We start from the raw sequence: 115343 nt of genomic DNA, 5'->3' as shown, positions 1-115343 counted from the left end.
TCAGCACGACGGACATGATTCCCGCCTTGCGGACGATCCGCCCGTCCTCGTCGCGGCCGAGGACCTGCTTGAGCAGTCCGTGCCGGTAGTTGTCGATCTGGGCGCACGGGTTGCGCAGTCCGGTGACCTCGACGACGGCCTCGTCGCCGAGGTGCAGCCGGGTGCCGGTGGGCAGGCCGAGCAGGTCGATGCCGCGGGTGGTGACGTTCTCGCCGAGGGCGCCGGGGGCGACCTCGAAACCGGCGCCCGCCACCTCGTCGAAGAGCTCGCCGTGGATGAGGTGGACCTGGCGCAGGTTGGGCACGGTCGGGTCCTTGGCGACGCGGGAGCGGTGCTTGACGGTCACTCCGGCGTGCACGTCGCCCTCGACGCCGAGGCCGGCGAGGAGCGTGATGCTCGTGCGGTTGGGCTTGGTGAACGAGTAGACGCCGTTGCTGCTGACCGTCGTGACGGTGCCGGCGCCGAAGGCCTCGGTCATCCCCGCGGCCGTACCTTCGGGCGTTGCTGCGCTCATGATGCGGTGCTCCCCTTCCCCTGTCGCGCCGGATTGGCGCGTTCTCGACCCTATGCGACGCCCTGGACGCGCAGCGGGGCGCCCACGTCGTGCAGATGGCCGAGGGCCTGGCGGTAGGACTCGACGAAGCCGGTCTCGGTGTACGGGAGGCCGAGCGCCTCGCAGTGCGCGCGGACGGCGGGCTGGGCCAGGCGCAGATGGGGGCGGGGCATGCTGGGGAAGAGGTGGTGCTCGACCTGGTAGTTGAGGCCGCCGAGGAACCAGTCGGTGACGGCGCCGCCGCGGATGTTGCGGGAGGTGAGCACCTGGCGGCGCAGATGGCCCCAGGAGTCGCCGTCCGGGTGGGCGTCGGGCATCTCCATGCCCTTGTGGTTGGGGGCGAAGGCCATGCCGAGGTGCACGCCGAGCAGCATCTGGTGGAGCAGTGCGAAGACCAGGGCCTGGAGCGGGGTCAGCAGGGTGAGCAGGAGGGCCGTGTAGCCGGCGAGGTGGGCGAGCAGCAGGGCGCCCTCGACGAGGCGTTCGCGCCGGGTGCGGCAGGGGCCGGTGCGCGAGAGCAGGGCCTGGACGCCGTACACCTTGAGGGCGATGCCCTCCAGGGTGGTGAGCGGGAAGAAGAGCCAGGCCTGGTGGCGGGTGAGCCAGCGGCGTAGGCCGGTGCGGTCTGTGGTCTGGTGGGCGGCGAAGACGAGGACGTCGGCGGCGACGTCCGGGTCCTTGTCGAGGTGGTTGGGGTTGGCGTGGTGGCGGTTGTGCTTGTCGTTCCACCATTCGCGGCTCATGCCGAGGAGCAGGTTGGCGTGGACGAGCTGGATCAGGCGGCTGATCCCGCGGTCACGGGTGATCTGCGCGTGGCCTGCGTCGTGGCCGACGAAGGCGATCCGGGCGGAGAGGAGGGCGAGCGGCAGGGCGAGGACCAGGGCCCACCAGGACGGGCCGATGAGCACGAGTCCGGCGACGACGGCGGCGACGCCGAGGAGGTTGGCGGCGATGCCGCGGGCGTACCAGGCGGGTCGGTGGTCGAGGAGTCCTTGCGCCTTGACGGCCCGGAGGAGCGGGGTGAACTCGCTGGCGGCGGGGCGGCGTTCGGGGGCGGTGAGGGTCGCGGTGGCGGCCTGGGGCATGGCGGTCTCCGGGGTCCGTGGGACGGGGCGAAGGGAATACCGCAAACCTATGGATCGTTGATCGTCGCGGGCCATGGCGTCACCACCCGGACGGGGTCGGGGGGCGTCCCGGGGGCGGGGGTGGGGCCTTCCCCACCCCACGAGCGGGGTGTGGCGTGGATCACGCCGCCCGTGCGTGCGCGGGAGTGGGGAGTTGAGTATCCTCGGCCGCTCGACCCAGTAGTCAAATTTGAGGAATGCGTTGTCGCAGTCGCTCCCGTCCTCGGTCCCGACCTCCCACCTGACCTCGCTCCCGGCCTCGCTCCCCACCTCCGAACTCGCCCGCTGCTCCGTCCTCTTCCTGCCCGCCGATCCGTACCGCGCGGGCCGGATCGCCTTCTGGTCCCCCGACCCGCTCCAGTCCGGCACCGAGCTGACCGTCGTCGACGACGACATCCGGCCGCGGACCGTCCGGGCGCACCTCCTGTCCGTACGCGAGGCCCTTCCCGTCCTCGCCCGCGCGCGCTGCGACGAGAACGCCTCCCCGTCGGCGGCGTTCTGGGGCGCGGCCGCGCTCTTCTCGCTGGACCTCGTCGCGCGCGGCCTGCTGCTCCCCGGCCTCACCGCGCGCGACCACGACGCCTGGCGCGTCGGCCCGCTCGCGCCCGAGGACCTGGCGGCACTGCGCGACCTGGCCGCCTCGATGCCGCCGTCGGCACATGCCGTACCCCTGCCGGAACGGGACGAGGACGGCGGGCCGCTGCTCCCCGAACCCGAGGGACTGCTGCGGGCGTTCGCGGACGCCGTCGCCGACACCCTCCCCCGAACCCCCGCCGCTCCGCTCGCCGCCGGCGGACCCGCCTTCGCGGCCGACGAGCACCACGAGCCCGAGACGCTGCCGCACCAGCGGGCCTGGGCGGCGGACGTGTCGGCCGTCCATGACGCGGGCGTACGGCTGTCGCTGCGGGTGGAACTGGTGGACGCGGACCTCTCCGGCACCACCGGCACGCCGTCGTTCCGCGCCGTGCTGCAGATGCACGCCGTGGCCGATCCCGGGCTCGTCGCCGACGCGGCGGACGTGTGGGCCGGCACGGCTCCGGCGGCCGCGGCCTTCGGACCGCGGGCGCGGCTGGACGCGCTGCTCGCGCTGCGGCGGGCGGCGCGGGCCTGGGCCCCGTTGTCGCCGCTGCTCTCGGCGGCGGTGCCCGACGCGATGGAACTGGCCGACGAGGAGGTCGCGGAGCTGCTCGGGCCGGCCGCTCGCGCGCTCGCCGCCACCGGCGTACGGGTGCACTGGCCGCGCGACCTGGCGCTCCGGCTCACGGCGCGGGCCGTGATCGGCCCGCCGGACGAGCAGGACGGGCCGAGCACGTCGGTCACGCCGGGCGGCTCCGGTATCGGTGCCGACGGCCGGGGCGACGCGCTGCCCTCGTTCCTCTCCGCCGACGCCCTGCTCGCCTTCCACTGGCGTTTCGCGATCGGCGACGAGGAGCTGACCCGCGAGGAACTCGACCGGCTCGCCGAGGCCGGCCGGCCGCTGGTGCGGCTGCGCGACCAGTGGGTGGTGGTCGATCCAGACGAGGTGCGGCGCGCCCGGGCGCAGCAGGACCGCAAGCTGACCCCGGTCGACGCGCTCGGCGCCGTGCTCACCGGCACCACCGAGGTCGACGGCCGGCAGGTCGAGGTCCAGGCCACCGGCTGGGTGGAGCGGCTGCGGGCGCGGCTCGCCGACCCGGAGGGCGGCGAACGGGACATCGCCCAGCCCGCCGCGCTCGCCGCGACGCTGCGCGACTACCAGCTGCGCGGCCTCGGCTGGCTGCACCGGATGACCTCGCTCGGCCTCGGCGGCTGCCTCGCCGACGACATGGGCCTCGGCAAGACCATCACCCTGATCGCACTGCACCTGCACCGGCAGACCGACCCGGCGGCGGCCGGTCCGACGCTCGTGGTCTGCCCGACCTCGCTCATGGGCAACTGGCAGCGCGAGATCGAGAAGTTCGCGCCCGGCACGCCCGTGCGCCGCTTCCACGGCGCGTCGCGCTCCCTGGAGGGGCTCGCCGACGGCGAGTTCGTGCTCACCACGTACGGCACGATGCGGCTCGACGCGCCCCGGCTCGGCGCCAAGGCGTGGGGTCTGGTCGTCGCCGACGAGGCGCAGCACGTCAAGAACCCGTACTCGGCGACGGCCCGCGCGCTGCGCACCATCGGCGCGAAGGCGCGGGTGGCGCTGTCGGGCACACCGGTCGAGAACAACCTCTCCGAGCTGTGGGCGATCCTCGACTGGACGACCCCGGGGCTGCTCGGCGGCCTCGGCGCGTTCCGTACGCGGTACGCCACCGCCGTCGAGGGCGGCACCGACCCGGGCGCGGCGGCGCGACTCGCCGCGCTCGTGCGGCCGTTCCTGCTGCGGCGCCGCAAGTCGGACCCGGGCATCGCGCCCGAGCTGCCGCCGAAGACGGAGACCGACCGGACCGTGCCGCTCACGAAGGAACAGGCGGGCCTGTACGAGGCGGTGGTGCGCGAGACCCTGGCGGCGATCGCCGAGGCGGACGGGATGGAGCGGCGCGGTCTGGTGGTCAAGCTGCTCACGGGCCTCAAGCAGATCTGCAACCACCCGGCGCAGTATCTGAAGGAGGACCCGCGAGAGGGCCCGAAGGAGGGTCGGCCGGGCGGCTCCGGGGACCGGATCGCGGGGCGCTCGGGGAAGCTGGAGCTGCTCGACGAACTCCTCGACACGATCCTCGCCGAGGACGCGAGCGTGCTGGTCTTCACGCAGTACGTGCGGATGGCGCGGCTGTTGGAGGCGCATCTGGCGGCGCGCGGCGTGCCGACGCAGTTCCTGCACGGCGGCACGCCGGTCGCCGAGCGGGAGGCGATGGTCGCCCGCTTCCAGAACGGCGAGGTGCCGGTCTTCCTGCTGTCCCTGAAGGCGGCGGGCACCGGCCTCAACCTCACCCGGGCCGGCCACGTCGTGCACTACGACCGCTGGTGGAACCCGGCCGTGGAGGCGCAGGCCACCGACCGGGCGTACCGGATCGGGCAGACCCAGCCGGTGCAGGTCCACCGGCTGATCGCCGAGGGCACGATCGAGGACCGGATCGCGCGGATGCTGGAGCGCAAGCGTGCGCTGGCCGACTCGGTGCTCGCCTCGGGTGAGGCGGCCCTGACGGAGCTGACGGACGCGGAGCTGTCGGAACTGGTGCGGCTGCGCGGGGAGGACGGACGATGAGCGGGTACGGAGACGGGGCCGGGGACGGGTCCGGGGACGGCGGGGAGTACGGCGCGGACGGGGACGAGACGCGGACCTTCGCGGCGCTGCCGCGCGTTCAGGGCGGCGCCTTCGCCCGCACCTGGTGGGGACGGGCGTGGCTCAAGGCGCTGGAGGACACGGCGCTCGACGGCCGGCAGCTGAAGGCGGGGCGGCGACACGCCCGGGCCGGGGCGGTGGGCGCGGTCTCGGTGCGGCCGGGCCGGATCACGGCCGTGGTGCGGGACCCGGACGGCGCGGCGTACCGCGGTGACGTGCTGCTCCAGGAGCTCTCCGAGGCGCAGTGGGACCGGCTCGTCGACCTGGCGGTGGCCAGCGCGGGGCACATCGCGGCCCTGCTGGACCACGAGATGCCGCCGCACCTGGTGGAGGACGCGGCGGCGGCCGGGCTCGAACTGCTGCCGGGCATCGGCGACCTGGAGCCCGAGTGCGGCTGCGACGCCTGGGACCACTGCCCGCACACGGCGGCGCTCTGCTACGAGGTGGCGCGGCTGCTCGACGAGGACCCGTTCGTGTTGCTGCTGATGCGGGGGCGCGGCGAGCGGGCGCTGATCGAGGCGTTGCAGGAGCGCAGCGCGGCGCTGGCCACGGCGGAATCCGACGAGGCCCGGGGCGGACGCTCCGGCGTGGCGAGTGGGTCGGGCGTGGCGGGCGGTCCGGGCGTGTCGGCGGCGGAGGCGTTCGCGGCGGGCGGCATCCTGCCGCCGCTGCCGGCGCCGCCGGTCCCGGCCGGCGCGCCGGGCGAACCGCCCTCGCTCGACACGGAGACCGGTCCGGAGCCGGGCCTGGACCCGGCGGCGCTGGAGTTCCTGGCTGCGGACGCGGCGGCCCGGGCGCACCGGCTGCTCTCCGGTGCCGTCTCGCTCGCCGACCCGCCGCTGACGCCGGACCAGGACGCGGTGCGGCTGGCGGCGGGCTCCCCCGCGCCGTGGATCGCGGCCCGGCTGGCCACCGGATCGGGCCGCACCCGGACGGGTCTCGACCTCGCGGTGCGCGCCTGGCGCCTCGGCGGCCCGGCCGGTCTCGCGGTCCTGGAGGAGGAGTGGGCCCCGGACCCCGAGGCCCTGCGCCGGGCCGGGAGCCGGCTCCTGGAAGCCTGGGATCCCGCCGACCGCCCCGAGCTCCACCCGTCCGGGCCGGCCCGCTGGACCCTTCTCGGCGCGGGACTCCAGCTGCGACTCGGTGAGGACGGCCGCTGGTGGCCGTACCGCGAGGAGTCCGGCCACTGGGCCCCGGCGGGTCCTGCGGAGCACGACCCGGCGGCGGCGCTGGCGGGCGTGACCGAGGGGGCGGAAAGCTAGCGGCGGGCGGCGCGCCGGCGCAGCCCGTACGGCCACAGGCGCCCCCGCGTGGGCCGTACGGCCACAGTTGCGCCCCCGCGCAGCCCGTACGCCCCGAGACGTGCCCATGCGCCCGCGCGCACCCGCCCTCACTGCAGGTGTGTCGTCAGCTTCCTGCCCGTGCCCGACGGCGTGGCCAGGCTGCAGGCGATCCTGTCCTCGCCGAGCAGGTAGCTGGTGCGGTACGGGTACTGGACGAAGGTGGTCCAGCGGGTGCCGAGCGGCTGATCGGCGGCCTTGGCGCGCAGGAGCGGCCGGCAGAGGGCGGCGGCCGTGTCCCGTACCGCGCGGTCGTCGGCGTAGTCGCCGGTGAGGAGGGGACGGGCGACGACCTCGGCGTCGTGGGGCGTGTCGCAGCCGCGGGGGACGACGGTGCCGGGCGCGTCGCGGGCGATGTCGAAGCAGTCGCCGACGCGCAGCGTGTCGTACGGCGTGCGCGCGTGCGGGCGCGGCGTGGCGCGCTGGCGGGGCGAGGGCTCGGCCGTGGTCCCGGACGGGCTCGGCACGGCGGTGCTGCCGGTGGTGGCACCGGCGGTGGCCGCCTGGGTGCCCTTGGCCTCGGTCCGGCCCCCGGCCGTGCGGCCGGTGGTTCGGATGGGCAGCGGCGTGGGGCTCTCGGCCTGCGCCGAGGGATGTCCGCCGGTCGATCCGGCGGACGGGGCGACCGGGTCGGCCGGGGAGCCCGTCCCGGCGGTGTCGTGGGCCGGGAGCGACGCGCCGTGCGGGCCGTTCCCGGCGGCGCCGCCGTGAGCGGTCAGGGCCACCGAGAGCGCCACTATGGTGGCGAGCGCGGCGACCGGCAGGACGACGGCGCCCGGCCGTCTGGGCGGCCGGGCGTCGCGGGACGGGGTTTCCGTCGGCGGGCGGAGCATGGGGATCAGCCTCACCCGAGCGCGCCCATGTGGCGAGCGATACCGGCGAGTTGGGCCCCGCCCGTACAGAACCGTGACAATCCCGCCGCTCGGACGAGACCCGGGGCCCATGGCATCGAGACCTACAGCCCGAGCTGGCGCTCGGCCGCGTCGACGGTCTGGGCGAGCAGCACGGCGATGGTCATCGGGCCGACGCCGCCGGGGACCGGGGTGATGAGGGAGGCGCGCTCGGCGGCGCTGTCGAAGTCGACGTCGCCGACGTTGCCCTCGTTGTAGCCGGCGTCGATGACGACGGCGCCGGGCTTGATGTCCTCGCCCCTGATGAACTGCGGCTTGCCGACGGCGGCGACCAGGATGTCGGCCTCGCGGACGGCGGCCGAGAGGTCGGCGGTGCGGGAGTGGCAGTAGGTGACGGTGGCGTCGCGGCCGAGGAGCAGCAGACCGGCCGGCTTGCCGAGGATGGCGCTGCGGCCGACGACGACGGCCCGCTTGCCGCTGAGCTCGACCTCGTACTCGTCGAGCAGCCGCATGATGCCGCCGGGGGTGCAGGAGACGAAGCCGGGGAGGCCGAAGCCCATGGCGGCGAAGGAGGCCATGGTGACGCCGTCGACGTCCTTCTCCGGGGCGATGGCCTCGAAGGCGGCGCGCTCGTCGATGTGCGGGCCGACCGGGTGCTGGAGCAGGATGCCGTGGACCTCGGGGTCCTCGGAGAGCGCGGTGATCGCCGCGACGAGTTCCTCGGTGGTGGTCTCGGCGGGCAGCTCGACGTGCTTGGAGCGGATTCCGGCCTTCGCGCAGCGGTTCTGCTTCATCTTGACGTACGTGACGGAGGCCGGGTCGGCGCCGACGAGGACGGTCGCGAGGCAGGGCGTGACGCCGGTGCGGCGGGTGATCTCGGCGGCGCGGGCCGCGGTCTCCTCGACCGTGCGGCGGGCGAGCGCGGTGCCGTCCATGAGGCGTGCGGTGCTGGTGGACATGGGCCACTCCTGGGCGTCGTCGAGGAACGTGGTTCGCCCAGGCGCACGGCTGCGACACGGACACGTGCACCGGCCAGCCGAGTACGCGCGTCCGCCGGGCCGCTCCCCGGTGGTGATCCACCTCAAGCGCCAGTCACGGCCCGGTCCCACTGTACGTGACGTCCGGGTGATGGGTACCGGTCAGGCCGCATATGCGGGCCGGTCCGGGCGCTTGTCGGCGGGCCGCGCGGGCACGACGATGACGTCCACGGTGCGGACGACCTCGACGGGGAGGCCGAGTTGAGCGTGGGCGACACACGGGGCGACACCTGGGCGGACACGGACGAAGCGGCGGTGCGGCGGGCGCACGAGGCGTTCACGGCGGGCGGCACGCCGGCCGCCCCGCCGCACTCTCCGCCGGTCCGGCGGCTGGTCGCCGAGTCCTGGCGGCGTTCGGCACGGGCGCGGGTGAGCCCGGACGGCACGGCGCGGGTGGAGCTGGACGAGGAGGAGCTGGCCGGGCACCGGGAGGAGCATCCGCTGGCGGCGGCGATGCCGGTGATCCGGGAGCTGATGGGCGCGTACGCGCGGGACGGCGAGCATCTGCTGGCGGTGTGCGACGCGGCGGGCCGGATGCTGTGGGTGGAGGGGCATCCGGGGAAGTTGCGCCTGGCACGCGGGATGAACTTCGTCGCCGGAGCGCGCTGGTCGGAGTCGGCGGCGGGGACGAACGCGCCGGGGACGGCCATGGCGCTGGACCGGCCGGTGCAGGTGTGCGCGGCGGAGCACTTCCGGCGGCCCGTGCAGGCATGGACCTGCGCGGCGGCGCCGGTGCACGATCCGCGCAGCGGGCGGCTGCTGGGGGCGGTGGACATCACCGGCGGGGCCGGGCTCGCGCATCCGCACAGCCTGGCGTTCGTGCAGGCTGTGGCGCGGGCCGCCGAGTCCCAGCTGGCGCTCGTCTCCCCCGCCCCGGCGGCCGGCCGGCCGCTGCTCACGGCGCTCGGCAGGGACGAGGCGCTGCTGTCCGTGGCGGGGCGGCGGCTGCGGCTGAGCCGCCGGCACAGCGAGATCCTGGTGCTCCTGGCGCAGCGCCCGGAGGGCGTGACGGGGGACGAGCTGCTCACGCTGCTGTACGAGGACGAGTCGGTCACCCCGGTGACGCTGCGGGCGGAGCTGTCCCGGCTGCGCGGTCTGCTCGGCCCGGAGCTGCTCGCCTCCCGTCCGTACCGGCTGACGCGGGAGGTGGACGCGGACTTCGCGGTGGTGGACCGGCGGCTGGCATCGGGGGCGGTGTCGACGGCGCTCGGCGGTTACGCGGGTCCGCTGCTGCCGTCGTCGTGCGCGCCGGGGGTGGTGCGGCTGCGGGAGCGGCTGGCCGGGCGGCTGCGGGCGGCGCTGGTGGACCGGGGCGATCCGGGGCTGCTCGCGGACTGGGCGTACAGCGCGTGGGGCGAGGACGACGTGACGGTGTGGCGGGCGCTCGCCTCGGCCGTACCGGCGGCGCAGGCCCCCGCGGTACGGGCACGGCTCGCCGCCCTGGACGCCGAACTGGCCTCGGACGCAACGGGGTTGCAACGTACGGCGGCGCACACTCGCCGCTGACGGCCGGTCGGGGCCGGCACGGCCGCGGCGTCGCGGATCGCGTCGCACGTGACAGCGCACGCGGTACCGCATCGCGCCACGGTTCGCGTCGCACGTCACACCGCGGACCGCCCCGCCCGTCCCACGGAACATCGCATCGCACGTCGCATCGCACGGCGCACTGCACGTCGCACTGCGCGTCGCCCCGAGGAGGCCATGCCCATGACCCGTTTCGCCGCACCCGGTACCGAGGGTTCGCTCATGTCGTACGCGGCGCGCTACGACCACTGGATCGGCGGTGAGTACGTCGCCCCGGCGGGCGGCCGGTACTTCGAGAATCCGAGCCCCGTCGACGGCCGCCCGTTCACGGAGGTGGCCCGCGGCACCGCCGAGGACGTGGAGCGCGCGCTGGACGCGGCGCACGCGGCCGCGCCGGCCTGGGGCCGTACGGCGCCGGCCGAGCGGGCGCAGGTGCTGCTGCGGATCGCGGACCGGATGGAGCGGAACCTGGAGGCGCTGGCGGTCGCGGAGAGCTGGGAGAACGGCAAGCCGGTCCGCGAGACGCTGGCCGCGGACATCCCGCTCGCCATCGACCACTTCCGCTACTTCGCGGGCGCGCTGCGCGCCCAGGAGGGCGCGCTCAGCCAGATCGACGACGACACCGTCGCGTACCACTTCCACGAGCCGCTGGGCGTGGTCGCCCAGATCATCCCGTGGAACTTCCCGATCCTGATGGCGGTCTGGAAGCTGGCGCCCGCGCTCGCCGCCGGCAACGCGATCGTCCTGAAGCCGGCCGAGCAGACCCCGGTCTCCGTCCACTACTGGATGAGCCTGGTCGCCGACCTGCTGCCGCCCGGTGTGATCAACATCGTCAACGGCTTCGGCGAGGAGGCCGGCAAGCCGCTCGCGTCCTCCCCGCGGGTCGCGAAGATCGCCTTCACCGGCGAGACGACGACGGGCCGGCTGATCATGAAATACGCGGCGGAGAACATCAAGCCGGTCACCCTCGAGCTGGGCGGCAAGTCGCCCAACCTCTTCTTCGACGACGTCTCGGCGGCCGACGACGACTTCCTCGACAAGGCCCTCGAAGGCTTCACCATGTTCGCCCTCAACCAGGGCGAGGTGTGCACCTGTCCCTCCCGGGCCCTGATCCAGCGCGGCCACTACCACGACTTCCTCCAGGCGGCGATCACCCGCACGGAGGCCATCGTCCCCGGCCACCCACTGGACACCGACACCATGATCGGCGCCCAGGCCTCCTCCGACCAGCTCGCCAAGATCCTCTCCTACCTGGAGATCGGCCAGCAGGAGGGTGCCAAGATCCTGACGGGCGGTCAGCGCGTCGAGCACGGCGGCGAGTTGGCGGGCGGCTTCTACGTCCAGCCCACCATCTTCGAGGGCGACAACCGCATGCGGATCTTCCAGGAGGAGATCTTCGGCCCCGTCGTCGCCGTCACCTCCTTCACCGACTTCGACGACGCCATCCGCACCGCCAACGACACCCTCTACGGCCTCGGCGCCGGCGTGTGGACCCGCGACGCCACCACCGCCTACCGCGCGGGCCGCGAGATCCAGGCGGGCCGCGTCTGGACGAACTGCTACCACGCGTATCCGGCGCACGCGGCGTTCGGCGGGTACAAGCAGTCGGGGGTCGGCCGGGAGACCCACAAGATGATGCTGGAGCACTACCAGCAGACGAAGAACATCCTCCAGAGCTACTCCCCGAAGAAGCTCGGCTTCTTCTAGCGGTCGGTGGGAGACCCGTGAGTCCTCAGGCATCGACGGGCCCCACGCGAAACGGCGCACGTGGCAGGAAGACCAGGGTGAGAGCGACGGCGAGGGTGATCTGCGCGGCTGTCATGCCGACCGGCCCCGGCGTTCGGCGCCCAGGTGGGCGAAGTGGTCGATGAGGTCGGGGGCGTCCACGGCTGCCGGGTTGACGACCTGCTCGACCGGGGCGCCCTGGAGGATGCGTTTGACGGGGACTTCGAGTTTCTTGCCGGTGCGGGTGTGCGGGATGCCGGGGACTTCCAGGATCTCGTCGGGGACGTGGCGGGGTGAGGCGCCGGTCCGGATCGCCTCCTTGATCTTCTCGCGGAGCGGGTCGTCCAGGGTCGCGTCGGCGGCGAGGACCACGAACAGCGGCATCCAGTAGCCGCCGTCGGGTTCCTCCGCGCCGATGACGAGGGCCTCGGTGATCTCGGGGAGGCGTTCGACGACGTCGTGGATGTCGGCGCTGCCCAGGCGTACGCCGTTGCGGTTGAGCGTGCTGTCGGAGCGGCCGTGGACAATTACGGAGCCGTGGGAGGTGAGGGTGATCCAGTCGCCGTGGCGCCACACGCCGGGGTGGGAGGAGAAATAGGCGTCGCGGTAGCGGGCGCCGTCGGGGTCGTTCCAGAAGTACAGCGGCATGGACGGCATCGGGCGGGTGACGACCAGCTCCCCGACCTGGTCCACGATCGGGAGGCCCTCGGCGTCGTACGCGGCCAGGGCCACGCCCAGGTGGGGCGCTGACAACTCGCCAGCCCAGACCGGCGTGTTGGGGGCGCTGCCGGCGAAGCCGGAGACGACGTCCGTGCCGCCGCTGGTGGAAGCGAGCAGGACGTGGTCGCCGACGTGGTGGCGGACCCAGGGGTAGGCGGAGGCCGGCAGGGCGGAGCCGGTGCAGCCGACGACGCGGATCGACGACAGGTCGTGCGCCGAGGGGTCGACGCCGTACTTGGCCATGCCCAGCAGGTACTGGGGGCTGGTGCCGAAGACGGTCACCCGGTGGCTCGCGGCCAGCTCCCACAGGACGTCGAGCTTGGCGAAGGGCGCCGGGCTGCCGTCGTAGGTGCACGTCGTGGCGCCGGTGAGCAGTGTGGAGGCGACCAGGTTCCACATCATCCAGTGGGTGGTGGTGTACCACAGGAGGCGGTCGCCGGGGCAGAGGTCGGAGTGGAGGCCGAGGGTCTTGAGGTGTTCGAGCAGGACGCCGCCGTGGCCGTGGACGATGCCCTTGGGCAGGCCGGTGGTGCCCGAGGAGAACACGACCCACAGGGGGTGGTCGAAGGGCACCGGTGTGCAGGTGAGTTCCTCGGTGCGGGTGGAGGCGTCCTCCCACGGCATCACCGGTGACGGGTACGCCTGTGGCGCCCACGGCAGGCCCACGTGGTCCACGAGCACGGTGGCCTTCAAGGTCGGCAGCGCACAGGTGAGTTCGAGGGTGGCGTCTCGGCGGTCGTGGGTGGTGCCGTTGAAGAGGTAGCCGTCGGCGGAGATCAGGACGGTGGGTTCGAGCTGGGCGAATCGGTCGGCGGCGGCCTTGGGGGCGTAGTCCTGCCCGCAGACCGACCACACGGCGCCCAGGCTCGCGGCGGCGAGGAAGGCGACGATCGCGTGCGGGGTGTTGGGCAGGTAGCCGACGACCCGGTCCCCCTTGCCGACGCCCAGGTCGCGCAGGGTGGCGGCGACGGACGCGACCTGGGCGCGCAGCCGTTTGCCGGTCACCTCGTATCCGGAGCCGGTCTCGTCGAGGGCGATGATCGCCACGGTGTCGTCGGTGAGGTTGCGCAGGGCGTGGTGGGTGTAGTTGAGGGTGGCGCCGGGGAACCAGCGGGCGCCCGGCATCCGCTCCTCCGCGAGCACCTGCTCGTACGGGGTGTCCGCGTCGATGTCGAAGTAGTCCCACACCGCGCCCCAGAAGCCTTCCAGGTCGGTGACCGACCAGTGGTGCAGAGCGGCGTAGTCGGTGCCGTCCACGCCGGCGTGGCGGGCGAAGTGCATGATGCGGCTGTCGGCGACGGCCCGCGGATCTGGCGTCGTGAAGGGTGCCGGGTACGGCCTGGTCATCGTGTGGCGCTCCTCGGCAGGCTGTTCTCTACGGTCCGTGGGGAAGGGTCGGGGGTGCGCGTGGTGTGCAGGAGGGACGCCCAGGCGGCGGTGTCCGTGAAGTCGTGACCCCCGGCCGGGACGACGTCCATGACGACGCGGTCGGGACGCAGCAGGACGGCGTCCGCCCGGCCGGCGCGCAGCCAGGGCGTAAGGGTTCCGTCGTCACGGAGGTCCGCCACGGGGATCGCCGGGACGCCGAGCCCGTGGGCCAGGGCGCGCAGCGAGGGCCAGGGCTCGGCGGCGGTCAGGACGGTGAAGGTGTCGCCGAGTACTCCGTCGAGGCGGCTGCGCCGGCCGTCGCGTCCCACCACCCATGGTTGCGGGCAATGGGTGCCCACGAGGCTCCTGCGCATACGGCGCCGGACGAGGGGCCCGGCGGTCAGGGGTGGGCTGAGGTCGCGGCCCGCCGCCGCGGTCAGGCCGGGTATGCGGCAGGCGGCGGCCAGGATCCTGCGGCGCAGTGCGGCGGCGCCGTCCTGGCCGCCGGTCATGGCCCAGCCCATGGCGACCGCGAGCCGGATCACATGCCGTGCGTGCGGCTTGCGCTCGCTCTCGTACGTGTCGAGGAGACGCTCGTCCCCGCCCTGGCCCAGGACGCGGGCCAGCTTCCAGGTGAGGTTGTGGGCATCACGCAGGCCCGCGCACAGCCCCTGCCCGACGAACGGCGGGGTGAGGTGGGCGGCGTCGCCGAGGAGAAAGAACCGTCCGCTGCGCCACCGGTCGGCCACCCGCGCCCGGAAGGTGTACTGCGTCTCCCGTACGACGTCGAAGTCCCCGTCGTACGAGGGCGACAGCCACGGGGTCGCCGCCGGCCCGGTGGCCGCCGGCTGGCTGCTGGAGGAGCACGCCTGGGGTTCCACCTTCCTCATGAACGTCCCGCTCGCGGTGCTCGGCGTCATCGGCGCACTGCTCCTGGTGCCGCCGTCCAAGGCGGAGGGCATGGGCCGGATCGACTACGTCGGCGGTCTGCTCTCGATCGTCTTCATCGGCAGCCTGGTCTACGCGACCATCGAGGGCCCGCACTTCGGTTGGGGCGCCGGCCCGATCACCGCGGCCGTCGTCGCCGCTGTCGGCCTGGCGGCCTTCGTGGCCTGGGAGTTGAAGCATCCGAACCCGATGCTGAACGTGCGCAAGTTCAAGGAGCGCCCCTTCAGCGGCTCGATGCTCGCGGTGCTGTTCTTCTTCGGCACCTTCGGTTCGATCTACTACTCCACCCAGTTCCTGCAGTTCGTTCTCGGCTACAACGCCCTGGAGACCGGCATACGCCTTCTGCCGCTGGCCGGAGCCGTGTTCGTCGGCGCCGCGGTCACCGGCAAGCTGGCCCCGAAGCTGGGCGTGAAGCCGGTCGTGGGCGCCGGCATGGTGATCGGCACGGCGGGCGTCTTCCTGCTCACGCAGATCGAGTCGGGCTCAACGTACTCGGACTTCCTGACGCCCCTGCTGATGCTCGGCTTCGCGATCGGCCTGAGCCTGTCCCCGGCCACCGACACCATCATGGGCTCCTTCCCCGAGTCCGAGCTGGGCGTCGGCGGTGGCGCCAACGACACGGCGCTGGAACTCGGCTGCGCCCTGGGCATCGCCGTGCTCGGCTCGCTCCTCGCGACGTCCTACAAGGACAAGCTGACCGGCATGGTCGGCGGTCGCCTCCCGGCCGAGGCGATGGACACGGCCAAGGACTCGGTGGGCGGCGGCCTCGCGGTCGCCGAGCACATCGCCAAGTCTCCGGGCGGTGGCCCCCAGCAGGCTCAGACCCTGATCGAGGCGGTGCACGAGTCCTTCGCCCACGCCATCGCGCACACCAGCCTCATCGGCGCGATCATCATGGGCGCCGGCACCCTGATCGTCATCGCCGTGCTGCCCGGCCGCAAGGCCACCGGGAAGCACCGCCAGGAGGAGTCGGCGGCGGCGGAAGCAGCGGCCGAGTGCGAACCCGTGGGCGCGGTCTGAGCCCCACAGGTTCGGCCCGTCCCCTTTTTGTTGAAGACCCCGATGCCTTCGCACCGGGGTCTGATCCATCTCCGCACCAACAGCCGTGCTGCGACTCAGCTATCGGCGACGGCTTCCGCCGCGATCGCGGCGGCCACGTCATCGACCACGAGGCGCGCCTGCTTCTCCGGCACACCGGCCGCGATGAGCGTGGCGACGGCCGTACGCGTCCCGTCGTCCTCCAGCGCGCCGGTGTTGACCTGTTCCAGCAGGGCGACCGTCATCGCCTCCAGGCCGGCACCCATGACCGCGGGCGGCAGGTGGGAGTGGAAGACGCCGTCCCGCTGCCCCCGTTCCAGAATGGCGGTGACCGTGACGCGGGCGGGTTCGAGGATCTCGGCGACCCGTTCCATGCCCAGGTCCCGTTGGGCCAGCGCCAGGAGCATCCGGTAGCGGTCGCCCACCGGCCACATCGACAACGAGAAGCGCGCGAGTGCCGGCTCGGCCGGTTCCGTCGCCTTCACCCCGGCCGCCGCGGCGGCCTGGAGAGCCTCGGCGGCTTCCTCGGCCAGCGCCTCCAGGAGCGCCGCCCGTCCGGGGAAGTGCCCGAAAAGAGTGCGCCTGACGACACCGGATGCGCGCGCCAGCTCCTCCAGAGTGGTGTCGGGGTTCCGTCCGAGCTCCTGGCGCGCTGTGGCCAGGATGCGCGCCCGGTTGGACCGTGCGTTGCGTCGCTGCGGCACACGGCCAACGGGCTGGGACACGGAAGACCTCGATGATGAAAACCGGACGAAGAACGGGCACATCCATTCTGACATGTGAGTCCCGCCCCGATCCGTGGCCACATCCCCGGATCGGCCTTCCTGCTCAGGCGGGAAGCTCCTTGATGCTCGCCGGCTCCTGCGGGTCGACCCCGTTGAGCCGGTGGCGGAAGTCGCTGGAGCTGGGACAGGCGGCGCGGCGCGAGCGCATGATGGAGCCCAGCAGACGGTGGGCCTCACGGGCGTGCCAGGGGCTGAAGGAGAGGACGTCGTCCGCGTAGCGGCGGCGGGCGTCGCTGTAGGCGTCCTGGGCGGGCAGGTGGAGTACGGCCACGACTTCGTGGGGTGACAGCTCCTCGGGCCACAGGACCGACGCGTCCTCCACGGGCATGCGGTCGATGTCCGTGCACAGCTGGGCGCGGATGTCGTACTCGGCGCTGTGGTGCGCGAAGAAGTCGACGACGAGGTCGCGCAGCGCCGACTCGCCGGCCTTCTTCTCGACAGGCCGGCCGGTCAGGGCCCGCACGTTCGCGGAGCGCGGCGCGGCCGAGATCTTGGCGACGCTCGGCGTTCCCGCCGACAGACGCCCAGCGTGTGACGTCGATACCGGGGTGAGTGACGAGACGTGAACTCTTCCTGCCCCGCCGCGGTCGAGGCCATCGCCACGGAAGCGGAGCGGTGGCGCCGTGGCGCAGGTAGAGGTCGCCCGCCCGGGCGCAGCCCTTCCGTTCTCCCTTCAGGGCCTCACGGGGCGCGGGCAGTCGGCAGGAGTGTCTTCGTCAGGTGGCCGCAGGGGCACGCCCCGGGTGGATGAGGTCTTCCCGGACCGGGATCCGGCCGGTCCAGCTTCCGGGGGCGCGGTGGGCCGGACCGGTGCGGCCCGGGGCCGCGGGTCCGGCGGTCAGGCGCGGGCCCGCGTTCCGCGCCGGTTGAGCGGCAGTCGCCCGAGCAGCACGGCCATTGCGCAGGTGTCGGTGACCGCCGAGAAGACCAGGCCCGCCGCGATCGCCCCGGACAGCAGCTCGAAGGCCGGGTGGACGAGCAGCCCGAGGAGCAGGCCGAGCAGCACGATGCCGCCGGCGGTGAAGCGGACCTGCCGCTCCATCGCCCAGACGGCCCGTACGGGACCGGCGGGCCGCTGGAGCGGATGCCCGGCGGCCGCCCAGGCCCGGGTGCCGCCGCTCAGGCCGGAGGCGGCGATGCCGTGGACGGCGAGCTCCGTGACGGCCTGGTCCGAGCGGGCTCCGGAGGCGCACACCACGAGCAGGGGTGTCAGCTCGGCGGCCGCCCGCAGTTCCGGGACGCTCCCCGCGAGCCTGTCGAGGGGCACGTTGAGGGCGTCCGGGAGATGGCCGGTGGCGAACTCGCCCGGCGTGCGGACGTCTACGACGGTCAGCTCACCCAGGCGCGGCTGCGCCTCGGCGACTCCGATGGCACGGGGAACGGTCATGGCGGCACGCGTCCTTGCGGAGGGAGGAGGAAGGGGAAGGGGGACGGGGCGCGCGATGCGCCGGGTGGGGGCCCTGCCGCGGATACTAGGCACTGCGAACGCCCCCCGTCCGGGACCTCGCGCGACCGCCACGCGTTCGCCATGCTGCGGCAACAGCCCCGCGGTCCCAGCCGCCGTGGCGGGCGTGGCCGCCGTAGCGCTGGATCTCGGGATGCCGAACGGGATGGTCCAGCACTCGGACTCCGCTTGCACGCTCCGGAGCCGCCCCGACAGGATGCGGCCATGGCCCCCGTACTCGTATCGCGTCGTCACGTAGATCTGCTGCGTGTTTCGACCATGCTGTGTCGGGCCGATTCCCCTCGTGCGCACGGCTGTTGATCCGCGGGTCCGCTGAGGACCAGGCGATCCGCCGCTCCTGATCCCGCACGGAACAACCGCGCGCCCCTCCGCGCGTCCTTCCGTCTTCCCCTCTGCTCGCGTACACGTGCCACCTCCCCTCGGTGGTGGCGCGTGCCGTGCTGCTGCTTCGACGAGGTCCCCTCATGCCGGAAAACCCCCTCCTGCTCCACTGGTTCCTGCCCACCGGCGGGGACGGCCGCGATCCCGGCGGCGTCACCGCCGTCCAGGGCCGTACCGGATCCGCCACCCGGCGGCCCGCGGACATCCCGTACCTGGCCCAGGTGGCCCGCGCCGCCGAGCAGGCCGGGTTCCACTCGCTGCTCACGCCCGTGGGGCTCGGCTGCGTGGATCCCTGGATCCTCACCGCCGCGCTCGCGCAGCACACCACCCGGATCGGGTTCCTGGTGGCGTTCCGCGCCGGATTCGCCAGTCCGACACTGCTCGCCCAGCAGGCCGACGCCTTCCGCCGGTTCGCGGGAGGCAGACTCGCGCTCAACGTGGTGACCGGCGGCGATCCCGTCGAACAGCGGGCGTACGGTGACTGGTTGGAGCACGACGCGCGGTACGCCCGGACCGAGGAGGTGATGACGGTCCTGCGTACCCTGCTGGACGGCAAGACGGCCGACCACCACGGCGCCCACCTGCGGATCGCGGGCGCCCGGCTCACCGATCCGGAACTGCGCCACCCCGTGCCCCTGTACTTCGGCGGGGCCTCCCCCGCCGCCGAGGAGGTCGCCGCGCGGCAGGCCGACGTACAACTGCTGTGGGGCGAGCCGCCCGCCGCCGTCGCCGCGCGCATCACCCGGCTGCGGGAGCGGGCCCGGGCGGCGGGCCGCACCGTACGGTTCGGTCTGCGGCTGCACGTCATCAGCCGGGACACCGCCGCCGAGGCCTGGTCCGAGGCGGACCGGATCCTCGCCGGGTTCGACCCGGAGGCCGTACGGGCGAGCCAGGAGCGGTTCGCCGGCATGGACTCCACCGGGCAGGCCCGGATGACCGCGCTGCACGGCGGGGTCGCGGACGCCGCCCGCCTCACGGTGGCGCCGAACCTGTGGGCGGGCATCGGCCTGGTCCGCGAGGGCGCCGGGACCGCGCTGGTCGGCTCGCACGACGAGGTGGCCGCACGGCTCGCCGAGTACCGCGCCCTGGGCATCGACGAGTTCGTCCTCTCCGGCTACCCGCACCTCGAAGAGGCGTACCGGGTCGGCGAGGAAGTGGCCGCGCGGCTGCGCGCCCTGACCGGGGCGGAAGCCCCGTGACCGCTCCCACGACGACGGTTGCGGCATCCGGTCCGGACCGGATGCCGCAACCCGCCCCCGAACCGGCCGGTACCGGGGCCGGGTCGGAATCCCCCCGACGGGACCGCCTGCGCGAGGCCTTCCGGTGGGGCGGGCTGCGGCTCGTCGCCCTCGCCGTGCTCCTCGCCGCCTGGCAGGCGGTGGTCTCCGCCGAGGTGTGGCCTCGGGTCCTGGTTCCCTCGCCCGGCGATGTGTGGCGGCAGTTCGTCCTCGCCTCCACGGTGCACGACGGGGTGCGCGGCTACGGCGGCCATCTGCTGATCGAGCATCTGGGCGTCAGCCTGGGCAGGATCGGCACCGGCTCCGCGTACGCCGTGCTGGCCGGGGTGCCGCTGGGGCTGCTGATCGGTACGGTCCGGCCGCTGGCCGTCGTACTGGAGCCCGCGGTGACGTTCCTGCGGACGCTGCCGCCGCTGGCGTACCTCTCGCTGCTCGTCATCTGGTTCGGCATCGACGAGGCGCCGAAGATCTGGCTGTTGGTCATCGCGGCCCTGCCGCCGATCGCCGCGGCGACCGCGGCGGCCGTACGCACGGTGCCCGGCCAGCTCGTCGAGGCCGCACGGGCGCTGGGGTCGGGGCCGACGGCGCTGCTGCTGTCCGTACGGCTGCCCTCCGCGCTGCCCGAGATCCTCACCGGTGTCCGCATCGCCGTCGGCGTGGCCTACACCTCGGTCGTCGCGGCGGAGACCATCAACGGTGTGCCCGGCATCGGCGGCATGATCCGCGATGCGCAGCGCTACAACCAGACCGCGCTGGTGATCGCGGGCATCCTCGCCATCGGCCTGTCCGGGATCGTGCTGGACGCGCTCCTGCGGCTCGTCGAGCGGATCGCCGTGCCGTGGCGCGGCCGCGCCTGATTCCCGCCCCCCTTTCCTTCCCGTTCCCCTTCTTGCCTCGTTCCTTGGCCGTCCGACCCCAGACCGGAGATCGTCCATGCCCGCACGTCTGTCCCGCCGCACCCTGCTGCTCACCGCGGCCGTCGCCCTGACGGCCTCCGTCACCACCGCCTGCGGAGGTGACGGCGACGGGGCCGGCGGATCCTCGGGGCGCATCACCGTACGGATCGCCTATCAGGCGATACCCAACGCCGACCTGGTGGTGAAGAACCAGCGGCTGCTGGAGCGGGCCCTTCCCGAAGTCGACGTGAAGTGGGTGAAGTTCGAGTCCGGTGGCGACGTCAACACGGCCGTCATCGCCGGGTCGGTCGACCTGGGTCTGGCCGGGTCGAGCCCCGTCACCAAGGGGCTCTCCGCGCCGCTGAACATTCCGTACAAGGTGGTGTGGATCCACGACCTGATCGGGGACAACGAGGCGCTCGTCGCCAAGCCCGGGATCGGTTCGGTGAAGGATCTGGTGGGCAAGAAGGTGGCCACTCCCTTCGGGTCGACGGCCCACTACTCGCTGCTCGCCGCGCTGACGGCGGCGGGTGTGGAGCCGTCGTCCGTGCAGACCATCGACCTCCAGCCGCAGGACGCGCTCGCCGCGTGGAAGCGCGGGGACATCGACGCCGCCTACGTGTGGACGCCGACGCTGGGCGAACTGGCCAAGGACGGCAAGGTGCTCGTCACCAGTCGTGAACTGGCCAAGGAGGGCAAGCCGACGGCCGACCTCGGCGTGGTGACGGACGCGTTCGCGGCCAGGCACCCGGAAGTGGTCACCGCCTGGATCAAGGCCCAGGACACGGCCGTCGCACAGGCGCGCACGGCACCGGACCAGGCCGCGAAGTCCATCGGGGCGGAGCTCGGACTGCCTGTGGCGGAGGCGAAGCGGCAGCTGTCGGAACTGGTGCTGCTCAGCGCGAAGGAGCAGACCGGACCCGACTACCTGGGCAGGCCGGGCGCCCCCGGCAAGCTCGCGGCGAACCTGCACGACGCCGCCGTGTTCCTGAAGGGGCAGAAGGCGGTCGACTCCGTGCCGGACGAGGCGGTCTTCGGGCGGGCGCTCGCGGTGGAGGAGCTCGGCCGTGCCGCGAACTGACGAGCCGGACACGCGGGCCGCGGTCGTCGAGCTGGCGGGCGTGTCGGTCCGGTACGGGTCGGCGAAGGCGCCGGTGACGGCGCTCGACGGCGTGGACGTACGGATCCATGCCGGCGAGTTCGTCGTCCTGGTCGGGCCGTCCGGCTGCGGCAAGACGAGCCTGCTGCGCGTGGTGGCGGGCTTCGAGCGGCCCGCCACGGGCCAGGCCCGGGTCCGGGGCGCGCTCCCCCGGCCGGGCGCGGGGGCGGGAGTGGTGTTCCAGCAGCCCCGGCTGTTCCCTTGGCGCACGGTGGGAGGGAACCTGGCCTTCGCGCTGGCCCGGCTGGGCGTGCCGAGATCCGACCGGCCCGGCCGGATCGCCGGGCTTCTGGAACGGGTGGGACTGCCCGGGATGGCGGGCCGGCGGACGTGGGAGCTGTCGGGCGGTCAGCAGCAGCGGGTGGCGCTGGCCAGGGCACTGGCCGCGGAGCCCGAACTCCTGCTCATGGACGAGCCGTTCGCCGCGCTCGACGCCCTGACCCGGGAGCGGCTCCAGGAGGAGGTGCGGACCTTGGCCGGGCGGCTCGGCACGACGGTGCTGTTCGTGACGCACTCCGCGGAGGAGGCGGTGCTGCTGGGCTCTCGGGTGCTGGTCATGGCCGCGGGGCCCGGCCGGGTGGTGGCGGAGCTGCCGGTGGACCTGGCCAGGGGACCCGGCACGGACGTATCCGCGCTGCGGGCCTCACCCGAGTTCGCCCGGCTGCGCGGCCGTCTCACCGAGATCATGCGCGGCGGATCCGTTCCCGGCCCGTGACCGCCGACAGCGACACCGGCCGCGACACCGGCGGAGGTCCGTACGCCCCCGCCGCGTGTTGCCCGCATGCTGCGGGAACGTGAACTGCGTGAACAAGCTGTGGCCGGCCGCCACGGAAAGATCCGAATCACGGGGGCGGCGGATAGCGTGGCGGTCAGAGCCGTTCCGGGGAGCAACCGCCACACGGAAGCAAGGGCCGGGCCGCACCATCGGCAGCCGCCCGTCGGCCGTTCCCACCACGCCGGCCGACCCCTGGGTGCCGCGGCACCCGATGCGGCCGCCGGCCCCTCGCTGCGCAGCCGTCGCCTCCCCTTCCAGTCACGAGGACCCCCCTGATGCCGTTCTCCCTGCCCGCTGGCGGGCGCCTTGCCGTGCTCGCCCTTTCCCTCGCCGTGGCGCTCGGCAGCGCCCCCGCCGCCCCCGCCGCCGCCGACACGGCTTCCCCGTTCGGCCCGCAGGCGCCGCAGAACCCGGCCACCGCGGCCAACGGCGCCGCGACCATGCACGGCGACAGTGCCTCGAGCGGTACCACGCCCTACCCGGGGCCCGGGACGTCCGCCATCGACTACTCCCGCACGGCGCTGGCTTCGGCCTGCCCCACCGTGGTCGTGGGCAGCGACGGCTACGTGATCGCGCTCTGCACCAGCATCTTCGGCCAGACGCCGACCGTGCACCTTCTCGACCCCGTCACCGGGGCCGACCTCGCCTCCCTGGCGCTGCCCAAGGGCAGTCTCTTCGGCGGCGTGTACGCCTACCTCGACAACGGCGACCGGCTGGTCGTCGTCGACGGGAACAACGACCTCGTGCGCGTCGGCCACCGCCGCGCCGGCTCCGGTTGGACCCTCCAAGTCGAGCAGTCCACCCCGCTCGGCAACGCCGTCCCCGCCGGGGACAACATCGTCGGCCTGACTCCCGACTGGGAGGGCAGGGTCTGGTTCGCCACCAGCGGCGGTGTGATCGGGACCGTGGACACCGGCACCGGGGCGGTGCGCAGCGTCAGCACCGGTGAGGGCGTCCAGAACAGCATCTCCACCGTCCCCGGACACACCGCCGTCGCCACCGACCACGCGCTCTACCTCCTGTCGGCCGGCCCGGACGGTACCCCCGTGGTGGACTGGCGGGCGCCGTACGACCGGGGTCCGGCCCGCAAGCCCGGCCAGCTCAGCTGGGGAACCGGCACGACCCCGAGCTTCTTCGGGCCGGGCAACGGCACCGAGTACGTCACGATCGTCGACAACGCCGCCCCGCACGGGAACCTGCTCGTCTACCGGGCGGCCGGCGGACCGGACCCGATCTGCCGGATCCCCGTGCTCACCCAGTACGCCCGCAGCGGCACCGAGGACGCCGTCATCGCCTCCGGGCGCAGCGTTTTCGTCACCAACACCTACGGCTACCCCTACCCGGCCCTGCCCGAGGGTGCTCCGGCGAGCCAGCCGTCCTCCGCGAACTTCGAGGGCGGTCTCAGCCGGATCGACGTCAACGCCGAGGGGACGGGCTGCTCGGTGGTGTGGAACAGCCCGGTGAAGTCCGCCGCACTGCCCCGGCTCTCCCTGGCCGACGGGAAGATCTACACGGTCTCGGTGACCGGGCCGACGGGCAGCGCCGGCCTGAACACCTTCGCCCAGTACCACCACTCCGTCATCGACCCGGCGACCGGCGCCCAGCTCACCAGCGCCTTCCTGGGCATCGGGCTGGTCTACAACCCGCTGCAGATGCGGGGGACGGCCGCCCCGGACGGCACCCTCTACCAGGGCACCGAGACCGGAGTGGTCCGCATCTCCAAGCGCTGACCCACCACCCCGGCCCCTGCTGATCGCCGTACTCGTCCGCAGGGGCAGGGGCCGTGGCGACCGGCTCGTCGCGGGCGCAGCGGCGGCGGGGGCGCTCCTCTCCCTGCTCCTGATGTGCGTGCTCGTCGACCCCGTCGACCCGACCCGGGTGTACGAGGGAACCGACTCCCGTGCCCGGACGGTCAGGCGAATGCCTGCGCGTGGTCCGCCGCCCAGGTTTCGAAGGTCCGTGAGGGTCGTCCCAGTATCGCGGGCACCACTGAGTCCACCCCTGCCTTCGCGCCGGCCTGCTGGCGCCCGGCGCTGCGCAGCAGCGCTTCGGCGATCGCCTCGGGATAGCGGTCCAGCAGTGCGGAGCGGGCCCGCTCCGGCCCGAGTTCCTCGAAGCGCAGTGGTCGCCCCAGCACCTTCGAGAGCACGGCGACCTGTTCGCGCGCGGTGACCGCCTCCGGACCGGAAAGCGCGTGCACGCGGCCTTCCTGCCCGTCCTGTGTCAGAGCGTGCACCGCCACCTCGGCGACGTCGCGCGGGTCCACGCAGGCGTTGGCCGACTCCCCGTAGAGCGCGCGCACGACGCCCTCGGAACGGACGGCCGGTGCCCACGACAGCGTGTTGGACATGAAGGACCGGGGACGCAGCAAGGTCCATGCCAGTCCCGATTCCCGCACCGCCCGCTCGTTCTCGCGCTGCCAGCGGGTGATGAGAGCGTCCGCCTCCGGATCCTCCACGGCGGCCGCGGAGAGCTTGACCAGGTGCCGTACGCCGCAGGCCCGGGCCGCGTCGATGAACCGCGCGTCGTCCTCCTCCGCCACCCGGTTGGTGACCAGGAAGGCGGCGCGGATTCCCGTCAGAGCCCGGTGGAGGCCTTCGGGGTCGGTGAAGCCGCCGCGGACCACGGTGACGGCGGGCCCTCGGGCGGTGACGAGTTCGGGCCGCCTCGTGAGGATGCGCAGCGGGCGGCCGGGGGCCAGCAGGCGGGCGACCTCCCGCCCCACCGTGCCGGTTCCTCCGGTGACAAGGATCATGTCTGCGTTGCCGTCCCGTCAGCAGGCGGGAAGGGCCGAGGAGAGCTCGGCGAGGAACACCGCGCCGTCGTCCTGGCTGCCCGTGATGGTGATGCCGGTCGTTCCGGCGCGCGAGGTGGTCAGGGCGTGGGCCCGTATCCAGCAGGGGGTACCGAACTCCGCGTAGCGCTGGAAGCCTATGCGTCCCGAGGAGGGGACGAACGGCTGGGACTGCGTCGCCAGTTCGGCCGCCTGCCTGGCTGCTTCCAGGAGCAGCATCCCCGGCACGTGGTCCTTCTCGCCCTGGAACAGGACCGGGTGCTCGGTGTCGACCCGCAGCTGCCACAGCCGGTCCTGCGGGGTGGGCGAGAGCAGGACGTCCTCCGGGCGTGAGCGGCCGACGAGCGAGGCGGTCACCGGAGGCGTCCGAGGGACCTCGAATCCCGGGATGCCATGGTCGCCCCGCATCCGGCGGTAGGCCTCCGGACCGACGGTCCGCCCCAGGATGACGCCCGTGGACACGGCCGACCCCGCGCGGCGGACGACCATGTCGACCCTGAACTGGGAGACGAGCCCACGGGCCCGCTGCACATCGGAGCAGACCACCTGTACCTCCACCTCCCCGGGCCCGTCGCCGATGGCGAGCCGGTCCATGCGGCAGGTGAACTGCAGCTCCGTCAGGAGGAAGTGGTGCCCCAGGGGAACGCCGTACCCTGCATGCAGCACGAGCAGGGTGGCCTGGCGCATGGTCTCGGTGACGAGCAGCGGATCGTAGCGGTGCCCGTGTACCGGTATGAAGTAAGGGTGTTCACCAGGCCAGTGGGCGATGACCGAGTAGTGGTCGTCCCGCGTCCGCGTCCAGCTGACCGGGAAGGCGTCGGCCTCCCTGGCGCGATGCAGCTGAGCCAGTGCCGCGGGAAACGGCTCGCTGGGCGGCCGGAGGCCTCCCTCATCGTTCGTCGTCGTGTTCATGAATCCCCCGTGGTTTTCGGCGGCGGCGACAGGCGAGCCGCACCCGAGGCAAGATCCAATCAGACGGGTGATCCCACGTCGATCACGTTATTGATCACCGAAGAGATCCGGGTCACGGGCGCAAAGGCGGTGGCGTGGCGAGGCAGGACCGGGCGACCCGGACACGGCGGAAGACCGTGGATGCCGCCCCGGTCGAGCACCGATTCCGCCGCGCCCCGACCGGGGCTCGATCAGCGGGCGGGCCGCTGCCCGCCGCCGCCTACCGGGGCTCGCCGAACCACAGGCGCAGGGCGTCGGTGAGGTCACCCGCGTCCGGTGCCCAGGCGATGTGGCCGTCAGGACGCATCAGCATCGCCTCGCACGGAAGGGCGGCATCCGGTGAGGCGGTGACGGTGTTCAGCACATGGGCCCAGCCCCGGGCCGACTCGCCGTACGCCGCAGCCCGCTCGCCGGACAGGAGAAGCAGAGGCCGGCCGTCGGCCAGCAGCCCCGTGACGTCCTGCGGCTCCGCGCCGTCCTTCACCACGACGTTCTCCAGGAACCGCCCCTCCCACCGGGAGGCGAAGCCCGAGCGAGCCGGGTACACCGTCTCCTGCGCGCTGATCAAGTCGCCCACGTGCCGACGGGTCTGCTCCAGCGTCAGCAGCTCGGCGACCATCGCGCGCAGCGGGTCGAGGTCGGGGGCGGGACGCATCAGCGTCAGCTGGGCGCGCGTGGTGTCGATGACCCGCTGCGCGGCCGGCCTGCGCTCGTCGTCGTACGTGTCGAGCAGCCCCTTGCCCGCCGTTCCGCGCGCGGCGTGGGCCAGCTTCCAGCCCAGGTTGAGCCCGTCGACCAGTCCGGTGCTCAACCCCTGCCCCCCGATCGGGAAGTGCACGTGCGCGGCGTCCCCCGCCAGGAACACGCGGTCCTTGCGGTAGTGGCGCACCAGCCGGGTGAAGTCGCTGAACCGCGTCACGGAGAGCGCATCCTCCATCGGGATGTCGTAACCGGCGATCCGGGATGCCTCGTCCTGCAGTTCCTGCGCGGTCGCCCGTGTGTGCCGGTGGGGATGGGGCCCGTCGCAGTCGAGTGTGCGTACGAGAGCGTGCCCGTCGGGAAGGGGCTTCACGATGACCCAGCCCCGCTCGGTACGGCACCAGCCCCGCGGCGCTCCACCGGGCTCGATCAGCTTGACCAGGCCCATCATCGCCGAGACCGTCGCGGGGTGGGTGTCCTCGGTGAAGCCGGCCTCCCGGCGCACGGTGCTGCGCGCGCCGTCGGCCCCGACCAGGAAGCCGGCGCTGTACGTGTGCTCGCCCCCGGGCCCTTCGGCCACCACTTCGACCCCGTCGGGCTCCTGGCGCAGCGCGGTCACCCGGTGGTCGCGCAGCACGGTCACTCCGCGCTCCCGGGCCCGATCCTCGAACTCCCGCTCCAGATCGGCCTGTGCGCGCTTGAGGACGGGCTCCGGCTCGGCCGCGGGAACCGTGATCGTCAGTCCGGGCATTCCGGCGAAGTGGAACTGCTCGGTCACCGGAGCATCCGAGACCCGTGGCAGCCCGAGGTAGCCCCGCCGGGCCAGCGCCTGCACGGCCCTGGCATGGACGGTCCCGGCCTTTGGCTGACCAGATGTCGCACTCTTCTCCTCCAGCACCACGACATCGATCCCGTACGCCCCCAGCTCGGCGGCGATCAGCATGCCGACCGGCCCGCCTCCGACGACGACTATCTCGGTGTGCGTAGTGGTGCGCATGGCAGGTTCGCTCCTCCGCCGGTCGATGTGTGCAGCGGTCGCGGGCCGTTTCCTCGTGGTTCAGGCCGATCCACCGGACCTTCTCCGGGAGTCCCGTTCAGCCGTCATGATCGAATCTAGTACAGCAGTACGGCTGCGTGTGGTGGTCGCGGCCGTCGGCGCACCACGGAACCTGGACCGCGACCGCATCCTTCAGCACGTCGCCAAGCTGCGCGCCACCGCGGGTACAAGCAGTCGGGGGTCGGCCGGGAAACCCACAAGATGATGCCGGAGCACTACCAGCAGACGAAGAACATCCTCCAGAGCTACTCCCCGAAGAACCTCGGCTTCTTCTGAGCATCCCTGGCAGGGCGCACCAGGCGCCCACTGTCCGTCGACCGGTGCGTCCGACTATGGAGAGCCCACTTTCTCTCTGGCCGGATCCGTCCCGGCCGCTCCTTCCGATAGTGCCTGGCGTTCCCGAACGCCGCAGTCACAACCGTGTCCCGGTGGGTACCACCACCCTCTTCGCCCGAGTAATCGTCAAGAGCTGAGGTTCGGTGGGCGGAGCGAGGGCGAGGTGCCCTCGTGCTGTCGTGATTCCATCGATGGTTCGGTGAGTGCCGAACCGTCCGGCCGCTAGCGTGCCGAGTCCTGTGCGGGAGATGCCCGCGCTGGCAGACCCGGAGGCGACCCGATGCCGGAGACAGACCTGAAGCAGCGGCTCGCCGAGCGATTCCGCGAAGTCAACGGCGACCATCCGATGACCGATGCCGATGACGCATACGTCAGCGCGCAGTTCGTTGCCCTGGAGGAACTGTGCGCACTCCATGGCCGCGATGCCGATGCGGTCCGCCGGTTGATGCTGGGGCAGCATCTGCCGCTTCCGGGATATCTGCGCTCCGACGGTGCCGAGATGGTGCCGGCCGACCTGTTCGCCCTCGCCGACGAAGCCGGCGGCGTGGAACTGCTCGAAGCGTGGTTCACCGCTCACTGGGCCGACGCGATCACCGGGAAGGCGGAGTGGAATGCCTATCTCAGCGGACAGTACGTGTGCCTGCGCTCGGTGACCCCGGCCGCCATTCAGCGCAAGGATTACCTGACGACCGCGATCAGCGCCGCAGCCAACGAGCCCGATGCCGGTTCAGCACCCTGGTCTGAGCGGCTGCACGCACTGGTCGGCGAACTCGACACGCTGGAACCGGCGTTCACGGCCTACGACCGTCTTCGGTTCGGCGGACCCACGTCCCGGGACACCTGCATCGACGCCACGCGCGTCCGCTTCCCGCGCCCGTGACCCCCAGATCCATGGGTGGCGTTCTGCGGATCGGTTGCGATCGCTCATGCCGCGCGGGCTTCGGGACGTTCGACGAGGTGGGCGCGTTCGACGCGGCCTCCGGCGCGGACGAGGGCGACGAGGTGGGGCGCGTTCACGGTCCGACCCGGGCCCGCGTGTAACAGGTCTGTCAGGGACACGTCCCAGCAGCGTGGGATCGGAACGGGGCAGGCGCAGGCTGTGTCTTAATGATCAGCAGCGCACCACCGCCCCGCACCGCCTCCCACACCACAGCAAGGAAGTCCCGATGCACGTCCAGCCGAGGCTGACGAAGAAGCTGACCCTCGCCACCGTGGCCGTCCTCGCTGGCCTGACTCTGACGGCCTGCCAGGACGGCAACACCGACGCCGCCCCGTCGCACGACACCGCGTCCTCCCCCGCCGCCGGGAACTCCGCGGCCCCCTCGGACAGCACCGGCAGCAACGGCGGCACCGCCACGGGCGACGGCAGCACGGGTGGCGACTCCGGCAACGGCAGCGCCAAGGGCAGTGACAAGGGCAGCGGCGGCGGCCAGATCAACACCGGCCCGTGCAAGACGGCCAATCTCGCCATCACCGCCGACCACGGCATGGGCGAGGGCGACGTCCTGGTCAGCCTGAAGAACAACAGCGACGCCTGCTCGCTCAAGGGCTTTCCCGGCGTCGACCTGAAGACGTCGGACGGCGACACCTTCAGCGCGCGCCGCAGCGCGAACACCCCGCGGGAGGTCGTCCTCGGCGGCGGCGAGACCACCCGCTTCACGCTCCACACCCCGCCCAACGACACCGGCGGCACCGGCCTCCGGATCGTCTCCATCGTGGTGACCCCGCCGAACGAGACGCACTCCAAGTCGCTCCGGATCGGCCTCAGCCTCCCGGTGACGGACGGCTCGGAGTCCGGTCAGGGCGTCACCGTCGACCCCGTCGGCTACGGCAAGCAGTGACGTGCGTCCTCTCCCTGGAAAGGGAGAGGATTCTGGCCTTCCGGTCCGGAGTCCGCGCCGAGACGCGGCGCGGGCTCCGGCCTGGATTCCCTGGCTTCCTGCTTCTTCACGCCCCGCCACGGCACTGGGCCGTGGTCTCGCGGGTACTCCACACGCACCGAATCAGACCGCCCCCGCCGCCGTGGTGCCGGCCCTGGCCGATGCCGCCGATGAGCAAGCGCGAGCAGCGCGCCCAACGACGTGGTCGATCCGTGCGTCGAGGCGTGAAGGGGCCGCGGCGGGTTCGTGGGACCACCGCGGCCGCGTTCAACCGGATCAGATCGCCGTCATCACGTGCTTGATGCGGGTGTAGTCCTCGAAGCCGTACGCGGAGAGGTCCTTGCCGTAACCGGACTTCTTGTAGCCGCCGTGAGGCATCTCCGGGACCAGCGTCATGTGGGTGTTGATCCACACGCAGCCGAAGTCCAGCTCCTTGGACATGCGCATGGCCCGGGCGTGGTCCCTGGTCCACACGGATGAGGCGAGCGCGTACTCGACGCCGTTGGCGTACGCGACGGCCTGCTCCTCATCGCGGAAGGGCTGGACGGTGATGACCGGCCCGAAGACCTCGTTCTGGATGATCTCGTCGTCCTGCTCGAGGCCGGAGACGACGGTCGGGGCGTAGAAGTAGCCCATGTCGCCGACCCGCCGGCCGCCCGCCTCCACCGTGGCGTGCGCCGGGAGCCTCTCGATGAAGCCGGAGACCTGCGCGAGCTGGCCGGCAGCGTGGCGTGTGGTGCTATGCGGAGTGCGTGGCACTGTGGCGTCGGATCCACGGTCTGGCCGGCTCACCGGCCCGACGCCCACATCGCCGAACCCGTCCGGGACTGCCGATGCGACCCCGGCTTCGGGAGGCCGGCGGCGGCTCTGCACCGATGCCGGCGCCTCCCGGGACGAGGCGCCGGGAACAATCAACGGAACGCCCCGGTAGGGTAATTCCGGCGGATTCCCGTCTCTTGTGCCGCTGTCGGGCGGACTGAAAAGCTCTGCGCCATGATCGGCGACAGCGCGCTCGTAGCAGGGGAAGAGACCACCTCGTCCCGATGGTCGCCGACCCTCGCGGCGGCGCAGTCCCCGGGCCCGCAGCACCTCGACCCGGCCGAGTTCGTCAAGGCTGCTCTCGCCGCCGCACCCGGCGACCCGGTCCTGCCGTCCGGGCCGCTGCCCGGGACGGCCGGCTTCGCCGTCGTGTTCTCGCCGTTCGCCGACCTGGCCGGGCGGCGGCTGCTCGCCGCGCTCGACCCCTTGGTCGGCCGGTCGGCCGAACTTCCTCGGGTCGTAGCGGAGTTCACCGCCCGCACGGCCGCCGCACTCGGCGTTCTGGCGGCCCGCGCACTGGTGCTGGAGCTCCGGGTGGCCAGGGTGGAGGGGCTGCTGACGGGCGCGACCCCGCAGACCAGGTTCCGCGACTTCGTCGCCACCACCGGCACCCGAGCCGGACTGGCCCGGTTGTTCGCCAAGTACCCGGTGCTGTCCCTGCTGGTCGGCCGATCCTGCGTGAACGCCGTCGCGGCCATGGCCGAACTGCTCACCCGGTACGCCGCCGACCGCACCGAACTGGTCGCCCGGCTGTTGGCCGGACGCGACCCGGGGCCCTTGGCCGCCGTGGACCGGACCAGCGGTGACGCGCACCGGGGCGGCCGACGGGTCGCCGTACTGAGCTTCGCCGACGGCAGCCGCCTGGTCTACAAGCCCCGCCCGCTCGCGGCCGACCGCCACTTCGGCGAACTGATCGACTGGTACAACGCCCGCCCCGGGACGCCCGGGTTGCGCACGCCCACCCTGCTGACCCGTCCGGAATACGGGTGGTCGGAGTTCATCGAGGCCGGACCCTGCGCCTCCCCGGCCGAACTGGGCCGATTCTACCGGCGCCAGGGCGCGCTACTCGCGATCGCCCACGTCCTCGACCTCACCGACCTGCACCACGAGAACCTGATCGCCTGCGGCGACCACCCGGTGCCGGTGGACGTCGAGACGCTCTTCCACCCGCCCTCGCCCGAGGACCCCGCCGCTGACCCGGCGGGTCGTGCGCTGGACGAGTCCGTCCAGCGGACCGGTCTGCTTCCTCAACTGATACTCGGGGAAGAGGCCGCGCTCGACCTCTCCGGCCTCGGAGGCGGCACCGACCGCCGCTCGCCGCTGGAGGCGATCGGCTGGGAGGCTGCCGGCACCGACGAGATGCGGCTGGTGCGCCGGCCCGGCTCGGTCCCCGGCGGCGACAACCGCCCCCGGCTGGACGGCGCCGAAGCCGAGCCCGCCGCCCACGCCGAGACGCTGGTGGCCGGCTTCCGCGCAGGCTACCGCGCGATCCTGACGGGCCGACAGGAGCTGACCGGCCTGCTGCGCCGCTTCGCCGACGACGAGGTCCGCGTGGTCACCCGGGCCACGCAGGTCTACGCGACGGTCCTCGTCGAAGCCACCCACCCCGACGTGATGCGGGAGCCGGCCGACCGGGAGGCGCTGATGCGACTGCTCGGTACGGACGCGGTGGACGACCAGGGCTGGCCGGGACTGCTCGACCACGAGGTCGCCGAACTGGGGGACGGCGACGTGCCGGTGTTCACTGCCCGGCCGGGCCGCGTCGACCTGTGGAGCGGCACCGGCGCCCGCATCCCCGGCGCCCTCGACCGGCCCGGACTGGCCCGGGTGACGGACCGCCTAGCGGTGATGGACGAGGCCGACCTGGCCGGGCAGGAGCGGATCATCCGGGCGTCGTTGGCCTGCCGTGCCGCGGAAGCGGCCCATCCCGTCGCCGTGCCCGGCCCTCGCGCCGCCGAGCCAGGCGAACCGCCCGCTCCGAGGCGGCTGCTCGGCGCCGCCCGGGAGCTCGGCGACCTGCTGGTCGAGCGGGCCCACCGGGGACGGGGGCGGGCGAACTGGCTGGGTGTGGAACCGCTCGGCGAGCGGTACCGCAGGCTGGGGCCCTGCGGCGCGGACCTGGGGCACGGGTACACGGGCGTCGCGCTGTTCCTCGCCCAACTGGCCGCGGTCACCGGCGCGGACTGCTACGCCAAAACGGCGCTGGCCGCGCTGCAGCCGGTGCCGGAGCTGCTCGAAAGGCTCGCCACGCTCCCGGACGAGGACCTCGGCGCGGTCGGCTCGGGCGGCTTCACGGGGCTCGGCGGCATCCTGCACGCGCTCACCGGCGTGGCAGCCGCCCTGGACGACGCCCGGGTGCGCGCCCTGATCGATCCGGCGGCGGCCCTGACCGTCCGGGCCGCCGGGGTCGAGCAGCCGACCGGTGTGCTCGACGGCACGGCGGGCGGCCTGGTCGCACTGCTGGCCGCGCACCGCGTGAATCCGTCGGCCGAGCTCCGGCGCGGCGCGGGTGCCTGCGCCGACCGGCTCGTCGCCGCGCCCGTCCCGGCGGCGCCGGGCTTCGCCACCGGTGCCGCCGGGGTGGGCTGGGCGCTGCTCGGCTTCGCCGCAGCCGGGGGCGGCGAGCGGTACCGCCGGGCGGGACTGGCCGCGCTGCGTTCGGCCGTGGGCGCGCTGCCGTCCGCCGGGGCGGACCTCTCCTGGTGCACGGGCTCGGCCGGGGTGGCGCTGGCGGTCGCCGACCGGGCCGAGGCGATGGCGGACCCCGGGCTCGCCGAGACCGTCGCCGAGGTGGTCGGGCGCCTCGGCCGCACCGGACCGTTGCCTGATCACAGCCTGTGTCACGGCGAGTGGGGCGCACTGGAGTTGCTGCACCGGACGCCTGACCGTTCGGCACTGCGGGAGCGGGCCGCCGGCGCGGCCCGGCGCGGCCCCCACCGAGCCGCCCGGGCCGGGACCGCGTCGCCCGGACTGCTCACCGGCCTGGCCGGCCGCGGCCACGGCCTGCTGCGGCTCGGCTTCGCCGACCGCGTACCGTCGGCGCTGCTGTTGCGGGGGCCGACCCCTGAACCGCCGTCGGCCCGACGCGCGTCCCAGGCCGAGGTCCTCTCCGAGAACGTCTGACGCCGACCTCCGAGATCGTCTGCAGTGGAAAGGAACGTTCATGAACACCACCGACCTCCTGCCGGGCCGGAAGCAGCCCACCAGCGGATTCGGCGCCACCGGCGACCACCCGGCGGGTGAGATCCTGCTGCGGAGCGGCGGCGGACTCGGCCGTCGGTCCCGGCTGCTGCGCGATGCCTCGGCGTTCCGCAGCACGTGGACCACCGTCACCGCACCGGTCACCGACGAGCCCCGCTGACCGTTTCGAGGTGGTTCCGTCCGGTCGTCCGGTGGGCAGGTGCGAGGAAGCGTGATTCCCTTCCTCCAGAGATCACTATTGTTCACAACTTCTGCACAGTAGCCTGCGAACGTGCGCACCACTTCCCCGACGACCATCGGCCGCGAGAGCGAACTCAGTCTGCTCCGTCGCGCCCTGATGGACCTTCAGCACAACGCGGGCCACGCGGTCTTCCTCTCGGGGGAGGCGGGGATCGGCAAGTCCCGGCTGGCGGGGGACTGTGCCGGGCGGGCCGATTCGCTGGGCCTGCCCGTGCTGCGCGGACGCGGCAGCCCGACCAGTGCCGGGATCCCCTACCGCCCGCTCATCGAGGCATTGAACTCTCGCTTCCGGGTCGTCGGTGTGCCCGACGACCCGGAGCTGGAGCCCTACCGTCCGGCCCTGGGCCGGGTGATCCCGGAGTGGCGGCACACCGCCGTGCCCGGCTACCCCGAGAGCGTGGTCGAGCTGGCCGAGGCAATGCTGCGCCTCCTGGTCGTCATCGGCCGGAACGGCGGCTGCCTACTCGTCCTGGAGGACCTGCACGAGGCCGACTCGGACACCATCGCCGTGGTGGACTACCTGGTCGACAACCTGGCGGGACTGCCGGTCCTCCTGGTGGCCACGCTGCGGCCCGAACCGGGGGCCGCCCTGGAGCTGGCCCGGGGCGGCGAACGGCGCCGGGTCGCCTCGCTGGCCTTCCTGGAGCCGCTCGGCACGTCCCAGATAGGCGCGCTCGCCGCCGGCTGCCTGGAGCTGCGGGCCGAGCAGGTGCCCGCTGCCGTGGTCGACCGGCTGAGCACCTTCAGCAACGGGATCCCCTACCTCGTCGAGGAGTTGCTCGCCGAGATGGTCGCCTCCGGGGCGCTGCGCCGGGACGGCGACGGCTGGCGGGTCGCCGGCGACCTGGCGGCCGCCGTTCCGGCCAGCGTGGTCAGCGGCCTGCGGCACCGGCTGGAGCAGCTCGATCCCCAGGTGCGCGACCTGCTGCTGCTGGCCGCCACCCTCGGCACCGGATTCTCGCTCGGCATGCTCAAGCTGATCACCGGCCACGGCACGCGGCTGCTGCTCGATCACCTGGCCGCGGCGGCCGCGGCGGGCTTCGTCGTCCCCGATCCCACCGCAGCCGACCAGTACGTCTTCCGGCACGCGCTCACGGCGGAGGCCCTGCTCACGGGGCTGCCTCCGGCCGAACGGGCCGTGATCGCCCGCCGCGCGGCCGAGGCGGTCCTGGCGGCCGATCCGGCCCTCTCGGACGGACGCTGCCAGCTGGTGGCGCACCTGCGGGAGTTGGGCGGCGACGGAGCGGGGGCGGCGCTGCTCTACGCCGAGGCGGGCCGCCGGACACTCGCCGCGGGCGCCTCGACCACCGCCGTGCAACTGCTGGAGCGCGCCCACGAGCTGGCAGCGGCGACCGACCGCACCGACGTCATCGAGTCTCTGGTCTACGCGCTGGCCGAGGCCGGGCAACTGGACCGGGTGTTCGCGCTGGCCGAGTCGTTGCCGGACGCGGGGGCCGGCGCGCTGGACATCGAGCGCCGCGTCGCCCTGCACACCAGGCTCGCCTGGGTGGCGGTGATCGCCGAGCGCGCCGCCGACACCCTGGCGCAGATCGCCGCCGCCCGTGCGCAGCTCGGCGGCTCGGGCGATCCCCGCCAGACCGCCGCCCTCGCCGTTGTCGAGGGCCACCTGGCGCTGTTGCCCGGCCACGGCGGTGCGACGGCGGAGACCGAGCGGCTGGCCCGCGAGGCGGCCGAGATCGCCGAGCGTGAGAAACTCCCGGTGGTGGCCTGCCAGGCGTGGCAGCTGCTCGCCCTGCTGGCCCGCGAGCGCGGCTTCGACGACGCGGACGCCTGCCTGGAGCGGATGCTCTCCGTCGCGGAGGCGCACAGCCTGCCGGTCTGGCGGGTGGAGGCGCTGCTGCGGCTCGGCGGGAACGCCTTCATGCGCACCGGTGACGCGCGACGGATGCGCGAGGCCAGGGACGCCGCCCGCGACCTGGGCGCCCTCGTGCTCGCCCAGCACGCGGAAGGCATGCTGGCCATGGACGCCCTGCTGCGCGCCGACTTCACGGCCGCCCGGGAGATCATCGACCGCTGTCTGGAGCCGAGCGCCCGGATGCGCAACCTCGGCAGCCACCGCTACCTGCTGCTGGTGGCAGCCACCCTCGCCGCCCACCAGGGCCGGCGCAGGCAGATGGAGCGGGAACTGCTCCGCTTCGAGCGCGCCGACGACTCCGCCTCCTTCCTCACGCCGGTCGTGTACGGCCTGTGCCGGGCCTTCTGCGCCCTCCTCGAGGAGAACCGTGCTCAGGCGCTGGCCGAACTGGCGACCGCGGCCGCCTGGGAGGACCGGCACCCCAACGTGTTCTACCTCAGCGGACGGCACGGCCTCGGTCCGCTGCTCGCCGTCCTCGCGGGCAGCGCCGATCGGTCGGCGTACGCGACGGTCCTGGCGGCGCCGGCCTCCGCGCTGGCCTGGAACCGGCAGTTCCTGGTGCTCGCCGACGCCGTCCTGCTCGGGCGCGAGGGCCGCGGCGCGGAGGCCGTGGCCCGGGTGGAGCTGGCGGCGCAGGTGTCCCAGGGGTTCCCGACCGCCCACCACCTCGGGCTGCGCCTGGTCGCCGAGGCGGCCCTCGCCGACGGCTGGGGCGACCCGGTCGGCTGGCTGCGGACCGCCGAGGAGTACTTCCACGAGGCGGGCGTCCGCTCCGTCGCCGGTGCCTGCCGGTCGCTGATCCGGCAGGCGGGCGTGTCGGTGGCACAGCGGCGCACCGGGCGGGAGCTGATCCCCGAGGCGTTGCGGGCGCGTGGGGTGACACTGCGTCAGTACGACGTCTTCGCCCTGCTCGTGGAGCGCCTCGGGAACCAGGACATCGCCCAGCGGCTGTCCATCTCGCCCCGCACAGTGGAGAAGCACATCGCCGGCCTGCTCCACAAGACCGGCAGCGCGGACCGCGCGGAGCTGTGCCGCCTCGCCCGGGAACTGTGCGGGGACTGACCGGCCCGCGCTGCCCGGTGTCCGGACGTTCCGCGGAAGCGGGGTCTCCCGCGGCCCCGTGGAACCGCCGCCGCTACACCCCGGGGGCGAGGAAGTCCGGGACACGGGTGCCGAGGCCCTGCTCCTGCGCCCTGTGGTGGACCAGGTCGGCGACGGCGAGGTCGAGGACGCCCAGGCCGAACGGCGAGAAGACCGTGAGCGCCTCGGGGTCGCGGTGGCGGCGGCCCGCGGTGAGGATGGCACCGATCGAGTCGGCGATGAAGTCGCGGTGACCGACCCGCTGTTCGGCCAGGTGCAGCGAGGTGGCCTCGCGGCACACGTGGTCGCCGTCGTCGACGATGTTGACGCTGGACAGGATGGTCTCCGCGGTGAGGTCGCGCAGGGACAGGTGCAGCAGCAGCGTCCCGGGCCGGCAGGGGGAGGGGTCCAGGTGCGGGGTGGACGCGGTGGTGGCGAGGGAGACCAGCCGGTGGGCCGCCAGGGCGTCCTCGATCCGTTCGGCGACCGCGGTCTTGAGCTCGGGCAGCCGGGCCGCACACCGTTCGGCGAACGCCCGCACGCGGGCCCGGTCGAGATCGAACAGGGTGACCTCGGCCAGGTCGGGCAGCAGGGCGCGCAGGAAGGTGAGCACCTCGAAGTTGATCACGCCGCAGCCGATCAGCGTGACGCCGGTCTGCGGCTCCCGCGGGGCGAGCGTCGCGGCAGCGAGCGCGGCGCCGGCCGCGGTGCGCCGGGCGGAGATCACCGAACCCTCCAGCAGCACCTCGGGGTGGCCGGTGCGCATCGAGTTGAGGATGACCGCCGCCGAGGCGCGCTCGAGTCCGGAGGCCAGATTGCCCGGGAAGGACGAGATCCACTTGATACCGGCGACCGGCTCCCGCTCCCCGGGGTCCCCGGTGTTCCCGAGGTAGGCGGGCAGGGCGATGATCCGGTTGCGGGCCTCCTCGGGGAACCGCAGGAAGAGCGAGTGCGGAACCGCGGTCCGGCCGGCCGCGTGCAGCCGGTAGGCCCGGCTCACCGCCTCGACCACCTGGTGCTCCGCACCGTCCAGGACCTGCCGTACGTCACGGGCTGTCAGAATCAGCATGCGGGCACCTCGGCCACCGGCCTGTTCTCCTTCCACAGGTGGGTGACGTCGCCGAAGTGCGACGTCACCCAGTCGTCGTTGTAGATCGTGTCGAGGTAGCGTTCGCCCCGGTCGGGAAGGATCACGGCACAGGTCGCGCCGGGCCGGATCCGCCCGCTCATCCGCCCGACCGCGGCGAGCACCGCACCCGACGAGCCACCGGCGAGGATCGCCTCGCGGTTCGCCAGCCGCCGGCAGTTGACCACGCAGTCCAGATCGCTGACGTGCACCACTTCGTCCGCGAGGCCGTCCTGGTGGAGCGCCGGCCGGACGGCGGCGCCGTGGCCGGGGATGAGCCGCGGTGCGGGCCTTCGCCCGAAGATGACGCTGCCCTCGGCGTCGACGGCCACGAGCGTCACCGGGAGCTGCTGCTCCAGCGCGTACTCGGCGCAGCCGCGCAGTGTTCCGCACGAACTGGTCGCGCAGAACAGGTAGTCCAGGCCGCCGGGAACGGCCTCGCAGATCTCCCGCATCGTCGCGTGGTGCGAGCGCGGGTTGAGCGGGTTCGAGTACTGGTCCGGCCAGTAGGCGTGCTCGGTCCCGGCGAGGATCTCGCGCACCCGCCGGATCCGCACCGGCAGGTACTCGCCTGTGACCGGGTCGGTCCGCCCGACCACCTCGACCTCTGCGCCCAGCGCCCGCATGACGGCGATGTTCTGGCGGTTGGCGCGGGGGTCCACCACGCAGATGAAGCGGATCCCGAAGTATCCGCAGACCTGGGCGAGCCCGATGCCCAGGTTGCCCGAGCTGGACTCGACGACGACCGACCGTCCGGGAACCAGCCGGCCGGACCGGATGCCCTCGCGCAACAGCTCCAGCGCGGAGCGGTCCTTGATGGAGCCGCCGGGATTGTGCGCCTCCAGCTTGGCGAAGAGGCGGAAGCGGCCGGTCGGGTCGATCCTGGTCAGCTCGACCAGCGGCGTCCGGCCCACGGTCTGGAGCACGCCGGCCGGAACGGTGTCAGACATGCGCATGGGCCCCGCCGGTGAGACCGGCACCACGGGTGCCATCGGTCCGCCGGTCGAGCGGCGGTTCGCGGTCGGGGAGCCGGATCGCATGCTGCTCCTCGTCGTCGACGACGACCTGGTACGTGCAGGTGTCGGTGGCTTCCTCGGCCACAACGGCCCTCCTAGCTCCGGGGTTGACATGGCGACGGGGCGAGCCTGCCGGGCGCCGGGGAACGGCGACAAGAGACAAACGGGCACCAGGAACAGCACGCGCACGCTGCCGCTGTGTCCCTGGCGACGAACTCGTGGGCGGGCACGATGGGCCCCCGGCAGCCCTTCCGAGGCCACTTGGCACACTGGACCGAGCCGTCCGCGGACACGCCGAACGGACCGCGTTCCCAGGGGCTCCGAAAGGCGGCCCGTTCGGCCGGGCTCACTCCTGGCCGGCTCCGGCCGGGTCGGCGCCGACGCACCACTCCAGCACCGCGCGGGCGCTGTGGTACTTGTTCTCGGCCTGCGCGAAGGCGATCGAGGCGGGCCCGTCGAGCACCTCGGCGGTCACCTCGTCGCCGCGATGCGCGGGCAGGTCGTGCATGAACAGCGCACCGGGAGTGGCGTCCATGACGGCCTTGTCCACCCGGAACGGCTCGAAGGCGAGCCGCCAGTCGGGGTCGGGCTTCGTCGTGCCGGTGGTCTGCCATCGCGTGGTGTAGACCACGTCGACCTCGGGCAGGTCGGCCATGTCGTGCCGCTGCTCCACCAGCGCGCCGCTGCCCGCCGCGTACTCGGCGGCCCGGTCGAGGTAGCGCTGTTCGACCCCGTAGCCGCCGGGAGTTCGCAGGTGCAGCTCCGTTCCGGGGTAACGGGACAGGGCCAGCGTCAGCGCCGAGGCGGTGTTGTTGCCCTCGCCGACATAGAGCACCCGAAGGCCTTCGATCCGCCCGAACCGGCCGAGCAGCGTGGTGAGGTCGGTGAGCGCCTGGGTGGGGTGCTCGCCGGCGCTCATCGCGTTGACGACGGCCATCCGCCGCTGGGCGGCGAAGGCCCGCAACTCGGCCTCGCCGGCGGCGGTCCTGGCCACCAGGACGTCGAGCATCCGGGACAGCACCGCGGCGGTGTCCTCGACGGTCTCCCCCGTGTTCTCCTGCAGGTCGTCGGGGCCGTAAGTGATCAACCGGCCGCCCAGACGCAGCGTTCCGGCCGAGAAGGCGGTGCGGGTGCGGGTGGAGGTCTTGCGGAACAGGACGCCCACGACCGCGTCGTGCAGCGGGCGGGCGTCCTCGCAGCGGCCGGCCGCGAAGTCGGCGCCCCGCTGCACGATGCGGTGCATCTCCTCGAAGCCGAGGTCGTCGATCGAGATCAGGTGGCGGCGTTGCGGACGGGACATCCCGTCCTCCTTTCTTGGCGGTACGTCAGGTGCGTCAGATCGTTCGCAGGCCCTGCAGCAGCACGTCGAGGCCGCGGTCGAGGAGCGCGAGGTCGACGGTCAGCGGTGGCAGCAGCTTGACCACCTCGTCGTCGCGGCCGCAGAGTTCGACGATCAGCCCCTGCTCGAAGGCGTGGCGCTGCAGCCGGTCGGCGCGCAGCGGGCCGCCGGAGGCGCCGAGGTCGATGCCGAGCGCCATCCCGCGTCCACGCGTCACCACGTCCTGTCCCAGCTCGTCCAGTTCGCCGCGGAACCGGTCCAGGCGTTCGATCGCGGCGGCGAGGTGGGTGTGGAAGGAGTCCTGCCGCCACAGCTCACAGGCCGCGGTGGCGGCGACGAAGGCCGGCTGGTTGCCACGGAAGGTCCCGGTGTGCTCACCGGGCTCCCAGGCGTCCAACTCGCGCTTGAAGAGCACCATCGACAGCGGTAGCCCATAGCCGCTGAGCGACTTGGACAGCGTCACCACGTCCGGGACGATCCCTGCGTGCTCGAAGCAGAAGAACCGGCCGGAGCGGCCGCAGCCCGCCTGGATCTCGTCGAGGATCAGCAGGATCCCGTGCCGCTCGGTGAGTTCGCGCAGAGCCCGCAGCCACGCGCTGCTCGCCGGGTAGACACCGCCCTCCATCTGCATCGGCTCAAGGATCACCGCGGCCGGCAGGTCGACGCCCGAGGACGGGTCGGCGAGCAGCCGCTCCAGGTATCCGATCGAGTCGAACGGGCCCTGCGGACCGTCCTCGTAGGGGATGAACGTGACGTCCTGCCCGCTGACCCCGCCCGCCCGGCGGGCCCGGCGACTGCCGGTCACCGCGAGCGAGCCGCGCGACATGCCGTGGTACGCGCCGGTGAACGCGACCACGCCGGTGCGGCCGGTGTGCTTGCGGGCGAGCTTGAGCGCGGCCTCCACGGCGTCGGTCCCGGTCGGGCCGGTGAACTGCGCCTTGTAGTCCAGCCCGCGGGGCCGCAGCACGGTGTCGGCGAAGGAGGTCAGGAACTCCCGCTTGGCCACGGTGTACATGTCCAGGCCGTGCGCGATGCCGTCGGCGGCGAGGTACCCGGAGACCCGGGCTTTGATGAAGTCGTTGTTGTGCCCGTAGTTGAGTGTCCCCGCGCCGCAGAAGAAGTCGATGAACGTCCGGCCGTCCTCGGCGTGCAGCTCGACGCCCTTGGCCCGCTCGAAGACGGCCGGGAACTTGCGGCAGTACAGCCTGACCTCCGACTCCAGCTCCTCGAAGATCTTGAACTCGTGTTCCGGCAACGGCTTCTGGCCGGTGTTCGGGGTGTCCTCGGCGATGTCCATCGGGTCCTCTCGGCAGGAATCGAACGCGCGGAGGACTGCTCGGGGCGGCGTCCGCGGGCGGAAGGAGGGTGGCCATGCCCGCCGGACGGACATGGGCAGGAGCAGCGTGCCGCGGGACCGCGGCACGGTGCCAGGGAACGAGTGGCAGGCTCGCCGCCGCGGCGCTGCGCGTTTGTCCCGGTCCGGTTTCCGGCGGCGGCGGCCGGCCCGGTCAGATCAGCCCGGTCCGCACGGCGTGCGCCACCGCGTGGGACCTGTTGTGCACCTGGAGCTGGCCCATCAGCTCGTAGATCACGTTCTTGACGGTGTGCTTGGAGCAGGACAGCATCCGGGCGATGGCCTCGTTGCCGTGCCCGTCCGCCATCAGCCGCAGCACCTCGATCTGGCGGTCAGTCAGCGGCGTGGCGCCCGCCCGCCGGCCGGGACCGGCCGGCTCGGGCGACCCGTTGAGCAGGCAGGCCAGCACCGGGTGGGAGAGCCGGCCCTCGCCGCGATGGGCCGAGTGGACGGCCGCGGCCAGTCGCGCCGGCGTCGCCTCGGCGGAGAGCAGCATGGCCCGCGCACCCGCCTTCAGCGCCCGCAGCACACCATGCCGGGACAGCGCGTCGGCCACCACCACCAACAGCCGCTCGCCGCTGCCCGGAAAGGCAGGCCGGCAGGCTTCGATCGCGCCCTCCACGGTGTCGCCGACGGCCACCAGCACGTCCCGCGACGACGGCTCCGGCGCACGGACCGGACGGAGCCCCGCGACCGTCAGCTTGGCCTCCACCATCGCTCGCGCCCCCGCGTCGCTCGATCGCACCCGCACTCTGGGTCCCTCGGTGGGGAGGACCGCCGCCGTCGCGTTCACAGCAGGCCCGCCCGCAGGGCGAAAGCCACCGCGTGTGCGCGGTTGCGCAGTCGGAACCGCCGGGTCACGTCGTACACCACGGTGGTCACGGTGCGGGACGAGTAGCACAGTTCACGCGCGATCTCCTCGGTCTCCCGGCCGTCGGCGACCAGCCGCAGGACCGCCTGCTCCCGCTCCGACAGCTCCCACCCGGCCGGCGCCGCCACCCCGCCCGAAGGGCGGGTGCCGCCCCAGTGCTCGAGGAGCCCGTCCAGCAGGTCTGGCGGGAGCGTGCAGTCGCCCGCGGCGGCCGCCACGACGGTCCACGCCAGCCGCTCCACCGTGGCCTCGGATCGGCGCAGCAGTCCTCGGGTACCGGCCGCGAACGCCTGGACCGCGTCGTCGGCCGCGAGCTCCGTCGCGACCAGCACGACCTCCCGGCGCTGGTCCGCCTCCAGGGACGCCCGCACCGTGTCCATCACCTGCGGCGTCACCCGGTCCACCATGATGACCGCGACCTGCGCCGGCTCCCCTGGCGGCGCCACCGCGATGTCGCCGTGGCGCTGCAGACTGGTTCGCGCACCGGCCTCCAGCACCGGGTCCTGCGCGACGATGCTGACTCTCACCGGTTCGCCCATCGGCTCCTCCTGGGATCTGGCCCGTACCCGACAGGAAGAGATCATCGACCGGTGAGCGCCCGGTGACATCGGGTGAGGGCCCCCAGATTTTCCGACCCGGCCGCGGGCCGGACCGGCACGGACCTGCGCGGCCGCTCGCACCCGGCCCTCGCCGCCCGCCCGGCGCCGCCCACCGTGCGTACCGTCGTGCGCCGCACAGCCGCGCGGCGAACTGTCGTGCGCCTGTCAGAGCGCGCCGGGAGACATGCGGGAAACATGGGGGCGATGCCCCCATGACGGGCCGGGGTCGTTCGTCGTTCCGGACTCCAGGTCGGCGTCGACGTGGATACAGGTCGCGGTGGACCGCCCGTTGGGGCGCCCCGAGGGCGGGGCCGAAAGGCGAGGTCCGCCCGGCGAGCCGGGCGGACCTCCGTGTGCGCCGGGGTCCGCGACGCTCCGCAGTACCCGCGCGGCGGCGACGGGCACGCCCGTCGCCGCCGGTTGCCCTGAGCGAGGTCTGCGCCCCCGCACACGATCGCCTTCAGGTCGTCGACCCCTACCCGAGCAGCACGTGGCCGTCGCCCGGCCGGTGGGAGAGCGAGCGGCGCAGGTCGCGTGCCGCGAACGAGCGCTGCAGCCAGCGGTCCCGCCCGTCGTAGCGCGGGGTGAACTCGGTCCGGCCGTGCGCGGTCACCGAGTTGTCGACGATGGCCAGGTCGCCGGGGACGAGGTGGTGGGTGAGCGCGTGGCGGCCGAACAGGGACTGCAACGCGCGCAAGGCGGCTGCGGCCCGTTCGGTCAGTGGTTCGGTCGCCGCGAAGTCGACCACCATGTCCGGGTCGTCCGGCGCGCCGCTGAGCACGGCGTGCGGCTGCGGCTGTGTCGTCCGCGCCCCGAAGGACGGCGGCGGGCTGGTGACGAACTCGGGTCTGAACAGCACCTCGCGGTGGTCCTCACCGAGCAGCCGGTGGACCTGGCGGATGCACACGGTCCGCAGCCCGGCCACCCGTTCGTGGTCGGCCCGCAGGCACAGCAGCAGCACGTAGTCCGGCCGGTACGGGTGGAAGGCGTTCTCGGTGTGGAAGTCCAGCAGCACCGAGCCCTCGTTGCCCTGGAAGTCCTCGCTCCCCGGCACCGGCACGACATCCTGCACCATCGCGCCGGACTTCTCCGGGCGGAACGCGATGGGGTCGCCCAGCGCGCTGGTGACGAGCATCAGCGCGCCGGCCGGGATGGTCGCCTCCCGCTGGACGGAGCCGCTGATCATCGGCGTGTCGGGCAGCAGCTCCTGGTCCACCGGCAGGCCGCGGAGGAGCAGCGCCCCGGTGGGTCCCGAGTCGCGCCGGAAGGCCGAGAGGGACGTGCGCAGCGCCAGCGGCAGTTCGTGCCACCGTCGACCGGCCTCGCGCAGCCACCGGACGTCGTCGACGTGCCCGTCGGCCACCGGCAGCAGAGCCGCGGCGACCGCCGCCAGGGCCGGTGCGACGCCCGGGTCCAGCGCCACGCCCTGCGGCGAGTCGGCCGCGAGTACGGTCGGCATCACTTCACATCCCTCTTGCTCGTCGTGGTGTCGTTCTCGATCAGGCTGGTCAGTAGCTCGGCCACTTCGGCGACGTGGGGCGCGCGCAGGACACCGAGGTGGTTGCCGCTCACCCGGTGGACCTCCAGCCCCTCGGTGGCCAGTTCGGCCCACCGGGCGGTGAAGTCCGTGAAGCTCACCCCGACCGCGACCTCGTGTTCGCCGGCGGCCAGTTCGTCGCCGGCCAGCAGGTGCAGCCGGGCGGGGACGGGCGTGTGGCGGTAGTCGAGCCGGGTCTGCAGCAGTTCCCGCCAGACCCGGACCCGGGAGGGCCAGAACTGGTCCCCGGGCACCGGCGGGTCCACCTCACCCTCATCGATGATCTTGGTGAGGACGGCCACCGCCTCCTGCTGGAGTTCGCCGATCCGCTCCCCGCTCGCCTCGGCGAGCTCGGCCAGCACCGCCTCGGCGTACTGGAACCTGCGCACGAAGTCGTGCATGTTCTCCCGCTCGTAGGTGTCCAGAGCGGGATCCAGCAGCATGAAGGTGACGTCCTCGCCGGCTGCCTGCAGCCGCCTGACCATCTCACTGGTGATCTGGCTTCCCCCGCACCAGCCGAGCAGCCGGTACGGCCCGGTCGGGGCGATTCGCCGCAGTTCGGCCAGGTTGAGCTCGGCGATCTGCTCGACGCTCTCAGGGGCGGGGCACGGCCGGGTCAGCCCGGGCCACTCGAACGCGGCCACCGGCTGGTCGGCCGGAAGGTGCTCGGCGAGTTCGGCGAACCAGTGCGCACTGCCCGGGTGGATGCAGAACAGCGGAGGCTTGGTGCCCGCCCGGCGCAGCCACACGATCGAGTCCGCGGCCTGCGAGCCGGACGGGGTGTCGGCCCTCGCGTCCGTCACCGCGACGGCCAGTTCGGCCACCGTCCGGTGCCGGTAGAAGTCCTGGAAGGACAGCTGGTAGCCGTGCTCGGAACGGAGTTTGACGATCACCCGCATCACGGTCATGGAGTGCCCGCCGAGTTCGGCGAAGCTGTCGTCGATCCCGACCTCGGCCACTCCCAGGGCCTCTGCCCAGGCCCTGGCCAGGATGTTCTCCACGGCCGTGCGCGGCGCCCGGTAGGGCCGAGTGGTCATGGCCTCGTCGATCCGCGGCAGCGCGGCCAGGTCCACCTTGCCGCTCGGGGTCATCGGCAGGTTGTCGAGCACCAGGTACCTGGACGGCACCAGGTGGGCCGGCAGGTTCCGGGCCAGCCGGTCGCGCAGCGCAACCGGGTCGAGCTCGGTCCCGTCGGCCGGCACCAGGTAGGCGGCCAGCTCCCGCTCGTGGCTCGGTGTCGTGTGCACGCGCACGGCCACCTCGCGCAGTTCGGCCTCCCGGCGCAGCGCGGCCTCGACCTCGCCCGGCTCGATGCGGAAGCCGCGGATCTTCACCTGGTGGTCGACGCGGCCGGCAAACTCCAGCACCCCGTCCGCGCGATAGCGGGCCAGGTCCCCGGTGCGGTAGAGCCGCCCGCCGGGCACCGCGGCGTAGGGATCGGGCACGAAACGCTCAGCGGTCAGGCCCGGCCGCGCCACGTAGCCGCGGGCCAGTTGCGCGCCACCGATGTACAACTCGCCCACCACGCCTACCGGTACCAGCTCCATCGTCCGGTCGAGCACCCGCATGGTGGTGTTGGAGAACGGCCGGCCGATCGGCAGCACGCCCGCTTCGAGGTCGGCCGCGGTGCCTTCGAGGTGGGAGCAGCCGACCGTGGTCTCGGTCGGACCGTACTCGTTGTCCACCACGGTGTCCGGCGCGAACTCGGCCCAGCGGGAGACCTTCTCCCGGGTCAGCTCCTCGCCGCCGGCGATCAGCCGGCCCGCTGCGGTGCGCAGACCCTGGGGAGACAGCGACTGGTTGAGCAGGGCGAGGTGGGAGGGGGTCAGCTTGAGGATGCCGAACCCGCCCTGCTCCAGCGCCGCGACCAGGGCGTCGATCCCGGGCGTCCCGTCGTCCTCGACGAGCGTGACCGGCTGGCCGGACAGCAGGGTGGGGAACATCGAGGTGACCGGCAGGTCGAAGGCCATCGAGGAGTACAGCGGTGCGCCCGTGCCGCCCAGCGGGGTGTAGCCGCCCAGGCACCAGCAGACGTAGTTGACCACGTTGCGGTGCTCGATCATCACGCCCTTCGGCGTGCCGGTCGAGCCCGAGGTGTAGATGACGTAGGCGAGCGTGTCCGGTGTGGCGATCCGCCCGAGGTTCTCGGGCGACTGGTCGGCGACCGCCGTGTCGGCGTCGACCAGGTACCGCTCGGCCGGGCAGTCGGCGAGCAGACCGGTCAGCTCGCTCTGGGTGACGACCACCCGGGCGTCGGTGTCGGCGACCAGGGCGGCCTGCCGCTTCGCCGGGTGGGCCGGATCGAGCGGGAGGTAGGCGGCGCCGGCCTTGAGCACGGCGAGCAGAGCGATCACCAGCTCCGGTCCCCGGCGCAGCAGCACGCCGACCCGGGACTCCTGGCCGATGCCGAGCGAACGCAGGTGCCTGGCCAGGCGGTTGGCCCTGGCGTTGAGTTCGGCATAGGAGACGGTCGTGCCGTCGGCGCACCGCAGCGCGGTCGCCTGCGGAGTGCGGGAGACCTGGTGCTCGAACAGCTCGTGCAGGCACAGCTCGGGGTAGGCGGTGTCGGGGCCGGCGGCGAAGGAGAGCAGCAGGGACCTCTCGCGCTCGTCCACGGCGCTGTGACGGGAGTCGCCGGCCGGGTCGGCGGCCATGCTCTCCAGGACCGTGCGGTACAGCCCGGCCAGCCGTTGCCCGTTGGCACGGCTGATCCGCTCGGGCCGGCCGGAGACGTACAGCACGCCGGGAAAGGTCCACACGTCCAGCCCGAACTCGTTCGGGCTGACGTCCACGACCTTCGCGGACTCGATCGGCCGGGTGTCCAGGACGTGGAAGTCCAGGTAGGTGAAGGCGATGTCGACCAGCGGCGTGCCGCCGCCCCACTCGCGCTGCATCTCCGGCAGCGGGAACCGGCGGTGCGGCCAGGCCGCCACCTCGGCGGCGAAGACCTGGCCGACCAGCTCGGTCCAGGTCGCCCCGGTCAGCTCGACCCCCAGCGGCAGGGTGTTCAGGTGCATGCCGCGGACCAGGTCGCCGCCGTCGGTCTCCAGCCGCCCGTTGCAGACCAGGCCGGTGTGGAAGCGGTCGCTGCCGCTGAGCACGCTGAGCACCTTCAGGTGCGCGGCGAACAGCACGCTCTTGAGCGGGGCCCCGGCGGCGGCCGCCAGCCGGCGCAGCCCGGGCTCCAGATCCTCGAACAGCACCGTTGTCCGATATGGCGACTCCCCGGCTTCCGGCGCGGCGGCCCAGGCCACCGGCAGCTCGACCCGGTCGAATCGGGAGACCTGCTCGCGCCAGAACGCGCGGTCGTCGGCGGACGCCAGGGAGCGCTTCTCCAGGGCGATGTGGTCGGCGAAGCGCACGGTGTGCGCGCCGGGAGCGGCCGCCTCGCGACCGTCCCGCAGCGACCGGTAGTCCGTCATCAGCTCGTCGAGCAGCGAGTGGTGGCTCCAGCCGTCGAGGATGGCGTGGCACTCGATGAAGGAGAAGGTCCAGCGGTCCTCGGCCGTCTGGTGCACGTGGAAGCTGAGCATCGGCGCCCGGCCGAGGTCGAAGGGGCTGCGCCGGGTGTCCGCGGTGAACCTCCGCAGCGCCTGCTCGGTCTCCTCGGCGCCGAGCGTGCGGAGGTCGTCGTAGCCGACCTCGATGGTGCCCTCGGCGTGCACCAGCTGGAGCGGCTCGGAAAAGCCGGTGAGATCGAAGCTGGTGCGCAGGATCTCGTGCCGGCCGGCCAGCAGCCTCGCCGCCTCGCGCATCGCGGGCAGCGAGAACGGCGCGTCGTCGAGGAACGGGAACAGCGTGATGTTGTGGTACGGGCTGTCGTCCTGGTCCGAGACCATCTGGTAGGCCATGGCCGCCTGCACCATGGACATCGGGTAGGCGTCCACCAGGCCGGCCGGCAGCTTCGTCCGGTCCTGCGGCGTCAGCAGGGCGAACGGCTCGACCCGCTGCTCCTCCACGCCGGCGGCGTCCGCTGCCGCCGCCTGTGCACTCGCCGACTGCGCGAACCGGGCGAGGGCGGCCACGCTCTGGTGCACCAACAGGTTCTGCACGGTCAGTTCGACCCCGCGCCGGCGCAGCGCTCCGACCACGCGGATGGCGCGGATCGAGTCGCCGCCCAGGGCGAAGAAGTTGTCCTGCGCGCCGACCCGTTCGAGCCCGAGCACGTCGGCCCAGATCTCGGCGACGGTCCGCTCGACCGGGGTCCTGGGCTCGATGTACTCCTCGTCGGCCCGGGCCCGGTGCGCGTCCGGATCGGGCAGCGCCCGGCGGTCGATCTTCCCGTTGGCCGTCACCGGCAGCGTGTCCAGCGGGACGAAGAGCGCCGGGACCATGTAGGCCGGCAGGACCCGGCCGAGGTCCTCGCGCAGCCGGGCCACGTCGATCCGGCGGCCGGCCGCGGCCGTGAGGTAGGCGACCAGCCGCGCCTCGGGTTCGCCGCTGCGCCGGTGGGCGAGCACCACGCTCTTGTCGACGTCCGGGAGCCGGCCGAGGGCCGCCTCGATCTCGCCCGGCTCGATCCGGTGCCCGCGGATCTTGACCTGGTCGTCGGCCCGGCCGAGGAACTCGAGGTCGCCGCCCGGCCCGAAGCGCGCCACGTCGCCGGTGCGGTACATGCGTGCCCCCGGATGCGTCGCGTACGGGTCCGGGCCGAATCGCTCCGCGGTCAGCGCCGGGCGGCCGAGGTAGCCGCGGGCCAGCCCGGGGCCGGAGACGAAGACCTGGCCGGGCACGCCGGCCGGCACCAGGTTGAGGTCGTCGTCCAGCAGGTAGACGCGCAGATCGCGCAGCGGCCGGCCGATCGGGCTCGGGCGCGTCCCGGCCGCCTCGGCCGCGTGCAGCGGGCGGTAGGTCACGTGCACGGTCGTCTCGGTGATCCCGTACATGTTCACCAGGAGCGGGCCGCTGTCGCCGAACCGGGCGAACCATGGCTCCAGCTCGGCCACGTCGAGGGCCTCGCCGCCGAAGACCACGGTCCGCAGCGCAAGGGCGTCCGGCCGCAGCCCGGCCTCGCCCACCGCCTCGGCCAGCACCCGGAAGGCCGAGGGCGTCTGGTTGAGGACGGTGACCCTTTCGGCGACCAGCAGTTCGAGGAAGTCCTGCGGGGAGCGGGAGACGGCGAACGGCACCACGACGGCGCGGCCGCCGTGCAGCAACGCCCCCCACAGCTCCCAGACCGAGAAGTCGAACGCGTAGGAGTGGAAGAGCGTCCACACGTCGGTGGCGCCGAAGCCGAAGTCGGCCTCGCAGGAGCGCAGCAGCCGCAGCACGTTGGCGTGGGTCACCGGCACGCCCTTCGGCCTGCCGGTGGAACCCGAGGTGTAGATGACGTAGGCGACGTTGTCCGCGCCCGCGCCCGCGGCGGGGGCTGTGTCCGGCCAGTCGTCCGCCGGGGCGTCGGGCGACACCGTGGCGACCGCGTCACCGGCCGGCTCCCGGCCGACCACGACGGACACCCCGGAGTCGGCCAGGATGTAGGCCAGTCGCTCGGCCGGCTGCCCCGGGTCGAGCGGCAGGTAGCCGGCCCCGGACTTGAGTACGCCGAGCAGGGCCACCACCAGGTCGAGGCCGCGCTCCAGTCGGACGCCGACCAGCTGGTCCGTCCGCACGCCCAGCGAGCGCAGCCGGTGGGCCAGCCGGTTGCTCCTCGCGTCGAGCTCGGCGTAGGTCAGGTGGGCGCCGGCGCAGCTCACCGCGACCGCGTCGGGGGTGCGCTCGGCCCAGCTCCGGAACACCTCGGGGATGCTCTGCCGGACCGGCTCGGTGGACCCGGTCCCGGCCCAGTGGGTGAGCAGCTGCTCGCGCTCGGGAGCGGTCAGCAGCTCCAAGCGGCTCACCGAGTGCTCCGGCGCGGCGACGACGCCCTCCAGCAGCCGCAGGTAGTGGCCGGCCATCCGCTGGATCGTCGCCGGGTCGAACAGCGCGGTGGCGTACTCCAGATGGCCCACCATCGAGCCGTCCGGCCGCTGGACCAGACCGAGACTGAGGTCGAACTTCGCTGTTTCCCAGTCGACCGGCCGCTGCTCGCCGCCCAGACGGGCGGGCGACCCGGCCGGCTCGGCGTCCACCAGTTGGAAGGTCACCTGCACCAGCGGGGTGCGGGAGGCGTCCCGTTCCGGCGCGAACTCCTGGACCAGCAGCTCGAACGGGGTGTCCTGGTGCTCGAAGCCGCTCAGCACGTCCTCGCGCACCCGGGCGAGCAGCTCCACGAAGGACGGGTCGCCGGACAGATCGATGCGCTGAACAACCGTATTGACGAACAGGCCGATCAACTCGTGCGTGTCGGGGTGGTTGCGCCCGGCCACCGGGGTGCCGACCGCCACGTCGCTCTGCCGGCAGTACCTGCCGAGCAGCAGCTGGAAGGCGGCCAGTGTGACCATGAACGGCGTCGCGCCGTGCTCCCGGCCGAGCCGGACCAGGGCCTCGGCGAGCGTCACCGGCAGCTCGAAGGAGATCTCGGCGCCGGCGGCGTCGCGCACCGGCCCGCGCGGCCGGTCGGTCGGCAGGCGGAGGGGCTCCAGTCCGGACAACTTCGATCGCCAGTAGGCGAGTTGTTCGGCGAGCCGGGGGCCGGAGAGCCGTTCGCGCTGCCAGGCGGCGAAGTCGGCGTACTGCACCCGCAGCGGGGGCAGCGGGGAGGGCAGACCGGCCGCGAAAGCCGAGTACAGCCGGTCCAGTTCAAAGAGCAGGACCGACTCCGACCAGCCGTCGGAGGCGATGTGGTGCAGGGTCAGCAGCAGGGCGCACTCGTCGTCGGCCAGGCGGACCAGCAGCGCCCGGACCGGGCGCTCGCCCGCCAGGTCGAACGGCCGCTCGCCGGCCTCGGCCACCAGCTCGGCGAACCGCTGCTCGGCGGCCTCCCGGTCGCTGCCGGACAGGTCGACCCGGGTGAAGGCGACGGCGCCGGGCGCGTCGATCACCTGCAGCGGCTCGTCGTCCACCGTCACGTACCGGGTGCGCAGCACCTCGTGCCTTGCGACGATCTCGTCCAGCGCACGCCGCAGCGCCTCCACGTCCAGCGGGCCGGGCAGCCTGAGCTGCAGCGCCATCAAATATTCGGTGCCGCCCGGCTTGATCTGGTCGAGCACCCACAGGCGGCGCTGCGCGAACGACGGCGGCAGCTCGCCGTCTCGGCTCACCGTGGCGATCTCGTCGCTGTGCTTCGCCTTCGTCAGGCCGCGCAGGCGCCGCTGCAGCAACTCAGCGCGGGCAGTGGAGCTCGTGCTCATCTGGGCCTTCCTGTGTTTGCGGTGGTCAACCTGGAATTCGGGGGTGGGCTGGGCCTCAGCCTGCCGGGTCGGCGGTCGGCGTGGGCAGAGTCACTACGGCACACTTCGCGCGGCTGTGACTGCGCGCGTGACTGCCGGTCCTTCTCTGCTCCCGGTCGTTCGCGCCCGCGCAGCATCGGCGCATGACAAATAAGGTGCAACCGCTGCGGCGCAACCGGGACTTCCTGCTGCTCTGGCAGGGCGCGGTGGTGTCCGAACTCGGTTCGAACGCCACGACGGTGGCCTATCCGCTGCTGGTCCTCTACCTCACCGGCTCGCCCGCCAGCGCCGGGTTCACCGGGTTCGTCGCGCTCCTGCCGCAGTTGCTGTTCCAGCTCCCGGCAGGCGCGCTGGTCGACCGGTGGAACCGTCGACGGGTGATGATCTGGTGCGACGTCCTGCGCGGCCTGGCCATCGGCAGCCTGGCCCTCGCCATGGCTGCCGACCGGCTGGTGCTGGCGCACGTGCTGGTCGTCGGGTTCATCGAGGGCACGCTCACGGTGTGCTTCAGGATCGCCGAGGCGGCGGCCGTGACCACCCTGGTGGACCCCTCGCAGTACGCGCTCGCGCTCTCCCGCAACGAGGCGCGCACCCGGGGCGCCGTTGTGTTCGGCCAGCCGCTCGGCGGTCTGCTGTTCGGGCTCGGCAGGGCGATCCCGTTCCTCTTCGACGCGGTCAGCTACGCGGTGTCGCTGACCACGCTGCTGATGATCAGGAAGGACTTCCGGGCCGAGCCGGCGGACCGGCCGGGTCGGCTGAGCACCGAGCTCGCCGCCGGGATCTCCTGGCTGTGGAACCAGCCCTTCCTGCGCGTGACCACCCTGCTGGTCGCGGGCAGCAACCTGCTGTTCCAGGCGCTGTTCCTGGCCGTCATCGTGATCGCCCGCGCCGACGGCGGCTCGTCGGGCGCGGTCGGGGTGATGTTCGGCGTGGCCGCGGTGGGCGGGGTGCTCGGTTCACTGGCCGCGCCCGCGCTGGAGCGACGGCTGTCGATGAAGACCGTGGTGATCGGGGCGAACTGGGCGTGGGCGCTGGTGGTCCCGGTGCTGCTGGTGGTGCACGACCCCTATCTGATCGGTGCGGTGTACGCACTGATGTGCTTCGTCGGCCCGGTGTGGAACGTGGTGGTAGTGGCCTACCAGCTCGGAGTGACACCGGATCGCATTCTGGGCCGGGTGCAGGGCGCGGCAGGCATGATCGCCTTCGGAGCCATCCCGCTCGGCTCGCTGATCGGCGGTCTGCTGCTGCGCTGGATCGGTGCCGGTGCCACGGTGGCGGTGCTGTCCTGCTGGATGCTCTTTCTCGCGGTGGCCGCGAGCGTCAGCCCCGCGATCCGCAAGGCGCCGAGCCTGGCCGACCTGCACGCGGCGGAACCCGTGGTGGCGGCCGGCTGAACCACCGTGCGATGCCCCGCTCGTCGTCGGTGACGAGCGGGGCTCATCGCCGTCCGGCGCGGGGTCAGGCGGTCCCGGTCATCGCGCACCCCCCTCGGAGAGCAGCCCGGCGACCTCGTCGTCCGTCAGCTCGGCGATGTCGTCCTCGACGGCCTTGGACACCACCTGCGCGAGGGCGGCCACCGTGGTCGCTTCGAACAGGCGGCGCAGCGGGAGCTCGACCGCGAACGCCGTCCGGATCCCCGCCAGGACCCGGGTGGCCAGCAGCGAGTTGCCGCCGAGGGCGAAGAAGTCGTCCAGCACCCCGATCCGCTCCACACCGAGCAGCTCGCTCCAGATGCCCGCCAGCGCCTCCTCGACGGGGTCGCCGGGCGCCTGGTACTCCCGCCCGCCGTCCACGCCGGCCGACACCGGATCCGGCAGCGCCTTGCGGTCGACCTTGCCGCTCGGCGTCAGCGGCAGGTCCGCCAGCGCCACCCACAGTGACGGGATCATGTACTCCGGCAGCAACTCCAGTAGGTGCGACCGGAGTTCGCTGATGTCCGGCACGGTGTCGCCGGGGCGGGCCACCAGGTAGGCGGCCAGCCGGCGGTCCCCGGGCAGTGGCTCGGCGGCGATGACGACCGCCTCCTGCACCGCGGGGTGTGCGGCCAGTGCTGCCTCGATCTCACCGAGCTCGATCCGCAGCCCGCGCACCTTGACCTGACGGTCGATCCGCCCGAGGAACTCGATGGCGCCGTCCGGCCGTCGGCGGACCAGGTCACCGGTGCGGTAGAGCCGCTGCCCCGGTTCGGCGGCCAGCGGGTCCGGCACGAAGCGATCGGCGGTCAGGGCGGCCCGGCGGTGATAGCCACGGGCCAGCCGCACCCCGCCCAGGCAGAGTTCACCGGAGACCCCGACCGGTACCGGCCGCAGGTCGGCGTCCAGGACGTGGGCCCGGGTGCCGGCGACCGGCCGTCCGATCGGCAGGGCGGCGGACTGCTGCCCGGGCGGCGGGGTGCCGCCCACCGGGTGCAGCAGGCAGGTGACGGTCGCCTCGGTCGGCCCGTAGTTGCACAGGAACCTTCCGGGCAGGCCGCTGTCCGCCCAGCGCTCGGCATCGGCCACGGTGACCACGTCGCTGCCGACGTTCATCAGCTTCAGCGAGGTCAGCCGGCCGAGCTCGGGTGACTCCAGCATCGCCCGGTAGTAGGCGGGGGTGATCTCGACGATCGTCACCTCGTGCTCGGCGAGTCGGGCCGGCAGTTCGGCGGGGGTCCAGAAGACCGGGTCGCCGACCACGACGGTCGCGCCGGCCACCAGGGTGGCCGCGATCTGGTCCATGGCGACGTCGAAGGTGAGGGCGGACAGCAGGACAACCCGCTCGCCCGGCGCGATGCCGTAGGCGTCCGCGATCACCCGGCAGTGCTGGGCGTAGGACCGGTGCTCGATCATCACCCCCTTGGGACGGCCGGTGGAGCCCGAGGTGTAGATGACATAGGCGAGGTTGCCGGGACCGGCCTGCGCGGGCAGGTCGGCGGAGGAGCCCTGCCCCGCGGCCTCCTCCTTGGCCAGCACCAGCAGCCGCCCACCGCCGCCGCCGAGCCGGTCGGCGAACTCGGTGGAGGTGACCACGACCTCGGCGCCGGCGTCGGCGAGCATGAACTCCAGGCGCTGCGCCGGATGCCTCGGGTCGAAGGGGACGTAGACCCCGCCCGCCTTGAGCACCGCCAGCAGCACCACGACGGCCTCCGGGCTGCGCTCCAGGCACGAGCCGACGACCGTCTCCGGTCCGACCCCCAGCGCGCGCAGCCGGCGGGCGAACCGGTTGGCCCGCGCGTTCAGCTCCGCGTAGCTGATCCGCTGGTCTCCGAAGACCACCGCGATCGCGTCCGGCGTCTGCCGGACCTGGTGCTCGATCAGCTGGGGCACGCACAGCCCGTGCTGCTCGGCGGGGTCGAGCGCGGCCAGCCGGTCCCCGTCCGGGTCGGGCCAGACGGTGAGCAGGTCGTGCTGCTCGGGGGCGGTGAGCATCGCGAGGGCGCTCAGCCGTGCGTCCGGGGCATCCACGATGCTGCGCAGCAGGGTCAGGTAGTGTCCGGCCAGCCGCTCGACGGTGGCCCGGTCGAACAGCGCGGTGGCGTACTCGAACCAGCAGCGCAGCCGCCCGTCGCCGTGCTGGGTGACGCTCACCGTCAGGTCGAACTTGGCCACGGCCGGGCCGATCTCGACGCTCTCCACGGCCGCCCCGCCGAGCGCGGTCAGGTCCCCCTCCTGGTGCTGGAGCTCGAACATGATCTGGAACAGCGGGTTGCGCGAGAGGTCGCGGTCCGGCTTCAGCGCGTCGACCAGGTGCTCGAACGGCACGTCCTGGTGGCTGAACGCCTCCGCGGACACCCGGTGCACCTGTTCGAGGAACTCTCCGAACACCGGGTCGCCCGCCAGATCGGAGCGGATCACCAGGCTGTTGGTGAAGAAGCCGACCAGCTCCTCGGTCTCCGGCCTGGTCCGCCCGGCCACCGGGGTGCCGACCGCGACGTCGTCGAGACCGGTGTAGCGGCCGAGCAGCACCTGGAACGCGGCCAGCATCAGCACGAACGGTGTCACACCACGCCGTCGCGCCAGCTCCGCGACCTCCTGGGCCAGCGCCTGCGGCAGTTCGATGTCGAAGAGGTCGCCGCGTGCGTCGCGGACGGCGGAGCGCAGCCGGTCGGTCGGCAGCTCCAGCGGCTCCAGTCCGGCCAGCCGCTCACGCCAGTAGTCGAGCTGCCCCGCCGTCTCGCCGGCGGACTGCTGACCCCGTTGCCAGGCGGCGAAGTCCGCGTACTGGACGGCTTGCGGGCGCAGCGGTGACGGCTCGCCGGCGGCGAGCGCGCGGTAGGCCTGGTCCAGGTCGCGCAGACACAGGCCCATCGACCAGGCGTCGAAGGCGATGTGGTGCAGGGTCAGCACCGCCAGGTGCTCCTCGGGCGCGGTCCGGACCACCGTGACCCGCAGCGGCCACTCGGCCGCCAGGTCGAAGGCCAGGCCGGCGGCCTGGGCCAGCAGTCGCAGCGCCCGCTCCTCGGCCTGCGGCGTACCGCTGAGGTCGACCAGCTCGAAGGGGACCGGTCCCGCAGGGTCGATCACCTGCCGCGGGTTGCCGTCGTCGGCGAGGTAGCGGGTCCGCAGCACCTCGTGCCGGGCGACGACGGCGTCCACCCCCAGCCGCAGCGCCTCTGCGTCCAGCGGGCCGCGCAGGCGCAGCGCCACCGGGACGAGGTACTCGTCGCTCCCCGGCTCCAGCTGGTCGAGGAACCACATGCGCTGCTGGCCGAAGGAGAGCGGCAGCTCCCCGCTGCGCGGCACCGGCCGCACGCCCGGCCCGTCACCCTCGGAGCGGGCGGCGTCGATCCGGGCGGCCAGCGCGGCGACGGTGCGGGCGCTGAACAGCTCGCCGACCGTCAGCTTGACGCCGAAGTCCCGGCGCAGCCGCAGGACCAGCCGGATGGCCACCAGGGAGTGGCCGCCGAGCGCGAAGAAGTCGTCCTCGGCACCGACTTGCCGCACGTCGAGGACCTCGGCCATCAGTGTGGCGACTGCGGCCTCCGCCGGGGTGCGCGGGGCGATCCACTGCCCGCCCGCCGGTCGGTCCCGCTCCTCGGGTGAGGGCAGCCGCTGCCGGTCCACCTTGCCGCTGGGTGTCAGCGGCATCGTGTCCAGGAACAGCACGACCGAGGGCACCATCGCCTCCGGCAGACGGGCCGCGAGGTGGGCACGGATCTCGTCCGTTCCGGCCGGCTCGCCGTCCCCGTCGCCGTCCGCGAGTACGACGTGGGCGAGCAGTTCGAGGTCGCCCGCCGTCGAGCGGCGGGTGGTCACCGCGGCGGCGGTGACCGAGGGGTGCGCGGTCAGCACGGCCTCGATCTCACCCGGTTCGATCCGCACCCCGCGCACCTTGACCTGCTCGTCGACGCGGGCGACGAACTCCAGAGCGCCGTCCTCGCGGCGGCGCACCAGGTCGCCGGTGCGGTACCAACGTTCGCCGGGTCCGGCCGCGAACGGGTTGGGGGCGAACCGCTCCGCGGTCAGCGCGCCCTGGCCCAGGTATCCGCGCGCCAGGCCGATCCCGCCCACGCACAGCTCGCCCGGGACGCCGACCGGCACCAGGGCGTCGTCGCGGTCCACCACATAGGTCCGCACACCGGTCAGCGGGTGGCCGATCGGCACGATGCCCTCGCCCCCGCCGCCCTCGTAGCGCCAGGCGGTGGAGTCGATGGCGCACTCGGTGGGGCCGTAGGTGTTGAACACCTCGGCGTCGAGCACCGCGCGCAGCCGCTCGCAGAGTTCGGCCGGCAGCGGCTCGCCGGCCGAGCACACCAGCCGCAGCGAGGCGCAGTCGGCCAGTTCGGGCTCGGCCAGCAGCAGCCGCAGCACCGAGGGCACCAACTGCAGGACGGTGACGTCGTGTTCAGCGACCGCCCGGATCATCACGGCCGGGTCCCGGTGTGCCTCCTGGGGGGCCATCACCACGGTGGCGCCGCAGACCAGCGGCGAGAGGAACTCCCACATCGCCGCGTCGAAGCCGATCGTGGTCTTCTGCAGGAGCCGGTCGCCGGCGCCGAGCCCGTACCGTTCGACCGACCAGAGCACCCGGTTGCGGATCGCGGCATGCGGGATCAGCACCCCCTTGGGCCGGCCTGTCGAGCCGGAGGTGTACATCACGTAGGCCCCGTCGGTGTCCTGGACGGAGGGCGGTTCGGCGTCGGGGGCCGGGGCGTCGCCCGTCGGTCGGGCCTCGTCCGGTGTCACCACCCGCAGGTCGGCCGGCAGCCGCTCCCGCAGCGACTCCTCGGTCAGCACGACCTCGACGCCGGCGTCGGCGACCATGTACGCCAGCCGGTCGACGGGGTACTCGGGCGCCAGTGGGACGTACACGCCGCCCGCCGTCAGCACCGCGAGCAGGGCCGTGACCAGGTCCGTGCCGCGGTGCAGCGCCACCCCGACCGGCGACTCACGGGTGACCCCCCGGGTGCGCAGGTGGAGCGCCAGGCGCTGTACCCGGTCGGCGAGTTCGGCGTAGCCGATCTCCTGGTCCCCGGCCACCACCGCCACCGCGTCCGGGGTCGCACGGGCCTGGGCGCGGAACAGCTCGGGGAGCGAGAGTTCCGACGAGGCGGCGTCGGTGCGGTTCCACTCCTCGAACTGCCCCAGCTCGGCCTCGGTGAGGATTTCCAGCCGGTGTACGGGGGCGTCCGGCCGGTCTGCGATGTCGCCGAGCAGCCGTAGCAGGTGCTCGGCCATCCGCGCGATCCGGGGGAGCTCGAACAGGGAAGTCGGGTAGATCAGCCGGCCGTCCACCGAGCCGTCGGGGCGCTCGGTGAGGTGCAGGGAGAGGTCGAAGGCGGAACTGGGCGTCGCCGTTTCGTCCGCGGTGACCTCCAGCCCCGTCAGCTGGAACGGTTGCGGCGCGACGGTGTGCAGGGCGAAGCCCACCTGGAACACCGGGTTGCGGGAAAGGTCCCGCTCCGGCGCGAGGTCGGCGACCACCCGCTCGAACGGCACGTCCAGGTGTTCGTGGGCGTCCAGGACCGTCTCGCGGACCTGCGCCAGCAGAGCGGTGAAGGACGGGCCGCCGGACAGGTCGGCGCGCAGCACCACGGTGTTGAGGAACATGCCGATCAGCTGTTCGAGAGCGGCCGGCTCGCGACGGGACACCGACACCCCGACCGCCACGTCCTGCTGCCCCGAGTGGCGGGCCAGCAGCACCTGGAAGGCGGCGAGGTAGACCATGAAGGGCGTCGCGCCGCGGCGCCGGCCGAGTTCGGCCAAGCGCAGGGCCAGCTCGCCCGGCACGGTGAAGGTCAGGTCGGCCCCGGTCGACACCCACTGGTCCGGTCGCCGGTGGTCGGTGGCGAGCTCCAGTGGTTCCAGTCCGGCCAGCCGCGCGCGCCAGTAGGAGCGCTGGCTCTCGATCTCCTCGCCGGCCGCCTCCCAGCGGTCGCGCTCCCACTGGGCGAAGTCCGCGTACTGCAGCGTCGGCGGCTCCAGCCGGGACGGCCGGTCCGAGCGGAACGCCTCGTACAGGTCCTGCAGTTCGCGGGCGAGCACGGACCAGGACACGCCGTCGAAGGCGATGTGGTGGACGGTGATCAGCAGGGCCGCGTCGTCCGGCCCGAGCTGCACCAGCGTCAGCCGCCAGGGTGCCTGTGTGCGCAGGTCGATCGGGGTCGTCAGTTCGGCGTGGCCCAGCTCGCGCAGACGCGCGTCCCGGTCGGCGGCCGGCAGCTCGCGCAGGTCGACCGGGCGCGGCTCCACCGGCGCGGGTTCGTCGACGATCTGGACCCCGGTGCCGTCCACGGTGCCGTAGCGGGTGCGAAGAATCTCGTGCCGCGCGGAGATCCGCGAGAGTGCGGCCGACAGTGCGCGGGGGTCCAGCGGGCCGCGTAGCCGCAGCATCTGGTTCGACAGGTACTCGGTCGAGGCGCCGGACCGGAGCTGGTCGACGAACCAGAGCTGCTCCTGGGCGAAGGACAGGGAGTATCCCGCCTCATCGGTTGCCATCGGAGGCCTCCCCGAGCGCGTCGAAGGATTGGCCGCCCGCGGCCGCGGCCGACCAGGGCTCGGCCATGGCCACCGCGATCTTGCGTGGACCGGTGAACGGCTCACGGCCATGGGCCGTCAACATGTTGTCCACCACCAGCACGTCGCCGAGCTGCCAGTCGAAGCGGCGCTGCTCGGCGCGGTAGCACGCGCGCAGGTGCGCCACGACCTCGTCGGGGATGGGCGCCCCGTCGCCGTAGTACGTGTTGGTCGGCAGATCCTCCTCGTCGTACATCTCCCGCAGCCCGGCGCACACGTCGGCGGCCAGCGTGCTCACGTGGAAGAAGGCGAGGTGGTTGAACCAGACGGTCTCGCCGGTGACCGGGTGCCGGTGCACCGCCCGGCGCCGGGCGAGGGTGCGCAGGCCGTTCTCGCCGGTCCACTGCGGCTCGATGCCGTTGCGGGCGCAGTACCGCTCCACCTCGGCACGGTCGTCGGTGTTGAACGCCTGCTGCCAGGGCACCCCGAAGCCGTCGGTGAAGTTACGCACGACCATCCAGCCGCGGGCGGCGAACTCCTCGCGCACCGCGGGGTCGATCGACCGGTGGACGCGGCGGGTGTCAGCGAGCGGCGTCGCGCCGAGGGTGTCCGGTGGGCGCACGCAGGAGAAGAACAGTGTGAGCGGCCAGTCGGCCTGGTAGGAGTTCTCGTTGTGCAGGAAGATCTCCTCGGCGGGCGGGTAGTCCGTGGAGGTGTACACCTGCCCCTTGATCGTGCTGCGGGGCGAGGAGCGTTCGGCATAGGCCAGCGGTTCCCCGGACACCGCCCGGACCACGTCGGCGAACGCTTCCACCCCGCCCACCTCGAATCCGCGCAGCAGGACTGCGCCGTGCTCCAGGAGCCGTTGGCGGATCAGCGGACGGGCGGCGGGCAGGACGTCGGCCACCGGTGTGCCCGGCGCGTCCGCCGCCAGGACGAACGGGAGCGCCGACTGCGCGGTGGGCTCCCGTTTGTGATCCGCAGGGGCGGACGGGGCGGATGGATGCGCGGTCATCGGATACCTCCATGGAGAACCCTGGCCTCGGCCGAGGGAGGAGACGGATTCCCTGCGGAACGGGGCAGGGAGAGGTGGTCCACGGGCAGCTCGGGCCGCGTGGTGGCGACATCGACGAAGGCGTGAACGCCGCGGTCGGCTCGCGTGGACGACGACCGCGCAGACCGGACCGGCCGGCGGTCGCGCGGGGATGTCCAGCGCGCTGACCACCGCCCATCGGGTGTCCTACCGGCGCAGCCGGCGGGTACCCGGCAGGGGGAGCGCGACCGCGGCGGACAGCTCGGGGTAGCCGGGAAGCGCGGCCGCCAGTTCGGCCACCGTCGAGTGGTCGAAGAGCGCCCGTACCGGCACCTCCCGGCCGGTCGTCCCGCGCAGTCGCAGGGTGATCCGGCCGGCCAGCAGGGAGTGGCCGCCGAGGTCGAAGAAGTTGTCGTGCGCGCCGACCCGCTCCACTCCGAGGACCTCACGCCAAGCGCTCGCCACCGCCCGTTCGCCTTCGCTGCGCGGCTCGACGAACTCGTGTGCGCCGCCGTCCGGTTCGATCAGCGGCAGCAGCCGCCGGTCGAGCTTGCCGTTCGGGGTCAGCGGGAGCCGGACAAGGGTGGCCCAGGCGCTGGGGACCATGTGCTCGGGCAGCAGACGGCGCGTCCAGGCGCGCAGGTCGGCGGGATCCGGGACGGCGTCGGGGTCGGCGGGCACGAGGTGGGCGGTGAGCCGCTCCTGGCCCGGATCGCCCTGAACGGCGGCCGCGGCGTCGGCGACCAGTGGGTGCTCCCGCAACGCGGTCTCGACCTCGCCGAGTTCGATCCGGTGCCCGCGCAGCTTGACCTGGTGGTCGCTGCGGCCCAGGTAGGTGACGGTGCCGTCGGGGTTGCGCCGGGCCAGGTCCCCGGTGAGGTAGAGCCGACGGCCGGGGTGGCGGGGGTCGGGGTCGGGAACGAAGCGCTCGGCGGTCAGCGCGGGGCGGCCCAGGTAGCCGCGGGCCAGCTGGACGCCGGCCAGGGCGAGCTGACCCGGGACGTTCAGCGGCTGCGGCGCGAAGTTCCGGTCCAGCACGTGCACCCGGGTGTTGGCGACCGGGGTACCGATGGTGACGTGCTCGCCGGGCGGGCACGCGGTGGCCGTGACGTCGATGGAGGCCTCGGTCGGGCCGTAGAGATTGTGCAGCTGGACGCGTCCGGTGGCGGGGTGCCGGTGGAAGGCGGCGGCGAGGTCGTCGGGCAGCGCCTCGCCGCTGCACAGCACCAGGCGCAAGGACTCCAGCGGGGTGCCGGGGGGCAGCGCGGTCAGGAACGCCCGGAGCATGGCGGGGACGAAGTGCAGAGCGGTGATCCCATGACGGCTGATGGTCCGGGCGAGGTACTCGGGGTCGCGATGGCCGTCGGGCCGGGCGACGACCAGGGTCGCGCCGGTCGTCAGCGGCCAGAACAGTTCCCAGACGGAGACGTCGAAGCTGTACGGCGTCTTGTGCAGGACGTGGTCGGTCCCGGTGAGCCCGTAGGTGTCCTGCATCCAGCGCAGCCGGTTCACGACGCCCTCGTGGGGGGTGACCACGGCCTTGGGCCGGCCGGTCGAGCCCGAGGTGTAGATGACGTAGGCCGGGTGCAGCGGGTCCACCCGGGTCGTGGCCCCGGCCCCCGCCGGGGTCTCCGCTCCGGTCTCCGCGAGGGCGGCCTCCTCGTCGACCAGCAGGACCTGAGCCCGGTGCGGCGGCAGGGTCGCGGCGAGCTCGGTGGTACTCAGCACCACCGGGGCCGCGGAGTCGTCCAGCATGTAGCCCAGGCGCTGGGCGGGGTATCCGGGATCCAGCGGCAGGTAGGCGCCACCCGCCTTGAGGACGGCGAGCAGCGCCACCGGCAGCTCCAGGCCGCGGTGCAGACAGACGGCCACCACGCTCTCCGGACCCACTCCGGCGGCCCGCAGCCGTCGCGCCAGCTGCTCGGCGCGGGCGTCCAACTCGCGGTATTCGAGCTTCTGTTCCTCGAACCGCACGGCCACGGCCGCCGGGGTGCGGGCGGCCTGCCGCTCGACCAGGGCGTGCAGCGCCTCGCCCTTCGGGTACGCAACCGAGGTTTCGTTCCACCCCTCAAGCAGGCCGCGCTCGCGCTGCGAGAGCAGCGAAGTCCCCGTCACGACGGCCTTCGGATCGCGGGCGACCACGCCCAGGAGCGTGGTGAAGTGCTCGGCCAGCACCGCCATGCTCTCCCGCTCGAAGAGCGCCGTGGCGTACTCGACCACGCCCGACAGCGAACCGTCGGACTGCTGGGTGAGTTGCAGCATCAGGTCGAACTTGGCGCTGTGCCAGGGCGTCGTCAGCGCGGTTGCCCGCACCCCGGCCCCGCTGAACTCCGCGGCGGTGTCCGAGTCGTGCAGCGAGAACATGGTCTGGAACAGCGGGTTGCGGGACAGGTCGCGCGCGGGGGCCAGCTCGTCCACCAGCCGCTCGAACGGCACGTCCTGGTGGGCGTACGCTCCCAGTGCCGTCTCCCGGACCCGGTCGACGGCCTCCTCGAAGGTCGGCTCACCGGACAGGTCGGTGCGCAGCACCAGGGTGTTGACGAAGAAGCCCAGCAGGTCCCGCACCTCGGCCCGGGCGCGGCCGGCGACCGGGGTGCCCACGGTGACGTCGGCGCGGCCGGCGTGCTGGGACAGCAGCAGCTGGAACGCGGCCAGCAGCACCATGAACGGTGTCGCGCCCCGTGACCGCCCCCAGGCGATCAGCGGCTCGGCGATCTCGGCCGGCACGGTGAACGGCAGGGTGGCGCCGGCCGGGTCGAAGGCCGCCGGTCGGGGCCGGTCGGTGGCCAGCTCCAGCGCGGTGGATCCAGCCAGCTTCTCCCGCCAGTACCCCAGTTGGCCCGAGAGCACGGTGCCGGAGTGCGCCTCGCGCTGCCATGCGGCGAAGTCCGCGTACTGAACCGGGAGTTCCGGCAGCGGATCGGGCCTTCCGTCAGCGAACGCCTGGTAGAGCGCGCCGAGTTCGGCGGCCAGCACGCCGATGGACCAGCCGTCGAAGGCGATGTGGTGCACCATCAGGACCAGCGCGTAGTGCTCCGCGGTGAACCGGACCAGCCGGACCCGCAGCGGGCCCCGGTCGCCGAGGTCGAACGGCGTGCGGGCCTGGCGCTCCACGAGTTCGTCCAGGCGGCTTGCCCGGGCGTCTGCTGGAAGCTCGCCGAGGTCCACTGTCTCGAAGTCCAACTCGTCCGAGGAGAACACGACCTGACCCACCTCGTCGCCGACCGCCAGATAGCGGGTGCGCAGCACCTCGTGCCGCGCCACGACCCGCGCCAGCGCGGCGCGGAGCGCCGCGACGTCCAGCGGTCCGCGCAGCTCCCACCCGACCGGCACCACGTACTCGGTCGTGCCCGGGCGCAGGCTCTCCACCAGCCAGATCCGCTGCTGGGCGGACGACAGCGGCAGCGGCCGGTTCCGCGGCACCCGTGGGATCGTGTCGGAGGTCCGGGCGCTGCGGCCACCCGCGCGCAGCAGGCTCTCGAGCAGCGCCTGCCGCTGATCGGTGGGGCTTTGCGAAGCGGGACCGGTCAGGGGTGTGCTCATCCCTCACGCACCTGAGACAACATGGACTCCACCTCTGTGTCGGATAGTTGCGCGACATGCTCGGCGATCGCGCGATGGACCTCCTCGCTGAGCAACGCGACGGTGGGCGCTTTGAACACCACGTTCACGGGGAGGTCGACGGGGAAGCGCTCCTGGAGCAGCACGGTGACCTGGGTGGCCAGCAGGGAGTTTCCGCCCAGCCCGAAGAAGTCGTCGTGCACGCCGATCGCGGCCACCTTGAGCAGTTCGGTCCAGACCTCGGCGACGGCCTGCTCGACGGGTGTGCGCGGGGCAAGCCCCGGGCCGTCACCGCCGGCCACCGGCGCCGGGAGCGCCGAGCGGTCCAGCTTGCCGTTGGGCGTCAGCGGGAACTCCGTCAGCCGCACCCAGGCGGTGGGGACCAGGAAGTCCGGCAACCGTTCGCGCAGATAGTCCTGCAGCTGCCCGCCGGCCGCCGGGCCGAGGGTGTCCGATAGCACGTAGCCGACCAGTTGCTTGTCCCCGTTCGGGGTCGTCCGGACGGCGGCCGCGGCCCCTCGCACTTCGGGATGATTGCCCAACACGATCTCGATCTCGCCGAGTTCGACGCGGTGGCCGAGGATCTTGACCTGCTGGTCGCGCCGGCCGAGGTAGTGCAGCACGCCTTCGGCGTCCCGACTGGCCAGGTCCCCGGTCCGGTACAGCCGGGCACCGGGTTCGGTGCCGAACGGGTCGGGGACGAAGCGCTCGGCGGTGAGGGCCGGCCGGCCGAGGTAGCCGCGGGCGACCCCCGGGCCGCCGATCAGCAGCTCCCCGGGCACCCCGGGCGGCGTCTCTTGGTACGCCTCGTCCACGACGTACGTATCGGTGCGGACGATGCCGCCGCCGATCGGGATGTGCCCCCTGGTCTCGGCGACGGTGACACCGCGCCGGGCGCAGCTGAACGTCGTGCACTCGGTCGGCCCGTAGGCGTTGACGACCTCCACGCCGAACTCAAGCACCGTCCGCACCTCGGCTGGCGGTGGCGTGTCGCCGCCCACCAGCACCTGGCGCACCGCCGCCAGCGCACCGGGGCGGGTGCGCACCACGTGCTGGAACAGCCCGGCGGCCATGAACAGCACAGTGACACCGTGGCGCCGCACCGCCTGCTCGATCGAGGCCGCGGTCGGCACGCCCCGCGGGAGCACGGCCACCCTGGCACCGTTGCACAGCGCGCCCCACAGCTCGAAGGTCGAGGCGTCGAAGGACAGCGGGGCGAGCATCAGCATCACCTGCCCCGGATCGAGGTCCGCGTAGTCGGCCTCGTGGACCAGCCGCATGATGTTGCGATGGGTGACCTCGACCCCCTTGGGGCGGCCCGTGGACCCGGAGGTGTACATCACGTACGCCAGGTCGTCGGGCCGGGCCCCGGCCGCCGGCGTACTGGTGGGCTGCTCGGACGCGGCCGACCAGTCCCGGTCCATCAGGACGGTGTCCAGGCCTGGGGCGCCGGCGAACCGGTCGGCGAACTCCGGCTGGACCAGCAGCAACCGGGCGCCGGAGTCGGCGAGCATGAACTCCAGCCGCTCGGCCGGGTAGTCCGGGTCCAGCGGCAGGTAGTGGCCGCCCGCCTTGAGCACGCCCAGCAGCGCGACCAGCACCTCCAGGTCCCGTTGCGCGCACACTGCCACCGGGACGCCGGGCCGCACGCCGCGCCCGCGCAACAGGTGGGCCACTTGGCCGGCCCTGGCGTCCAGCTCGGCGTAGGTCAGCCGACGGCCGCCGCACTCCAGGGCTACGGCCTCCGGCGCGTCCTTCGCCCGCTCGGCGAAGCGATCGTGCACGCACTGTTCGGGCAGCGGCGGCCTGGCGCGGCCAGCCTGGGTGCTCATGCGGGCCGGCTCTCCTGCTCCATGCGCCGGCGCAGGCTGAGCGGACGCATGTCGGTCCAGATCGAGTCGATGTGGTCCAGGCACGCCTGCCGGTTGCCCTCGGTGCCCTCCCGGTGCCAACCCAGCGGGACCTCCCGGTCCGCGAGCCAGATCGAGTACTGCTCTTCGTCGTTCCGGACCACGAGATAGGTGCGCCCGTCGGTGTCCTCGTCAGCCATTCCGCTCTCCTCCCGCTCGGCCGGCGCCTGTCTTCCGGCGTCCTGGTGGAAGCCTGTCTCGCAGCGGTCCGGCCGCCATAGGGAAGAACCGGCCGAGGATCACGCAGTCGGCCTGCGGCAAGGACTGCCCGTCCTTCTCTACTACGCACCGTCACCGGCGCAGCATGCTGCCCGCATGCCGACTCGGCGACGGATGCCGTGTGGCCGACCATCGGGTGCGAATGCGTGGGCGCCTGACCCGGGCTGTGGCCCGGCAGGCGCCTCTCGCGTGCCCCGCCAGGGGAGGGCGGTGCTCCAGGCTGATCTCGCGCACCGCGGAGGTGGCCGGCAGGACGTCCTCCCGCCGGCCATGCGCACGAGCGAGCCCGGGCCCGGGACTTCCGGGCCCGGTCCCGCCGGTCGGACGGACGCTCCGATCGGACGGACGCGGCGGTCATGCGGTCGCACGCGTCATGCGGGGCGGGTCAGCGGCGCAGCTTCAGGCGGTGCACCCCGCCGTCGACCGTGCCGACGTAGAGCGTGCCGCCGTCCGGGGCGGCGGCCAGTTTGGTGGTGTCGGTGTTCTGCAGGCCGCTGGAGATGTTCTCCCAGGTGAGACCGTTGTCGGTGCTGCGCAGGACGCCCCGGCCGCCCTGGACGAGTCCGGATGCCCTCGAGCCGGTCGTGGCCGCGTAGAGCGCCCCGCCGACGCGCAGCAGGTCCGAGACGTGGACCGCGAGCGGGCCGGTGTCGGCGGTGCGGAACGTCCTGCCGTCGTCGGTGCTGACGCGGACGGACGAGCCGCCGACGACCAGGCGTCGGCCGTCCGTCACGATCGCCGAGACGGGGCCCTCGGCGACCTTGGTCTTGGTGACGCCGCCGTCGTCCGAGCGGTAGAGGCCCGATGCGTTGCCGAGCCAGAGGCGCCGCGGGTCGCGCGGGTCGCCGGCCATGGCGTCGAAGGACCTCTCGTGGAAGAGGTTCTTCCACGTCCTGCCGCCGTCGGACGTCGCGAACAGGCCGTCACCGAAGATGCTTCTGAAGCTGATCGCCACCCGGTCCGGGTCCGCCGGGTGGATCAGGATCGCGGTCGGTATCTCCGAGGAGGTTCCCTTCACCTTCCAGGTCCGGCCGGCGTCACCGCTGCGGGAGACCTCGAAGAGGCCGGTCGCGGTGCGCCGGACCTGCCACACCACGTGGGTGTCCTTGGGCGAGACGGCGATGTGCGAGGTGAGACGACCGGTCATGCCCTCCGCCCCGGACTGGCCCCACTCGGAGCCGGCGACCGGCATCGCGGTGCGGTAGGTGCCGCTCACCGTTCCGGCGAGCAGCTGGTCGCCGGCGGCCGCGAGGGCGAAGGTGGTCAGGCCCTGGACGCCGATCCTCCGGTATCCGGTGCCGTCGGCCGAGCCGCGGTACAGGCCGTCCTGTTCACTGGACACGGTCACCGAGCCGTCGGCCCAGCGGTCGTAGTCCATCGCGATGGCGGCCTTCGAAGGGGCGGCCAGGGGCTTCCAAGACCTGCCGTGGTCGCGGCTCACCTGCCCGGCGCCGAACAGCGCGCGCAGGTACAGGTCGCCGCCGGCGGCGGACAGGCCGTTGCCGCCCTCCGCCATGGGCAGCAGGGTGGACCAGGTGCGGCCCTTGTCGTAGGAGCCGCGGACGCCCGTACCGGGGACGTAGGCCGCCACCACGGTGGAGTCGGCCGCCATGCCTCGGACGGTGTCCAGCGGCTCGTCGAGGACGAGGTGCGCCGTACCCGGATCGCCCTTGCCGACGCCGTCGAGGCGCCAGACGCTGTCGAAGGTCGCCAGGTACAGGGTGTCGCCGACGAGGCTCGCGTCCCGGACATCACTGGTCACGCCGGTGGGGTACGTCGCCCAGTTGTCGCCCGCATCGGTGCTGACCAGCAGCGTGTCGTCGACGATCGCGACGAGGGTCCGGGTCTGCTCGTCCGCGACGAACCGGTCGATGCGGGCGTCGGGCACGTCGAGCTTGCGCCAGGTGCGGCCGTTGTCGTCCGTACGCAGGATGGTGCCCCGGCGGGTGGGGTCGGCGACCGTGTTCACGGCGTACCACCAGCGGTCGGGGCGGCGGGCATCGACCACGACGGCGCCGGTGCCGTTGCCGTCGGCGATCGGCAGCCTGCCCACCTGTCGCCAGGTGGCGCCGCCGTCGGTGGTCAGCCAGGGGGCGGCCTTCCGGTACTGGGTCACGACGGCCTGCTTCGGCCGGGCGGGCGAGAGCGCGAGGTGGCCCGCCTCGCTGTTCGGGCCGATGGGCTCCCAGCGGTCGTGGCGGCTTTCGGCCGGGGTGACCTCGAAGGCGCCGGTTCCGGTGATCCGGCGGCCGTCGGTGGTCGTGGCCCGCACGGCGAGCCGGTAGGCGCCGGCCGCCTTCCCGGTCACGTCGGCCTGGTAGTAGCCGACGCCGTTCATGGTGGTGGGCAGCGTGTAGGCCCTGCCGTGCGGGGGCGTGACCCGGATCTGCGGCGGCTCGTTCAGGGCGGCCGGAGCGGCGACGTGCACGGTGGAGCGGCCGTCGCTCGGGTCGGGGGACGCCTGGACGGCCAGGTGCCGGACGACGAGCAGGTACGGCACCCGGAGGGCCGGGCCGGCCGCGGGGGTGACCGTGATCCGGCCGGCTATCTCCGTGTCGGTGTCCGGGCGGTCGGCGCGCAGGGTGACGTCGACGGTCGCGGACCCTCCGGCGGGGACGGTGACCCGCGGCGGGGACACGGTGGCGGGGCCGGTACTGCCGAGGGTGACGGTCAGCGGCGCCCTGCCGGGGTTGGCCAGGCGTATCGGCGCGGTGCCGCCGACGGTCTTGTCCGCCAGGTCGGCGAGGCCGAACGACAGGGTCGTCGGGGAGGCGCTGAGGGCGGCCGACGCCGCGGCGGCCACGTCGAGCCGCCCGTTGCCCTGGGCGGTGGGGCCGGTGCCGGCGAGCTGCTTCGCGGTGCCGACCAGTGCGGACCTGATCTCGTCGGGGGCCTGGTCCGGGCGCAGTTGGCGCAGCAGGGCGGCGGCTCCGGCGACGTGCGGGCTCGCCATCGAGGTGCCCGACATGCGGTAGACGCCGGGTGCGTACATCGAGGTGGGGATCGTGGAGCGGATCTCCACGCCGGGTGCGACGAGGTCGGGCTTGAGGCCGAAGCCGGTGCCGGGTCCGCGCGCCGAGAACGAGGCGATCCGGTCGGTGGAGTCGGTGCCGCGCAGGGTGACGGACACCTTCCCGGCGGCCAGTTCGCGGCTCAGCTGGGCGTACTGGGTCGTGTCGATGCCCATGACGACCAGGCGGTCCATGCGCAGCGAGTCGCCGGAGGCGGCGGTCCGGGTGAGGCCCGGGCGGGCGGGGGTGGCCGTGGCGGCGACCGTACCCGGGGTGGCGGCGAGCACGGGCCCGCCCCCGGCCGGGAGGCCGCCGAGCACCGCGAGCGCGCCGCGCTCTTCGGCCTCGCGTGCCCAGTCGATGTCGCTCTGGCTCAGCACGTCCGTACTGGGTGCGACGAGGATGTCGGCCCGCAGGACCTTGCCCCGTACGTCACCGACCCGCTTCCAGTCCTCGGCCGTGCCCGCGCCGACGTCCACGAGCGGCGCGGTGACCGGTTCCCGGGGCGGGTTCGCGGACAGGACGCCCCGGTACGTCTGGATCAGCTCGGGCTCCTTGCCCGCCAGGTACGCGCTGGGCATCCGCAGCCCGCTGGTGGAGGCGCCGACCGCGATGACGCCGTCGGCCGAGGCCGGGGTGTTGACGGTGCCGCTGCCGGGACCGTCGTTGCCGGCCGCGGCGACGACGACCACTCCGGCCCGCACGGCGGCGGTCGCCGCGCGGCCCAGCGGGTCGGTGCCGTCACCGGGGCCGCCGAGGCTCATGTTGATGACGTCGGCCCGCTGGGGGTTGGCCGGGTCGGCCGCGGCCTCGATGCCGGCGATGATGTCGGAGGTGTAGCCGCTGCCGTCGGCGCCGACGACCTTGTAGGCCAGCAGGCGCGCGTCGGGCGCCATGCCGGTGACGCCTCCCTTCCTGGCCGCCTTGCCCGCGATGATGCCCGCGACGTGGGTGCCGTGACCGTTGTCGTCCATCGGGTCGTCGTCGCCGTTGGCGAAGTCGTAGCCGCCGACGACCTTGTGCCCCTTGCCGAAGCCGCCGCCCAGGTCGGGGTGGCCGTAGTCCACGCCACTGTCCAGGACCGCCACGACGGTGCCCTTGCCGGTGGCCTTCACACCGGCCGCGTCCTCGCGCTTCCAGACCTCGGGCGCGCCGGTCAGCGGGACGCTGACGTCCGTGCGCACCTGTATCCGGGTGTCGGGCCGGACGGCGACGACGCCCGGCAGCGCGGCCAGCCGCGTGGTTTCGGACGCGGGCACCGTCATCGCCACGGCGTTGACGAGCAGGCCGAGTCTGCGGGGTGAGGCGGGGTGCAGTCCCGCCTTCCCCACCGTCCGGACGAAGGCGTCCTGCCGTGCCGCCAGGGCCCGTCGGGCGCCGTCGACGGCGGAGGCGGTGCCGGCGGCCCGGGAGGTGAGGGAGCCGCCCGGGGCGGCTGCCACGGCCGCGTCTCCGGAGAGCTCGACGATGACCCGCCGGTTCGGGTCGGCTGACGTCGCGGTCGCGATGCCGGGTGCCGCGGTGAGCGTCCCGGCCAGCGCGACGGTGGTGACCGTGGCTGCCGCCAGGCGTCGCATTCTTCGTGGGTTCTTGGCCATGGGCAGAAGTCCTAGCGCCGAAGTCACGCTCCGAACAACGGATCTTGACGGCCCATTGCTGCACTTGGCACAAGTGGGCCAGGATCCGCACATGACGAGCGAGCTCACCGCGGCAGGCATCGATCCGTTCGACGAGAGCGTCTACCGGGCCGTGTTGACCCGGCGTACGGCGGCCCCGGCCGAGCTCGCCGCCGACCTCGGCTGCTCCGCTCTGCGCGTCGCCAGGGCGCTGGACCGACTGCACGACCACGGCCTGGTCGGGCGGCTCGCGGGCGTACGACGCCGGTACGCGGCGATCGAACCGGGAGCGGCGGTCGAGTCGCTGGTGCGAACCAGGACCGCGGAGTTGGACCGGGTCCGTTCGGCGGCGGGTGAGCTGTCCCGGCTCTTCGCGGCGGCCCAGGCCGGCACCGCGGGGGAGGACGAGGTGGAGATCGCCACCGGCCGCGAGGCGCTCGGCCGCTGGTTCGTCCGCCTCCAACAGGAGGCGCGCGAGGACGTCATGACACTGGACCGGCCGCCGTACGCGCTGACCACGTCCAACCCGGTGGAGAGCAGTGCGCTGAGCAGAGGCGTGCGCTACCGCGCGGTCTACGCCCCCGAGGCGCTGGAGTGGCCGGGGGTGCTCGATGACATCCGAGGACTCGTGAGCCGTGGCGAGCAGGCCAGGGTGATGCCCGGCCTGCGGATCAAACTGGCCATCGCGGACCGCCGGTTGGCGCTGATGCCGCTCTCCCTGGACCTCGACGGCGTGCGCGCCGCGGTCATCCGCCCCTCCACGCTGCTGGACGCCCTCACCGACTACTGGGAGCTGTGCTGGAGGCAGGCACTGCCGCTCGACGCCCCCGCCGAGGACCCGCTCGGCGAGGAGGACCGCCTGGTGCTCACCCTGCTGGTCAGCGGCCTCAAGGACGAGGCGATAGCCCGTCAGCTCGGCTGGTCGGTCCGGACCATGCGCCGGCGCATGAGCCGCCTCCACGACCTTCTGGGCGCGGTGAACCGCTTCCAGGCCGGCGTCGTCGCGGCACGCCGCGGCTGGATCTGACCGACTTTTCCGTTGCGGTGATCGACGAATCCGGCCAGAAGTCTTCCAGAACAATGCGACATGTGAAATTTTACACGTCACATGTCAGCTACCCGTGCTTCCCAGCACGTGGCCACAACGGCCCCGGAGGCCCCCACAGATGCATCCCTTCCGGATATCGACGACCCGCGCACGAAGACTTCCCGTGCTCGGCGCAGCCGTCTTCCTCGCAGTCGGTCTGTTCGCGCCGCAGAGCCAGGCCGCCCCCGTGGACGCCACGGCTCCGGCCGGTGCGAACGCGGGTGGAACCGCGGCCTCGGCGCCGCGGGCGATCCCCGTCCCCAAGTCGCCCCATGCGATGAGCGAGCACCCCCGCTTCCGGCTCTCCTCGCAGGACGGCGCCGAGGAGTCCGCCCCGGCGCCCGCGCCCGCCGCCAGGACGAGCAAGTGGTCGTCGGCCGCCGCCGCGGACGCGTGCAGCGACCTGTCCGGCGTCATCAACGCCACCGGCGACGCGCTCATCCAGCAGCTCAAGGCCCTCCCCCAGATCACCTGTACCTACCCACTGTTCAACCTCAGCGGCGAGGACGCCCGGAAGACCTTCCGCGAAGACAAGATGGTGACCGTCGCCAACGCGCTGCGCGACGCCTCCGCCAGGTACGCGGGCGACAACAGCGCCTCCACCGGGCAGTTGGTGCTGTTCCTGCGTGCCGGCTACTACGTGCAGGACAACCACGCGGACGTCGTCGGCGACTACGGCACGGCCCTGGAAGGTGCGGCGCGCGGCGCACTGGACGCCTTCTTCGCCTCCCCGCGCAGCAAGGACGTCACCGACGCGAACGGCGAGATCCTCAACGAGGTCGTCACGCTGATCGACAGCACCCACGAGGCAGGCCGGTACGCCGGTGTCGTGAAGTGGATGCTCGGCAGCTACGACGGAACGTGGCCCGGTCAGATGAACCTTGCCATGCAGCACGTCGAATGGGTCGTCGAGAACGGCTTCAAGGCCAAGAACGACGGCCGCGGCTGGCGGGCCGCCCTCAAGGCCGACCCCGCCGTCCTCGACACCTGGGCCGGATTCATCACGCGCAACGGCGCGCAGCTCAACCGCCTGGACGTCGTCAGCAACGTCGGCCGCTACCTCGGCTACGCCCTCGACGTCCCCGAGCTCAAGGACCGGGTCCGGCCGCTGCTGAAGGACCTGATCAACCGGTACCCGAACGTCGGCCCCACCGCGCCGATCACCATGAACCTCGGCTGGTACACGCGCCAGTACGACAGGAACAACTGCGCGGCCTACGCCATCTGCGACCTGGGCGAGCGCGTGCTTCCCGCGGTCCTGCCGATCCAGCACACGTGCACCCCGGACTTGAGGATCCGCGCCCAGGACATGTCTCCCGGCCAGCTGGCGAGCACCTGCACGAGCCTGGTCAACCAGGACGCCTACTTCCACCGGATCATCGGCGACAAGGGTGCGCTCCCTGGTGACGTGAACAGCAACCTGGAGGTCGTCGTCTTCGACGACTACACCCAGTACGCGCTGTACGCCTGGGCCATCTACGACATCGACGTCGACAACGGCGGTATGTACGAGGAGGGCAACCCGTCCGCTCCCGGCAACCAGGCCCGCTTCATCGCCCACGAGGCCGGCTGGCTGCGCCCGGACTTCCAGATCTGGAACCTCAACCACGAGTACACCCACTACCTCGACGGCCGCTACGACATGTACGGCGACTTCGAGGCCGGCATCGTCACGCCGACCATCTGGTGGGTCGAGGGCATCGCAGAGAACATCTCGTTCGGCTACCGGGGCGAGCGCAACGCCGGCGCGATCACCGAGGCCGGCAAGAACACGTACAAGCTCAGCGACCTGTTCGACACCGTCTACGGCCAGGACGAGGACCCCGACGTCAACTCGAACCGGGTCTACCGCTGGGGCTTCCTCGCGGTCCGCTACATGCTCCAGAAGCACCCCGCCGACGTCCAGACCGTGCTCGGCGAGTACCGCACCGGTGACTGGACCGGAGCCCGCACCTTCCTGAAGCAGACCATCGGCACCCGTTACGACGCGGACTTCGCGACCTGGCTGGCGACCGACTGCGCGACCGGCGATTGCGGTCCGCTGCCGGAGGCCTCGGCCGCCCCGGCCCCGCTGTGCACCATCAGCGACCCCCGCCAGTTCGACCAGAACTGCCGCCGGGACAACCTCGCCGCCTCCACCGGCAACTACAGCTACCACTTCGTGTACCTGCCGGCCGGCGTCAAGCAGCTGACGATCACCAGCAGCGGTGGCACCGGCAACGCCGACCTGTACTACGGCGGCAGCAGCTGGGCCACCACCAGCAGCTACCAGGCGAAGTCCACCAACGCCGGGAACAGCGAGACCCTGACGATCGACAACCCGCCGTCCGGCTGGGTCTACTTCAGCCTCGCCGCCGCACAGAACTTCAGCGGAGTGAGCCTCTCCACGCAGTCCAAGTGAACCGGTTCGCCGGTGCCTGCCAGGCACCGGCGAACGTCACAGCACCACTTGGGGCACGTTCATGCGCCCCTCCACGGTCCGGCACCTGTCACACCTTCCCGGGAAGCCATCGGGCTGCGGAAGGCAGTGCACCAGGCGGCGGCCCAGGGACGCCGCCGCGCGGTTCACCGATCGGCGACCACGATCGCCCGCTTGAGGATCTTGCCCGTGGGGCCCTTGGGGAGCTCGGTCGTGACGGTGACCAGCCGCGGGTACTTGTACGCGGCCACTCGTGCCCTGACATGGTCGCGGATCTCCTCGACGGTCGCCTCGGCGCCGGGACGAAGCGTGATCACCGCGGCGATCTCCTCGCCGAGCGCTGGGTGCGGCACGCCGACCACGGCGGCCTCGGCGACGGCCGGGTGCTCGTACAGCACCTCCTCGACCTCGCGCGGGTAGACGTTGTAGCCGCCGCGGATGATCAGGTCCTTCTTGCGGTCGACGATGAAGTAGAAGCCGTCCTCGTCGACGCGGGCCAGGTCACCGCTGTGGAACCATCCGTCGCGGATCGCCTCTTCCGTGGCCTCGGGGCGGTTCCAGTAGCCGGCCATCACGTTGTCACCGCGGATCGCGATCTCGCCGACCTCGCCCGGGGGGACCTGGCCGCCGGCCTCGGAGACGAGCTTCATCTCGACCCCGCGGACGGGCTGTCCGATCGAGCCCGGCTTGCGCGGCCGGTCAGGGTGGTTGAAGGCGGCGACCGGTGAGGTTTCGGAGAGCCCGTACCCCTCCAACACGGTGGCGCCGAAGCGGCGTTCGAAGCCGTGCAGCACCTCGACCGGGAGCGAGGCTCCGCCGGAGACGGCCAGGCGCAGCCGACTGGCGTCGAAGCCATCGGGAAGCTCGGCATGGAGCAGCGCCGCGTACATCGTGGGCACGCCGAGGAAGACGGTCACCCCGTCGCGGGCCATGATCTCCAGGGCGCGCCCCGGCTCGAACTTCGGCAACAGGGTCAGCGTGGCGCCGACGGAGACGGCCGTATGGAGTGTGCACGTCTGGCCGAAGGCGTGGAAGAGGGGCAGTCCGCCGAAGAGCACGTCGTCGGGTCCCGCCTGGACCAGGGTCTCGGCCGTGGTGGCGGTGTTCGTGGCCAGGTTCCGGTGCGAGAGCACGGCGCCCTTCGGCGTCCCGGTCGTGCCCGAGGTGTAGAGGATCAGTGCCGGATCGTCATCGGTCCGGTCGACGATGCCGGGCATCGGTTCGTGAGCGCGCAGCATGTCGTCGAAGGCCACGGGCTCGGTGACCAGGCATGCGGTACCGGATTGGGCGGCTGCCTTCGTCACCTCGCCGGCGAAGAGAGGGGACGCCAGAACGATCCGCGCCCCGCAGTCGTGAAGGGTGAAGGCCACCTCACGGGCCTTGAGCAGCGGATTCATCGGCACGACCACGCCGCCGACCCGCAGGATGCCGTAAGAGACGACCGGGAACAGCGGGACGTTGGGCATGGTCAGCGCGACGCGGTCGCCGGGCCGGACGCCGCGGTCACGCAGGAGGGCAGCGACTCTGGCGCTCGCCTCGTCCAGCTCGGCGTAGGTGAGCGTGCTGTCGTCGTGGCGCACGGCGATGCGGTCGCCCCGGGCCGCCGCGGAGTGCAAAAGGAACGTGGCGAGGTTGGGCATGTCGGCAATCTCCTTGAGGTCGGCAATCTCCTTGAGGTCGTCCCGGCGGCCGGTGAACAGCGCCATGCTAGGTTCCCCCCTCCCACCATGCTTAACTTGGAGTGACAAAGGGCTTGTCCTTTCGGGACAGGCTTGGAGGGTTCACATGAAGCCCCTGGTCCGCACCGCAGCCCTCAGCGGCTATGTCGAGCTGTGCCGCTCACTCGGTCTCGACCCACAAGCACTGTTGAAACGCGTGGGCCTGGACACCGCCTCCCTCGTGGTTCAGGACAGGTGGATCTCCGGGGCGGCCGCGGTCCAGGTGCTGGAGCTGTCGGCGGCCGACTCGGGCCACGAGGACTTCGGAGTGCTCCAGGCGGAGTTCCGGCGCTTCTCCAACCTCGGGCCCATCAGCCTGGTGGTCCGCGAGGAGCCTTCCGTGCGGAGCGCGCTGGGGCTGTTGATCCGTCATCAGCACCTGTTCAACGAGGTCCTGCACACCCAGCTGCAGGAGGCTGACGGGCTGGCCACGTTGAAAGTCGACCTCCTGCTCGGCGAGGCGATGCGGACCCGGCAGGCCACGGAGCTGGCCGTCACCGCTTTCCACCGGATCCTGCGCGCGTTCCTGGACCCCGGTTGGCATCCGCTCTCCGTCTGGTTCAGGCACCCTGCCCCGGCGGACGCCTCGACGCATCGGCGCGTGTTCGGCTCCGCCGTGGAGTTCGGTCAGAAGTTCGATGGAATCGTCTTCTACGCCCACGAACTCGACGAGCCCAACGCGATGGCGGACCCCTTGCTCCACGAGTACGCCCGCCAGTACTTGAAGCCCATCGCGACTCCCCAGGACACCACCGCCGCGGATCGGGTGCGCGAGTTGGTCGAGGTCCTGCTGCCGAGCGGGCGCTGCTCGATCGAGCAGGTCGCCCGCAGCCTCGGTGTCGACCGGCGCACGGTTCACCGGCATCTGGCCGCCTCGGGCGAGACGTTCTCCTCGCTCCTCAACGCCACCCGCATGCGCCTCGCCGAGCAGTTCGTCGCGAACCCGCGGCGCTCGCTGACGGAGATCTCCGATCTCCTGGGCTTCTCGTCGCTGAGCTCGTTTTCGCGTTGGTTCCGCGAGCAGTTCGGGTGCAGCCCGAGGGCGTGGCGCAGCAGCGGGAGCCGGCAGCAGCCGAGCCGGGACTGACACCTGGCAGGGCCGTCCCCCGGACCGCGCCGTGCCGGCACGGGGCGCACCCCAGGGGACGGTGTCCCCAAACGGCAAGTTATCCGTCCCCGAGGGTAAAGCGAAGACAGGTGCCCGGTCCTACCGTGGGACCACCGCGGAGACGCGGTCGGCCGCCGGAGGAGACGGGTTCCCGCTGTGCGCGTTTCCTCCGGAGCGTCGATCGTCGACGGGACCCTGCGCCCGCTGTCACCCGGTGTCCCGCGTCGATCCTCGCCGGACTTCTCAGTCCCTCACATCGCGCTCAGCGGTGCTCGGAGCGAGTGATCAAACACTCGATGAAGGAGACGGACCGTGCACTTCCACGACGACTCACTCTTCCCGGAGAACCAGCAGAAGCTGGTGATCCAGGCCGCTCCCTACGGGCCGGAGTGGCTTCCCGGGGATGCCGACGACCTGCCGCTGACGATGGACGAGCACGTGCAGGCGGCCGTGGACTGCTACAACGCCGGCGCCACCGTGCTGCACATCCACGTACGTGAGCTCGACGGCAAGGGCTCCAAGCGGATGTCCATGTTCAACGAACTCCTTGGCCGGCTGCGCCAGGCCGTCCCCGACATGGTCCTGCAGATCGGCGGGTCGATCTCCTTCGCCCCCGAGGACGAGGGCGGCGACGCCAAGTGGCTCGCCTACGACACCCGCCACATGCTGGCCGACCTCACCCCGGCGCCGGACCAGGTGACGATCGCGATCAACACCAGCCAGATGAACATCGTCGAGATCATGACCGACGACGACCTGGAAGGCACCTCGATCGCCAAGGCGCAGTACTACCGTGCCTACCGCGACATGGTCGTCGAGGCCGGCCCGGAGTTCTACCTCGAACACCTCAAGCGCCTGCGTGCGAGTGGTGTCCAGCCGCACTTCCAGCTCGCCACCCTCGCCCAGCTCGAGACCGTCGAGCGGCTCATCCGCGCCGGCACCTACACGGGCCCCCTGATCCTCAACTACGTGGCGATCGGCGGCGGTTTCGCCGGACGGCATCCCGCAGACCTGATCGAGTTCATTCGCCGCGTCCCGGACGGCGCGGTGCTCACCATCGAGAGCTCCATGCGCGCGGTGGCGCCGATGAACGCCGTCGCCATCGCCCTCGGGGTGCACGTCCGGGTCGGCAACGAGGACAACCTGTGGCGGCGCAAGGGCGAGCGGATGTCCTCCGTCGAACAGATCGAGCAGACGGTTCACATGGCCGACGCACTCGGCCGCGACATCGCGACCGGCGCGGAGGCCAAGGAGATCTACAAGATCGGCGAGTACTACACGAGCGCCGACGAGACCCTGGCCCGCCTGGGCATGGTGCCGAACCGCCGTCCCGGTCAGCGCGGCTTCATGCTGCGCGACGTCTGATCGCGAAGCACCACCACCGCGCCGCCCCTCATCGGCGCGGGCCGAGGGCCGCCGGAGTCATCCCCTCCCCCGGCACCGGCGGCCACTCCACTCCTGCGCACCTCCCCTGATCAACGGAGCACACACCATGACCCATGCCGTCCGCTTCAAGGAAACCGGCGGTCCCGATGTCCTGCGCTGGGAAGAGGTCGTCGTCGGCGACCCCGGCCCGGGTGAGGTACGGATCCGGCACGAGGCCGTCGGACTCAACTTCGCCGACACCTACTTCCGCAGCGGCCTGTATCCCGCGCCGCTTCCGGCCGGACTGGGCGTCGAGGCCGCCGGAGTGGTCGAGGCGGTGGGCGAGGGCGTCATCCACGTCGCCGAGGGTGACCGGGTCACGTACACCGGAAGCCCCCTCGGGGCCTACAGCACGGAACGGGTCATGCCCGCCGACTCCCTGATCCGGCTGCCGGACGGCATCGGCTTCGAGACCGCCGCCGCGATGACCATGCGCGGCCTCACCTCCGCGTACCTCCTCCGCAGGATCCACCCGCTGAAGGCCGGCGACACCATCCTGCTGACCGCGGCGGCGGGTGGTGTCGGCCTCATCGTCTGCCAGTGGGCCAAGCTGCTCGGACTCACCGTCATCGGCACCGTCTCCACCGAGGAGAAGGCAGAACTCGCCCGCGCCCACGGCTGCGACCACGTCGTTCACTACCAGCGAGAGAACGTGGCCGAGCGGGTGCGTGAACTGACCGACGGCGCCGGGGTCCCTGTCGCCTTCGACAGCGTCGGCAAGACCACCTACGCCGCCTCGCTCGCCTCGCTCCGGCGCCGCGGTCTGCTGGTCTGCTTCGGCACGGCCTCCGGTGCGATCCCACCCGTCGACGCCATGCAACTGGCCGTCAACGGCTCCCTGTTCGTCACCCGGCCGGCGCTCGCCGACTACATCGCGGATCCCGCGGAGCGGGCCGAACTCGCGGGCGAGCTCTTCGGCCACGTCGCCTCCGGACGGATCTCCATCGAGGTCAACCAGCGATACGCGCTCGAAGACGCCGTGCACGCGCACCGCGAGCTGGAGTCGGGACGTACCACGGGATCGTCCGTCTTCGTCCTCTGAGCATCAGACGCCCCACGCGCACCACGACCCCTCCAGGAGGGAAATCCCCATGGAAAAGACCGTCGCTGCGCCGGAGGGAACGCCCGCGCTGGTGCGCGCGCGTTCCCGCGGCTCGATCGAGGTCGAACCGCTGACCTGCACCATCGGCGCCGAGCTCTCCGGCGTGAACCTCGGCGACGCCTCGCGCGACGACGACCTGTTCGCCGAGATCAAGGCCCTGCTCCTGCAGTACAAAGTGCTGTTCCTGCGGGACCAGGACATCACCCGGGCCGAACACGTCGCCTTCGCCGAGCGCTTCGGCCCGCTGGAGGACCACCCGGTGGCCGGCAGCGACCCGGACCACCCCGGTCTGGTACGGATCTACAAGGATCTCGACAGCGCTCCGGAGCACTACGAGAACGCGCTGCACACCGACGGTACGTGGCGCGAGAACCCGTCCATGGGCGCCGTGCTGCGCTGCGTCGAGTCGCCCCCTGTGGGCGGTGACACGATCTGGGTCAACATGGCCGAGGCCCACCACCGGCTTCCCGAGCACATCAGAACCCGGATCCAGGGGCTGCGGGCCCGGCACAGCATCGAGGCCACGTTCGGCGCCGTCATGCCACGGGAGAAGCGGCACGCGCTCAAGGCGCGGTTCCCCGACGCGGAACACCCGGTCGTGCGCACCCACCCCGAGACCGGAGAGCAGATCCTCTTCGTCAACGCCTTCACCACGCACTTCGTCAACTACCACACCCCCGAGAACGTGCGCTTCGGTCTCGACTACGCCCCCGGCGCCGGCCTCCTGCTCAACCACCTGATCAGCCAGGCCTCGGTCCCCGAGTACCAGGTGCGCTGGCGCTGGACGCCGAACAGCTTCGCGATCTGGGACAACCGCTCCACCCAGCACTACGCCGTCCAGGACTACTGGCCCGCCGTCCGCAAGATGGAGCGCGCCGGAATCGTCGGCGACAGACCGTTCTGATCCCGTCTCCAGCAGGTTTCACAAGCCCGTGAGGTGATGACAATGGAGTTGCGCACCACTGCCGGGTCCGTCCCCGAGGCCGGGACGAGCATCTCGTCCGGATGGCCGGTGTCCCCCCGCTACGCCTGGGTGGTCTTCGCCCTGAGTTTCGGCCTGCTGCTGTCCGACTACATGTCGCGGCAGGTGCTCAACGCCGTCTTCCCGATGCTGAAGGCCGAATGGCTGCTCTCCGACGCCGAGTTGGGCTCGCTCAGCGGCATCGTAGCCCTCATGGTCGGCCTGCTCACGTTCCCCCTCTCGCTCTTGGCGGACCGCTGGGGCCGGGTGAGGAGTCTGCTGCTCGCCGCGATGATGTGGAGCCTGGCGACCCTGGCCTGCGCCGTCTCGGCGACCTACGGCCAGATGTTCGTCGGCCGCCTCTTCGTCGGCATCGGTGAGGCGGCGTACGGGAGTGTGGGAATCGCCGTCGTCCTGAGCATCTTCCCGATCGGGCTGCGCGCCACTCTCTCCGGCGCCTTCATCGCCGGCGGGGCCTTCGGCTCGGTCCTGGGCGTGTCGCTCGGCGGTTCCGTGGCCCAGCAGTTCGGCTGGCGCTGGGCGTTCGGCGGCATGGGCGTCTTCGGGCTCGTACTGGCCGCGGTCTACGGGATCGTCGTCACCGAGAGGAGACTCGCTCCGCGAGCCGGTTCCACGGACGCCCGGAACGAGGAGGCCCCGCGCGGCCGGTTGCGCGAGCTCCTGCCGCGGCTGTTCTCCTCCGTCTCGGTGATCTGCGCCTATGCCGGCAGCGGACTGCAGTTGCTCATCGCCGCCGCGCTCATGGCCTGGCTGCCGAGCTACTTCAACCGCTACTACGGCATGCCCACGGCGAAGGCCGGCGCGACCGCCGGGGTCTTCGTCCTGATCATCGGCATCGGGATGGTGGTCGGTGGCATCGCCTCGGACCGCGTCAGCCGGGCTCTCCCCGTTCGGAAATGGACGGTGGCCATCATCTGCAGCGTCGGCTCGCTCGTCCTGCTCATGGCCGCGTTCCGGCTGCCCGCCGGCTCGGCGCAGCTGCTCGCGCTGGCGGCCGGAGCGCTGCTGTCGGCGGGGACAGCGGGTCCCGCCGCCGCCATGGTGGCCAATCTGACCCCCGCGTCCATCTCCGCGACGGCCTTCGCCACGCTCACCTTGGCCAACAGCCTGCTCGGACTGGCCCCCGGGCCCGCGGTCACCGGAAGGCTCGCGGACAGCATGGGCCTGCTCGGCGCGATGCGGATCGTCCCGCTCGCGGCGCTCGCCGCCACCGCGGCGTTCGTGACAGGCCGCCGCCACTACGCACGTGATCTGTGCCGTCTGACCGGGCCGGCCCCGGTGACGGACCGGAAGGAAACGGAGATCGCCCGATGAACCGCACGATCGCGCCCGTGGTGGTGATCGTCCCCGGCCTGCGCGACCACGTCGAAGACCACTGGCAGACCTTGCTGGCCGACCGCCTCACCATGGCCGGGCGCACGGTCCGCACCGTCCCCCCTCTGACGCAGGACCAGCTGAGCCGCGAGGCCCGTGTCGCCGCACTGGACAAGGTGGTGGCCGAGATCGCGGGACCGGTCGTGCTGGTCGCCCACAGTGCCGGCGTGATCACCACCGTCCACTGGTCCCAACGGCACGAGGCGCAGGTGAAGGGGGCGCTGCTGGTGACGCCGCCGGACTTCGAGAACCCGTTGCCTCAGGGCTGCCCCACCCCCGGGGTACTCGACGGGAACGGCTGGACTCCGGTGCCCCGTACGCCGCTGCCCTTCCCCAGCATCGTCGCGGCCAGCTCGAACGATTCCCTGGGATCCCTGGATCGCGTCGCCGGACTCGCCCGGGACTGGGAGGGACACCTCGTGGAACTCGGCGAGGTCGGCCACCTCAACCCCGCCTCCGGCTACGGCCCGTGGCCGCGCGCGGAGGAACTCCTCCGCGAGCTCGAGCACCCGCTCGGCTGAACCCCCGTCGCAAAAGCGGGGCCGCCCAGACCTTGTGGAGGTGCCGGCCGATCGCGCGTTGATACGCCGGCACCTCCCTCGGGAATCGCGGTCGGTCTAGGACGCTGCGGCGGGGACGCGGCGGCCGTTGCGCGCTCGCGAGACGAGTACGGCGATCACGATCAGCAGGGACAGGCCGACCGAGATCCAGTAGCTCGTTCCGTAGAGGCTCCTGTCGGCGACCACGACGTCCGTTCCGGGAACGGGGACGACCGAGGCGCTCAGCACGCCGGTGATCAGTGCCGATCCGAAGGCGATGCCGATCGCCATCGCGGTGCCGGCCACACCCGCGGCCATCCCGGCCTTCTCCTCGGGCACCGCCATCTGGGCGATGCTGAAACCGGCCGCGTATCCCATGCTGCACCCGAGGCCGATCACACCGGCGCCCACGACGTAGTGCCACGGGTGATCGTGGGCCAGCGCGAGCCAGGAGAGTCCCACGGCGCTGAGGAGCGCACCCATCACGAGCACGGAAGCACCGCGCCCCTTGGCGACCAGGCGATCGACCACCTTGCCGCCCACCACGAACATCACCGCGAAGGGCACCATGAGCCAGCCCGTCTGCAGCGCGGTGCGCCCGAGACCGTACGCGTCCCCGGGCGGGAGGGAGGAGGGAACGACCTGGCTGTACGTGCTGAGCAGCAGCAGGAACGCCGCGTTCACGGCACCGAACACCGCCATCGACAGGCACGCCACGGTGACGAGGGGCAACTTCAGCAGCACCACGTCGAACACCGCCGCCGAGGACTTCCGCTCGACACGCGTCCACAGGACGCCACCGACGACACCGGCGATCAGCGGGATGACGGCCGCGCCGCCCCACACCAGGCCCTGCGTCAGAGTCAGCAGCACCGCCCCGACCCAGGTGATCAACCACACCGTGCCGAGCAGGCCGATGCGACCGCCGGACTCCGCCGGCGGGACATGGGGGACGACCGCGAACGAGGCGATCGTCGTCGCCACGCACGCCGCGGCGAGGATGCAGAAGAACGTGCGCAGGGACAGGGTCTCGACGATGAGCCCACCGCCGATCATGCCCACGACAATACCGATTCCCGAGGCGACGACCAGGACGCGGACCGCGGTGATGATCCCCTCCTCTCCCAGGTTCCGCCGCAGGAAGCCCAGGGGCAGCAGTTGGGCGGCGCTGCCGAAGCCCATGACCGTGGACCCTATGAGCAGGGCCGGGTACGAATCGCCCACGGCGGGGACGAGGGCTCCGACGGCAAGACAGCCGGAGGCGAACACGGACGCGTTGCGATCGCCGGACACGTCGGCGAGCCGCGGAAGCAGGATGTAGCCCGCGCCTCCCCCCAACGTGAGCAGAGTGAAGATCCACATCGTGGCGGACACGGTGGCGAGTCCGTACTGCGCCTGGATGACCGGCAGGAGCGGGGGCAGGATGAACAAGATCGCGTTGGTCAGGATGACGAGCAGGGTACCGACCGCGATGAGCGCCCCCTTCCGCGGCGCGCTGCGTGGTCTCGACTCCCCTGCCGGGCCGATCGGTTCGTTGATCTCGCTCATGTCAGTCTCCGAAGTGTTGTGTGCGGGACCACGCATGCGTCGGTACGGCCTGCCGCCGGAATCGGCGGGCCGTACGCATGGACAGCCGCCCGGCCGGGACGGGGTCCCGTCGGTTCCCGGATGGCCTCCACCGGTGCGGCGGTGGACCTTCGGGCCCACCGCCGTGAACTGCTTCGCGCCGCCGTGACCGGCTACGTCATGTGGTGCGCCTCCGACCGCCGGCGCCGGCCGGCGTCGCCCCGGCGGTCACGGTGCCGCCGTCGCGGCGTCGGCCGGCACGACGGCCGTACCTCGCGCCCGAGTGGCCACGATGGGCTCCGCCAGCACCTCGGCCCGGCCGCTGTCGTCGACGGACCTGCAGATGATCCGCAGCTCGAAGTCGACGGTCCGGCTGCGCCTCCCCTTCGACGCCAGGCGCGCCTCGGCCTCGACCACATCGCCGCCGCGGACCGGCGCGAGGAACTCGACCGACGCGTACCCGGCGAACAGGCTCTCGTGGCCGTCGATGGTGATCGCCAGGTGCGTTCCGGCGTCCCCGAAGAGCTTCAGCCCGAAGGCCCCGTCGACGAGGTTCCCCGCGTAGTGCGCCTCGGAATGGGCGACGTAGCGCTGGTGCACGACCTTCATGCGATCTCCCTGTCGATGGGGCCGAGGCGGCGGGCGACGGTCTCGCCGTCGAGCTCGATGCCCGGGTAGCCGCGCTTGGCGAGCTCGGTACACATCCGGCGGTACTTGCCGACACCGCCCACGTATCCGAGGAAGGTCGTCGGCTTGCCGGCCACGTTCGACCCCCGGTACCAGGAGTCGGCGGTCGCGTACAGCGTCTGGTTCACCGTGTTCTCGGTGATCTGCACCCAGTCCTCCTGGGCTTCGGCCGTCGGCTCGATGACGTCGGCCCCCACGACCTTGGCGTGCCCGATCAGATCGGTGATCCAGTCGACGGCCTGCTCGATCGTGACCACGACGTTGCTCGCGAGCGCGGGGCTCTGCGGTCCGGCGATCATGAAGAAGTTGGGGAACCCTGCGGCCATGACGCCCAGGTACGTCCGGACTCCGTCGCTCCACGCGTCCTGCAGCCTGCCGGCCTGCGGGGTGGAGACGTTCAGCGCGAACAGCGGGCCGGTGAAGGCGTCGAACCCGATCGCCAGCACGATGGCGTCGACCTCGTAGGAGCCGCCCGTCGTGACGATGCTGTCGCTCGTCATCGTGTCGATCGGCTCGTCGCGCAGGGAGACCACCGAGACGTCGGGGCGGTTGAAGGTCTCGTAGTAGTCGGTGCCGAAACAGCTGCGCTTGGCGCCGAGCGGGTGGAAGCGGGGTTCGAGGACGGCGGCGGTCTTCGGGTCGTGGACGATCTGGCGGATCTTCTCGCGCACGAACTCCGCGGCGGTCTCGTTGGCCCTCGCATCGGTCAGCAGATCGGAGAACTCGCTGCCGACGCCGTTGAATCCGCTGCGCACATAGGCCCGCTCGTAGCGCTCACGCCGTTCCTCGTCGGAGACGTCGAACGCGGCTGCGTCCGGGATGTAGTCCGGGATGCCGCCGAGCGAGTGGCGGCACTCCTCGCGGATCGCCGTGTAGTTGCTCTTGATCGCGTCGACGTAGTCCGTCGACAGGGGGGCGTTGCGGGCGGGGAACACGTAGTTGGGGGTGCGCTGGAACACGGTGAGGTGCTCGGCGACCTCGGCGATGAGCGGAATGCACTGCACCGCGGACGATCCGGTGCCGATCACGGCGACGCGCTTGCCCGCCAGGTCGCTCAGCGGAATGTTCCACCGGCTCGTCGAGACCGTGGCCCCGGTGAAGTTCTCCAGGCCCGGCACGTCGAAGTCCTTGGGCGTCGAGAGACCGCCCGAGGCGGCGAGCAGGTGACGGCCCCGCCGGGTCTCACCGGAGTCGAGGGTCACCTCCCAGAGCCGCTCGTCCGGGAGCCAGTTCGCGGAGGTCACCTTGGTGTTGAAGCTGAAGTGCCTGCGCAGGTCGAAGCGGTCCGCGACGTGGTTGATGTAGCTCAGGATCTCGGCCTGCGGGGCGAAGCGCTGGCTCCACGTCCACTCCTGCAGAAGCTCCTGGCTGAACGAGTAGGAGTAGTAGATGCTCTCGACGTCGCACCGGGCGCCGGGGTACGTGTTCCAGAACCAGGTACCGCCGACATCGGGCGCGACCTCGAATCCCGCGAACGTCCAGCCCTTCTCGACGGCCTTGTAGGCCGCGTAGAGGCCTGAGAATCCCGCACCGACACAGAGGAGGTCGACGACGGGTGCGGTGGGTGGAGCGGTCTCAGTCATGCGTGTGCCTTCGGGTAGTCGAAATGCGGATGACATCTGGCCGTCAGGGCTTCGCCTCGGCGGGGGCCGTTCGCCCCTCGGCACATCAGAACGCAGTTCTTAGTCAAACGACTTAGTCGTATGACCAACGGAATCTAGCCATGGGTACGAGCGGCGTCAACAGTCGAGGGTGAGTCAGTTCGCCGCGGCCGCGCGCCGTCAGGCACCGGCAACGCCCCGCAGATGGCGCGCCACCTGCGAGATCGCCTCGTCCGTCCTGGAGAACACGCCCACCTCGGTGAAGAAACCGTGGAACACACCGGCACAGCGGGTCACGGTGACCTCGACGCCGTCCTGCCGCAGCCTCTCGGCGTACGCCTCGGCGTCGTCGCGGAGCGGGTCGACCTCGGCGGTGAGAACCAGCGCCGGCGGGAGGTCGCGCAACGACTCGGCGCGCATCGGTGCGGCGTAGTGATCGACCGCTCCCCCGTGCTCGGGGCCGAGATACTGCTCCCAGAACCATTGGGCATCCGCACTGGTCAACAGGGGTGCGTCGGCGAACTCCGTCCAGGACGGGGTGGCGAACGCATCGTCGACGGCGGGGTAGACGAGCACCTGGGCCACGGGGCGGGCGAGCCCGAGATCCCGGAGCTTGAGGCACAGCGCGGCAGCGAGGTTGCCGCCGGCGGAATCTCCCCCGACGGCGATCATGTGCGGATCGACACCGAACCCGGACGCCGATCGGCGCAACCAGGCGAACGCGTCGAAACAGTCGTCGAGCGCGGCCGGATAGGGGTTCTCCGGCGCGAGTCGGTACTCCAGGGAGAACACCGCCCACCCGGATCGGGCGGCGATCGCCCGGCAGACCTCGTCCACTCCGTCGAGGGTGCCGAGGACGAAGCCGCCACCGTGCAGATAGACCAGCGCCGGGCGCGGCCCGGCCGACGGCGGCGTGCCGTCCGGATGGTAGAGGCGTGCCCGGAGTTCGCCGGAGCGGGCCGGCAGGGTCAGGGGTTCGATCCGGTCGAGAGGCGTGATCGGGTGCTCCGAGGGCGGCGTGGCCAGGAGCTTGCGCGCCGTCTCGGCACCCAGTTCCCGTACGGGCTTCTCAAGGGTTCCGGCGATGACCTGTGCCGCGTACTGCGCATCGGCGTCCAGCCGGTTCCAGTACGAGGGATTCACTTCATTCACTGCAGGGCCTCCCCGAAGTCATTGACAGGTGGCGAGCTGTACCCCACCATCCTAGTCACCTGATCTAGTCAATTGACCATGACGATCACGGTCCATCCGAGATCCGAAGCGGCCGATTCACGGCGCGCGTGATCTCCCGAAGTCGAAAGGACTGGAGGATGACCGAAACCACGACGGCCCCTGCGGTGTCCGGTGCAGCGACGGCCACAGAGGTCGACGTAAGGATCGAGGACGACGCGACTCCCCTCGTCCGGCTGATCGGCCGCGCCTTGAGGGATTCCGCCCGCGCGGGCCATGCGCTCCAGGTGCTGCGCAAGCCGGCGGCCACGGTGGCGATCCGGTCCCACGAGACGCCGCAGGCGGCGACGATCGCCTTCGCCGGAGGCGTCATCGAGGTCTCGAGCGGAGTCCTCGTCGAACCCGATGCCACGATCACCGTCGACCTGAACGCCCGGTTCGCGCCCGCCGACGTCCCGGCGGGCGACGCCGAGCTCGCCGCGGACGCGTTGCTCGCGCTGTCCCCGCCGGTGCCGGACTGGCAGACGGCCGCCGAGCACTTCTGGACCGCCGCCCGCTCCGTACCGGGAATTCCGGACGTGCTCATCGCCGTCACCGAAGGCCCCGAGGGCCTGGAGCAGGTCGTGCTCGGCGAGGGCACGACCCATTACCTCATCGCCGGAGCCCCCGAGACGCTCGCCGGCGTGTTCTCCGGAGCCGACGACCTCCTCGCCGTTCTCTCCACGGGTGCGCTCGGGATCCAGGGCACCCTCTCCCAGCTGTCGGTCATGGTCGGCGCTTCCTGGAAGGTTCGTTACGATGTCTGAACTCACCAAGCCCGTCAGGGGAGTTGACGCCCCCGTTGCCACGACTCGGGCCGTCCGGATCGAGGCGACGAACCACGACGGCTCGTTCCTCGGCAAGACCCTGGCGCCGAAGAAGTTCGCCTCGGGCGCGGATTCCGGATTCGCCTTCGCCGACCTCCTGTTCGGCCTCGACCTCGGCAACGCGCCGGCCTTCGGCTTCGCCTTTCCCGACTGGCGCGGGCATCTGGACGACGTCTACCTCCGCCCCGACATGTCGACGCTGGTCGAGTGGGAGCCGGGCCTCGACGCCGTGATCGGCGACTACTGGCTGAAGGACGGCACACCGGTCCCCATCTGTCCGCGCAACCTGACGAAGAAGATGGTCGACCGGCTCGCCTCGCTCGGCTTCACCGCGACCGTCGCCGTCGAGATCGAGGCGACCGTCTTCGAGGAGTCCATCCACGAGGCGCGTGCCCGCGGATACCGCGACCTGACTCCGCTCGGCGGGAGCGCGGGAACGGCCTATCACCTGGCGAAGTCCAAGGACTGGACCGGTTACATGAACGCCGTCGCCGACCGGCTGGACGCGGTCGGCATCGAGTGGGAGGCGTGGAACGACGAGGACGCCGCCGGCCAGATCGAGATCAACCTGGCGCCCGGCGACCCGATCACGGTCTGCGACGCCTGGGCGCGGACCCGCCAGATCATGCGCGAGGTCGCGTTCGACCTCGGCCACACGGTCACCTTCATGGCCAAGCCCACCGCGGGTTACGGGCAGGCCTCGCACATCAACCTGTCCCTCCAGCGTGACGGCGTCAACGCGTTCTACGCGGCGGAGGGGCCGTCGGAGGCGATGCGCCATGCCGTCGGCGGTCTGCTCGCGACGATCGAGGGCAACACCTCGATCGTGCTCCCGCAGATCACCTCGTACCGGCGCCTGGTGGACCTCAGCGGCCCGCCGGTCACCGCCACCTGGGGCATCAGCAACAAGACCACCGCGATCCGGGCGGTGTGCGGGCACCCCTCGTACTCCCGCCTGGAGTACCGCGTCCCCGGCGCCGACTCGAACCTGTACCTCGCGCTCGCCGGCGTGCTGGCCGGTGTGGTCGCGGGTCTGGAGCGCAAGATCGAACCGCCGGAGCCGGTCGCCCAGATGGCGTGGTGCATGCCGCCCGGCGAGATCACCCGGCTGCCGGACACCATCACGAAGGCCGCTGCCGCGCTCGAGGCGGACCTGGTCCTTCGCGACCTCCTCGGTGCCGAGTTCGTGGACTACTGGGTCGGATCGCGCCGGTGGGAGTGGATGCAGTTCCACACCGCCGGCGGGGACCCGTTCGCCGAGCTCTCCGAGTGGGAGTCCGCCCGATACTTCGAACTGCCGTGAGCGCCGCGGACGAATCGCCGACCGCGGTGCGGCCGCTGATCGGCATCACCGGACGACGGATCCGGCTGGACCGCACCAAGGGTGCGGACCGGCGGTACGGCGATCGCTGCGCCGACAGCTACATGTCCGACTACGCGATCCGGATCGCGCGGGCCGGGGGCCTTCCCGTGCACCTCGCGTACGAGACGGATCCGGAGGCGGTCTGCCACTGGCTGGCCGGTGTCGTCGTCGCCGGCGGGCAGGACCTGCATCCGGCGTGCTGGGGAGGGGATCCCTCCGTGGTCCGCGACGTCGACCCGCGCGCGGACCCCATGGTCCACGACATCGAACGGGACAGGTACGAGCTCGCACTCGTACGTGCCGCGCTCGACCGGGGGATACCGGTGCTCGCCGTGTGCCGGGGCATGCAGGTCCTCAACGTCGCGCTCGGCGGCACGCTCATCGCCGACCTTCCGCCCGGCGAGGTACGGCATCTCTCGCAGGTGGTCGCGCCCACCGACGGTACGGACGATCACGTCGTGACCTTCGAGGCCGGGTCGATCGTGGCGGGACTGTTCGGTGAGCGGGCCGTCACCAACTCGTGGCACCACCAGGCCGTCGATCGCTGCGGCACGGGGCTTCTCGTCACGGGTCGGACGGCCGACGGAGTGGTCGAGGCGGTGGAGCTTGCGGACGCACCGGTTCTGGGAGTCCAGTGGCACCCGGAATGGATGGAGAGCGACGATCCGACGATGACCTGGATCGTCGAGGAATCCGTCAAACGCCTGCGGTGACGAGGCCAACCGAGCGCGTCAGCGCGTCGCCCGCGCGCGGACGCCGCTCGGGTCCGGTCAGGGGCCGTCGGGGGCCGTTATCGGGCGAGCTTCGTGGCCAGCCACGCGTCGAACACATCGACGACGATCTCTGCCTGCTCGACGGCTCGCGACCGGTCGGCATACGTCAGCCAGTTCACGACGAAGCCGTCCGTCAGAGTGCTGAGGACGAAGCCGATCTGGTCGATCGTCTCGGGCGTGACGTCCTGTCCGGCGGCGGCTCGCGCGAGGATCGACCGCACGACGTTGAACGCCTCGTTGTACACGGTCACCGCCGGATGATCTTCCTGACGCTGCGCCCAGCTGATCAGCTCGAAGCTCGCGGACGCGAATTCCGGATCGGACTCGAGATACCAGTTCAGGAGTCCGCGGAGGATCGCACGCGCGGTCGCGACGAGGTCGCCGTGCACATCGTTCTCGATCAGAACGTCGCGGTACCTCTCCGTCAGCCTCTCGAAAACGGCTGCGAACAGCAGCTCCTTCGTCTGGAAGCAGTAGTGCAGCGTGGCCAGCGGGGCGTTCGCCTGCTCGGCGATGCGGCGAGTCGTCGCACCGTCGACGCCGTGGCTGGCGATCACTTGGATGGCCGCGTTCACCAGATCGTTGCGTCGCTCGGCCACCGGTACCCGTGCCACATCTTCCCCCTGCCTGAGTTGGACGTTTGATCAAGTCGACACCCAGGCTACCAGGCGGTTTGTCCGCCTCGACCGACATCGCAACCTCAGGCCGAAACAGTTGGTCATATGACTTGTTCGTATGACCAAGATGAAGCAGCATGACTCTCACCCCTCGAGCAGACCCGATGCCGCCGCCGGCATCGACTGGAGGATTGGCTATGCCGAACCCGGCACTCACTCGCATCACCGCCGGCACGCCCCCCGAACGGGCGGTCGAGATCATCCTGCGAGACGGCGGGGTGATCGTCGAAGCCCTCTTCGACGACACGGTGATCGCAGGCCTCAAGAACGACCTGGATCCCGTGCTCGACGCGGTGGACCCGGGGCACGACGAGGTGTTCGCCGGCAACCGCACCCGTCGGGCGGGGGGCCTGTTCGCGAAGACCGAGCACATGGTCACCGTGGCGCTGAACCCGATGTACCACCGAGTCGCCGAGCTCATCCTCGACGAGCCACTCAACGTCTTCTTCGGAGAAGAGGCGGCGCCGGCTCCCTCGGGGATGCACATCGGCGCCACCATGGCCATCAAGATCGGCCCCGGCCAGGGCGCGCAGCCGCTCCACCGCGACGATTCGGTCTGGCTGTGGCGGCACCCGGACTACCGGCGCGAAGCCCGGGTGCAGATCATGGTCGCGGTCAGCGACTTCACCGCCGAGAACGGCGGAACGCTGGTGATTCCCGGGTCGCACCTCTGGGACGACCACCGGGCGCCCCGGCGCGAGGAGGCGGTCCCCACCGAGATGAAGGCGGGTTCCGCGCTCATCTGGATCGGATCGACCTATCACGGCGGCGGCGAGAACACGACCGCGGACACCCATCGTTTCGGGCTTTCGATGGGCTGGGATCTCGCCTTCCTGCGCACCGAGGAGAACCACTTCCTCGCATACAGCCTGGAGCAGATCCGGAAGCTTCCGGAAGAGATTCAGCGAGCTCTCGACTGGTCGTCGGAGCACTACCTCGGCTGGGCCGAAGTCGCCGGCCAGATGTCCGACCCCATGGACCTGCTCAGGCGGGACGACTACACCTCCCTCGACGCCGGCCTGCCCACCACGCTCTGACGAAGATCAAGGAACCGAGTAAACATGGCATTCAGAGACCTGCTCTTCCTGCTCGCCGACGCCTGGATGATCGTCGTCGGATTCACCTTCGGGTGGAAATTCATCCGGAATTTCAAGAACTATCTTCTCGGCCTCGAATGGATCATCGTCGCCACCTCCGGGTCGAACTTCTTCGTCTACGCGCTCCTGGGCGCCGACGAGAAGAGCCCCATGTACACCGTCGCGTTCTTCTTCGACCAGTTCTCCCGGTCGGTCGGCATCACGCTGATCCTCGTCATGGGCCTGATGCAGGTGACGCACCGGTACAAGCCGTCCGTGAGGACGGATGTCGGGGTGTTCGTGTTCGCCGCCCTGGTCGGACTCATCCTGCTGTTCTTCAGCGCGCGGCTGGGCGTGGGGGTCGCCGTCTTCCTCATCGTGGTCAATGTTCTGACCACCTTGTTCCTGATCTACTTCGCGAGGCGGCTCTGGTCGATCGGCGCGAAGGGAATGGCCGTTGGCGTGAGTCTGGCGACCGCCGCCGGATGTGCCATCGCCTGGACGTACGACTTCGTCCACATTCCGGGTGACGACGCGGCGCACACCCTCTTCTACATCGGCGCGCTGAGCACCTGGGGATTCCAGATGTTCGCCTACTACTTCGCCTACCGCGCCCTGCACAGGCACAACGAGTCGGTCGACGCGGAGCCGACCCGACGTGAGCAGAGCCGTGCCGGGGCCGAGGAGCAGTCGTGGTCGTGAAGGAAACGCCCCAGCCAGAGGGAGACGCGGCCGCTCGCCGTCCGCAGCCGGCCGTCAGGCCCGAGCAGATGGGAGACGACCCCTCCATCGCGACGCTGACCGGGTTGCTGGCCGAGCGCGCGCGGCGATCCCCCGATCAGGAGTTCCTGCGCTTCGGTGAGGAATCCTGGACCTTTGCCGAGATCGACGCCTGGACCTCCCGGCTGGCGCACCGGCTGATCGAGGCGGACGGCCTCCAGCCCGGCGACCGCGTCGCGATCATGCTCCCGAACATCGTGCACTGGCCCGTCGTATGGCTGGCAGCGCTGAAGGCCGGCGCCGTGGCGGTACCGGTCAACTCCTCGTACAAGCGGGCCGACCTCTCCTTCCTCCTGCGGGATTCGGGAGCCCGGGTCGTGTTCACCGATCACGAGCGGGCGGGTCTCCTGAGGGAAGTCGCCGACACCGAGACCGATCTGGCGGACCTGCGCATCGTCGACGTCGCCGAGGACGGGTCCGCGCCCTTCCCGGCGACCGCTCCGGCGGTGCGCCCCACCGCCGAAACCCTGGCGAACCTGCAGTACACCTCGGGCACCACCGGCTTCCCGAAGGCGTGCATGCTCACCCACGACTACTGGGTGCGGCTGGGCTGGACCTGCGCCGCGGTGACCGGCCTCGGGCCCGACGACGTCCTGCTCACCGCTCAGCCGTTCTCCTACATGGATCCGCAGTGGAACACCGCGCTCGCCCTGACGATCGGGGCCCCGCTGGTCGTGCTGCCCCGGTTCTCCGCCTCGGGCTTCTTCGCGGACATCCGCCGCCACCGCGCCACCTTCTTCTATGTGCTCGGGTCCATGCCGACGCTGCTCTTCAAGCAACCGCCGAACCCCGACGACCTGGACAACCAGCTGCGCCTGGTGCTCTGTTCGGGCATCCCGATCGGGATCCACGCGCAGCTGGAGGAACGCTGGGGCGCGCCGTGGCGGGAGATCTACGGCATGACCGAGACCGGCGTCGACCTGTTCGGTTCCGTCGACGACGCGAACTCCGTGGGAAGCGGGAGCCTGGGGCTTCCGGTGCCGACGAAGCGGGCCCGGGTGGTCGATCCGCAGGGAGCCGATCTGCCCGACGGCGAGCCCGGTGAGCTGATCGTCTCGGGCAGGCCGATGATGCTCGGCTACTGGAACCGTCCTGAGGACACCGCCCGCGTGCTGCGGGACGGCTGGCTGCACACCGGCGATGTCGTCGTCCGCCGGCCGGACGGGGGCATCCGGCTGGTCGGTCGCATCAAGGACATGGTGCGCCGTGGCGGCGAGAACATCGCGAGCGCCGAGGTCGAGGCCGCTCTCGAACGTGACGAGGAGGTCGTGGCCGCCGCCGTCGTCGCCGAACCCGACGAGACCTTCGGCGAAGAGGTCAAGGCCTTCGTCCAGCTCTCCGCCGGGGTGCCGGCCGACCGTACGACCGCCGCGCGGCTCGTCGACCGGGCCGGCCGGCAGCTCGCCCGTTTCAAGGTGCCGCGCTATGTCGAGTTCGTCACCGACTTCCCGCGGACGCCGTCCGAGCGCGTGTCCAAGCCGGCGCTCAAGGCCCGTGCCGCGGCCGAGCCCGGCGTCACCTTCGATCTGGGCGCGCGGCGCGGCTCCGCGGGCGCGTCCGGTGTCCCGTCCGCCGTGGCTACCGTCCCGTCCGCCGTCCCGTCCACGGACATCCTCGATGTCGACGTCGTACGGGACGTGGCGGTGCTGACCCTGTCCCGTCCGGAGAAGCTGAACGCCATGAGCGTCGCCACGCGACGCCGACTCGCCCACGACATACGGAAGTTCGGGACCGGCGAGAGCGTGCGCGGGATCGTGCTCACGGGTGCGGGCCGGGCGTTCTCCGCCGGCGAGGACCTCCAGGCGCCGCCCACCTCGTACGAGGAGATGCGGGAGGCGTTCGAGACCTTCCACGACATCACCCGCGCCATCGTGGAGACACGGGTCCCCGTCATCGCGGCCGTGAACGGTCTCGCGGTGGGCGGCGCCTCGGAGATCACCCTCTGCTGCGACGCACGGATCGGAAGCCCGGCGGCGGAGTACTACCAGCCGGAGAACGGCCGGGGCATCACGATCTCGAACGCGTCGAGCCTGCTGCTGACCCGGCTCGTCCGGAACCACGCGATGCGCATGGTCCTCGGCTCGCCGCGGATCGGTGCCGAGGAGGCCCTGCGGATCGGCCTCCTGGACGAGATCGTCGCGCCCGGCGAACTGGTCGACCGTGCCGTCGACCTGGTCGTCGAGTGGACACCGGAGAACAACACGACGGCGCTCCACCTCGCGCTCCTGCGGCCGCGGCTCGACGAGATCGAGGAGGCCTTCGCCCGTGAGGACGCCGCCGCGCGGGACACCTGGGAGAGCGGGGTGTTCCAGGCGGGCGTCGAAGGCTTCTGGTCCGCGAAGGGCACCCGCAAGTAGAGCCGGACAGGGGCCGGTACGGCCCCTTCCACAACGAACGACAGAGGAGAAGACGTGATCGACACAGAGGCCGCGGTGCTCACCGCGGTGAACGAGCCGCTCGAGATGACCACGATCCAGGTGGACGATCCCGAGCCCGACGAGGTGCGCGTCGCGGTCACGCACGTGGGCCTGTGCCACAGCGACCTGCACTACATGACCGGCACGGTGCCGATCGACCTGCCGGTGGTGGTGGGTCACGAGGTGGCCGGTGTGGTCGAGGCGATCGGCACCGCGGTGACCGGCCTGCGGGTCGGCGACCGCGTGGTCGGGGCGCTGACGCCGTCGTGCGGCCGGTGCGTCAACTGTGAGGCCGGCCGGTCGACGCAGTGCCGCCGCGTGGCGGAGGTCCGTCGGCGTCCGCGTCCCGCGTTCCAGCTGACGGACGGCAAGCCGGTCGAGCGGCTCGGCGACGTCGGCGCGTTCTCCCGGCACACCCTCATGCGGGAGAACGCACTGGTGAAGCTGGACGACGCGGTGCCGCTGCACGTGGGGTGTCTCCTGGCGTGCTGTGTCATCACCGGCGTCGGCGCCGTCTTCCGCGGTGCCCGGGTGCGTCCGGGAAGCACGGTGGCGGTGATCGGCTGCGGCGGCGTCGGGTCGGCCATCATCCAGGGAGCCAGGCTGGCGGGGGCTTCGGCCGTCGTCGCCATCGACCTGGACGAGGCACGACTGGAGGCCGCGCGCGGTTACGGCGCGACGCATGTCGTGAACGGCGGCGCCGAGGACGTCGCCGCGGAGGTTCGCAAGCTGTTGGGCGACGGGGTCGACTACTCGTTCGAGGCCGTCGGCTCGGCGCGCACCGCGGCCACGGCGCTCTCGGTGGTGCGCGAGACCGGCACCGCGTGCCTGGTGGGCATCGCCCCGGAGGGCACCGAGCTCAAGGTACCCGCGTCGGACTTCTTCTTCGGCGAGAAGCGCCTCATCGGCTCGTACATGGGATCGGGGCAGGTGCGCCAGGACATCGCCCAGCTCGCGCGCCTCTACCAGCAGGGGCGGCTGCTGCTCGACGAGATGGTCACGCAGGTCATCCCGTTCGGCGAGATCAACGAGGGCTTCAAGGCGATGCGCAGCGGTGACGTGACGCGCATCGTCGTCGACCTCAAGGCCTGACCAACAACGGATGCAGAGGTGACTCACATGTCCAGCGGCGAGACGACGATTCCCCAGCCGGTGAACTACATCGCGGACGCCTGGAGCGCCTGCGAGACGATCCGGGGCGAATGGAACGTCGACCCCAACACCCGGGAACCGGTGCACCGCGCGGTCACGACCGGATCCGAAGACGTCGAACGGGCGCTGCGGCACGCCGAGGGCGTGTACGGCGTCGGCCGGTGGGACGACGAGGCCCGCCGGGAGCGTGCCGACGTGCTCGAGCGCGTCGCCGCGCTCATCGAGACCCGGGTCGAGGACATCGCCCGCACGGATTCCCTGACCAGCGGCGTGCCGATCGGCGTCACCCGGAAGGTGGCGGCGTTCCTGCCCGCCAGGATCCGGGCGACGGCGGCGGATCTGCTGAACATCCCCCGGGTCCGCGCTCTGGCGGCGGGCGGGCGCGATGTCCGCCTCTACAAGGTCCCGTGGGGGCCGGCCGCCATCCTCACGCCGTGGAACGGCCCGAGCTTCATCCCCGCGGCCAAGGTCGTGAGCGCGGTCGCGGCGGGCTGCCCGGTGATCCTGAAGCCGTCGGAGCACGCCCCGGGCAGCGCGCAGATCATCGTCGAGTGCTTCGTCCAGGCCGGGCTGCCCAGCGGCGCGCTGCAGCTCGTGCACGGACGCGGCGACGTGGGTGCCGCACTGAGCGGTGACCCGCGCGTCAAGGTCCTGTCGTTCACCGGCGGTCCGGCCGCCGGCCGGGCGATCGCCCGGGCCGCCGCGGAGGACTTCAAGGTCCTTCAGCTGGAGCTCGGCGGCAACAACCCCGCGCTCGTCCTGGACGACGCCGACGTCGAGGTCGCCGCCGACGGGATCTTCGAGGGCATGACCAAGCTGAACGGCCAGTGGTGCGAGGGGCCGGGCAAGGTGCTCGCCCACAGGAGCCTGGTGGGGCCGCTGCTCGAAGCGCTGACCGAGCGCATCTCCAAGGTCGTGATCGGTCATTCGCTCGACGAGGGCGCCGAGTTCGGTCCGATCTCGAACGCACCGCACTTCGCGACGCTGGAGAGCCGGATCGAAGGACTGCGCGCCCTGGGGGCGAGCGTCCACCGCCCGGCCCGGCTGCCCGAGCTCGACGGGTTCTTCCTCTCGCCGACCGTCGCCGCCGGGGCCGACCCGGCGAAGGCCACCGCGGAGCTGTTCGGTCCCGTGGTGTCCCTGCACGCCGTCGATTCCGACGAGGAGGCGCTGCGCATCGCGAACGCCCACCCCTCGGGGCTCGACGCCTATGTGTTCGGCGGCGACACGGAGCGCGCGATCGAGGTCGGCTCGCGCGTGCTGTCCGGCGAGGTGCGGGTCAACGGCGCCAAGCTCGCCGACCTCGGCGACGATTCCGCGCAGAGCTTCTGGGGGCCGTCCGGCATCGGCGGTCACGGCCCGGCCGAGTCGGTGCGCGTGTTCTGCGGGGACCGGGTGGTCGGAGTCGACTCGCCGGACCTTCCGTTGTGAAACGCGCCGCTGTCGTGTCCGGGACGCGGGCGAAGGACGCGGCGGCCGCGGGCTGACGTCTTCGGACCCAGCCGTCGAGACCGCCCGATGACCGAATCCAGAGCCGCTGGAGAACCACCTTGCTGAACCTCTCGATCCTCCTCGAAGACTCCGCCCGCACGTTCCCGGACCGGGACGCACTCGTGCTCGGCCCGACCCGGCTGACCTACCGCCAGGTCGACGAGGCGGCGAACCAGGTCGCCAACCTGCTGGTGTCCCGGGGCATCCGGCCCGGCGACAAGATCGCCCTCAGCTGCCCCAATCTGCCCTCCTTCCCCATCGTCTACTACGGCGTGCTCAAGGCGGGTGCGGTCGTGGTCCCGCTCAACGTCCTGCTCAAGGGCCGCGAGATCGCCTACCACCTGAAGGACGCGGACGTCTCGGCGTACTTCTGCTTCGAGGGAACTCCCGAGCTGGCCATGGCCGCGGAGGGTCATGCCGGATACGAAGAGGCCGGGACGGTCGAGCACTTCTTCGTCATCACCGCCGACCAGGAGGAGCCCAGCCCGATCGCCGGCACCGAGACGCTCGGTCAGGCACTCGCCGGCATGAGCACCGTGTTCGAGTCGGTGGTCAGGGAGCCGACCGACACGGCGGTCATCCTCTACACGTCGGGCACGACGGGACAGGCCAAGGGCGCCGAACTCTCCCACGCGAACACGATGATGAACGTGCTGGCCAACAACCGGTTGTTCCGCAACGAACCGGCCACCGACAGCCACGTGGTGTGCCTTCCGCTGTTCCACACCTTCGGCGCGACGGTACAGATGCACGCGGGGTTCTCGGTCGCGGCGACCCTGCACCTCGTGCCGCGCTTCGCCGCCCGTGAGGTGGTCGACCTCATGAGCCGCGAGGTCATCACGTTCTTCGCGGGTGTTCCGACCATGTGGTGGGGGCTGCTCAACGCGCTCTCCGACGATGTCGACGTACGCCGGATCGCCGGCAACCTGCGGATCGGCATCTCCGGTGGAGCGGCCCTGCCGGTCGAGATCATCAACCGGGTCGAGCAGCGCCTCGGCGTCACCGTGCTCGAAGGGTACGGGCTGTCCGAGACGTCGCCGGTCGCCACGTTCAGCGACCCCCGGCTCCCGTCCCGGCCGGGCTCGATCGGCGTCCCGATCTGGGGCGTGGAGCTCAAGCTGATCCGCCCGGACTGGACGGAGGTCACCGGGGCCGGGGAGGTCGGCGAGATCGCGATCAGGGGCCACAACGTCATGAAGGGCTACTACAACCGCCCGGAGGCGACGGCCGAAGCGATCCGGGACGGATGGTTCCGAACCGGGGATCTCGCCCGACGCGACGAGGACGGCTTCTACTACATCGTCGACCGGGCCAAGGACCTCATCATCCGTGGCGGTTTCAACGTCTACCCCCGCGAGGTCGAGGAGGTGCTCCACACCCATCCGGCAGTCAGCCTCGCGGCGGTCATCGGCGTCCCGCACGACAGCCACGGCGAAGAGATCAAGGCCTTCGTGATCCTCGAGAAGGACGCCGCCCTCACCGCCGACGAACTCGTGGCCTGGGGCAAGGAGCACATGGCCGCCTACAAGTACCCCCGCATCGTCGAACTCGTGTCGAGCCTGCCGATGACCGGCAGCGGAAAGATCCTCAAGCGCCGGCTGGGCTGAAGCCGAACCGTTGCCGCGTACCACACGGAGCAAGGAACCATGAGATGAAGACGGACAACGTCGAGTACACCACCTTCACCGGATGGGTCGACCCGCCCGGCAACGTCCAGTCCGCCCTGGAAGAGGACATCACCTGTGAGGTCGCCGTCGTGGGTGGCGGCCTGGCCGGGATGTCGACGGCACTGCGACTGGCCGAGCGCGGCCGGGACGTGGTGCTGCTGGAGGCCGAGTTCTGCGGCCACGGCTCCGCCTCGCGCAATGCCGGACAGCTGGCAGGTGCTCCGGGCGGCGACATCCAGTTCCTGAACATCCTCCATCCCAGGAAGTTTCCCGGGATCGTCCGGTTCGCCGAGAACTCCGCGCACTTCGTGGAGCGCCTGATCGAGCGGCTGGACATCGATTGCGACTACGAGGCCACCGGCAACGTCTGCGCCGCGGTGTCCCGTGGGCAGATGGGCCGCGTACGTCGCGTGACCAGGATCCTGCGGAAGGCCGGCGGGAAGGTCGAACTCGGCACCAGTGCCGAGCTGGGCATTCCCCGTGGATTCCTCGGCGGGTTTCGCGAGTCCGTCGGCGGGATGATGAACCCCGGCGAGTTCAGTCTGGGCATCCGCCGCGCCGTCCTCTCGTCGGGCGCCCGTGTCTTCGAACGGACCAGGGTCACCGACATCACGCGGGACGGCGGTCACATCGCCGTCAGGACACCCGGCGGCGAGGTGCGTGCGAACAAGCTCGTGCTCGCCACGAACGCCTTCGGCGGCGAGCTGGCGATCACTCCGAAGCGGCTGTCCGTGCCCATCTGGGTCACCGAGGTGGAGACCGAGCCCATCGATCCCGCGCGCCTGGCCGCGCTCGGCTGGACCAGCCGGTCGGGGGTGGTCACCCAGCACAACTTCATGGAGAACTACCGGCTCACCTCGCGCAACACGATCGTGTTCGGCGTCCGCCGGATCCAGCGGGGGAAGGGCTACCCGCTTCCCCTGAGGAAGCCGGACAAGGCGGTCGTCGCCGACCTCGCACGCGGCTTCGAAACCCGCTTCCCCGCGCTGGCCGACGTCGCAGCCGCCCGGGCCTGGGGCGGATGGATCGGCATCACGACGTCGTGGCTTCCGCTCGCCGGCAGCATCGGCGACGACATCTTCTACTCGGTCGCCTGCAACGGCCACGGCCTGGCCCAGGCGCCGTACCTCGGCTCGCTCATCGCCGACCACATCGTGGACGGCGAACAGCACGAGGACCTGAAGGCTCTCTGGGTGAAGAAGCCCAAGTTCGGGCGCCCCATGATGATGGGCGCTCCGGGGCTGCGGACCATCTGGGCCGTCGACCGTTTCAACGACCTGGTCAACGGCAGCCGGCGCAACGCCCGCCGCGGCGCGGCCCCGGTGAACTGACCGGCCCGGTGACGAAGGGCGGCCCTCGAGCAGGCTCTCCGCCGCGCCCCATGGCCTCGGGGCGCGGCGGAGAGCCGTGCCGGTCGCTGAGAAACGCGACCGTAAGAGGACGGGGTTTTCGTCCCTGGTCAGCACCCCCGGTCTCCTGGCGACGCCTTCGGGCCGGGGTGCGGGGTCGATGAGATGCGGGCGTCGTACGTTGCGGGCAGAGTGGGGAAGGACCTGTTCGTACCGAGGTGGTCCCCTGTGGTCCCGCGTGCTGGAGACGGGACAGAGTGATGCGAGGATTGTCGTGACGTCGGAGTGAGCGATGTTCCGCAGACGGCCGGCCGACAACAGCGAGGACCTCCTGGTCCGGCTCGGGTCGCTGACCGCCATGGCTCGGGAGTTGGCCGAGACGCAGCGTTCCCGTGTCGAGCTTGCCGTGGCCCTGCAGCGCGGCATGCTGCCCTCGGACCTGCCCAGTGTCCCGGGCGCCCGGCTGGCCGTCCGATACGAGCCCGCCAACCACGGGCTCAACGTCGGCGGTGACTGGTACGACGCCTTCTCCCTGCCCGGCGGGCAGATCGGCATGTCCATCGGTGACGTGCAGGGGCACAACATCGAAGCCGCCGCCTTCATGGGACAGGTCCGCGTGGCACTGCGCGCGCTGGCCTCCGTCACCGGAGACCCGGGAGAGCTGCTCGGCCGTACCAACGACCTGCTGATCTCTCTGGGCGCCGACCTCTTCGCCACCTGCACCTTCCTGCGGCTCGACCCCGCTGCCGGCACCCTGGACTGCGCCCGGGCCGGTCACATCCCCCATATCTGGGCCACCGCCGACGGCCGCTCCGGCATCGACGACAGCGAGGGCGGGCCGCCGCTCGGTGTGCTCCGCGACTTCGACTACCCGGCCACGCGCCACCGGCTCACGGCCGACGGTGTCTTCGTCCTCCTGACCGACGGGGTGGTGGAGGGGCCCTCGCTCCACGTCGACGAGGGTCTGGACCGGGTGACGCGGCTCGCCGGGATCACCGCCGTCGCCGGGCTGGACGTCGACGCACTCGCCACCGCCGTCATGAAGCTGGCGTCCACGGTGGGGCACGAGGACGACGCAGCCGTCCTGGTCGTCGGCCATGACGGCGGTCCGGCCCGGCCGACGGTCGAGGAGTGAAGGGGGCTCGCCAGGGGTCGGCCCGCCCCGGTCGGGGCCAGACCGCGGGCCGGTCCGGACTCGTGCCGTACGGCGGCGCCCGACACGCAGGGTCCTTGCCCGGTCGTGGCGGCCCGGCTGGTGTCTGATGGCTGGCGTGTTGGATATTCGGCAGTTCCGGCCCCTTACCGGGGCGGCGCTGATTTCGCTGGCCGTGGCGGTCTGCTACTACGCGGCCGGACGGCTCGGCCTGCTGGGCCGCCTCGTCGTCGAAGACGTGGTGGCCACCCCCATCTGGCCGCCCACGGGCGTCGCCGTCGCCGCCCTGCTGCTGTTCGGTGCGCGGGTCTGGCCCGGGATCGCCCTCGGCTCCTTCCTCGTCATCGCCTCCCTCACCACCCCAGGGCCCACCACAGTGGTCACCGTGATGAGCAACACCGTCGCGCCGCTCTGCGCCTTCCTGCTGCTCAGACGGGTCGGCTTCCGGCTTGACATGGCGCGGCTGCGCGACGGACTCTCGCTGGTCTTCCTCGGCGGGTTCGGCGCCATGCTGATCAGCGCGACCGCGGGGGTCGGACTGCAGGTGGTGACGGGCTCCCTGGACAGGAGCGAGTTCTGGGCCGTGTGGCTGGCCTGGTGGGCGGGCGACACGATGGGGGTTCTGCTCGTCGCTCCGCTCCTGCTCGTACTCGCGGGGGCGACCGGACGGTTCCGGGTGCGGCGCTGGAAGGAGGCGGCCCTTCTAGGGGTGACAACCCTGGTTGTCGTCCCCCTGGCCGTGCTCAGCCCGGTGGGCCTGCTCTTCCTCGTCTTCCCCCTGCTGGTCTGGGCGGCGCTCCGCTTCCAGCTCGCCGGCAGCGTGCTGTGCGCGCTCTTCGCGTCCGTATTCGCCACCTACGAGGCGATCTCCGACCGGGGCGCGTTCTCCCACCTGTCGGACGTCGAGATCATGGTCAAGCTCCAGACGTTCAACGGTTCCGCCGCCCTGACCGCCCTCCTCCTCGCCTCCGTCATCGCCGAGCAGCGTGCGACCCGCCGTTCGGTGCGCCGCGCCTGCGAGGAACTGGCGGAGGTCCTGGAGCACCTCGCGGCGGGCGAGCCCTCCCCGGGCCCCTCCGCCGGGTCCTCGCCCGAGCCCACCGAGAGCAGCGCAGCCCCACCCGGCGGACACCGCGATCCGTGACCCTCCGCGTCCGCGACGGATCCGCTGAGCGGTGGCGAGTGCCCTTCGGGGATGGGATCTGGTTGCCGAAGCGGGGCGGACGTGGCCGTCCATCAGGCTCCGGGTTCGCGACGACGCGGTGGGCCGGTGGGCCGTGTGTGCTTCACGGGCCGGGGGGTGTGGTGGTCTGTTCGTCGGTCATGCGGGCCCTCCAGTCACTGACGTACGCTTCGGGCAGGGAGGCCAGGCGGGCGATCTCCGCGGCCTCTCGTCCGTCGGACCAGGCCAGAATCCGCGTCATGGTGCGGTTACGTGCGGCGCGGAAGTCCTTGAGCATGTTCTCGAGGCGTTCGACTTCCTTGCCCTCGTAGACGAGTTGCTGATCGACGGCGGAGCGTTCCGCGCCGCGCAGTCTGCGGAGATAGGCGGTCAGGCCCGTCAGGGCCAGCCCGTGTGCCTGCGCGGCGTCCTGGAACCTTTCGGCCAGGGAGGCCAGCACGCAGTCGGGCACGTCGGCGAGGGTGGCTCCGAGGGGCTTGGCCGCCTCCCAGGTGGCCCGCCCGGCCTCCGTCGTCTCCAGCCAGGCACAGGCGTCTGTCGGAGTACGGTCGCCACAGGCCCGTGCCCGGTAGGCGTACAGGGCGGCGCGGTGGCCGTAGAAGGTGAAGCCTTCCTCTATCCGCTGGTCGGCGTCGCGGCAGATCCGCCCCGGTACGCCGCCGTAGCCGTCCTGTGGGCTGTAGTCGGCGTAGGCGTCGAGTTCCGCGTCCGTGGCCAGCTCCCAGGAGGGGTCGCACAGCTGGGGGTTGGCGTCCAGGAAGTCACCGACCTCGACGCGCCAGGCCGGGACCGGTGTCGTGCGCGGTCGGGGCCAGCGGAGTTCCCCGGAGCGGTCGAAGGCGGGGGTCGCGGCCTGCTCGATGTCGTCCCAGGCGGTGGCCGCCTCGGCCGACCATTCCAGCTCGCCTTCGGGCCCGGTCCGGTGCATCGAGTCCACGAGTCGCTGCACGGCGGGCAGGACGCGCACCGCGAGCGCGTGCAGTTCCTCGGCGCTGAAGAAGCGCCACGTGCAGCCGCGCTGTTCGTCGTGGCTCAGGTGGCCGAGCAGCTGCACCATGATTCCGGGGTCGAGGACGGCCCCGTCGCCCAGTGCCCTGCGGGGGCTGCCGGGGAGCCGGCTGCCAGAGGACTCGTGCGGGGCCCGCCAGTCGGTGTCGCCGAACCAGACGGCACCGTCGCGGGCGTCCACCGCCAGCCACTGCTGGTAGCCGACTCCCGGGCCGTAACGCTGGTCCTGCTGCTCGGCGTTCTCGTCGTGCCACACGTACTCGGCCGGGGGCGGGTCCAGCTCCACGGCCATGAAGCCGTCCTCGGGGCGGTAGCCGGTGAGGACGTGCGCCGTTCCGGGCGGGCAGTCGGCTGCGGTCATGAGGGGTTTCCTCTCGGTGGAACGTCAACCGCGGCAAACATAGTGCGCCCGTCACACAATAGTTTAACTTTCAGCCACCGCGTCCGATAGTCGGACACGGTGGGAAGTCCGGGGCGTCGGCGGGGTCTACGCGCGTACGACGGCCGCCAAGTTGGCCGCTTTTCACGTAGCCTCCACGATCCGTTCACCCGCACGGCCTCGGGACCCCGTGCCCGTTACGAGAGCGCGGCCAGCGCCTGCGCGGCGAGCATCTCTTCCAGGTCCAGGACGGCGCGCGGGGTGTGCCGGGTGTCGATGCGGACGGCGTAGATGAAGCGGGTCAGCCGCGGCTCGGCCAGGGGGCGGGCCACGACCTGGGTCTGGGTGCGGGGCAGGGCGAGTCGCGGCATGACGGCCACGCACAGGCCCGCGGCCACGAACCCGAGCACGGTGTTGAAGTCGTCCCCCTCGTACTGCAGGCGGGCCTGGAAGCCGGGCGTGTTGGCCATCTGCGAGAGCAGTTCCAGGCGCAGCGCGGCCTCCGGAGCGGCGATCCACGTCTCGGAGGCGAGGCTGGCCAGGTCGATGACCTCCCGGTCGGCCAGGCGGTGGTGTGCCGGGACGACGGCCACCACCGGATCCCGTGCGACCAGCGTCCGGCGCAGCATCCGGGGCGGCGGGACGGGGATGAAGTCGTAGTCGTAGCTCAAGGCCAGGTCCATGTCCCCCCGCTTGAGCCGGTTGTAACCGGCCTCGGGCTCCAGCTGGCTGAGACTGACCTGCACGTGGGGGTAGGCGGCCTGGAGTCGGGCCAGGGCCTGCGGAACGATGCCGGTGGCGGCCGAGGCGAAGGCGCCGAGCCGGATCCGTCCGGCCGTACCGGCGCGCATGGCGCCGAGTTCGGCCGAGGCCGCTGCCAGCGCACTGCGGACGCCCTGCTCCGCGCCGAGGAGGACTTCGCCGGCCGGTGTGGCGCGCACGGGGCGGCGCTCGAGCACCCTGAGGCCGGCGCGGCGTTCGAGTTCGGCGATCTGCTGGGAGACGGCGGGCGGGCTGTAGCCGAGTTCGCGTGCGGCGGCGCTGAACGAGCCGTGCCGTACGACGGCTTCGAGGGTGGCGAGCAGGCGGGGGTCGAGTCCGTGCACGGAGTTAAGGCTCACTTATCTGTCGCGAAGATGTGTTTTCTTGTGATTGGAGATGAACGCCAGCAGGATTCTTACTCGCGGCAGGAAAACGCAAGCCCGCGCCCTCGGCCCGCGAACACCCCTCCCCCGCCGCCCCGGTCACCTCCGCCAGCACCACCGCGTCATCCGCGGCAGCCTCCCGTGGCGGGGGCGTTCGGTTCGGCTCCGGCTGTCGCCGGTCACCCCTCATGCCCCGAAAGGAAGTGGTATGCCCCAGCCACCACTCATCGGAATCACCACCTACCTCGCCCACGCGCAGTGGGGCGAGTGGGACCTTCCCGCCGCGGTGCTGCCCGCGGCCTACGCGGACTGCGTCCGGGCGTCCGGCGGCCGCGCCGTACTGCTGCCGCCGGACGCGCCGGAGGCCGCGGCCGACGTGGTCGACCGGCTGGACGCGATCGTCCTGGCGGGAGGCGAGGACCTCGATCCCGCACTGTACGGGGCCGCGCCCCATCCGTGTACCGGGCCGCCGGTGCGCGAGCGCGACCGGTGGGAACGGGCCGTACTGGCCGCCGGCCTGGCCCGCGACATACCCGTGCTCGGGGTGTGCCGTGGCATGCAGTTGATGAACGTACACGAGGGCGGCACCCTGATTCAGCACCTGCCCGACAGCGTGGGCCACGACGGCCACAACCCCTATCGGGGCCACTTCTGCGCCCACGCCGTGACCACGGTGCCCGGGACACGGGTCGGCGGCCTGCTGCCGGGGACGCACCAGGTCGCCACGCACCATCACCAGGCGGTGGACCGCCTCGGCGCGGGGCTGGTCGTCGCCGCCCGTGCGGCGGACGGCACCGTCGAGGCGATCGAGAGCACCCGGTACCGCTTCGCCGTGGGCGTGCAATGGCACCCGGAGATGGGTGTCGAGGCGCCGGTCGTGCAGGCCCTGGTGGCTGCCGCCGGCTCCGCCGGAGGCACCGGTCCCGCCCCGACGGCCGGACGGGATTCGCGCACGGCGCGAAGCGCGCCGGGCCGGATTTTCCCGACCCAGGTGTCTTGACACCCCGGGGCCCACCCCCACAGGATCACAACGTGAACCTGTCAGACAGCCAGACAGGTGGCTCCCTTCCGCGGCGCGTCAGCGCCATGGAAGCGGTCTTCGGCCACCTGCGCAGCGCCATCGAGCGCGGGGAGTACGTCGTAGGCGACAAGCTGCCCTCCGAAGCCGAGTTGTGCCGCACCCTCGAAGTCAGCCGGCCCGTACTGCGGGAGGCCCTGCGGGCCCTTCAGGCCATGGGGCTGACCGTCTCCAAGAGCGGCAAGGGCACCTTCGTCGTGGCCAACACGGTCGAGGACCCTACGTTCGGCGACTACGCCGCCAGCGACCTGCTGGAGGTGCGGCGGCACGTCGAGATCCCGGTCGCCGGGTACGCCGCACTGCGCCGCACCCCCGAGGACCTGGACCATCTGAGCCATCTGCTGGACAGGATGGAGCAGGAGACCGACACCACCGCGTGGGTGGCGATGGACACCGTCTTCCACCTGGCGGTGGCCGAGGCCTCCCGCAACCCCGTCTTCCGCCGCGTCATCGAGGAGATCCGCGACGCACTGGCGCGTCAGTCGACCTTCCTCAACGAACTGGGCGGCCGGCGCGAGCAGTCCAACTGCGAGCACCGGGCGATCCTGGAGGCCCTGGCCGACGGCAGCGAGCACGACGCGGTGGAAGCCATGTCCCACCACCTGCTACGGGTCGAGACGACCCTCACCGACATCGTGCGCCCCCAGCGCACAACCGCCCTCACGGAAGGCAGACCCGAGGCGTGAGCGAGCAGTTCCTCAAAGACGAGAAGCGCCCCACGACCCGTCACGTCGACGCCGGCGACACCGGCTACAGCAAGTCCCTGAAACCCCGGCACGTCAACATGATCGCCATCGGCGGTGCGATCGGCACCGGCCTCTTCCTCGGTGCGGGCGGACGCCTCGCCGACGCCGGTCCCTCCCTGTTCGTCGCCTACGCCGTCTGCGGGGTCTTCGCGTTCCTCGTCGTGCGCGCGCTCGGCGAACTGGTCCTGTACCGGCCGTCCTCCGGCGCCTTCGTCTCCTACGCCCGGGAGTTCCTCGGGGAGAAGGGCGCCTACACCGCGGGCTGGATGTACTTCCTGAACTGGGCGACCACCGGCATCGCCGACATCACCGCCGTCGCCACGTACACCCACTACTGGCGCCTGTTCTCCGACGTCCCCCAGTGGGTGATCGCCCTCATAGCCCTGGCCGTGGTCCTCACCGTGAACCTCATCTCGGTGCGGATCTTCGGCGAGATGGAGTTCTGGTTCGCCATCGTCAAGGTCAGTGCCCTGGTCGTCTTCATGGGGATCGGGATCTTCCTCCTGGCGACCCGGTACCCCGTCGACGGCGCCGTCCCGGGTCCGGCCCTGATCACCGACAACGGCGGGATCTTCCCCAACGGCCTGCTCCCCATGCTGCTGATCATCCAGGGCGTCGTCTTCGCCTACGCCTCCGTCGAACTGGTCGGCGTCACGGCCGGTGAGACCGAGAAGCCCGAGGAGATCATGCCCAAGGCGATCAACTCGATCATGTGGCGGGTGGGCCTCTTCTACGTCGGCTCCGTCGTCCTGCTGTCGATGCTGATGCCCTGGAACGGCTACAGCGCCGGCCAGAGCCCGTTCGTGACCGTGCTCTCCCACATCGGCGTCCCCGCGGCCGGCGACGTGATGAACCTGGTCGTCCTCACCGCGGCCATGTCGTCGCTCAACTCCGGCCTCTACTCCACCGGCCGCATCCTGCGCTCGATGGCCGTCAACGGCTCCGCCCCGCGCTTCACCGCCCGGCTCAGCCGCACCCAGGTCCCCTACGGTGGCATCCTCCTCACCAGCGGCATGTGCGTCCTGGGCGTCGGGCTCAACTTCGTGGTCCCCGCGGACGCGTTCGAGATCGTCCTCAACCTCGCCGCGATCGGCATCCTCGCCACCTGGGGCATGATCATGATCTGCCACCTCCTCTTCTGGCGGAAGACCCGCAGCGGCGAACTCACCCGCCCCTCCTACCGCCTGCCCGGCTCCCCGTGGACCGAACTCGTGACGCTGGCCTTCCTCGCCTCCGTCCTGGTCCTCATGTACGCCGACGGAGGGGCCGCGCGCACCACCGTGCTGTGCGTGCCACTGATCGCCGCGGCACTGGTCGCCGGCTGGTACGCGGTCCGCGGCCGCGTGGCGCGCGCCGCCGCCGGGAGCGACGACTGAGCCGGACGCCGCCCGTCCTGCTGACCGGGGGTGGCGGTCGCCGCCCCCGGTCAGCAGCGACCCACCACAGAACGGGGCAGTCCGGGCCACCCGGGCTGATTGTCGGCGAACTCACTCCTTCGGGTAGCCGCGACCGCCGCACCGTCACGGCTCTCCCCCGGCTCGGTTACCTGGAACGTACTCACTGAGCCAGGCCCGGCACCGACGGGCCGCACGAGACAGGTGACGGGCATGCGCACTGAGGCCGCCAAGCGGGTCGAGCTGGTCTTCTCCCTCTTCGACGCCAACGGCAACGGAGTCATCGACTCCGGCGACTTCGACCTCATGACGGAACGCGTTCTGGAGGCGGCGGTCGCCTCGGACACCGATGCCAGGCACGCCATCCAGGCCGCGTTCCGCCGCTACTGGACGACGCTGGCCACCGAGCTGGACACCAACGGCGACGGCGTGATCACCATCGAGGAGTTCCGCCCCTTCGTGCTCGACCCCGAGCGCTTCGGCCCCACGGTCACCGAGTTCGCCAGGGCGCTGTCCGCACTCGGCGACCCGGACGGGGACGGCCTGATCGAGCGCCCGCTCTTCATGTCGCTGATGACGGCGATCGGCTTCGAGGAGGCGAACATCCACGCGCTCTTCGACGCCTTCGGCCCGGACGCCGCGGACCGCATCACCGTGGCCACGTGGGCCGCCGGCATCGAGGACTACTACGCACCGGACCTGGCCGGGATTCCCGGTGACCGGCTGGTGGGCGCCCCGGCCGTGTGACACGGCCCGGCAGGGAGAGTCCCGGACGGCTTCGGTCGTCCCGGGACTCTCCGGCGGCCCGGCGGACGTCAGGGCCCGGGCTTGTGGGCGAAGACCCACCGGTTGCCCTCCAGGGCGTCGTTCGGCTCGGGAAGGGGACCGCGTCCGTGCCGGCGGGTGAAGTCGAAGGGCGTGTGCATCGAGGTGGACCAGCCCTTGGCCGTCAGGTGACCCGCCGAGTCGGGGCGCGGTCCCAGGTCGAAGAGGTCGAGCAGGTCGATGCCGATCTGTTCCCGCGTCGCCGTGTAGATCGCGCTGTCCCGGTACGCCAGCAGGTCCTTCTCCAGCTTGGCCTCGAAGGCCAGGGCGCTGCCGCCGGTGGTCAGCCGGTCCACCGTGTCGATGAGGTACGTCTCGGCGGGGCTCGGCAGGTAGAAGAGCAGCCCCTCGGCCAGCCAGACGCTCGGTGCGGCCGGGTCGAAGCCGGTGGAGGTCAGCGCGGTCACCCAGTCCGCGCGCAGGTCGACCGGTACCGGGACGCGCTTCACCCTCGGGGCGGCCGACAGGTCGGTGAGCACCTGGTGTTTGAAGCCCAGCACACCGGCCCTGTCGATCTCGAAGACAACGCAGTCGGACGGCAGGTCCAGCCGGAAGGCACGCGTGTCAAGTCCAGCGCCCAGCAGGACCACTTGACGGGCACCGTCGTGGACCGACCCGAGGACGAAGTCGTCGAGGACCCGGGTCCGCAGCCCGAAGTAGCGGGCGAACCTGCCCCACAGGGGGTTGTCGTCCCCCTCCCGGACCTGCTCGACGCGTACCGGCCAGTCCGCGCACGCCGGGGCCGCGCGTACGAAGTGTTCGGCGTGGACGTCCTGGGCCAGACTGTCGTGGCGGTGGGTCTCGATCGCCCGGGCCGCTGCGACCAGGAGGGCGGTCAGCCCCACACCTCCGTCCACGCCTTCCGCATCAGCCGGCGGAGTCGACGCGGCGGCCGTTTCTCCTCCGGTGGCCGGATCGGGGGACTCCTTGGTATGCGGGGACTCCTTGGTGAGGGAGGTTTCGCTCATCGGTCTCTTCTTTCCGGCAGCAGGACGGGTTTGACCACGCGGCCGGCGTCGCAGTCGCGTTCGGCCTCGTTGATGTCGGCCAGCGGGTAGGTGCGGATCAGCTGGTCGAAGGGGAAGCGGCCGGCCTGCCACAGGCCGGTGAGCCGGGGTATCAGCAGCCCGGGTACCGCGTCGCCCTCGCAGATGTGGCGGATGCCCCGGCCCCGGTCGAGCGTGCCCGGTTCGAGCGGCAGCGGGGTGTGGAGGCGTGCCACGAGGCCGAGGGTGCCGGTGGGGCGCAGTGCGTGGAGGGCGTCGTTGATGAGCGGGGCCGAGGCCGTGGTGTCCAGGGCGTACTGGGCTCCGCCGTCGGTCAGTCGGCGGATCCGCTCGGGCAGTCCGTGCGCTCCGGCGGACAGCGGGGTCGCACCGAACCGTTCGGCCAGGTCGAGGCGTTCGGGGTGCCGGTCGACGGCCACGGTCCGCACGCCGGCGGCGGCGGCCGCCATCACGGCGGCCAGGCCCACGGCTCCCGCGCCGAGGACCACGAGGGTGTCGCCGGGTCCCGCGGCGAAGGTGTTCAGCACGGCTCCGGCACCGGTGAGGAAGCCGCAGCCGAGCGGCCCGAGCAGTTCGAGCGGCAGGGCGGGGTCGACCCGGACGGCGTTGCGGGCCGGGACGAGCGCGTACGCCGCGAAGGAGGACTGGCCGAACCACCGGGGAGCCAGCCCCTTTCCGGTCGCGTCGGTGAGTCGCGGTGGATCCTCCTCGCGCCCGCCGAAGAGGTTGAGGGAGGCGAAGGAGTCGCAATAGGCGGGGGCGGCGGCGCTGCAGTTCCGGCAGTGCCCGCAGGAGTCGAAGCTCAGCACGACGTGGTCGCCGACGCCGAGCGCGACACCGGGGCCACCGCCCGTCGCCACCACGACCCCGGAGCCCTCATGGCCGAGGACCGCCGGGAGCGGGCTGCGGCCGGCCGATCGCCGTACCGCGAGGTCGGTGCGGCACATCCCGGCTCCCGCGACCTCCACCAGGATCTCGCCGGGGCCGGGCTCCGCACTCAGGGCCACCTCCTCGATCGTGAAGGGGTCCTCGTACGAGCGCAGCACGGCCGCCCGGAACCTCGTCGTCACGCTTCCTCCTCCCGCGGCCGGTGGACGACGAACGGCCGGAGGTTGCCGTAGAGGCCCCACGGGCCGCCCGCGACGCCGACGCCGCTGTCCTTGACGCCCGCGAAGGGCTGGGCGAGGGAGAGTTCGGCGTGGTGGTTGATCCAGGCCGTGCCGCATTCCAGCCGGTCGGCCACCGCCCCGGCCCGGTCGAGATCGGTGCCCCAGACGGATCCGCCGAGACCGAAGCCGGTGCCGTTGGCCGCGTCGACGGCCTCGTCGAGGTTCCGGTACGGCAGTACCGGCAGGACCGGTCCGAACTGTTCCTCGGTCACCACCGGGCTGTCGGGCGGGACGTCGGTGAGGATCGTGGGGGCGAAGAAGTAGCCCGCTCCGTCGAGTCGTTGGCCGCCTGCCGCGGCCCGGGCGCCGTCCGCCAGGGCCCGCCGCGTGACCTGCTCGATCCGGGCCAGCTGGTGAGCGTTGTTGACCGGGCCGATCCGGGTGTCCGGGTCGAGTCCGGATCCGACCGGGACGCTCTTCGCGCGCTGGGCGAGGGCTTCGACGACCTCGGCGTGGAGCCGGGCGGGGGCGTAGACGCGTTTGACCGCCATGCAGACCTGTCCGCAGTTGCGGAACGCGGCCCAGAACAGCCGGTCCGCGATCCGTTCCACGTCGACGTCGTCCAGGAGGACGGCGGCGTCGTTGCCGCCCAGTTCCAGGGTGACCCGGGCGAGCGAGGCCGCAGCACCCTGGGCGACGGCCCGGCCGGTGGGCACCGAGCCGGTGAAGGTGACATGACGGATGCCCGGGTGGGCGGCGAGCCGGGCACCGAGGGGCTCGCGGCCGGTGACGACGGTCAGGACGTCCTCGGGCAGGACGGCGGCGAGGACGTGGCCGAGCAGCCGGGTGGCGAGCGGGGTGTGGGGGGAGGGTTTGAGGACCACCGTGTTGCCGGCCGCGAGGGCGGGCGCGAACTTCGCCGCCGCGAGCTGGATCGGGAAGTTCCACGGCACGATCGCGGCGACGGGCCCGACGGGCCGCCAGCGGACCTCGCTGTGCACGGGCCGGCCGTCGTCGATCCGGCGGGTCCTGGGGGCCAGGTCGGCGAAGTAGCGCAGCCGGGCCGCCGTACGGGCGATTTCGGCGTACGACTCGGCCAGGGGCTTGCCCTGTTCCCGCGTGAGCAGCCGGGCGAGGTCGTCGTCGGCCGTTTCCACGGCGTCGGCGGCGGCGCGCAGGGCGGTGGTGCGGGCTGCGGGGTCGGCGCGCCAGCCGTGCCAGGCCCGGTGGGCCCGGGCGATCGCCTCGTCCAGCTCGTCCGGCTGCTGGTCGGGGGCCTCGTCGAAGGCCTCCTCGGTGGCCGGGTCGACGACGGCGAGGGGTGCGGCACGATGCCCGGGGACACGATCGGCTTGTGGCGTCGGCATCCGGGTGGTCAGCTCACGGCCGTGGTGCCGACGGCGTGTTCCCGGGCCTGCCGGTCCATCTCGGCCCGGAAGGCGGCGACCAGATGCGGCTGGATCCTCCCGGCATTGCGGTCGCCGCCGGCGCAGACGGCTCCTCGCACGCCCACGATGTCCGTGCCGATGCGGGTCAGCGGACCGAGATCGGCCTGTGTGACGCTGCCCGCGAGGGCGGCGAGCAGACCGGACGCGTGGGCGCGCCGGACGAACTCGGCGCAGGCGTCGGGCGGAACGTGGTCGAAGAGCCGCGTGCCATCCTTGATCGCGGTGTCCAGCATGGCCGCGTCGGCACCGGCGCGGGCGGCGATGTCGGGCAGGGCGAACGGGTTGACGCAGCCGATGCGGTGGGCGTCGGCGTAGCCCGAGGCGACCACGAGCGCCTCCGGGCGGTGGTCCTTCACCGCCCGGACGACCGCCCGCATGACCTCGACGCCCTGCTCGGGAGTCGTGCAGCCGTACAGGCCGACCTTGATGTACGTGGCGCCGGAGACGACCGCCCCGAGCGCGGCCTGCGCGACCGTGCCGGGCTTGTACGGCACGTCGCCGACGGTGGCGGACACCGGCTTGTCCGCCGGCACCGCGTCGCGGATCTCCCGGATGACCCAGGGGAAGTTGGCGCCCAGCGAGCCCTCGTCGGGCTTCTTGACGTCGACGATGTCGAGGTGTTCCGCGGCCTTCGCACAGTCGAGGGCTTCCTCGACACCGTCCGGGGAGATGAGAAGCAACACCATGAGCTCCTTCCGCCGCATGCCCGCCTGGCCGAGGACAGGGGTGCGGATCACCTGGTTCACCTGCGGTGCGCTCATCCTTTCCGTCGCCCCGCGGGCACGGGTAGGGCGCGCGGAGCTCCCCGGAGGTGCGTGGAGGGCGCGCGCACGACGCGCTGTGCACCGGCGTGGGCCCGCGGGGGGCGGGGGGCGCCCCCCCCCCCCCCCCCACAGCCCCTCGGGTATAGGCAGGCCCCGCGCACCCCGCCCCGCCCGCCCCGCCCCACGCCGGGCCATGGCGGCGACGCGGCTGCCC

At 72.1% G+C, this 115343-nt stretch carries 77 protein-coding genes, 3 pseudogenes and 1 riboswitch (1 of these 81 only partly in view); of the genes and pseudogenes, 40 read left to right on the top strand and 40 right to left on the bottom strand.

Translation table 11 applies throughout. The annotated features are described in order from the left end of the window. Both ACFYU9_RS03590 and ACFYU9_RS03585 read right to left on the bottom strand, forming a co-directional pair. A protein-coding gene (locus ACFYU9_RS03590; protein WP_389342977.1) for an MOSC domain-containing protein crosses the window boundary here: on the bottom strand, window positions 1-478 show its 5' portion. Its footprint begins 80 nt before the window's first position; only the first 478 of its 558 coding nucleotides appear in the window; it begins with the start codon at window positions 476-478; the stop codon falls past the left edge of the window. Between the two features lie 86 nt (window positions 479-564). Continuing rightward, window positions 565-1638: a fatty acid desaturase family protein gene (locus ACFYU9_RS03585; RefSeq protein WP_389218099.1), complete on the bottom strand. Its 1074-nt coding sequence runs from the start codon at window positions 1636-1638 to the stop codon at window positions 565-567. Between the two features lie 280 nt (window positions 1639-1918). Here ACFYU9_RS03585 and ACFYU9_RS03580 point away from each other — a divergent pair, with 280 nt between their 5' ends. Both ACFYU9_RS03580 and ACFYU9_RS03575 read left to right on the top strand, forming a co-directional pair. After that, complete coding sequence (locus ACFYU9_RS03580; protein ID WP_389342974.1) at window positions 1919-4846, top strand: DEAD/DEAH box helicase; 2928 nt, start codon at window positions 1919-1921, stop codon at window positions 4844-4846. Continuing rightward, the gene (locus tag ACFYU9_RS03575; protein WP_389341983.1) at window positions 4843-6186 is read left to right on the top strand and encodes an SWF or SNF family helicase; all 1344 of its coding nucleotides are present in this window, start codon (window positions 4843-4845) and stop codon (window positions 6184-6186) included. The genes ACFYU9_RS03580 and ACFYU9_RS03575 overlap by 4 nt, the downstream gene beginning before the upstream one ends. 128 nt (window positions 6187-6314) lie before the next feature. Here the strand turns inward: ACFYU9_RS03575 and ACFYU9_RS03570 are convergent, their stop codons facing one another. Then, window positions 6315-7097 (bottom strand): hypothetical protein, encoded by a 783-nt coding sequence (locus ACFYU9_RS03570; protein WP_389218093.1) that lies wholly within the window; start codon window positions 7095-7097, stop codon window positions 6315-6317. A gap of 122 nt (window positions 7098-7219) precedes the next feature. Beyond that, window positions 7220-8074, bottom strand: coding sequence for a bifunctional 5,10-methylenetetrahydrofolate dehydrogenase/5,10-methenyltetrahydrofolate cyclohydrolase (locus ACFYU9_RS03565; RefSeq protein ID WP_389218090.1), 855 nt, complete (start codon window positions 8072-8074; stop codon window positions 7220-7222). 28 nt (window positions 8075-8102) lie between these two features. Further along, window positions 8103-8221, bottom strand: a riboswitch (ZMP/ZTP riboswitch). A gap of 138 nt (window positions 8222-8359) precedes the next feature. Here ACFYU9_RS03565 and ACFYU9_RS03560 point away from each other — a divergent pair. Beyond that, window positions 8360-9658 carry a GAF domain-containing protein gene (locus ACFYU9_RS03560; RefSeq protein WP_389218087.1) on the top strand — a complete coding sequence of 433 codons (1299 nt, stop codon included), beginning with the start codon at window positions 8360-8362 and terminating at the stop codon, window positions 9656-9658. A gap of 201 nt (window positions 9659-9859) precedes the next feature. Beyond that, window positions 9860-11383, top strand: a complete 1524-nt coding sequence (locus ACFYU9_RS03555) for an aldehyde dehydrogenase family protein (protein ID WP_389218084.1) — start codon at window positions 9860-9862, stop codon at window positions 11381-11383. A 111-nt stretch (window positions 11384-11494) separates the two neighbouring features. Here ACFYU9_RS03555 and ACFYU9_RS03550 read toward each other — a convergent pair whose 3' ends face one another. Together ACFYU9_RS03550 and ACFYU9_RS03545 are read right to left on the bottom strand one after the other, a co-directional pair. Further along, a complete protein-coding gene (locus ACFYU9_RS03550) occupies window positions 11495-13468 on the bottom strand; it encodes an acetoacetate--CoA ligase (RefSeq protein ID WP_389341980.1) in 1974 nt (657 codons plus the stop codon). Beyond that, window positions 13465-14310, bottom strand: a pseudogene (locus tag ACFYU9_RS03545) (FAD-dependent monooxygenase); the annotation flags it as partial. The gene ACFYU9_RS03550 and the pseudogene ACFYU9_RS03545, both read right to left, overlap by 4 nt. A gap of 1 nt (window position 14311) precedes the next feature. Between ACFYU9_RS03545 and ACFYU9_RS03540 the strand changes: the two are divergent. Beyond that, window positions 14312-15457, top strand: a pseudogene (locus tag ACFYU9_RS03540) (MFS transporter); the annotation flags it as partial. Window positions 15458-15552: 95 nt separating this feature from the next. On the opposite strand, the gene ACFYU9_RS03535 reads toward ACFYU9_RS03540, so the two are convergent. The 3 genes from ACFYU9_RS03535 to ACFYU9_RS03525 form a co-directional block, all read right to left on the bottom strand. Continuing rightward, window positions 15553-16200, bottom strand: coding sequence for a TetR family transcriptional regulator (locus tag ACFYU9_RS03535; protein ID WP_389341977.1), 648 nt, complete (start codon window positions 16198-16200; stop codon window positions 15553-15555). A 103-nt stretch (window positions 16201-16303) separates the two neighbouring features. Further along, window positions 16304-16723: a hypothetical protein gene (locus tag ACFYU9_RS03530; RefSeq protein WP_389341974.1), complete on the bottom strand. Its 420-nt coding sequence runs from the start codon at window positions 16721-16723 to the stop codon at window positions 16304-16306. 375 nt (window positions 16724-17098) lie between these two features. Next, window positions 17099-17647 carry a rhodanese-like domain-containing protein gene (locus tag ACFYU9_RS03525; RefSeq protein ID WP_389218054.1) on the bottom strand — a complete coding sequence of 183 codons (549 nt, stop codon included), beginning with the start codon at window positions 17645-17647 and terminating at the stop codon, window positions 17099-17101. A 542-nt stretch (window positions 17648-18189) separates the two neighbouring features. Here ACFYU9_RS03525 and ACFYU9_RS03520 point away from each other — a divergent pair. The 5 genes from ACFYU9_RS03520 to ACFYU9_RS03500 all read left to right on the top strand — a co-directional run bounded on the left by ACFYU9_RS03520 (window position 18190) and on the right by ACFYU9_RS03500 (window position 23904). Next, a complete protein-coding gene (locus ACFYU9_RS03520; RefSeq protein ID WP_389341971.1) occupies window positions 18190-19305 on the top strand; it encodes an LLM class flavin-dependent oxidoreductase in 1116 nt (371 codons plus the stop codon). A 41-nt stretch (window positions 19306-19346) separates the two neighbouring features. Beyond that, complete coding sequence (locus ACFYU9_RS03515) at window positions 19347-20201, top strand: ABC transporter permease (RefSeq protein ID WP_389342971.1); 855 nt, start codon at window positions 19347-19349, stop codon at window positions 20199-20201. Between the two features lie 76 nt (window positions 20202-20277). Next, complete coding sequence (locus tag ACFYU9_RS03510) at window positions 20278-21321, top strand: ABC transporter substrate-binding protein (RefSeq protein ID WP_389341967.1); 1044 nt, start codon at window positions 20278-20280, stop codon at window positions 21319-21321. Continuing rightward, entirely contained in the window at window positions 21308-22114 is an 807-nt protein-coding gene (locus ACFYU9_RS03505; protein ID WP_389341964.1) for an ABC transporter ATP-binding protein, read from the top strand. Before ACFYU9_RS03510 ends, ACFYU9_RS03505 begins: the two co-directional genes overlap by 14 nt. Before the next feature lie 335 nt (window positions 22115-22449). Next, window positions 22450-23904: a hypothetical protein gene (locus ACFYU9_RS03500; RefSeq protein WP_389341961.1), complete on the top strand. Its 1455-nt coding sequence runs from the start codon at window positions 22450-22452 to the stop codon at window positions 23902-23904. Between the two features lie 182 nt (window positions 23905-24086). Here ACFYU9_RS03500 and ACFYU9_RS03495 read toward each other — a convergent pair whose 3' ends face one another. The 3 genes from ACFYU9_RS03495 to ACFYU9_RS03485 all read right to left on the bottom strand — a co-directional run bounded on the left by ACFYU9_RS03495 (window position 24087) and on the right by ACFYU9_RS03485 (window position 27615). After that, entirely contained in the window at window positions 24087-24929 is an 843-nt protein-coding gene (locus tag ACFYU9_RS03495) for an NAD(P)H-binding protein (RefSeq protein ID WP_389341958.1), read from the bottom strand. A gap of 18 nt (window positions 24930-24947) precedes the next feature. Continuing rightward, window positions 24948-25880, bottom strand: coding sequence for a ScbA/BarX family gamma-butyrolactone biosynthesis protein (locus tag ACFYU9_RS03490; protein WP_389341955.1), 933 nt, complete (start codon window positions 25878-25880; stop codon window positions 24948-24950). 259 nt (window positions 25881-26139) lie between these two features. Beyond that, complete coding sequence (locus ACFYU9_RS03485) at window positions 26140-27615, bottom strand: FAD-dependent monooxygenase (RefSeq protein WP_389218034.1); 1476 nt, start codon at window positions 27613-27615, stop codon at window positions 26140-26142. Between the two features lie 676 nt (window positions 27616-28291). Between ACFYU9_RS03485 and ACFYU9_RS03480 the strand changes: the two genes are divergently transcribed. After that, window positions 28292-28891: a DUF6058 family natural product biosynthesis protein gene (locus ACFYU9_RS03480; RefSeq protein WP_389341952.1), complete on the top strand. Its 600-nt coding sequence runs from the start codon at window positions 28292-28294 to the stop codon at window positions 28889-28891. Window positions 28892-29177: 286 nt separating this feature from the next. Continuing rightward, on the top strand, window positions 29178-29852 hold the full coding sequence (locus ACFYU9_RS03475) for a DUF4232 domain-containing protein (RefSeq protein ID WP_389341949.1): 675 nt from the start codon (window positions 29178-29180) through the stop codon (window positions 29850-29852). Window positions 29853-30167: 315 nt separating this feature from the next. Here ACFYU9_RS03475 and ACFYU9_RS03470 read toward each other — a convergent pair. Then, window positions 30168-30614: pseudogene (locus tag ACFYU9_RS03470) on the bottom strand (aldehyde dehydrogenase family protein); the annotation flags it as partial. Between the two features lie 270 nt (window positions 30615-30884). Between ACFYU9_RS03470 and ACFYU9_RS03465 the strand changes: the two are divergent. From ACFYU9_RS03465 to ACFYU9_RS03455, 3 genes are all read left to right on the top strand, one after another. Then, on the top strand, window positions 30885-33833 hold the full coding sequence (locus ACFYU9_RS03465; protein ID WP_389341946.1) for a type 2 lanthipeptide synthetase LanM family protein: 2949 nt from the start codon (window positions 30885-30887) through the stop codon (window positions 33831-33833). A 40-nt stretch (window positions 33834-33873) separates the two neighbouring features. Continuing rightward, entirely contained in the window at window positions 33874-34071 is a 198-nt protein-coding gene (locus tag ACFYU9_RS03460; protein ID WP_389218023.1) for a hypothetical protein, read from the top strand. 111 nt (window positions 34072-34182) lie between these two features. Further along, window positions 34183-37089, top strand: coding sequence for an AAA family ATPase (locus ACFYU9_RS03455; RefSeq protein ID WP_389341943.1), 2907 nt, complete (start codon window positions 34183-34185; stop codon window positions 37087-37089). A gap of 73 nt (window positions 37090-37162) precedes the next feature. Here the strand turns inward: ACFYU9_RS03455 and sbnB are convergent, their stop codons facing one another. The 9 genes from sbnB to ACFYU9_RS03410 all read right to left on the bottom strand — a co-directional run bounded on the left by sbnB (window position 37163) and on the right by ACFYU9_RS03410 (window position 52178). Continuing rightward, window positions 37163-38176, bottom strand: coding sequence for a 2,3-diaminopropionate biosynthesis protein SbnB (gene sbnB / locus ACFYU9_RS03450; protein ID WP_389341940.1), 1014 nt, complete (start codon window positions 38174-38176; stop codon window positions 37163-37165). Further along, window positions 38170-39183 carry a 2,3-diaminopropionate biosynthesis protein SbnA gene (sbnA, locus tag ACFYU9_RS03445; RefSeq protein WP_389341937.1) on the bottom strand — a complete coding sequence of 338 codons (1014 nt, stop codon included), beginning with the start codon at window positions 39181-39183 and terminating at the stop codon, window positions 38170-38172. The genes sbnB and sbnA overlap by 7 nt, the downstream gene beginning before the upstream one ends. Further along, window positions 39176-39334 (bottom strand): hypothetical protein, encoded by a 159-nt coding sequence (locus ACFYU9_RS03440; RefSeq protein ID WP_389218011.1) that lies wholly within the window; start codon window positions 39332-39334, stop codon window positions 39176-39178. The genes sbnA and ACFYU9_RS03440 overlap by 8 nt, the downstream gene beginning before the upstream one ends. A 261-nt stretch (window positions 39335-39595) precedes the next feature. Further along, on the bottom strand, window positions 39596-40549 hold the full coding sequence (locus tag ACFYU9_RS03435; protein WP_389218008.1) for an ornithine carbamoyltransferase: 954 nt from the start codon (window positions 40547-40549) through the stop codon (window positions 39596-39598). Between the two features lie 34 nt (window positions 40550-40583). Continuing rightward, window positions 40584-41885 carry a diaminobutyrate--2-oxoglutarate transaminase gene (gene ectB, locus ACFYU9_RS03430; RefSeq protein ID WP_389218005.1) on the bottom strand — a complete coding sequence of 434 codons (1302 nt, stop codon included), beginning with the start codon at window positions 41883-41885 and terminating at the stop codon, window positions 40584-40586. 211 nt (window positions 41886-42096) lie between these two features. Continuing rightward, window positions 42097-42687: a response regulator transcription factor gene (locus ACFYU9_RS03425; RefSeq protein ID WP_389341934.1), complete on the bottom strand. Its 591-nt coding sequence runs from the start codon at window positions 42685-42687 to the stop codon at window positions 42097-42099. Window positions 42688-42731: 44 nt separating this feature from the next. Next, window positions 42732-43352: a response regulator transcription factor gene (locus ACFYU9_RS03420; protein WP_389217999.1), complete on the bottom strand. Its 621-nt coding sequence runs from the start codon at window positions 43350-43352 to the stop codon at window positions 42732-42734. Between the two features lie 535 nt (window positions 43353-43887). Further along, window positions 43888-44871 carry a TauD/TfdA family dioxygenase gene (locus tag ACFYU9_RS03415; protein ID WP_389217996.1) on the bottom strand — a complete coding sequence of 328 codons (984 nt, stop codon included), beginning with the start codon at window positions 44869-44871 and terminating at the stop codon, window positions 43888-43890. Further along, on the bottom strand, window positions 44871-52178 hold the full coding sequence (locus tag ACFYU9_RS03410; protein WP_389341931.1) for an amino acid adenylation domain-containing protein: 7308 nt from the start codon (window positions 52176-52178) through the stop codon (window positions 44871-44873). The genes ACFYU9_RS03415 and ACFYU9_RS03410 overlap by 1 nt, the downstream gene beginning before the upstream one ends. 182 nt (window positions 52179-52360) lie before the next feature. Between ACFYU9_RS03410 and ACFYU9_RS03405 the strand changes: the two genes are divergently transcribed. Continuing rightward, the gene (locus ACFYU9_RS03405) at window positions 52361-53611 is read left to right on the top strand and encodes an MFS transporter (RefSeq protein WP_389217991.1); all 1251 of its coding nucleotides are present in this window, start codon (window positions 52361-52363) and stop codon (window positions 53609-53611) included. 78 nt (window positions 53612-53689) lie between these two features. Here the strand turns inward: ACFYU9_RS03405 and ACFYU9_RS03400 are convergent, their stop codons facing one another. From ACFYU9_RS03400 to ACFYU9_RS03375, 6 genes are all read right to left on the bottom strand, one after another. After that, window positions 53690-60133, bottom strand: a complete 6444-nt coding sequence (locus ACFYU9_RS03400) for an amino acid adenylation domain-containing protein (RefSeq protein WP_389341928.1) — start codon at window positions 60131-60133, stop codon at window positions 53690-53692. Further along, complete coding sequence (locus ACFYU9_RS03395) at window positions 60120-61166, bottom strand: TauD/TfdA family dioxygenase (protein WP_389217985.1); 1047 nt, start codon at window positions 61164-61166, stop codon at window positions 60120-60122. Before ACFYU9_RS03395 ends, ACFYU9_RS03400 begins: the two co-directional genes overlap by 14 nt. Window positions 61167-61391: 225 nt before the next feature. Further along, window positions 61392-64727 carry an amino acid adenylation domain-containing protein gene (locus ACFYU9_RS03390; protein ID WP_389341925.1) on the bottom strand — a complete coding sequence of 1112 codons (3336 nt, stop codon included), beginning with the start codon at window positions 64725-64727 and terminating at the stop codon, window positions 61392-61394. Continuing rightward, window positions 64724-66577 carry an amino acid adenylation domain-containing protein gene (locus tag ACFYU9_RS03385; RefSeq protein ID WP_389217979.1) on the bottom strand — a complete coding sequence of 618 codons (1854 nt, stop codon included), beginning with the start codon at window positions 66575-66577 and terminating at the stop codon, window positions 64724-64726. Before ACFYU9_RS03385 ends, ACFYU9_RS03390 begins: the two co-directional genes overlap by 4 nt. Continuing rightward, window positions 66574-66795: an MbtH family protein gene (locus tag ACFYU9_RS03380; protein WP_389217976.1), complete on the bottom strand. Its 222-nt coding sequence runs from the start codon at window positions 66793-66795 to the stop codon at window positions 66574-66576. Before ACFYU9_RS03380 ends, ACFYU9_RS03385 begins: the two co-directional genes overlap by 4 nt. A gap of 464 nt (window positions 66796-67259) precedes the next feature. Further along, window positions 67260-71462, bottom strand: coding sequence for a S8 family serine peptidase (locus tag ACFYU9_RS03375; protein ID WP_389341922.1), 4203 nt, complete (start codon window positions 71460-71462; stop codon window positions 67260-67262). A 112-nt stretch (window positions 71463-71574) separates the two neighbouring features. Here ACFYU9_RS03375 and ACFYU9_RS03370 point away from each other — a divergent pair, with 112 nt between their 5' ends. After that, window positions 71575-72528 carry a helix-turn-helix domain-containing protein gene (locus ACFYU9_RS03370; protein ID WP_389217970.1) on the top strand — a complete coding sequence of 318 codons (954 nt, stop codon included), beginning with the start codon at window positions 71575-71577 and terminating at the stop codon, window positions 72526-72528. Between the two features lie 184 nt (window positions 72529-72712). After that, window positions 72713-74989, top strand: coding sequence for a collagenase (locus ACFYU9_RS03365; protein ID WP_389341919.1), 2277 nt, complete (start codon window positions 72713-72715; stop codon window positions 74987-74989). Between the two features lie 164 nt (window positions 74990-75153). On the opposite strand, the gene ACFYU9_RS03360 is transcribed toward ACFYU9_RS03365, so the two are convergent. Further along, entirely contained in the window at window positions 75154-76647 is a 1494-nt protein-coding gene (locus tag ACFYU9_RS03360; RefSeq protein WP_389342968.1) for a long-chain fatty acid--CoA ligase, read from the bottom strand. Window positions 76648-76792: 145 nt separating this feature from the next. Here ACFYU9_RS03360 and ACFYU9_RS03355 point away from each other — a divergent pair, with 145 nt between their 5' ends. From ACFYU9_RS03355 to ACFYU9_RS03330, 6 genes are all read left to right on the top strand, one after another. Further along, the gene (locus ACFYU9_RS03355) at window positions 76793-77812 is read left to right on the top strand and encodes an AraC family transcriptional regulator ligand-binding domain-containing protein (protein ID WP_389341916.1); all 1020 of its coding nucleotides are present in this window, start codon (window positions 76793-76795) and stop codon (window positions 77810-77812) included. Between the two features lie 333 nt (window positions 77813-78145). Further along, complete coding sequence (locus tag ACFYU9_RS03350) at window positions 78146-79198, top strand: 3-keto-5-aminohexanoate cleavage protein (protein WP_389341913.1); 1053 nt, start codon at window positions 78146-78148, stop codon at window positions 79196-79198. 127 nt (window positions 79199-79325) lie between these two features. Next, on the top strand, window positions 79326-80300 hold the full coding sequence (locus ACFYU9_RS03345; protein WP_389217958.1) for a quinone oxidoreductase family protein: 975 nt from the start codon (window positions 79326-79328) through the stop codon (window positions 80298-80300). Between the two features lie 49 nt (window positions 80301-80349). Next, window positions 80350-81264 carry a TauD/TfdA dioxygenase family protein gene (locus tag ACFYU9_RS03340; RefSeq protein WP_389341910.1) on the top strand — a complete coding sequence of 305 codons (915 nt, stop codon included), beginning with the start codon at window positions 80350-80352 and terminating at the stop codon, window positions 81262-81264. Between the two features lie 42 nt (window positions 81265-81306). Then, complete coding sequence (locus ACFYU9_RS03335) at window positions 81307-82656, top strand: MFS transporter (RefSeq protein WP_389341907.1); 1350 nt, start codon at window positions 81307-81309, stop codon at window positions 82654-82656. After that, window positions 82653-83237, top strand: a complete 585-nt coding sequence (locus ACFYU9_RS03330; protein WP_389341904.1) for an RBBP9/YdeN family alpha/beta hydrolase — start codon at window positions 82653-82655, stop codon at window positions 83235-83237. The genes ACFYU9_RS03335 and ACFYU9_RS03330 overlap by 4 nt, the downstream gene beginning before the upstream one ends. A 96-nt stretch (window positions 83238-83333) precedes the next feature. On the opposite strand, the gene ACFYU9_RS03325 is transcribed toward ACFYU9_RS03330, so the two are convergent. The 4 genes from ACFYU9_RS03325 to ACFYU9_RS03310 form a co-directional block, all read right to left on the bottom strand. After that, on the bottom strand, window positions 83334-84803 hold the full coding sequence (locus tag ACFYU9_RS03325) for an MFS transporter (RefSeq protein WP_389341901.1): 1470 nt from the start codon (window positions 84801-84803) through the stop codon (window positions 83334-83336). Window positions 84804-85049: 246 nt separating this feature from the next. Next, window positions 85050-85430 (bottom strand): hotdog domain-containing protein, encoded by a 381-nt coding sequence (locus ACFYU9_RS03320; protein ID WP_389217940.1) that lies wholly within the window; start codon window positions 85428-85430, stop codon window positions 85050-85052. Continuing rightward, on the bottom strand, window positions 85427-87091 hold the full coding sequence (locus ACFYU9_RS03315; RefSeq protein ID WP_389341898.1) for a flavin-containing monooxygenase: 1665 nt from the start codon (window positions 87089-87091) through the stop codon (window positions 85427-85429). Before ACFYU9_RS03315 ends, ACFYU9_RS03320 begins: the two co-directional genes overlap by 4 nt. Window positions 87092-87289: 198 nt before the next feature. Continuing rightward, complete coding sequence (locus ACFYU9_RS03310; protein ID WP_389341895.1) at window positions 87290-88261, bottom strand: alpha/beta hydrolase; 972 nt, start codon at window positions 88259-88261, stop codon at window positions 87290-87292. 158 nt (window positions 88262-88419) lie between these two features. Between ACFYU9_RS03310 and ACFYU9_RS03305 the strand changes: the two genes are divergently transcribed. Genes ACFYU9_RS03305 through ACFYU9_RS03295 form a run of 3 tightly spaced genes read left to right on the top strand, consistent with a single transcriptional unit; the run spans window position 88420 to window position 91221 of the window. Beyond that, complete coding sequence (locus ACFYU9_RS03305) at window positions 88420-89085, top strand: hypothetical protein (RefSeq protein WP_389217931.1); 666 nt, start codon at window positions 88420-88422, stop codon at window positions 89083-89085. Beyond that, window positions 89078-90448 (top strand): glutamine synthetase family protein, encoded by a 1371-nt coding sequence (locus ACFYU9_RS03300; RefSeq protein WP_389217928.1) that lies wholly within the window; start codon window positions 89078-89080, stop codon window positions 90446-90448. Before ACFYU9_RS03305 ends, ACFYU9_RS03300 begins: the two co-directional genes overlap by 8 nt. Then, on the top strand, window positions 90445-91221 hold the full coding sequence (locus ACFYU9_RS03295; protein WP_389341892.1) for a gamma-glutamyl-gamma-aminobutyrate hydrolase family protein: 777 nt from the start codon (window positions 90445-90447) through the stop codon (window positions 91219-91221). The genes ACFYU9_RS03300 and ACFYU9_RS03295 overlap by 4 nt, the downstream gene beginning before the upstream one ends. Window positions 91222-91298: 77 nt before the next feature. On the opposite strand, the gene ACFYU9_RS03290 is transcribed toward ACFYU9_RS03295, so the two are convergent. Beyond that, complete coding sequence (locus tag ACFYU9_RS03290; RefSeq protein ID WP_389217923.1) at window positions 91299-91880, bottom strand: TetR/AcrR family transcriptional regulator; 582 nt, start codon at window positions 91878-91880, stop codon at window positions 91299-91301. A gap of 155 nt (window positions 91881-92035) precedes the next feature. Between ACFYU9_RS03290 and ACFYU9_RS03285 the strand changes: the two genes are divergently transcribed. The 9 genes from ACFYU9_RS03285 (at window position 92036) to ACFYU9_RS03245 (ending at window position 104187) form a co-directional block, all read left to right on the top strand. Continuing rightward, window positions 92036-92995 carry a phytanoyl-CoA dioxygenase family protein gene (locus ACFYU9_RS03285; RefSeq protein ID WP_389341889.1) on the top strand — a complete coding sequence of 320 codons (960 nt, stop codon included), beginning with the start codon at window positions 92036-92038 and terminating at the stop codon, window positions 92993-92995. A gap of 24 nt (window positions 92996-93019) precedes the next feature. Further along, complete coding sequence (locus ACFYU9_RS03280) at window positions 93020-93736, top strand: transporter (RefSeq protein ID WP_389341886.1); 717 nt, start codon at window positions 93020-93022, stop codon at window positions 93734-93736. Window positions 93737-93804: 68 nt separating this feature from the next. After that, window positions 93805-96171, top strand: a complete 2367-nt coding sequence (locus ACFYU9_RS03275) for an AMP-binding protein (RefSeq protein WP_389341883.1) — start codon at window positions 93805-93807, stop codon at window positions 96169-96171. A gap of 54 nt (window positions 96172-96225) precedes the next feature. Next, the gene (locus ACFYU9_RS03270; RefSeq protein ID WP_389341880.1) at window positions 96226-97323 is read left to right on the top strand and encodes a Zn-dependent alcohol dehydrogenase; all 1098 of its coding nucleotides are present in this window, start codon (window positions 96226-96228) and stop codon (window positions 97321-97323) included. 27 nt (window positions 97324-97350) lie between these two features. Then, complete coding sequence (locus ACFYU9_RS03265) at window positions 97351-98814, top strand: aldehyde dehydrogenase family protein (protein WP_389341877.1); 1464 nt, start codon at window positions 97351-97353, stop codon at window positions 98812-98814. Window positions 98815-98933: 119 nt separating this feature from the next. Continuing rightward, complete coding sequence (locus ACFYU9_RS03260) at window positions 98934-100481, top strand: long-chain fatty acid--CoA ligase (RefSeq protein WP_389341874.1); 1548 nt, start codon at window positions 98934-98936, stop codon at window positions 100479-100481. A gap of 44 nt (window positions 100482-100525) precedes the next feature. Then, window positions 100526-101872 (top strand): NAD(P)/FAD-dependent oxidoreductase, encoded by a 1347-nt coding sequence (locus ACFYU9_RS03255; protein WP_389341871.1) that lies wholly within the window; start codon window positions 100526-100528, stop codon window positions 101870-101872. Window positions 101873-102182: 310 nt separating this feature from the next. Beyond that, window positions 102183-103025: a PP2C family protein-serine/threonine phosphatase gene (locus ACFYU9_RS03250; protein ID WP_389217899.1), complete on the top strand. Its 843-nt coding sequence runs from the start codon at window positions 102183-102185 to the stop codon at window positions 103023-103025. A 127-nt stretch (window positions 103026-103152) separates the two neighbouring features. Beyond that, window positions 103153-104187 (top strand): MASE1 domain-containing protein, encoded by a 1035-nt coding sequence (locus tag ACFYU9_RS03245; RefSeq protein WP_389341868.1) that lies wholly within the window; start codon window positions 103153-103155, stop codon window positions 104185-104187. 142 nt (window positions 104188-104329) lie between these two features. Here ACFYU9_RS03245 and ACFYU9_RS03240 read toward each other — a convergent pair whose 3' ends face one another. Beyond that, window positions 104330-105595 (bottom strand): hypothetical protein, encoded by a 1266-nt coding sequence (locus ACFYU9_RS03240; protein ID WP_389341865.1) that lies wholly within the window; start codon window positions 105593-105595, stop codon window positions 104330-104332. A 215-nt stretch (window positions 105596-105810) separates the two neighbouring features. Beyond that, a complete protein-coding gene (locus ACFYU9_RS03235) occupies window positions 105811-106719 on the bottom strand; it encodes a LysR family transcriptional regulator (RefSeq protein ID WP_389217889.1) in 909 nt (302 codons plus the stop codon). Between the two features lie 247 nt (window positions 106720-106966). Between ACFYU9_RS03235 and ACFYU9_RS03230 the strand changes: the two genes are divergently transcribed. From ACFYU9_RS03230 to ACFYU9_RS03215, 4 genes are all read left to right on the top strand, one after another. After that, window positions 106967-107758, top strand: a complete 792-nt coding sequence (locus ACFYU9_RS03230; RefSeq protein WP_389341862.1) for a gamma-glutamyl-gamma-aminobutyrate hydrolase family protein — start codon at window positions 106967-106969, stop codon at window positions 107756-107758. A gap of 32 nt (window positions 107759-107790) precedes the next feature. Next, on the top strand, window positions 107791-108522 hold the full coding sequence (locus tag ACFYU9_RS03225) for a FadR/GntR family transcriptional regulator (protein WP_389217883.1): 732 nt from the start codon (window positions 107791-107793) through the stop codon (window positions 108520-108522). Continuing rightward, entirely contained in the window at window positions 108519-109958 is a 1440-nt protein-coding gene (locus ACFYU9_RS03220; RefSeq protein ID WP_389341859.1) for an amino acid permease, read from the top strand. The genes ACFYU9_RS03225 and ACFYU9_RS03220 overlap by 4 nt, the downstream gene beginning before the upstream one ends. 231 nt (window positions 109959-110189) lie before the next feature. Next, window positions 110190-110723, top strand: coding sequence for an EF-hand domain-containing protein (locus ACFYU9_RS03215; RefSeq protein WP_389341856.1), 534 nt, complete (start codon window positions 110190-110192; stop codon window positions 110721-110723). A 68-nt stretch (window positions 110724-110791) separates the two neighbouring features. On the opposite strand, the gene ACFYU9_RS03210 is transcribed toward ACFYU9_RS03215, so the two are convergent. The 4 genes from ACFYU9_RS03210 to ACFYU9_RS03195 are packed head-to-tail and all read right to left on the bottom strand — an operon-like array spanning window position 110792 to window position 115048. Beyond that, window positions 110792-111769 carry a class I SAM-dependent methyltransferase gene (locus ACFYU9_RS03210; protein WP_389341853.1) on the bottom strand — a complete coding sequence of 326 codons (978 nt, stop codon included), beginning with the start codon at window positions 111767-111769 and terminating at the stop codon, window positions 110792-110794. Next, complete coding sequence (locus tag ACFYU9_RS03205) at window positions 111766-112878, bottom strand: NAD(P)-dependent alcohol dehydrogenase (protein ID WP_389217871.1); 1113 nt, start codon at window positions 112876-112878, stop codon at window positions 111766-111768. Before ACFYU9_RS03205 ends, ACFYU9_RS03210 begins: the two co-directional genes overlap by 4 nt. Beyond that, window positions 112875-114284, bottom strand: a complete 1410-nt coding sequence (locus ACFYU9_RS03200; RefSeq protein ID WP_389341850.1) for an aldehyde dehydrogenase family protein — start codon at window positions 114282-114284, stop codon at window positions 112875-112877. Before ACFYU9_RS03200 ends, ACFYU9_RS03205 begins: the two co-directional genes overlap by 4 nt. An 8-nt stretch (window positions 114285-114292) precedes the next feature. Beyond that, window positions 114293-115048: a (5-formylfuran-3-yl)methyl phosphate synthase gene (locus ACFYU9_RS03195; RefSeq protein WP_389342966.1), complete on the bottom strand. Its 756-nt coding sequence runs from the start codon at window positions 115046-115048 to the stop codon at window positions 114293-114295. Window positions 115049-115343 lie beyond the last annotated feature (295 nt).

It is taken from the genome of Streptomyces sp. NPDC004327 (assembly GCF_042873935.1).
Lineage (GTDB): Bacteria > Actinomycetota > Actinomycetes > Streptomycetales > Streptomycetaceae > Streptomyces.
The sequence above is the reverse complement of the archived record's forward strand: the minus strand, read 5'-3'. Positions and strand labels throughout refer to the sequence as shown.

Coding starts and splice junctions, on each gene's coding strand:
- ACFYU9_RS03585 (WP_389218099.1), bottom strand. CDS start 1,638: ATGCCCCAGGCCGCCACCGCGACCCTCACCGCCCCCGAACGCCGCCCC.
- ACFYU9_RS03575 (WP_389341983.1), top strand. CDS start 4,843: ATGAGCGGGTACGGAGACGGGGCCGGGGACGGGTCCGGGGACGGCGGG.
- ACFYU9_RS03570 (WP_389218093.1), bottom strand. CDS start 7,097: ATGCTCCGCCCGCCGACGGAAACCCCGTCCCGCGACGCCCGGCCGCCC.
- ACFYU9_RS03565 (WP_389218090.1), bottom strand. CDS start 8,074: ATGTCCACCAGCACCGCACGCCTCATGGACGGCACCGCGCTCGCCCGC.
- ACFYU9_RS03555 (WP_389218084.1), top strand. CDS start 9,860: ATGACCCGTTTCGCCGCACCCGGTACCGAGGGTTCGCTCATGTCGTAC.
- ACFYU9_RS03550 (WP_389341980.1), bottom strand. CDS start 13,468: ATGACCAGGCCGTACCCGGCACCCTTCACGACGCCAGATCCGCGGGCC.
- ACFYU9_RS03525 (WP_389218054.1), bottom strand. CDS start 17,647: ATGACCGTTCCCCGTGCCATCGGAGTCGCCGAGGCGCAGCCGCGCCTG.
- ACFYU9_RS03520 (WP_389341971.1), top strand. CDS start 18,190: ATGCCGGAAAACCCCCTCCTGCTCCACTGGTTCCTGCCCACCGGCGGG.
- ACFYU9_RS03515 (WP_389342971.1), top strand. CDS start 19,347: ATGCCGCAACCCGCCCCCGAACCGGCCGGTACCGGGGCCGGGTCGGAA.
- ACFYU9_RS03510 (WP_389341967.1), top strand. CDS start 20,278: ATGCCCGCACGTCTGTCCCGCCGCACCCTGCTGCTCACCGCGGCCGTC.
- ACFYU9_RS03500 (WP_389341961.1), top strand. CDS start 22,450: ATGCCGTTCTCCCTGCCCGCTGGCGGGCGCCTTGCCGTGCTCGCCCTT.
- ACFYU9_RS03495 (WP_389341958.1), bottom strand. CDS start 24,929: ATGATCCTTGTCACCGGAGGAACCGGCACGGTGGGGCGGGAGGTCGCC.
- ACFYU9_RS03490 (WP_389341955.1), bottom strand. CDS start 25,880: ATGAACACGACGACGAACGATGAGGGAGGCCTCCGGCCGCCCAGCGAG.
- ACFYU9_RS03485 (WP_389218034.1), bottom strand. CDS start 27,615: ATGCGCACCACTACGCACACCGAGATAGTCGTCGTCGGAGGCGGGCCG.
- ACFYU9_RS03480 (WP_389341952.1), top strand. CDS start 28,292: ATGCCGGAGACAGACCTGAAGCAGCGGCTCGCCGAGCGATTCCGCGAA.
- ACFYU9_RS03475 (WP_389341949.1), top strand. CDS start 29,178: ATGCACGTCCAGCCGAGGCTGACGAAGAAGCTGACCCTCGCCACCGTG.
- ACFYU9_RS03465 (WP_389341946.1), top strand. CDS start 30,885: ATGATCGGCGACAGCGCGCTCGTAGCAGGGGAAGAGACCACCTCGTCC.
- ACFYU9_RS03460 (WP_389218023.1), top strand. CDS start 33,874: ATGAACACCACCGACCTCCTGCCGGGCCGGAAGCAGCCCACCAGCGGA.
- sbnB (WP_389341940.1), bottom strand. CDS start 38,176: ATGCTGATTCTGACAGCCCGTGACGTACGGCAGGTCCTGGACGGTGCG.
- sbnA (WP_389341937.1), bottom strand. CDS start 39,183: ATGTCTGACACCGTTCCGGCCGGCGTGCTCCAGACCGTGGGCCGGACG.
- ACFYU9_RS03435 (WP_389218008.1), bottom strand. CDS start 40,549: ATGTCCCGTCCGCAACGCCGCCACCTGATCTCGATCGACGACCTCGGC.
- ectB (WP_389218005.1), bottom strand. CDS start 41,885: ATGGACATCGCCGAGGACACCCCGAACACCGGCCAGAAGCCGTTGCCG.
- ACFYU9_RS03420 (WP_389217999.1), bottom strand. CDS start 43,352: ATGGGCGAACCGGTGAGAGTCAGCATCGTCGCGCAGGACCCGGTGCTG.
- ACFYU9_RS03415 (WP_389217996.1), bottom strand. CDS start 44,871: ATGCCGACCGTACTCGCGGCCGACTCGCCGCAGGGCGTGGCGCTGGAC.
- ACFYU9_RS03410 (WP_389341931.1), bottom strand. CDS start 52,178: ATGAGCACGAGCTCCACTGCCCGCGCTGAGTTGCTGCAGCGGCGCCTG.
- ACFYU9_RS03405 (WP_389217991.1), top strand. CDS start 52,361: ATGACAAATAAGGTGCAACCGCTGCGGCGCAACCGGGACTTCCTGCTG.
- ACFYU9_RS03400 (WP_389341928.1), bottom strand. CDS start 60,133: ATGGCAACCGATGAGGCGGGATACTCCCTGTCCTTCGCCCAGGAGCAG.
- ACFYU9_RS03395 (WP_389217985.1), bottom strand. CDS start 61,166: ATGACCGCGCATCCATCCGCCCCGTCCGCCCCTGCGGATCACAAACGG.
- ACFYU9_RS03390 (WP_389341925.1), bottom strand. CDS start 64,727: ATGAGCACACCCCTGACCGGTCCCGCTTCGCAAAGCCCCACCGATCAG.
- ACFYU9_RS03385 (WP_389217979.1), bottom strand. CDS start 66,577: ATGAGCACCCAGGCTGGCCGCGCCAGGCCGCCGCTGCCCGAACAGTGC.
- ACFYU9_RS03380 (WP_389217976.1), bottom strand. CDS start 66,795: ATGGCTGACGAGGACACCGACGGGCGCACCTATCTCGTGGTCCGGAAC.
- ACFYU9_RS03375 (WP_389341922.1), bottom strand. CDS start 71,462: ATGCGACGCCTGGCGGCAGCCACGGTCACCACCGTCGCGCTGGCCGGG.
- ACFYU9_RS03370 (WP_389217970.1), top strand. CDS start 71,575: ATGACGAGCGAGCTCACCGCGGCAGGCATCGATCCGTTCGACGAGAGC.
- ACFYU9_RS03360 (WP_389342968.1), bottom strand. CDS start 76,647: ATGCCCAACCTCGCCACGTTCCTTTTGCACTCCGCGGCGGCCCGGGGC.
- ACFYU9_RS03355 (WP_389341916.1), top strand. CDS start 76,793: ATGAAGCCCCTGGTCCGCACCGCAGCCCTCAGCGGCTATGTCGAGCTG.
- ACFYU9_RS03345 (WP_389217958.1), top strand. CDS start 79,326: ATGACCCATGCCGTCCGCTTCAAGGAAACCGGCGGTCCCGATGTCCTG.
- ACFYU9_RS03340 (WP_389341910.1), top strand. CDS start 80,350: ATGGAAAAGACCGTCGCTGCGCCGGAGGGAACGCCCGCGCTGGTGCGC.
- ACFYU9_RS03335 (WP_389341907.1), top strand. CDS start 81,307: ATGGAGTTGCGCACCACTGCCGGGTCCGTCCCCGAGGCCGGGACGAGC.
- ACFYU9_RS03330 (WP_389341904.1), top strand. CDS start 82,653: ATGAACCGCACGATCGCGCCCGTGGTGGTGATCGTCCCCGGCCTGCGC.
- ACFYU9_RS03325 (WP_389341901.1), bottom strand. CDS start 84,803: ATGAGCGAGATCAACGAACCGATCGGCCCGGCAGGGGAGTCGAGACCA.
- ACFYU9_RS03320 (WP_389217940.1), bottom strand. CDS start 85,430: ATGAAGGTCGTGCACCAGCGCTACGTCGCCCATTCCGAGGCGCACTAC.
- ACFYU9_RS03315 (WP_389341898.1), bottom strand. CDS start 87,091: ATGACTGAGACCGCTCCACCCACCGCACCCGTCGTCGACCTCCTCTGT.
- ACFYU9_RS03305 (WP_389217931.1), top strand. CDS start 88,420: ATGACCGAAACCACGACGGCCCCTGCGGTGTCCGGTGCAGCGACGGCC.
- ACFYU9_RS03300 (WP_389217928.1), top strand. CDS start 89,078: ATGTCTGAACTCACCAAGCCCGTCAGGGGAGTTGACGCCCCCGTTGCC.
- ACFYU9_RS03285 (WP_389341889.1), top strand. CDS start 92,036: ATGACTCTCACCCCTCGAGCAGACCCGATGCCGCCGCCGGCATCGACT.
- ACFYU9_RS03280 (WP_389341886.1), top strand. CDS start 93,020: ATGGCATTCAGAGACCTGCTCTTCCTGCTCGCCGACGCCTGGATGATC.
- ACFYU9_RS03275 (WP_389341883.1), top strand. CDS start 93,805: ATGGGAGACGACCCCTCCATCGCGACGCTGACCGGGTTGCTGGCCGAG.
- ACFYU9_RS03265 (WP_389341877.1), top strand. CDS start 97,351: ATGTCCAGCGGCGAGACGACGATTCCCCAGCCGGTGAACTACATCGCG.
- ACFYU9_RS03255 (WP_389341871.1), top strand. CDS start 100,526: ATGAAGACGGACAACGTCGAGTACACCACCTTCACCGGATGGGTCGAC.
- ACFYU9_RS03250 (WP_389217899.1), top strand. CDS start 102,183: ATGTTCCGCAGACGGCCGGCCGACAACAGCGAGGACCTCCTGGTCCGG.
- ACFYU9_RS03245 (WP_389341868.1), top strand. CDS start 103,153: ATGGCTGGCGTGTTGGATATTCGGCAGTTCCGGCCCCTTACCGGGGCG.
- ACFYU9_RS03240 (WP_389341865.1), bottom strand. CDS start 105,595: ATGACCGCAGCCGACTGCCCGCCCGGAACGGCGCACGTCCTCACCGGC.
- ACFYU9_RS03230 (WP_389341862.1), top strand. CDS start 106,967: ATGCCCCAGCCACCACTCATCGGAATCACCACCTACCTCGCCCACGCG.
- ACFYU9_RS03215 (WP_389341856.1), top strand. CDS start 110,190: ATGCGCACTGAGGCCGCCAAGCGGGTCGAGCTGGTCTTCTCCCTCTTC.
- ACFYU9_RS03210 (WP_389341853.1), bottom strand. CDS start 111,769: ATGAGCGAAACCTCCCTCACCAAGGAGTCCCCGCATACCAAGGAGTCC.
- ACFYU9_RS03200 (WP_389341850.1), bottom strand. CDS start 114,284: ATGCCGACGCCACAAGCCGATCGTGTCCCCGGGCATCGTGCCGCACCC.